The organism is Xanthomonas sp. 3307 (assembly GCF_014199735.1).
GTDB lineage: Bacteria > Pseudomonadota > Gammaproteobacteria > Xanthomonadales > Xanthomonadaceae > Xanthomonas_A > Xanthomonas_A rydalmerensis.
Genome location: NZ_JACHOG010000005.1, coordinates 125,188 through 240,066 on the forward strand (window position 1 = coordinate 125,188; position 114,879 = coordinate 240,066).

Genomic DNA, 114,879 nt, shown 5'->3' on the forward strand with positions numbered 1-114,879 from the left:
ACGGCGCACAACCCCGTGAACCAGACGCTGACGCTCAACGCGGCAGCGCCGGATCTGCACAGCAACGCGATCATGCTGTTGTGCGACCGCCAGCAACTGGCGGTGCTGCAGGTGAACAGCGTTTCCGGCACCACCGCCAATTACTCCAGTGGTGGGCTCAACGCCTGCACGCGGCTCGGGCGCCTGCCGGGCGTGTGTGTCGCTGGTTCGAACAATTACCAATACGAGATCAACTCCATCCTGACCGAAGTGCGGGCCGTACGCTGGTATGTGGCCGCCAGTAGCGGCGGGGCAGGGGGCACGTCCCTGTATCAGGAAGTGATCGCGCCAGGCGGCACGAGTCAGAAGAACGAAATCGCCGATGGCGTCACCGGCCTGCAGTTCAAATACCTGTCCACCGGCGGCACCGCCTATGCCGATGCCAGCGCCGTGGGCAATTGGGCCAACGTCATCGCGGTGCAGATCAGCATGACCGTCAGCGCCAACACGGCGGCCGGCGCAAACCAGCAGCCGGCGACACGGACTTTCAGCACGATCGTGAGCATCAGGAACCGGAACCCGTGAACATGTCTCCGTCGCCCCGCCGGCAGGCCGGCATTTCGCTCATCGTCGTCCTGCTGCTGTTGCTGGTGATGACCCTGTTGGGACTGGCCGTGCTGCGCGGCACGCTGCTGCAGGAGCGCATGTCTTCCAACATGTACGACCGCAGCCTGGGATTCCAGGCCGCCGAAAGCGCCTTGCGCGATGCGGAGAAGGTCATTCAGACCGCCGCTGCGGCCGGCAATACCGTCGGCTTCAACTGCTCGTCAGGCACCACCGTATGTCCGGCCGTGCCCAGTAACACGTATACCGGCAATGCCTCCAGCGGCTGTGCGCTGGGCACCCAGGAGTGCTGGGTGAACGGCACGGTGGCGCCGAAGGGCCAGGCAGTGCCGGCCCAGTACTACATCCAGTATCTGGGCCAGCGCACCAGCGAGGATCAGTTGGGCCTGGGGTCGAGCATCAACCAGAACCAGTATGGCGGTACCGGCGGCACGTCGCTTGAAAAATACTATCGGGTGATCGCGCGTAGCGGCGATCCGTCCGCGTCCAATGGCCGCGCCATTGTCGTGCTGCAGACCAACGTCACCGTCAAGTAATGGAGCCCTCTATGACCAGTCGAGCGAAGAAGACGACATACCGGGACTGGCTCCTTGCCGTGGTGGCCGGCCTGTTCATCGGTACCGTCGGTGGGGCCGGCGCGGATGTGGATGTCTCGCAGTCGCCGCTGTATGTCGGTAGCGATGTGCCGGGCAACCTGGCCTTCGTGCCGTCGGTGGAATTTCCGACGGTCATCAGCAAGGCGAATCTGTCCGATACCTATTCGGTGACGAGCAGGTTCGTCGGCTATTTCGACTCCGAGAAGTGCTACAGATACCACTACAGCGACACCGAGAGCGACCGCTACTTCTACCCGGTCAGCCTGCTCGGTAACAATCCGAGCAGCTATGCCTGTACCGGTGCGGGCGTCTGGGCGGGCAACTTCCTCAACTGGGCCGCGACCCAGACCATCGATCCGTTTCGCTCGGCGTTGACCGGCGGCTATCGTTCGCGCGACACGGCGAGCGAGACGCTGCTGGAAAAGGCGGTCGCCGATCGCACAGCGACCAGCAATTTTCCGCGTCGTTCGATCAGCAACAATGCCACGCTGATCGCGGGGGGGACGGGTGCGCAGTGGCAGAATTTCAATATGCGCATCGACGGGCTGGGCAACCAGATGTTCTTTGCCAACGGAAGCCTGGTCGATCCCTCCTCGAATCAGCAAATCGCCTACGATCCGAGCAAGCATGCCCTGAATGGCAGCTTTCTCAAGCCGGACGGCTCTCCGTGTAACACGCTTTTCAACATAGGCTGCGTGCGCGACACCACCTTGACCTTTCAGGTCTCGGTGCGGGTCAAAGTGTGCGATGCCAGCTTGGGCGCGGGGTACCTTGAAGACAACTGCGTTGCCTATCCGAGCGGCTATTACAAGCCTGAGGGCTTGATCCAGCAGTATGCCAAGCGGATCCGTTACAGCGTCTTCGGCTACAAGAACACGGATGATCCTTCCGTGGACAGCGGTGTCTTGCGTGCTAACCAGAAATTCGTAGGCCCCTATACCTACAATCCCGACCAGGGAACGCTCGCGAATACGGCGCGAGAGTGGGATCCGCAGACGGGTGTCATCTACCAGAATCCCGATGCCTCCGACGCCGCAGCGACAACGTCGGCAATCGGCGGAACAGACCCCCGGTATCAGGTCGTCAACAGCGGCGTCATCAATTATCTGAACAAGTTCGGTCAACTCAATACCGGCAAGAACGTCAAGTCGTACGACGATGTCAGTGAGCTCTATTACGCCGCAATCCGCTATTTCAAGCACCAGGGCAATATCGCGGCCTACTCTTCGTTGAGTGGGAACGCGCAGCAGCGATACCAGCAAACCGATGGTTTCCCGGTCATCACCCAGTGGAACGATCCGATTTCTTATCGCTGCCAGATCAATGTGATCTTGGGAATCGGCGACACCAATACGCATTTGGACAAGAATCTGCCAGGCAACACCACCAATTTGAGTGGCGAGCCGGCCACGCCGCCGGAAGTGACCCGCGATACCTCGGTCAGCGTCATCGACCGCATGACGCAGATCTGGCGCAAGGAAGGCAAGTCTGCCTCCGACGCCGCCTCCAGCGCGGTCACGCCGCAGTTCAATAGCGACAAGAACTCCGCCTACATCGCGGCGCTCGCCTACGACGCGCATACCAAGGATCTGCGCCCGGACAACGCCAGCGACGGTCTGGCCGGCAAACAGACCCTGTCCACACACTGGGTCGACGTGGTGGAGTATGGCGATTACAAGTCGCCGAACACCAACCAATATTGGCTGACCACGAAGTACGGCGGTTTCCGTGTGCCGGAAGGCTACGATCCGGAGACCAATATCAGCGCCTTGGCGGACTCCACCTGGTGGGACGGCAGCTCCTACGTCAATGGCAATACCAATTACAAGAAGCCGGACAATTACTACCTCGCCGCCGACGCGGAAAAGATGGTGGCCAGCCTGCGCCAGGCGTTCGAGCGCATCCTGGAGGAGATGAAGGGGTCCGCGGCGTCCCTCGCCAGTAACACGACCAAGCTGGAGGCTGGGGCGCGGACGTACCAGTCGGTGTTCTACAGCGGTACCTGGCGTGGCGATGTGGTGGCATACGACGTCAACCAGACCACCGGCGCGCTGACGCAGGCGTGGAGCGCGAGCGCGCAGTTCCCGGCATGGGATACCCGGACAATCAAGTTCGTCAACTCGAACGGGAATCTGGACAACTTCGCCTATGGCAAGCTCTCCGGAACGCCGTTGTCGTCCGCAACGCAGAACCAGATTAACTATCTGCGTGGCGATCGCTCGCAGGAGAAGGCCAACGGTGGCGTCTTGCGTACCCGTACGGGCATCCTGGGCGACATCGTCAATTCGCAGCCGGTCTATGTGGGAGCGCCCAATCCGCGTCTTTACACGACGGCGACGTTCAACGGCGCCAGCACGTATGCCTCCTTCGCCGCGGCCAAGTCCACACGCGCGCCGATGATCTATGTCGGTGCCAATGACGGCATGCTGCATGGGTTCGATGCCAGCACCGGCGCGGAGAAGTTCGCCTTCGTGCCGAAAGCGGCGATGACAGGACTGCTCGACTACACCGATCCGAACTACCAGCACCGGTATTACGTGGATGGCGAACTCACCGTGTCGGACGTCTACTCCGGGAGCGGCTGGCGCTCGGTGCTGATCGGCACTATGGGGCGTGGCGGCAAGGGTATGTTCGCGCTGGATGTCACTGACCCCAACAACATCACGCTGCTGTGGGACAAGACCTCCACCACCACCGACCTCGTCGGGCTGGGGAACAATCTCGGCAAGCCGATCATCGGGCAGCTCGCCAACGGGCAGTGGTACGCGATGCTCGGCAATGGCCCCAACAGCAGCGGCGATTCAGCGGATCTCATCTTGGTGAACGCCATCACTGGCGCGTCGAGCCGCATCCAGACGGGGGCGAGTGGCAACAATGGCCTGTCCGCTGTATTGGCTTGGTCGTCCAACAACGATTTCATCGTCGATCGCCTATATGCCGGGGATCTCAACGGGAATGTCTGGCGATTCAACATGACCGGCACGAGCGGTACCGCGAGCAGGCTGTTCTCCGCCAGCTATGGGGCGAAGGCGCAGCCGATCACCGCGGCGCCCACGGCGGCGAAGGACCCGGCGACGGGCTTGACCTGGGTGTTCTTCGGCACCGGCAAGTATCTTTCCAGTGGCGATATCGGCAACAAGGACGTCCAGTCCTGGTACGGCCTGATCGACCGCGGCAGCACCATTCCTTCCAATCGCACCACCCTGAACAAGGTCAACATCCTGGAGGAAGGCACCGTCAACGGCTTTGCCGTGCGCGTGATCGAGGACAAACCCAGCGCCGGACAGGACGGCTGGTACATGGACTTGCTGTCGCCTCCCGGCACGCCGCAGGGCGAGCGCATGGTGGTGTCCAACTTCTTCCAGGGCACTGCGCTGATCGGCACCACGCGTATTCCGGATTCGGGCGATGTGTGCAGCCCGAGCGGCAAGGGTTTCGTGATGGCGATCAACCCCTTCACCGGCGGCCGTCTGTCGCAATCCTTCTTCGACCTGGATGGCAGTGGCGGATCCAGCACCGGCGATACACTCAATGGCACTCCCGTCTCCGGCATTGGCCTGAACAGCAGTCCCAATAGTCCGATCTTCATCGGTAACCAGATGCAGATCGCATTGGACAACGCGAGTACGACCACGCTCGGTACCAACAGCAGCGCGCTCAGCATGAAGCGCGTGTCCTGGCGCGAACTCCTGAGGAACAATTGATGCGATCACTCACTTTCACGGCCCGTCGTCAGCGCGGCTTCACCCTGATCGAACTGATGATCGTGGTCGCGATCGTGGGTGTGCTGGCGGCGATCGCGTTCGCTAGCTATCAGTCGCACGTCGTCAAGGCGCGCCGTTCGGCTGCGTCCGTGTGCTTACAGCAAGGGGCACAGCTCATCGAGCGCTACTACACCACCAAACTGACGTATGAAGGCGTCCCCAAGCCGCAATGCGGAACTGATGCCGTGCAGTTCTACAACGTTGACTTCACTGGCACGCCGACCGCCAACACGTTCAAGCTGACCGCAACACCGACCGGCCCGCAGTTGGCCAAGGACACGCAGTGCGGTTCGCTGAGCATCGACCAGAAGGGTGCCCGCACCACGTCCACCGGCGCGGGCGAGGGCACCTGCTGGTAGGGAGGGCGGCTAGGGCAAGGGCATGGCGGCAGTCGCAGAAGTGGGCTCTCCCACCCCTTGCGGTCGGCATGAGGCCTCTATACAATGCGCCTCCCCGCCCGAATAGCTCAGCCGGTTAGAGCACTTGACTGTTAATCAGGGGGTCGTTGGTTCGAGTCCAACTTCGGGCGCCAAATCCGCAAAGGCCGCGAGCAATCGCGGCCTTTGCTTTTGCGTGTCAGTCCGGCGTCCGGCAGGGCATCGGTTCCGTCGTTTTCCGGGCGCGGATGCGCCCGGTGTTGTTCACCACTACCGCGGCGCGTAGCTGCCCCCGCTCGCAGATGTTGACGGTCAGGTTGCTGCCGGCGCTGCGGCCATCGGGCAGGAAGCGGATCGAGGGTCGGCCGCGGTTGGAGCGCAGGACCAGGGTGCCGGCGCCCGGTGCGTTGCCTTCGCTGAGGATGCTGTCCGGCGCGATGGGCTGGCCTTGCCGTTCCGGGTCGCGGAACACCAGCCAGCCCTGGCTCCAGTCGCTGTCGCTGCGGCAACTGCCGTCTCCGTTGGACGGGCAGGCGCTGACCGGGACGCCTGAACTGATGGCGCTGCTGCGCGCCAGGGCGAGGTGTGCGCTCAGCTGGTGCGTGGCGGCCGTCAAGCGCTGGTTTGCCAGCATTTCCCGGAATGCTGGCAGGCCGATGCCGGCGACCAGGCAGATTACCACCATCACGATCATCGCCTCGAGCAATGTGTAGCCTTTGACCGCAGCGTTGCGCATGTCCGTCGTCTCCCGTCCCGGTGCGAGGTCGCCAGTCTCGCGGCGGGGCGGCAGGGCTTGAATGAGGGGGTTGTGCGTTCCCATGTAGGAAATCCCCCCGGCGCGGGGTCGGCCGACGCTGTCGCCCGCGCTTTCCACCTTGAGGCTTGTGCATGTCCGACCGTTTCCAACTCGTATCGCCGTATTCGCCGGCCGGCGACCAGCCGCAGGCGATCGAGAAGCTGGTGGCCGGCTTCGAGGCCGGCCTGGCCAAGCAGACCCTGCTTGGCGTGACCGGGTCGGGCAAGACCTACACCATCGCCAACGTGGTCCAGGCGATCCAGAAGCCGACCCTGGTCATGGCGCCGAACAAGACCCTGGCGGCGCAGCTGTACGGCGAGTTCAAGGCGTTCTTCCCCAACAACGCGGTCGAGTACTTCGTCAGCTACTACGACTACTACCAGCCCGAGGCCTACGTGCCGTCTTCGGACACCTTCATCGAGAAGGACAGTTCGATCAACGAGCACATCGAGCAGATGCGCCTGGCCGCGACCAAGACCCTGCTGTCGCGGCGCGATGCGCTGGTGGTGGCCACGGTCTCGGCGATCTACGGCCTGGGCGCGCCGGAGGACTACCTGTCGCTGCGGCTGATCCTGTCGATCGGCGAGCATGTCGAGCAGCGCCAGTTGATCCGCCACCTGACCGATCTGCAGTACACCCGCAACGAGTACGAGCTGCACCGCGGCAGCTTCCGCGTGCGCGGCGAGGTCATCGACGTGTTCCCGGCCGAATCCGACAGTGAAGCCTTGCGCATCGAGCTGTTCGACGGCGACGTGGAGCAGCTGACCCTGTTCGATCCGCTGACCGGCGAGACCCTGCGCAAGCTGCAGCGCTACACGATCTACCCGAAGACCCACTACGCCACCACCCGCGAGCGCACCCTCAGTGCGGTGGATACGATCAAGCTGGAGCTGAAGGACCGGCTCGAGCAGCTGTACGCGCAGAACAAGCTGGTCGAGGCGCAGCGGCTGGCGCAGCGCACCCAGTTCGACCTGGAAATGATGGCCGAGGTCGGCTTCTGCAACGGCATCGAGAACTACTCGCGGCATCTCACCGGCAAGGCGCCGGGCGAGCCGCCGCCGACCCTGTTCGACTATCTCCCGGCCGACGCGTTGCTGGTGGTGGACGAGTCGCACGTCACCGTGCCGCAGATCGGCGCGATGTACAAAGGCGACCGCTCGCGCAAGGAAACCCTGGTGGAGTTCGGCTTCCGCCTGCCGTCCGCGCTGGACAACCGGCCGCTGCGCTTCGAGGAATGGGAGGCGCGCTCGCCGCGCAGCATCTACGTGTCGGCCACGCCCGGTCCGTACGAGTTGCGCGAGTCGGCCGGCGAGATCACCGAACTGGTGGTGCGCCCAACCGGCCTGATCGATCCTGAGGTGGAGATCCGGCCAGTCGGGACCCAGGTCGACGACCTGCTGTCGGAGATCAACCTGCGCGTGGCCGATGGCGACCGCGTGCTGGTCACCACGCTGACCAAGCGGATGGCCGAGAACCTCACCGAGTACCTGGGCGAGCACGGTGTGAAGGTGCGCTACCTGCACTCGGACATCGATACGGTCGAGCGCGTGGAAATCATCCGCGACCTGCGCCTGGGCAAGTTCGACGTGCTGGTCGGCATCAACCTGCTGCGCGAGGGGCTGGACATGCCCGAGGTCTCGCTGGTCGCGATCCTCGATGCCGACAAGGAAGGCTTCCTGCGCTCCACCGGCTCGCTGATCCAGACCATCGGCCGCGCCGCACGCAACCTGCGCGGCAAGGCCATCCTGTATGCGGACAAGATGACGCGCTCGATGCAGGCCGCGATCGACGAGACCGGGCGCCGCCGCGAGAAGCAGGTGGAGTACAACCTGGAACATGGGATCACCCCGAAGTCGGTGGCGCGTCCGATCGTGGACATCCTGGAGGGGGCACGCGAAGACGCGTCCGAGGCCAAGTCGGGCAAGGGCAAAGGCAAGGGCAAAGCGCGCCGGATCGCGGAAGAGCCGGCCGACTACCGGACGCTGGCGCCAGCGGAGATCGCCGCTCGGCTCAAGGCGCTGGAGCAGGAGATGTACCAGCACGCACGCGATCTGGAGTTCGAGGACGCGGCGCGGGTGCGCGACCAGATCAAGAAGCTGCGCGATGCCAGCCTGGTCGGCTAGGCGGGCCGCAGTGGCCGATATGGGGGCGGGTATTGTTCTTGTCCGCCAGGTGGGCTAAGATTCGCGCCCCTGCAGCGGTGCGCCGCGGCAGAGAAGGGCGGTTAGCTCAGCGGTAGAGCACTACCTTGACATGGTAGGGGTCACAGGTTCGAACCCTGTACCGCCCACCACGACGCCAAAAAGCGGACGTGGACACGATGAAGCCGGCGAAAGCCGGCTTTTTTGTGCCTGCGCTGCGGCCGCCGGGTAGCGCCCGCGGAGTAGCGCTGGTCGCACGGCCACGCTTGCTTTAGCATCCAAGCGGACGATCAGGCGAGGAGGCCAGGCGCATGGTGGAATACCATCATACGGTGCAAGTCAAAGGACGCTACCAGCTCGTGGCGTTGACCCGGGAGCCGGAGTACAGCCCGGCCAACGTGGTGGGCTATGCGGTTACCACCGACGGCGGCGCGCGCGTGGATCCGCACGACATGTCCTGGGACGAGGCGCGGGTCTTCCTGGATACCCTGGTCGAGCGCGATCGGGACGCGGTCAGCGCGGAAAAGAAGCCGTCACGGAACAAGCCGAGCACGCGGCAGCGTCGCTGAGGCGTGGCGTATGCGTCGAGGCAGGGCGCGCCGCGCTGGACGCTCGGGCAGGATGTGTCGACGCCATGGGCGTGGCCATGAGCCCCATCGGAGGCATGGCAGTTGCGGTGGACGCCTGTCCGGCTGTGCGCCGTTTCCCGCAGGCGCCGCACCCGCATCCATCTCGCCGCACAGACTGCCTACGCAGGTCGTCTCAAAGTGCGTAACTCGCTCTAGAATATTCGCCAGGATGGATCAGGGAGGATAGGGCTTGTCGAATCGTAAACTCGTTGCGGCGGCGCTCGTCGTCGTGCTCACGGCCGTCTGTGGCTATTTCCTGTCCGGCTACCTGGTCCTGCTGCTGCTGAAGCTGGACACGCGGATGTTCGGGCTCGGCACCTACTACCAGTACGTCCACGCCATCGGCTTGCCGGAGGTGGCTCCCTACGTCGGCAAGATCAAATGGGCGGGCTACCTCGGTTTCGGCTTGCCCGGCCTGCTGGCCCTGCTGATCCTGGTGCTGATGTTCAAGCCGCCCAAGCGCAGCCTGCATGGCGACGCGCGCTTCGCGGGCGCGGCCGACCTGTCCAAGCATGGGCTGTTCAAGACCAGCGGCGACGGCATCGTGGTCGGCAAGTTCCGCGGCAAGCTGGTGCGCCTCAGCGGTCAGCAGTTCGTGATCCTGGCCGCCCCGACCCGCTCGGGCAAGGGCGTCGGCGTGGTCATTCCGAACCTGCTCGAGTACCAGGAATCGGTGGTGGTGCTGGACATCAAACAGGAGAACTTCGATCTGACCAGCGGCTGGCGCGCCAGCCAGGGCCAGGAGGTGTTCCTGTTCAATCCCTTTGCCGAGGACCGCCGCACCCATCGCTGGAATCCGCTCAGCTATGTCTCCGACGATCCGGCGTTCCGCGTCTCGGACCTGATGAGCATTGCCGCCATGCTGTACCCGGACGGCTCCGACGATCAGAAGTTCTGGGTCAGCCAGGCGCGCAACGCGTTCATGGCGTTCTCGCTGTACCTGTTCGAGAACTGGGACGACGAGCGCAACATCGGCTTTCCCGGCGGTCTCGGCACGCCGACGCTGGGCGCGATCTACCGCCTGTCTTCCGGCGACGGCACCGACCTGAAGAAGTATCTGAAGTCGCTTTCGGAGCGGCGCTTCCTCAGCGGCAATGCCAAGTCGGCGTTCTCCAATATGCTGTCGCAGGCGGACGAGACCTTCGCCTCGATCATGGGCACGCTGAAGGAGCCGCTCAATGCCTGGATCAACCCGGTGCTGGATGCGGCCACCAGCGACAACGACTTCCTGCTGACCGACCTGCGCAAGAAGAAGATGACCATCTACATCGGCATCCAGCCCAACAAGCTGGCCGAAAGTCGCCTGATCATCAACCTGTTCTTCAGCCAGATCATCAACCTCAACACCAAGGAGCTGCCCAAGAGCAATCCTGAGTTGAAGTACCAGTGCCTGCTGTTGATGGACGAGTTCACCGCGATCGGCAAAGTCGACATCATCGCCTCGGCAGTGTCATATATGGCCGGTTACAATGTCCGCCTTCTGCCGATCATCCAGAGCATGGCGCAGCTCGATGCCACCTATGGCAAAGACGTCTCGCGGACCATCATCACGAATCATGCACTGCAGATTCTTTACGCTCCGCGCGAGCAGCAGGACGCCAACGACTACTCCGAGATGCTCGGCTACACCACCTTCCGCAAGAAGAACGTCACGCGCGGCAAGGACGTGACCCGGAGCGTGTCGGAGGAGAAGCGGGCGCTGATGCTGCCGCAGGAGTTGAAGGCGATGGGGAACGACCAGGAAGTGTTCTTGTACGAGGGCATTCCACATCCGGTGAAGTGCGACAAGATCAAGTACTACAAGGATCGCCACTTCACCGCGCGGCTGCTTCCGAAAGTCGATATCCCGACGCTCTCGATCTGAAAGTGTGACAAGAAACACTTATTTTTTGGGCGTATTTATCAATTGAACGTTTTTTTGCCAAATGCTTGACGTGAGCATGCCCCTGCGGCACATTCTCGCGAGTATGGCGGCGCGTTGGTAACAGAAACAGGAACAGGGGCGTGGGCCGAACAGGCGCACGTAAGGGGTGACATGGAAGGTTTGCTGTCAAATTCCGTTTTCTTCGGCGCTGGTCGCGCGGCCTCGGGAGTCCTCCGTTGCCCGCAGCAGGTCTGTGCCCGCGCCGTTCCCGGCGCCTTCCTTCTCGCGATGCGCGCGTGGCGTCGTCGCGTCGAACTTCGCCATCCAGTAGCGGGCCGCCTGTGCGCCGTCCGCTCTCAATACGTTTCCGCAATTCAGAGGCTCGCGTGAAAAGAACGCATATGTTTCGGCTCATCGCTACGTTGAGTGCCGTCGCGCTGTTGAGCGCCTGCGCAACCAGGCCGGCACCCGACTTCCGCGGCAAGTGGAAGCCGGTCAATCGTTTCTCCGAGTCGACCATGGAGATCCCGCTGTACTCGTCGTACGTGTACCAGGCGATCCCGATGGACGGCACGCTGAAGACGATGCTCGAGCGCTGGGCCAAGGACTCGAACATGCAGCTGTCCTACGGCATCCAGTCCGATTACACGTTGTACGCACCGGTCGCCAAGATCAACACCACCAGCATCCAGCAGGCGGTCGCCGAGCTGAGCGTGGTCTATGCGCAGGAAGGGCTGAGCGTGACCGCCGCGGGCAATCGCATCCTGGTGCAGCCGTCGTCGTCGCTGAGCGGTGCGCCGGCGGCCAGCGGCAGCGCGAAGTGACCTCACCGTGGGCATACGCGCTGTACGCCCGCAGCCACATTACGAAACCTGGTGAAGTCTGATGTTCGGTAAAAAGCCGGTCGAAAGCGAAAACGTCAACAAAGCGGTAGCGAAGGCGGTCAACTACGAAATCAGCATTGCTGATCTGGCGCGCCGCAGCGAGCGCCGTGCGTGGTGGGTCGCGTTCGGCGCCATCATCATGTGCCTGCTGCTCGGCGGCGGGTATTACTACATGCTGCCGTTGAAGGAGAAGGTGCCGTACCTGGTGATGGCGGATGCGTACACCGGCAATTCCACGATCTCGGTCCTGCGCAACAGCGGCGATGTGCAGAGCGTCACCAGCAGCGAAGCACTGGCCAGGAGCAATGTGGCGCGCTTCATCACTGCACGTGAGTCCTACGACTCGGAGATGATGGGGCTCAACGACTGGAATACGGTGTTCTCGATGGCGCCGCGGAATACCGCGGTGGGCGCCGAGTACTTCAATCTGCATGCGCCCAACAATCCGTCGGCGCCGTACTACACCTACGGCAAGGCACGCTCGATTCGGGTCAAGATTCTGAGCATCTCGCTGCTCGGTGGCAGCGGCAAGCCCTATACCGGTGCGAATGTGCGCTTCCAGCGCAGCATCTACGACAAGAAGACCGGGCAGTCCACGCTTCTGGACAACAAGTTCGCCATCATGGGCTTCCGTTACAACAGCAACCTGGCCATGGAAGACGAACTGCGGGTGCAGAATCCGCTGGGGTTCCAGGTGACCGATTACCGTGTCGACAACGACTACTCGGCCATGCCGGTGCCTCCGTCGTCCGCCGTGCAGACGCCTGCCGCCGGCGCGGTTCAGCAGCCGGCGGCTGCTCAGCAGATGCCGGGAGCGGCGGGACAAGTGCCTGTGCAGCAGATACCGGGCCAGCCGATGGCACCGGGCGCTGGCGGCACGATGCCGGTTCCGCAACAGGAGCCGATGGCCAATCCGACCAGCGCACCTGTCTACCCCGGGGCGCAGCCCGCTACTGCGCCTCCTGCACCCAACGTTGCACCTCAGCACAATGGTAATGGAGCGAACGTTCGATGAGTTTCCTGACGAAAACCGGTGCGGCGCATATTGCGTTGCTGGCTCTGGGCCTGTTCGCGCCGATCGCGTCGGCCCAGGTGGTCCAGCAGTACGAGTACGAGCCTGACAAGATCTATCAGGTACGTACCGGCTTGGGCATCACCACCCAGATCGAACTGAGCCCGAACGAGAAGATCCTCGATTACAGCACCGGTTTCACCAGTGGCTGGGAGCTCAGCCGTCGCGAGAACGTCTTCTATCTGAAGCCGAAGAACGTCGACGTCGACACCAACATGATGATCCGCACCGCCACCCATTCCTACATCCTGGAATTGAAGGTGGTGGCGACGGATTGGCAGCGGCTGGAGCAGGCCAAGCAGGCCGGCGTGCAGTACAAGGTGACCTTCACCTATCCGAAGGACACCAGCTTTGCCGCCGCGAGCGACGAAGTGAAGGATGAGTCGCAGCTCGACACCCGTTTGACCAAAGATCGTCATTACTACTTCGACTACGACTACTCCACGCGTTCCAAGCAAATGTGGATCGTGCCGAGCAGCGTCTACGACGATGGCAAGTTCACCTACATCAAAATGGATCTGACGCGTTTCCCCACTGGCAACTTCCCGGCCGTGTTCGGTCGCGAGAAGGAAAGCGATGAGGATTTCCTGGTCAACACCACAGTCGAGGGCAACACCCTGATTGTCCACGGGACCTATCCCTTCCTGGTCATCCGCCACGGCAAGAATGTTGTCGGCTTGCGTAGGAACAAGCAAAAGTGAACTCGAATCTACCCCCGTCTGACGAAAACTACGGCCGCGACAACGGTCAGCCTCGTTCCCCGCATGCGGACGATGCGCCGCGCGAGAATCCTTATTTCGCTCGCCAGCAGCAGACTGCCGATCCGGATCTGGACGCCAATGAGCCGGTGTTGCGGTCCAGCGACCTGAAGAAGCTCAATCGCAAGGCGCTGGTGTTCCTGGCCGGTATCGCTGCGCTGCTGATCCTGGCGATCTTCTGGCTAGTGAGCGGCAGCAGCACGCCCGAACCCGCGCCGAAGCCGCGCCAGGAGGCGGTGGTGGCGCCTGCGTTGCCGCAGACCGCCGCGCCGCCGCCGGTGCAGCCGGCCGAGCCGGTGCAACTGGCCGAGCAGCCGAACCTGCCGCCGTTGCCGCCGATGCCCACCGATCCCGACGCGCAGATGCAGTCGGCGCCGCGACAAGAGCGTGGGCCGTCCTTGCTGGAGCGGCGCATGGCCGGCCTGCAACAGGACGCCGGCGGCCAGGGCCTTGGTGGCATGCTGCCGGGCCAGGAGCAGGGCGGCGCGCCGATCCAGCAGGAGCAGGAAACCTCCGCCAAGCCGATCGCCAACCCGGACGGTCTGCTGGTGCGTGGCACCTATATCCGCTGTGTGCTGGAGACCCGGATCATCACCGACTTCCCGGGCTTCACTTCCTGCATCATCACCGAGCCGGTCTACTCCATCAACGGCCGCCGTCTGCTGCTGCCGAAGGGATCGAAGATCCTCGGCCAGTACGGTTCCGCGGAACCGACCGGCCCGCGCATGCAGGTGGTTTGGGATCGCATCACCACCCCGACCGGCATCGATGTGACGCTGGTCGGTCCTGGCGTCGACAATCTCGGCAGTTCCGGCCATCCGGGTCAGTACAGTGCACACTGGGCGAGCCGGATTTCGTCCGCGCTGATGATCAGCATGCTCAGCGACGCCTTCAAGTGGGCGGCGGCCGAGCACGGCCCGAAGACCACGACCACCGGCATCAACTCCGGCGTGGTCACCGAGCAGCCGTTCGAGAGCAACACGGCGCAGTCCATCCAGCGTCTGGCCGACCAGGCACTGGATCGCCGGCGCCCTGCCACCGTGACCATCAACCAGGGCACCATCGTGAACGTCTACGTGGCCAAGGACGTCGACTTCACGGCCGTGTTGCCGCGTTGACCGAGAACGAGACAGCGACGTGACCTTCGACGACTCTCCGACCGCGCAGATCTCCACGGATTTCCTGGATTACCAGTACTCGGTGCTGGGCATCCTGGATTACCTGAACTCGCCGGAAGTGACGGAAATCTGCATCAACCGTCCCGGCGAGCTGTACCTGGAGACGCTGCGCGGCTGGCAGCGGATGGACATTCCGTCGCTGACCTTCGACCGTGCGCGGCAGTTCTGCACGGCGGTGGTCAACGAGAGCAATACCGGTCAACGCATCACCGACGCCGATCCGGTGGTGTCGTTGACCTTTCCCACCGGGCAGCGCGCGCAGTTCGTGATTCCGCCGGCTTGCGACGCCGGCAAGGTGTCGATCACCATCCGGCTGCCGTCCAAGCACACCAAGACGCTGGAGCAGTACAAGGAAGACGGCTTCTTCCAGGAGATCCTGGAGGTGCAGTCGGGGCTCAGCGAGCAGGATCGCGAACTGCTCGAGCTGCGTCGGCAGCGCGATTACGCCGAATTCTTCAAGAAGGCGGTGCTGTTCAAGAAGAACGTCGTCGTCGCCGGCGCCACCGGCAGCGGCAAGACCACCTTCATGAAGTCGCTGGTCAATCACATCCCGCACGAAGAGCGGCTGGTGACGATCGAAGATGCGCGCGAGCTCTTCATCAGTCAGCCCAATTCCGTGCATTTGCTCTATTCGAAAGGTGGACAAAGCACGAGCAACGTCACCGCGAAGAGCTGCATGGAAGCATGCCTGCGCATGAAGCCCGACCGCATCATCCTGGCCGAGTTGCGCGGCGACGAGTCGTTCTATTTCATCCGCAACTGCGCCTCCGGTCATCCGGGTTCCATCACCAGTTGCCATGCTGGCAGCATCGGGCAGACCTGGGACCAGCTGGCGTTGATGGTCAAGGCGTCGGCCGAGGGCTCGGGCCTGGAGTTCGCCGTCATCAAGCGGTTGCTGATGATGACCATCGACATCGTTGTCCATATCAAATCGCATGCGGGCCGGCGCTATATCACCGGTATCGATTTCGATCCGGAGCGCATGCATTCGGGTGGAGGGTGAATATGTTCATTGAAGTGATAAGGCGAAACCACGCCGATTGACTTTGAATTTTTCTTCCAACACGATTGATTTGCGACATCTGCGGCGTTCCGGACGAGTTGCCGGGAAGTCGATGCATAAGGAGTAACCACGGCATGTTGCCAGGCATGGAACTACTGAGCTGTCCCGAAATGGCAGTTCCGGCTGAAGTCATGCAGCACGTTGTGCGCGTGGAGTCGTCGCACAATCCGTTCGCGATCGGTGTGGTCGGCGGACGCCTGGTGCGCCAGCCGCAGAACCTGCCCGAAGCCGTCGCCACTGCGCGGATGCTGGAAGAGAAGGGCTACAATTTTTCCCTCGGCCTGGGGCAGGTCAATCGCTACAACCTGATCAAGTACGGTCTGGATAGCTACGAAAAGGCGTTCAAGACCTGTCCGAATCTGCAGGCCGCGTCCAAGATCCTGGCCGAGTGCTACAGTCGCTCCGGTGGCAACTGGGGCAAGTCGTTCAGTTGCTACTACTCCGGCAACTTCGAGACCGGATATCGGCACGGCTACGTGCAGAAGGTCTATGCGTCGATCAACCAGGGCAGGGCGCTCGCCGTGTCCACCGCAGGCGCGATCCCGGTCATCCCGGCAGGGAACGTGCGCCGCGTGGTCACCGACTCGGCGAAGGCGGCCGCGGTGCGCGAAGTCGATTCAATCGTGTCGCGGCGTATCGACGCCGCGGCGGGTCAGCTCGCCAGCGGCCTCGCTGCGCAAAGCCAGTTGTCGGTGCGTCCCCAGGCTGCCGTTGCGGCGCCGGCGCAGCAGGCAGCCGGCGCAGTGGCGGCATCGCCTTCACAGCCGACCGCGGCAGACTCCGATCTCTATGTGATACGACCTACAGGCGCCGGCAAAGGAGTGGCGGTTCCTGCAGGTGGCGGAGCGCCCCCAGCTCCGCACGTTGCCGCACACGCGCCCCAGGCCGTGGCGGGAGCGGCCGTTCCTGGCACAAGTACGCCGCCGCCGACGTCTGGCGACGGGGCCTTCGTATTCTAGCCAGATGCAGTAGCGCGGCCATGCAAGTGGCTTTTTGATCACCCCCTGTTTTCCAGTCAAGGAGATACTCACGATGTTCAAGAACAATCAACTGAAGTCGAACGCCAAGGTCGTCGGTACGGCGGCGCTGCAGGCGGCGGTGTTCACCGTGGCGCTGCTCGCGTCCAGCTTCGCAATGGCGCAGGACTATGCCGGTGCGGACCAGAAGGTGTGCGGCTTCCTCGGCAAGACCAACAACATCCTGAACATGGCGTCGGTCGTCGTGGTGACCATCGCGGTTGTCTTCGCCGGCTACCAGATCGCGTTCGCGCACAAGCGCGTTGCGGAAGTGGCGCCCGTGCTGCTCGGCGGCGTGTTGATTGGCGCGGCCGGTCAGTTGGCCAAGATGCTGATCGGCGACACCGGTCAGAGCGAGTGCAAGGCCACTGCGGCCATTCAGATGATCCAGCACGTACTGCACTATGCATAAGAACGTACTTTTCCGGGGCTGCACCCGGCCTGCGATGTTTTTCGGGGTGCCGTACATCCCGTTCTTCATCGGCGCGGGCGGCGGCTTCCTGATGGGTATCTATTTCAACATGTGGCTGCTGGCGCTCATTCCGGTCATCGTCTTCGTCATGCAGCAGATGACCAAGCGGGACGAGATGATCTTCCGCATGCTCGGGTTGCGCTGGATGATGAGGATGCGCGTGCGCAACCTGCAGCGCTATTCCGGCATGTGGGTGTTCTCGCCGAATGAGTACAGGAAAGACGTGCCGGGCGCCAAGCGCTAGCTTGGAACCGGGCACCGGGTCTCGACCCCATGCACGACACCTCTGTCGTGCATGGGGTTGTTCGGTTTTTCGTGTCGGCGCGCGTTGCAGGTGCGAGCGCAGTCGGCGGTTCCCGGTGCATACGCGCCGGGCCTTGGCAAGACGAAACGGATTCTGAGTTATTCCCTTATGTTCATCCCGGATACTTCAATCAGCGAGTTCATCTCCATCTCCACGCATGTGGCGCCGTCCGTGCTGAAGACGACGGGAGGAGATTTCATGCTGATCTGGCACTTGGGCGGGCTTCCGTTCGTGGGCCGCGAAGAGTGGGAGATCGAACACCGGCACAACACCTTCAATCGCATGTTGCAGACGCTGCGCGCGCCGGATTTCGCCAACGTGGCGTTCTGGGTGCACGACGTGCGTCGCCGCCGCCGCATCAAGAACGCCGGCAAGTTCAAGCAGGCGTTCAACCAGGAGCTGTCGGACCAGTACTACGGCACCTTGTCCTCGCAGAAGATCATGCAGAACGAGCTGTACATGACCATGATCTATCGCCCTGTGGTCACGGGTAAGCGTCTCATGGACAAGTCGTCGAACATTGCGCAGTTGCAGTCCGAGCAGGACCAGGCGATCGCCAAGGTGCTCGAGCTTGCCGGCAACGTCGAAGCCGTGCTGAAGGACTACTCGCCCTACCGGCTGAGCATGTACGAAGCCAGCAATGGTGTGGTGTTTTCCGAGGCCCTGGAGTTCTTCGGCTATCTGATCAACCGCATCGACGAGCCGGTGCCGGTGCTGCAGGCGCCGGTACCCGCCTATTTGCCGGTCAGCAAGCACATGTTCGCCAACAAGACCGGCGACTTCGTGATCAAGACTCCGGAGGGCGTCAATCATTTCGGTGCCATTCTGAACATCAAGGAATACACCGACGCGACCTATCCCGGCATTCTCAATGGCTTGAAGTATCTCGACTTCGAGTACGTGGTGACCCACTCCTTCAGTCCGATGGGCCGGCACGACGCGCTGAAGGTGCTCGATCGCACCAAGGGCATGATGGTGTCCTCGGGCGACAAGGCTGTCAGCCAGATCCACGAACTCGACCTGGCGATGGATCAACTCTCGTCGGGCAATTTCGTCTTGGGCGAGTATCACTTCACCATCGCGGTCTACGCCGAGACGCAGGAAAAGCTCGCGCAGCAGGTGGCCACCACGCGCGCCGAGCTGTCCAACGCCGGTTTCGTCTCGACCAAGGAGGATCTTGCGGTCGCGTCCTCCTTCTATGCCCAGCTGCCAGGCAACTGGCGCTACCGCACGCGTATCGCCAGTGTCAGCTCGCTGAACTTCCTCGGCCTGTCGCCGCTGCACAACTTCGCCCAGGGCAAGCGCGAGAACAATCCGTGGGGCGAGTGCGTCACCACCTTGCAGACCACCAACGGCCAGCCGTACTACTTCAATTTCCACGCCACGCATCCGGCGGAGAACTCGCTGGGCGAGAAGGCGATCGCCAACACCATGGTGATCGGCAAGTCGGGTACCGGTAAGACCGCGTTGATCAACTTCCTGCTCAGCCAGGTGCAGAAGTTCGATCCGATCCCGACCATCTTCTTCTTCGACAAGGATCGCGGTGCCGAGATCTTCGTGCGCGCCTGCGGCGGCAATTATCTGGCGCTGGAGAACGGCAAGCCCACCGGCTTCAACCCGTTCCAGTGCGAGCGCACCGAGGCGAACGTGCAGTTCCTGGCCGACCTGATCAAGGTCCTGGCCGGCAAGATCGAGTACACCTCGCGCGAGGAGGAAGACATCTTCCGCGGCGTGGAAGGCATGCTGGATACGCCGATGCATCTGCGCAGCATGACCAACTTCCGCAAGAGCCTGCCCAACATGGGCGACGACGGCCTCTACGCGCGCATGCGCAAGTGGACCGCCGGCAACTCGCACGGCTGGGTGTTCGACAACCCGGTCGATACGATCGATCTGGAAAAGGCCAGCATCATCGGCTTCGACTACACCGACGTCATCGACAACCCGGAAGTGCGCGTTCCGGTCATCAACTACCTGCTGCATCGGCTGGAGGCCCTGATCGACGGCCGGCCGTTGATCTATGTGATGGACGAGTTCTGGAAGATTCTTGACGGCAAGGGCGGCCTGAAGGAATTCGCCAAGAACAAGCAGAAGACCATCCGTAAGCAGAATGGCCTGGGCATCTTCGCCACCCAGAGTCCGGAGGATGCGCTCGCCAGCGATATCTCCGCGGCGCTGGTCGAACAGACCGCAACCATGATCCTGCTGCCCAATCCCAACGCCAGCAAGGAAGACTACATGGACGGCCTCAAGCTCACCGACGCCGAGTACCAGGTCGTGGTCAGCCTGGACGAGCGCTCGCGCTGCTTCCTGGTCAAGCAGGGGCATGGGTCATCGGTGTGCCAGCTCAATCTGCGTGGCATGGACGATGCGCTGTCGGTCATTTCGGCGTCGACCGACAATATCGAAATCATGCACCAGGTGCTGGAGCGCAAGGCCAAGCAGCACGGTGTCGCGCCGGACGACCTGACGCCCGAACAGTGGTTGAGCGAGTTCTATGCACGGCGCAAGGGGTCCGGGAAATCGGGCCCAGCGAGGTCGGTGTCTTCGGATAATCGGGGGGCAACGGCGGTCACCTGACTGCTTCGCCCAGGTTACGCATGGGAATGTTTCTACAAGATTGTGTTGAGGTGTTTATGGACAAGATGACGAAAGTCTTTAGCCGTACTGGTGTCGTTGCTGCAATTGCGCTGCTCACGCTGTTGCCGGCCACTGCTTTTGCGCAGTGGAAAGTGATCGACAAGACGCAAATTGACGAGAACAAAAACAATACAAAGACGCTGGATGAGAAGCTGGACAAGATCCGCGGGGACAACGAGGTCGGCAAGGCCGAAAAGGAAAAGTCCAGCGGCGACGAGGTCGAGAAGCCGAAGGAGAAGCTGGTCAAGGTCGACGACAATTACGGCGTCTCCGACTGCGCGGCCAAGACCTCGGGAACGCCCGTGTCGCAGGAACAGCAGCAGACTTGCGAATTGATCCAGCGCACGCGCAATTCGCAGTTCAACTACATGGTGGCAATGTACGACATCACCGAGAAGCGATTGCAGCGCCTGCGCGACCTGGAACAGCAGCGTGCGAAGATCGACACGAACCAGATCGGCTTGCTGGAAGACAACACGAACAAGCTGATCGCGCTGCGGGCGCTGATGGACATCGATCGCCAGCAGACCGAAGCGGCGATGTTCGCCTACGAGAAGCGCTTGTCTTACCTGACCCAGGTGCAGTCCGCTGGCGCCTGGGCGGCGATGCGCGGCAAGAAGGCGCCATCGGCGACCGATACCGGCAGCAGTGGCAGCCTGTTCGACGGCTTCTCCGGATTGAGTGATTTTGCGAGCAAGATCGCTGCAGGCGCCGCCATGGGCGTCGCCCTTGAGGCGGTCAAGTCGTCCAGTCCCAAGAATCTCGAGCGTCTGAGCATCGCGAAGTAAGACCCACGTGTCGCTGCTTCCGCCTGATCGGAGCGGCGACACCTGCTAAAGCTCAGTGATGAGCGTGCGCGTTATGGAGCAGTCATGGATTTTTTGCAGAACTACGCCAACTACCAGTTCTTCATCCTCATCAACAATTTCTTGCGGGATGAGATCGACTATTTTCAGTGGGCCTTGTTGATCCGCATGTCGTGGTGGGTGACGGTGACGGCGATGAGCGCGCTGACGCTGTGGATCCTCCTCAAGGGTTACCGCGTGGCCACCGGACAATCGCGTGAATCGGCGATGGAGCTGGTGGTGAGTTCGCTGCGCTCGGCGCTCATCATCGGTGTGGCCATGAGCATGGTGTCCGCTGCCAGGCCTGGGGCCACCACGGGCGATCAGCAGATGAACGGTCTGTATTGGCGGCTCACGGACGGACTCAGCAGCGCCATCGTGGAGACCGTGACCGGCGACTCGGAGAGCGCCTATCAGGCGATCGATAAGAACCTGGCGTTGATGCAGATCGCGATGACGAGCATCGATCAGATCGATACAGCGAGCAATCCTCAGCTGGAAGACGAAAAAAGTCGCGCGCGTTGGTTCACCGGCTTGGGCATGGCAGGCCCTGGCGTGGTGGGTGGATCGCTGTTGCTGCTGAACAAGCTGGCGATGGCGCTGTTCGTCGGCTTTGGGCCGTTGTTCATTCTGTGTCTGCTATTTGATGCCACCAAGTCCTTGTTTCAGAAGTGGCTGATGTATGGAATCGGGACGGTCTTCTCGCTGGCCGTGTTGAGCTTCACGGTCGGCCTGGCGACGAAGGTGGTGGCGGCGGTTGCAGCTGGGTTCCTGGCCAAGTGGGCGCTTCCCGGCGGCTCGACCGAAGGTGTCAGCAGCATGGCATTGCAGCAAGGAGGAATCGGCTTGGTCTTGAGTACGCTGATCATTACGGCCCCCCCGATGGCAGCCTCGTTCTTCCAGGGCACATTGGGCCAGTTCTCGCCTTACTCTGGATTTGGTGCGGTTGGCAAGGATCCGGCGTCTGGTAGGCCGTATACCCCGCAGGCGCCTGGGACGACTAATAGCCATTCAACGAATTCGGGTGGCGAGGTCGGCAATAACTACGCTAACGTAAATAGGGGTGTTGACACCTCTGGTCAGGTCGCTCAAGCAGGAAGCCGGGGTGCTTACGGCAACAATGTTTAAGAGGATTATGATGAATAGCCTTGGTTCATTTTTGTTTCTGCTTGCCATTTCTTTTTTTTCGACGGATGTAATGGCGCAAACTCGATGCCCGACAGGCGTTCAGGCCGGCGGCGCCCAGTGTTTGCCTGATGATGAAGACTCTGGCCCGGCGCGTCCTACTGGGGAATGGATAAAGACCTGGGGAGCTCTAGTTAGCTCTAATCAGGGGCATGGAGCCTGGACTTCTACAGGTAAGACAACTGAAGATGCTGCAAGGCAGGATGCTTTGGGAAAATGCCGTTCAACTGGCGCCAGCGACTGCGTCGTTGATATGGCCTACTTTAATCAATGCGTGGCTGTCGCGGGATCAAATGGCAGCGGAGCTGGCAGCATCGATACTGGTAAGAATGAAAGTGTTGCAAGTCAAAGAGCTCTAGATTCTTGTCAGAAAAAATCAGGATTTAAGTGTTCTGTGATGTATACGGACTGCACGAAGCCTATTTTTGTTAAATATTGATTTAATTCCACCCGGGGTTGGCGTATGTTTTTCAGTGTAGCCTGTTTGTTTTTAGGCTGATTTAAAGCGGGTTTTGCACCGCTATAGATTTCACTGGAAGAGAAGTTAGTTCTCCAGTGGCTGATTGCATATGCATCAATGCCTGAACCCTCTCCATTGGTGCTATTCTTACGCCTCGTTTAGCGTGCCCGTTGCACGCTGATCATCACGGCCCCGCCGATGGCAGCCTCGTTCTTCCAGGGCACGCTGGGCCAGTTCTCGCCGTACTCGGGACTTGGTGCGGTCGGCAAAGATCCGGCGTCTGGCCAGCCTTATGCGCCGCAGTCGCCTGGTCGTGATTCTCCCTATCGAGGCGGTGACTTCAACGCGCCCAGTTCTGTTACGCAAAATCATGCGTTGAGGCAGCCTAGCTTCTCCTCTGATGCGAGTGGCCAGACGGGGACTGGCAGATATAGACCTCAGGACATCGGTTAATCAAGTTTGGAGGTTGCTGTGAAAGCCATCCTATTTCTATCTTGCTTGTTACTCAGCCCGATGGCATTTGCGCAAACGGCTTGTCCATCCGGCGTGGCGCCTGGTAGCGCTCAGTGTGGCCCAAGTTCTGGGGGGCTGACGCTCCTGCGCGTCCAACCGGAGAGTGGATTAAAACGTGGGGGGCGATCGCGACTGCGTCCAGCGGAGACATCGGAAGCAGTACCGGTAGACTTTCCGAAGAGGATGCTGAGGCTGGCGCGCTGAAAAGATGTGCTGATCTCGGCAATTCGGATTGCAAGGTTGCCTTCACTTATAAGAACCAATGCGTAGCCGTCGTCCAAGGCCCCGACGGCTCCGGGGTGGGGAAGATAGTAAGTGGTATCAGTGTTGAAGCAGCTACGAAAGAAGCATTACGTCGGTGTAAGGAGGCTTCCGGCTCTGAATGTGTCGTTAGAGGCACGGATTGCTCAGATGCGAAATTTAAAAAATATTGATATGCAGTAAGCTTCCATTGTTTTTGGTTTTCTTGAATTCTAAATTTTTGCTTGTGTGCGGAATTTAAGGCGCTAGCAGCTCACTAGGGACGCCGGCACATATGCATTCTCATGTGCGCTTGGCGTGAATACGTATGCATCCACGTCTGAACATGAAGCATCAACGCTACTCTAGCGCAGCGTTTCGCGTGCCCGTCGCACGCGCGATCTCTGCCCGAAGGGGGGCGTTGCATGTCTCAGGCTCCATGGTGGCGCGGTGCCGTCATCTATCAGATCTACCCGCGTAGCTTCCTCGACGCCAACGGCGACGGTATCGGCGACCTGCCGGGTATCGTGCGCAAGCTGGATTACATCGCGGCATTGGGCGTGGATGCGATCTGGATCTCGCCGTTCTTCAAATCGCCGATGGCCGATTTCGGCTACGACATCGCCGATTACCGCGAGGTCGATCCGCTGTTCGGCACGATGGCCGACTTCGATGCACTGCTGGCCAAGGCACATGCGCTGGGCCTGAAGGTGATGATCGACCAGGTGCTCAGCCATACCTCGGTGGAGCACGACTGGTTCAAGGAGAGCCGGCAGAGCCGCGACAACCCAAAGGCCGATTGGTACGTGTGGGCCGATGCGCGCGAGGATGGGACGCCGCCGAACAACTGGCTGTCGATCTTCGGTGGTGTGGCGTGGCAGTGGGAGCCGCGCCGCGGTCAGTACTATCTGCACAACTTCCTGGCTTCGCAGCCGGATCTGAACTTCCACAATCCGCAGGTGCAGCAGGCGACGCTGGACAACGTGGAGTTCTGGCTGGCGCGCGGCGTGGACGGCTTCCGGCTGGATGCGATCAATTTCTGCTTCCACGATCCGCAGCTGCGCGACAATCCGCCCAAGCCGCCGGAAAAGCGGGTCGGCCGCGGCTTCAGCCCGGACAATCCCTACGCCTTCCAATACCACTACTACAACAACACGCAGGCGGAGAATCTCCCGTTCCTGCAGAAGCTGCGCAGTCTGCTCGACCGCTATCCGGGGACAGTGAGTCTGGGCGAGATCTCGTCGGAAGATTCGCTGGCGACCACGGCCGAGTACACCCGGGCCGGTCACCTGCACATGGGCTACAGCTTCGAATTGCTGACCGACGATTTCAGCGCCGCTTACATCCGCGAGACGGTGTCGCGCCTGGAAGCGGCAATGACCGAAGGCTGGCCTTGCTGGGCGATTTCCAATCACGACGTGCAACGCGCGGTGACGCGTTGGGGGCAGGGCACCGAGACTCCGGCCTTCGCGCGCCTGCTGATCGCGATGCTGTGCTCGCTGCGTGGCTCGGTCTGCGTCTACCAGGGCGAAGAGTTGGGCCTGGGCGAGGCGGAGGTGCCGTTCGAGGCGTTGCAGGATCCCTATGGCATCGCGTTCTGGCCGAACTTCAAGGGCCGCGATGGATGCCGGACGCCGCTGCCATGGGACGCCGGCGAACAGGCCGGCTTCAGCACCGGGACGCCCTGGTTGCCGATCGCGCCAGCGCATCGCGCACAGTCGGTTGCGGCCCAGGAGGCCGATCCACAGTCGGTCCTGCGTGCGATCCGCGAGTTCCTGGCCTGGCGCAAGCACCATTCGGCGCTGCGCGAGGGCGACATCGTGTTTCACGAGACGACTGAGCCCGTGCTGATGTTCGAGCGTCGCCACGCCGCGCAAACCCTGCTGCTGGCGTTCAATCTGTCTGCAGAAGCCGTCGACGTGGCGGTGCCGCAGGGCGCCTGGGAGGTGCTGGAAGTACCGGGCGTGGCGCCTGGCGCGGTCGGCGAGCGTCTGCGTTTGCCCGGCTATGCGATGGTGTGTCTGCAGGGCGCGTGAGCGCGGGTCGGTAGTTGCTGGCTAGGGAGGTGCCGCATCGCCGGTGATCGGCTGCGGCACTGCAAACGATGTTTATCTGCGAAGAGACAGTCCGGTGTGTGCATCGCGTCGCGGATAGGGCCTTATGCGTGCCGAGGCAGCGTTGGCGCTCGATTGAACGACACTGGTCGATTCGGAATTCCAGTGTCTGTAGGCATGTTGCGGTGATCGCGCCGTTTTCGCAGCCGGTGCGTGCGGTCGTCAGCGCTCGCGTCGTCGCCGACAATGGCGCGGTCCTGGCACCAAGGTCAGCGCAGAGGCTTGCCTCGTTGCTCCACACGACAGACGGCCGCCTCCCCCCGCGCTGTCGATCCCGCCGGCTACTCGGCTACGAATCCGCCGTCATCGCTGCGATGGTGGAATCGCGGCAAGGTCAGCACGTCTGCGTGCCCACCTTTGTGACCTGAAACGCCGCTTTTGCCAGCGAGGCCCCGGTCTCGGTCTCGCAGCGTCTCTGCTGAGACCCGTCGTTGACGATGGATTGCTGACCTCGATCAGTTGCTGCAGCATCGAGTCGGCGAGGATGCATCGCCTGTGGTGCGGTCAGGCGGTCGCTCGGAATTCAGCATTGAATGTCCATGCATGACGCTTGCTCGCATGCTGGAGGATTGGCCTATGCTTTCCCGAGATACAGCTTTTCCACGCGACGCGAGCCATTTCGTGCTCTCGCGCCTTTCTGTTGGGAACCTCGTTGACGAGGCGAGATTTCTATCAGTTACCGCACGATTGCCTAGTATGGGTCTTCTCGCAGGCGCGAAGGTCGGTTTCCCTCCGCGAACCGCTCGGCTTGATCACGATCGACAAAAACGCCGCCGCCCCGCGCGATCCTGATCTCATCGTGTTGCCTCCCGGCACTCCGCAGCATTCGACACAAACACAAGCGGCAATCGCCCAACGAAAACGCCCGCCGGGTGCGCCGGCGGGCGTCGTCTGCAGCCTTTACGCGGGACTCAGAACTTGTAGTTCACGCCCAGCATGTAGGTGCGTCCCCATTCGACGTATTCCAGCGGGCGATCCTTGGTGCCGGCATACGTGCGGTAGGGCGAGTTGGTCAGGTTGCTGGCCTGCAACAGCAGGCTTAGCCCGGCCAGGGTGCTGCCGTCGGCGAAGGTATAGCTGACCTGCGCGTCGGTGACGTTTTCGCCGACCACGTAGCGCAGCGTGCGATTGCCGTTGAAGTTGCCGATCTCGCCGATGAAATCCGAGCGGCGCCGCTGGCTGACACGCGCCTCGAAGCCGTTGTGCTCGTAATACGCGGTGAGGTTGTACACGCGCTTGGACAGGCCCGGCAGGTCGATCGGCGCCGAGCCGACGCTGGAGGCGCTCTCGGGATCGACGATCTTGATATCGCTGTCGTTGAAGGTGGCGCTGGCTTGCACGCCGAAGCCGCGCAGGCTGTCGCTGAGCATGTCCAGCGGCAGCGAGGCGGTCAGCTCCAGGCCGCGCAGGGTGCCGCCCTTGCCGTTCTGCGGCGAGGAGAAGGTGCCGGTGGTCTGCACCGGTACGGTCATCCCCGGCGGGGGCACATAGCTGGCGAGCAGGGCGGAAAAGTCGTAATCGTCGCGCGACTGCGTGTAGATGTAGCTCTTCAGGTCCTTGTAGAACACCGCGGCGGCCACATAGGCCTTCTCGCCGAAGTACTTCTCGTACGACAGGTCCAGCGCGTTGGCACGCCACGGATCGAGTAGGGGATTGCCGCCGCTGCCGCCGGGCTTGCCGGTGGAGGTATCCACGCCGAAGTCCAGGCCGGCGCGCATCTGGTCCACGCGCGGCCGCGCCACCTGCTTGGCCGCGGCGAAGCGCAGGGTCTGCTGGTGCGGGAACAGGAAGGCCAGGTTGAGGCTCGGCAGCCAGTCGTTGTAGGTCTTGCCGGCATCGATCGGCAGCACGTTCTGGCCGGCGGGACGCGATTGGTCGAAGTAGCTGGACTGCGAGCTCTGGTCGGCGTGCTGCAACTGTACGCCGATGTTGCCGCGCACGCCGACCTCGCCGATGTCGGTGTTGATGTTGGCGCGCAGCCAGGCCGTGGTGATCTTCTCCTGCACGGTCCAGGACTTCGGGATCAGATAGTCCAGGTTGGTGACCGGGTTGAAGCTCATGTAGCGCGAGACCGCCGCCGGGACGTTCCAGGCCGGGATGGTGCCGATGCCGGCGAAGCCAAGGTTGACCGGGTCGTACTGCAGGTCGCTGGCGATGTTGGTGTCGCCCTGCGCGCCGAGCAGGATGTTGCCTTCGGCCTGGGTCTTCTGCTTGCGCCGGTCGGCGTAGTTGACGCCCACGTCGATGTCGGAGAACCAGGTCAGCGCCTGCGGTGCCGGTAGCGTCGCCGCCAGGCGGCCGCCCTTCAGGCGGTCTTCGACCTCCGGGACCTTGCCGTAGCCGGAGCCGTAGATGGTGTTGGTCAGGAACAGGTTGTTCGGGTCGGAGTAGTCGCGGCCGGGCGTGATCTGCGAGAAGCCATTGGGCTTGACCACGAGGCCGACGGTGTCCAACTGCGGCATCGGCACCAGCTGCAGGTTGTTTTCCAGATTCAGCTCTTTACGCGTCGCCTTGGAGTAGTTGAGGTCGGCCATCAGGCGCACGCTGCCGAGGTTGAACTCGTTGTTCCAGCCGAACGCGTCGATCTTGTCCTTGCGCTTGTTGTACATCCCGCGGACCAGCGGATACACGCCGCTGGCGGTGCCGCCGGTGAAGCTGCCGCTGGCGTCGACCTGCGGATTGCTGATCAGCAGGCCGGGCGTGTAGCCGCCATTGAAGTTGCTGAGATTGACCTCGAACTGATTGGCGGTGTCGATCTGCTCGGCTTCGGTATGGAACGCATCGAAGGTGCTGGTCCAACTGCTGGACGGACGGAACTGCACGGTCGCCATCACGCCATCGCGCTTGTTGTTGCCGGTGCGGCGCAGCGCCTTGATGCCGTCGGAGAAATAGGTGCCCGGGGCCACGCCGGGACGGCTGCCGCTGTCGGTGTTCTGCGTCGTCCACGGCTCATACAGGCCGACCTGGTTCTCCTGGATCGGCATGTCGCTGTGGGCATAGCCGATCGACACGCCCAGGGTGTTGTCCAGGAACTGGTCGATGTAGCTGGCGCTGAAGCGATTGCCGAAGGCGTCGACGTCGGCGGCCTTGCCGAGCGAGCTCTTCTGCAGGCGGCCGCTGATCGCGATCACCCGGTCCGGGAAGCTCAGCGGGCGCACGGTCTGCATGTCGATGGTGCCGGACAGGCCCTGGCCGACCAGGCCGGCATCGGGCGTCTTGTACACGGTCACGCCATTGACCAGTTCCGAGGGGTACTGGTCGAACTCGACGCTGCGGTTGTCGCCGGTGCTGACCACTTCGCGGCCGTTGAGCAGGGTGGTGGCGAAGTCGGGCGACAGGCCACGCACGCTGATCACCTGGGCACGGCCGGCGACGCGCTGTGCGGCCAGGCCGGGCAGGCGGCCGAGCGACTCGGCGATGCTCACGTCCGGCAGCTTGCCGATGTCCTCGGCCGAGATCGCCTCGACGATGGACGTCGAGTCCTGCTTGATCGCGATGGCGTTCTCGATGCCGCGGCGGATGCCGGTCACCTGGACCTTGTCCAGTTCGGTCACCGGATTGTTGGGCGTGGCGGCGGTGGTATCGGACTGTGCGGCGGCCAGCATCGGCGTCATCGCGACGGCCAGCGCCAGCGTCAGCGCGTTGCGCTTGTGGTTCAACATTTTCCCCTCCCAGGCAATGTTGTCTTGCGAATGTCTGAACCGGCGAGGCGGCCGGATATGCGTGTCGCGCAGCCGCAGGGCGGTGTCGCGATTGCGCTGTATGGTAGACACGCGGCTTCGTCGCGAACGTCCGCTGCATACGTATTCACTGGCCTGCATCGCATTGGAAGCGCTTTCAGGATCGCGATGTCGTGCGCTTGGCGCTAAGCCGGTGCCGTTGGGTACGTGCATTGCGCTCTGCAGCCGATGTCGACTGTCGTGGATGCTCGGGTGCCGTGAGCAGGGGATGTAGCGGTTGCGTGAACGCGTGGACCTATCCGGCCATGGCGCTGATAGCGCGGCAGATCCAGGCCAACGGCGCGTGCAACGGCGCTGTCCTTTCGTGCGCACTGGCGCGACGCCTGGCGCACGAGGAAGTGGCCAGGCAAGAGGGCCAAGCAAAGAGCGCAGTCGCCGCCGGTGTACCGCTGGCGGCACTGCATCCGCCAAGATGCCCGGTTAGCGCGGCGCACCCGAGCCGGCAGATGCAGGCGCCGGATCCAGCGGGACGAAACGGATCGCCTGGCCGCCGCCAGGCGCCAGCTTCAGCTGCAACTGGTCGCGGCTGGTGACCTGGCGCTGTTCGCGGGCGAAGTCGAACGGATTGTGCTGGTAGTCGGCGGCGTCGCCGTCGCGGTAGATCTCGGCGCGGTAGCGCACGCCAGGTTCGAGAAAGCCCAGCGCGATCGGCAGCACGCGGCCGTGCTCGTCGGTGATGCTGCCGAGGAACCAGTCGCGGCTGTGGCGGTCCTTGCGCACGATGGTCACGTAATCGCCGATCTCGCCGTCGAGCACGCGACTGTCGTCCCAGTCCACTGCCACGTCCTCGATGAAGCGGAAGGCGTCGCGGTGCTGCAGGTAGTGTTCGGGCAGGTCGGCCGCCATCTGGATCGGGCTGTACAGGGTCACATACAGTGCCAGCTGCCGTGCCAGCGTGCTCGGAATCGCGCGTCCGCCGCGGCCCTTCAGGCTGAGGATGCCGGGCGTGTAGTCCATCGGCCCGGCCAGCATCCGCGTGAACACCAGATTGACCTCGTGCTCCGGTGGATTCGGCGGCTCGCCCCAGGCGTTGTACTCCATGCCACGTGCGCCTTCGCGCGAGAGCCAGTTCGGGTAGGTGCGGCGCAGGCCGGTGTCCTTGATCGGCTCGTGGGCATTGACCGACAGATGGCGCTTGGCCGCCTCCTGCACCACCTTGAGATGGTGGCGGGCCATGAACTGGCCATCGTGCCATTCGCGCCACAGCGGGCCGCCGGCCGGATTGCGCCGGTCCACCTGGCCGTCGTCGCAGACGTAGCCGGTCTTGAAGGTGTCCACGCCCAGCCGCGCATACAGGTCCAGCGCCGCATCGAGCTGGTCCTCGTAGTGCTCCACCGCGCAACCGGTCTCGTGGTGGCCGATCAGGTGCACGCCCTTCTTCGCCGCGTAGGCGCTGAGCGCGGCGATGTCGAAGTCCGCGGTGGCGTGGGTGAAGTCGAAGTCGTACCCATTGCCGACCCAGTTGCCGTCCCAGCCGGGGTTCCAGCCTTCGACCAGCACGCCACGGAAGCCGTGCGCCGCGGCGAAGTCGATGTAGCGGCGGGTATTGGCGGTGGTGGCGGCATGCTTGGGGCCGCGCGCCCAGGTTTCCTGGTTCAAGTGCATCGACCACCACACGCCGATGTACTTGGCCGGGTGCACCCAGCTCACGTCGCCCAGTGCGTTGGGTTCGTTGAGGTTGAGGATCAGGTTGGAATCGACCAGGCCGCCGGCGGTGTCGCTGATCTGCAGCGTGCGCCACGGCGTGTCGAAGGGCAGGCGACGGCGGACCTTCCAGCCCTCCGCCGACGGCGAGAGTTGCGCATGCAGGCGCTGGCCTTCGCCGCGGCGCAGCCACATGCCGGCGTAGTCGACCAGGGCCGCCTCGTGGATGGCCAGGTGCAGGCCGTCCTGGCTGCGCAGAGTGAACGGCGTGTGCGCCAGCGGCACTTCGCGCAGCGGCGTGCGCCGGTACAGGTATTCGTAGTGAATGGGAGCGCCGGCGGGAATCCACCAGGCCGTCGCGTCGGGGACGATGTCGAACTCGGTGAGCTCCTCGTCGATCACCGCCTCCTGCATCCCCGCCTGCTGCGGAAAGCTGTAGCGGAAGCCGAGCCCGTCGTCGTAGACGCGGAACACCACCGCGAAGCGGCGCTGGCGGCCGCCGCGCTCGCCCAGGTCCACGCGCAGCTCGTTGTAGTGATTGCGTACGTAGCGGCGCTCGCCCCAGGGCTGTTCCCAGGTTTCGTCGACGCTGCGGCTGCGCTGGTCCAGCAACGCCAGGTCGCGATCCAGGCTGCCATCGCGCAACTGGAAGCCGAGCCGCGATTCGCCGATCACCGGCTCGCCCAGGCGCTGCACGCGATAGCTGGGGCGGCCGTCGTCCAGTTGCACGGACACGCGCAGGATCTTGTCCGGCGAATCGATGCTGGCCACGGTCTGCGGTGCGGCCTGCAGTCCAGGGGCGATGCACAGCAGCAGCGTTGCCAGCCACGATGGCAGGCGCTGCGTCGGGCGCAGGCGCAATGAGGCGTGAAGCGGCAGCGGCATATCCCCTCCCAAGGCGACCGTGGCACCGCAACGACTATAGCGAGGCGGTTCCTTGCAGCCGGAGGCCGTGGCGATGAATACGTATGCAACTACACGCGCCGCGGTGCTGCCCGTCTACCATGTCCGCAGCGCCCCGCGATGCGGAGGCGGCGACCGCAGCGCCGGCATGCCGGCCTGCGCTTCCACCATGCAGGCAAAGAGGGAGGGAGGTCGATCGGTGCGAGCCGGTCTGCCGCTTCGATGCTGAAGATGATCTGCTTGGCCGCCACCTTGGGTGCTGCGGCGTCGGCGTCTGCTGGACAGACGTCATTGCAATGGCGCGGTCAGACCGCGCAGGCCGAGGCCACCGCCGACGGCGGCTTCGTGCTGCACGCGGCGCAGGGCACGCGCACGCTGTCGTTGCAGCCGCTGCGCAGCGAGACCGACAGCCTGTTGTTCGATGCGCTGTTCGCGTTGGCGCAGCAGGAACTGCGCGACGACCAGGTCCAGGCGATCCGTGACCCGGCGTTCGATCACGGCAAACCGTTGCCGTGCGATTGCTACCAGACCGGCGAGCGCTGGCCCTACGTGTGGACCCGCGATGTCAGCTATGCCGCCGACCTGGCCCTGGCGCGGCTGGATCCCGAGCGCACGCGGCGCTCGCTGCACTTCAAGCTGTCGCCGATGCGCGGCGCCGATGCGCTGCCGGGGCTGTTCGTGGCGCAGGACACCGGCTCCGGCGGCAGCTGGCCGGTGAGCAGCGACCGCGTGGTGTGGTTTCTGGCCGCGCGTCACTTGCTGGACGAACCGGGCTTTGCCGCCGACACCCGTGCCGCGCTCGCCGCCACGCTGGCGCAGGACCGCGCGTTCGCGTTCGACCCGCACATCGGCCTGTACCGCGGCGAGACCTCGTTCCTGGACTGGCGCGAGCAGACCTATCCGGCCTGGACCCGCGACGACGTCGGCTTCATCGCCAGCTCCTTCGCGCTGTCGACCAACGTGCTGCACTATCAGGCGCTGCGTCTGGGCGAGCGTCTGGCCAGGGAGCAGGGCGACACGCAGGCGGCCGCGCGCTATGCCGGCTGGGCCGATGCGCTGCGCCAGGCGATCGCGCAGCGCTTCTGGCGCGAGGACCGCGGCACCTACGTCAGCTACATCGGCACGGCCGAGCATCCGGTGCGCTACGAAAGCTACGATCTGCTGGGCCTGTCGCTGGCGGTGCTGGCCGACGTGCTGCCGGCCGAGCGCGCGCGCCAGGCGCTGGCCCGCTATCCCGCGGTGGAGGCGGGCAGCCCGGTGGTGTGGCCGCAGCAGCGCGAGGTGCCGATCTACCACAATCGGGCGATCTGGCCGTTCGTCAGCGCCTATGCGCTGCGCGCGGCGCGGCATACCGACGACGGCGCGCGCATCGATCTGGAAGTGCGCTCGCTGCTGCGCGGCGCCGCGCTCGCCGGCTCGAACATGGAGAACTACGAATTCCTGAGCCAGGCCGCGCATCTCGACGACGGCCCGCTCAGCGGCCCGGTGGTCAATTCGCCGCGGCAGCTGTGGTCGGTGGCGGGCTACCTGGCAACGGTGATCGAGGGCGTGTTCGGCCTCGAGGACGATGGCCGCGTGCTGCCCAAGCTGCCGACCAGCCTGGTGCCGCTGCTGTTCGGCGAGCGCCAGGAGATCGCATTGCAGCTAAAGGACCGACGTATCGTGCTGCGGAGGCCGCGGCGGCTGCAAGGCGACCTGTTGGTCGCTGGCAAGACCCGCACCCAGGACGGTGTGACCACCGTCGACCTGGTCGCGCGCCGCAGCGGCGGCGCGCCATTGCAAATGCTCACGGCCGCGGACGCCTTCGCGCCGCTGGCGCCGCCGGCACCGCAGGTGCGGCGCGAGGCGCAGGGCTGGCGTGTGCAGGCGGCCACGGACACGGTGCTGTACGTCGATGGGCAGGCGCGACCCGGCAGCGCCGACGGCGCGCTGTTGCCGCTGGCCGAGCGCGTGCAATGCCTGAGCCTGACCCGGCAGAGCGCGCGTTGGGAGTCGTTGCATAGCCCTACCGTCTGCGTCGGCGACGTGGCGCGCGTGGAGGGCGCCGATGACTGGGCCTGGACGGTGCCGCACGATGGCGCGTACCGGCTGAGCTTGCGCTACGTCAATGCGCATGGCCCGATCAACACCGGTGTCACCGCGGCGGTCAAGCGCCTGCAGGTGCAGTGCGGAGCGGCGTCGCCGCAGTCGCAGCCGCTGGTGATGCCGCACAGCGTCGGCGAGCAGACCTCCACGGCGGCGGTGTTCGCGCTGCAGGCTGGGCAACGGTGCGTCGCGCGCTTGCTGCCGGCGCAGAACATGAGCGCGCTGCAGCACTTCGCGCGCTACACCGGCGGCCAGGGCGGCGCCGATGGCGTGGTCAATGCCGCCGATGTCGCCGCGCTGCTGATCGCGCCGGCCGGCCCGATCGAGGAGCGCCCATGAGCGCCGTGCCACGCGCCAAGCCGGCGCTGTCGTTCTGGCAGATCTGGAACATGTGCTTCGGCTTCCTGGGCATCCAGTTCGGCTTTGCGCTGCAGAACGCCAACGCCAGCCGCATTTTCCAGACCCTGGGCGCGGACATGGAGCAGGTGCCGGGGCTGTGGATCGCTGCGCCGCTGACCGGCCTGATCGTGCAGCCCATCGTCGGCTACCTGTCCGATCGCACCTGGAACCGTTTCGGGCGGCGCCGGCCGTATTTCATGGTCGGTGCGCTGCTCACCACGCTGGCGTTGCTGGTGATGCCGAACTCGCCGGCGCTGTGGGTGGCGGCCGGGACGCTGTGGGTGCTGGACGCCTCGATCAACATCTCGATGGAGCCGTTCCGCGCCTTCGTCGGCGACCAGTTGCCGGCGCGCCAGCGCGCCAGCGGCTACGCCATGCAGAGCTTCTTCATCGGCGTCGGTGCGGTGGTGGCGAGCATGCTGCCATGGTTGCTGGCGCACTGGGGGGTGAGCAACACCGCGGGCCCCGGCGAGGTGCCGGCGACGGTGCGCTACGCGTTCTATCTCGGCGGCGCGGTGCTGTTCCTGTCGATCGGCTGGACCGTACTGCGCACCCGCGAATATCCGCCCGAGGATCTGCACGGTTTCGACGACGCCACGCCGGCCGCCACGGCGACGCAGCCGCGCTACGCCGATGTCGCCGCGACGCTGTGGTGCGCCGCGGGCATCGCCGGGGCGGCGGCGATCGCCTTCAGTGGCGGCGACCGCATGCTGTACGTGCTGGCCGGGCTGTGCCTCGGCTACGGCGTGCTGCAGGGCGTGGCGCCGCGCCTGCGCCGCGGGCACATGCTGGCCGCGATCGTCTGCGACCTGCAGACCATGCCGCAGGCGATGCGGCGCCTGGCCTGGGTGCAGTTCTTCTCGTGGTTCGCGCTGTTCGCGATGTGGATCTACACCACCGCCGCGGTCACCCAGACCCACTACGGCACCCACGATGCGACCTCGGCCGCGTACAACGAGGGGGCAAACTGGGTCGGTGTGCTGTTCGCCGCCTACAACGGCTTCGCCGCCCTGGCGGCGATCGCGATCCCGCTGCTGGTGCGTGCCTGCGGGCTGCGCGTGAGCCACCTGCTCAACCTGTGCCTGGGCGCGGCCGGCCTGCTGTCGTTCCTGTGGATCCGCGACCCGCAGTGGCTGCTGCTGTCGATGGTCGGGGTCGGCTTCGCCTGGGCCTCGATCCTGTCGCTGCCGTATGCGCTGCTGTCGGACAGCGTGCCGGCGGCGAAGATGGGCGTGTACATGGGCATCTTCAATTTCTTCATCGTGATCCCGCAGTTGGTCGCGGTCAGCGTGCTGGGCTTCGTGCTCACGCACTGGCTCGATGGCCGGCCGCTGTACGCGTTGGCGATCGGCGGCGGCAGCCTGCTGGTGGCGGCGCTGTGCGTGCTGTGGGTGCCGTCGGATTCGGGAGCGAACGCATGATCGATCGGATGTCGTTGTTGGCGCTGGCCCTGCTGGGTGCCTGCGCTGGGTCGGCGCAGGCGCAGGCGCCGGCGCAGGAGGAGTTCTACGGCACGCTGGAGCCGTTCGCCAGCGAGGCGGTGTACTTCGTGGTCACCGACCGCTTCGTCAACGGCGACCCGGGCAACGATCATCGCGACCAGGGCGGCGCGCACCGCACCTTCGACATCCCGATCCCGGCGCCGCCGGGCGAGAGCGACAACATCGGCTACCTCGGCGGCGACTTCAAGGGCGTGGTCGACAACGCCGGCTACATCCGCGACCTGGGCTTCGGCGCGGTGTGGATCACCCCCATCGTCGACAACCCGGACGAGGCCTTCACCGGCGGCAAGCCGATCACCTGGGGCAGCTCGCTGAGCGACCGCGGCAAGACCGGCTACCACGGCTACTGGGGTGTGAACTTCTACAAGCTCGACGAGCATCTGCCGAGCCCGGGGCTGGATTTCGCCGGCTTTACCCAGGCCATGCACGCGCAGCAACTGAAGGTGGTGCTGGACATCGTCGGCAATCACGGCTCGCCGGCCTGGACCATGCCCAAGCGGCAGCCGATGTTCGGCCAGGTGTTCGACCGCGACGGCAAACTCATCGCCGACCACCAGAACCTGCCGCCGTCCAAGCTGGACCCGGCGCACAACCCGCTGCACGCGTTCTACAACACCGGCGGCAACCTGGCGCAGTTGTCCGATTTCAACGAGCGCAATCCGGCGGTGATGGAGTATCTGGTCGGCGCTTACTCGCAGTGGCTGGGGCAGGGCGCCGACGCGTTCCGCATCGACACGATCGGCTGGATGCCGGACAGCTTCTGGCACGAGTTCGTGCGCCGCATCCGCGCGCAGCGCCCGGGCATGTTCATGTTCGGCGAGGACTTCGACTACAACGCGCACAAGATCGCCGGCCACACCTGGGCCAGTAATGCGGGCGTCAGCGTGCTGGATTTCCCGCTCAAGCAGGCGCTGGCGGCGACGTTCGGCCACGCCCAGCGCGGCTACGAAACGCTGCAGCCGGCGCTGTATCTGGAGCGTGGCCCGTACGCCAATCCGTACGAGTTGATGACCTTTTACGACAACCACGATATGGCGCGGCTGGATGCCAGCGACGCCGGCTTCATCGACGCGCACAACTGGCTGTTCACCGCGCGCGGCATCCCGGTGATCTACTACGGCTCGGAGACCGGCTTCATGCGCGGCCGCGCCGAGCACGCCGGCAACCGCAACTACTTCGGTCAGGCGCGGGTGAACGCCGCGCCATCCAGCCCGATCTTCGCGCCGTTGCGACGCATCGCCACGCTGCGCCAGCGCAGCCCCGCGCTGCAGCGCGGCCTGCAGCTCAACCTGCAGTTATCCGGCGACGAGGCGGTGTTCTACCGGGTGTTCCAGCACGCGGGCAGCATCCAGACCGCACTGGTGCTGCTGAACAAGAGCGATGCGCCACGGACGATGGAGGTGCGCCGCTACCTGCAGCCCGGCACCTGGCACGACGGCTTCGATGGCAGCGCTATCGAGGTAACGGATGCGCTGCGCGCCGAGGTGCCGGCACACGGCGTGCGCGTGTTCCTGTCCGATGCGCCGATCGTGCGCCCGGACCTGCGCGCGCGGCTGCGCTGGCTGATGGCGGCCAAGGACGGGGTTGCGCCGACGCCCTGAGCGCGACGTGGCAGGCGTTGCGTCGTCGCGCCTGCCTGCAGGACCCGGCGTGGGCGCCTCGCGTCGGGTTCCGGCCCTTTCAGGCAGCTGACAGGCCGATGCGCTGCCGTGACGCAGGCCGGCAATGTCAACTGCGCAGCGAAGAACCGCGCAGCGCCAGCGTCACCGGCAGGGTGCGGCTGCTCACTGGCTGCCCGGCGATCTGCGCCAGCAAGGTGTCCACCAGCACCGCACCGGCCAGCTTGGTGTCCTGCTGCACCGTCGACAGCGCCGGATCGACGCTGGCGGCGACAGGAATGTCGTCGAAGCCGGCCAGGGCCACGTCCTCGGGCACGCGCAGGCCGTGCTCGCGCAAGGCTTTCAGCGCGCCGATCGCGATCAGGTCGCTGGCGGCGAACAGCGCATCGAAGCGCTCGCCGCGCCCCAGCAGGGCCAGGGCGGCCTCGTAGCCGGACTGCTCGGTAGTGATCGCATCGACCTGCAGTGCCGGCGTGGCCTCGGCGCCGGCCGCGTGCAGCGCCTGCAGATGGCCGCGGTAGCGCTCCAGGAACTCGGGGTAATGGTTGGAGGCGTCGCCGAGGAAGGCGACGCGGCGGCGGCCCTGCGCCAGCAGGTGTGCGGTGATGTCGTGCCCGCCCTGGAAGTTGTCGCTGCCGATCGACACCCCGGGCTGCCCGGGCAGCACTGCGCCCCAGCGTACGAAATGGGTGCCCTGGTCGACCAGGTGCTGCAGCCGTTGCTGCGCCTGCAGGTAGTCGCCGTAGCCGAGCAGGATCAGGCCATCGGCCTTCTGGCTGTCGCCGTAGTCGGCGCGCCAGTTGTCCGACAACTGCTGGAACGACACCAGCAGGTCGTAGCCATGGCGGGCGCAGGCGCGGGTGATCGAGCCCAGCATCGAGTGGAAGAACGGGTTGATCAGCGAGTCGTCGGTGGTCGGATCTTCGAAGAACAGCAGCGCCAGGGTGCCGGCATTGCGCAGGCGCAGGCTGGAGGCGTGCTTGTCGACCTTGTAGTTCAGCTCGCGCGCGATCGCCAGGATCTTGCGCCGGGTCTGCTCATTGACCGCCGGGCTGCCGCGCAACGCGCGCGAGACCGTGGGTTGCGATACGCCTGCCAGGTAGGCGATGTCCAGCGATGTGGCCTTGCCTTTGATGATGGCGCGTCCGTTGCGGAGAAAACGTGGTCGAAGCATGCCATGGCGCCTGCCGCAGCTCTTGCTGCGCTGCAGCGAGAAGGGTGGTGGCGTCCTCTCTTCGCGGGCCTCAGGCAGTTGCCAAAAGGTATCGTTTTGAAAAAGAGTGGTTTACCATCGTCCCAATCACCTGATCCGGACCTGGGTGGCCCGCGGCGACGCCGGCCGAGCGTGCGACATGAGCACTACCACCGCCCTCGCTTGAGTTCCCGCCCAAGGCTGTCCGAGCAGGCGCCCTTGTGGCGCCTTCTTTCTGTCCCGCGCCCTGCCTCGACTGCCACCACGATGGCGTGGACGCCGTCCCCCCGTTTCCCTTTTCGCCGACTCCCATGATCACGATTACGCTCCCCGACGGCAGCCGCCGCGAATTCGAACATCCCGTCAGCCCCATGGACGTGGCCCAGTCCATCGGCCCCGGCCTGGCCAAGGCCACCATCGCTGGCCAGGTCGACGGCCGCCTGGTCGACGCCTGCGACCTCATCGACCATGACGCCAGCCTGCGCCTGATCACCGCCAAGGACGCCGAGGGCGTGGAGATCATCCGCCACTCCTGCGCGCACCTGGTCGGCCACGCGGTCAAGCAGCTGTATCCCGAGGTCAAGATGGTGATCGGCCCGGTCATCGCCGAGGGCTTCTACTACGACATCTACAGCGAGCGCCCGTTCACCCCCGAGGACATGGCGGCGATCGAGAAGCGCATGCAGGAACTGATCGCGCAGGACTACGACGTGATCAAGAAGGTCACTCCGCGTGCCGAGGTGATCGAGCTGTTCAAGCAGCGCGGCGAGGACTACAAGTTGCGCCTGATCGAGGACATGCCCGACGACGTCACCGCGATGGGCCTGTACTACCACCAGGAATACGTGGACATGTGCCGCGGTCCGCACGTGCCGAACACGCGCTTCCTCAAAGCCTTCAAGCTGACCCGCATCTCCGGCGCCTACTGGCGCGGCGACGCCAAGAACGAGCAGCTGCAGCGCATCTACGGCACCGCCTGGGCCGACAAGAAGCAACTCGAGGCCTACATCCTGCGCATGGAGGAAGCCGACAAGCGCGACCACCGCAAGATCGGCAAGCAGCAGGACCTGTTCCACCTGCAGGAAGAGGGCCCGGGCCTGGTGTTCTGGCACCCGAAGGGCTGGTCGATCTGGCAGGTGGTCGAGCAGTACATGCGCAAGGTCTACCGCGACAGCGGCTACGGCGAGGTGCGTTGCCCGCAGATCCTGGACGTGTCGCTGTGGCAGAAGTCCGGCCACTGGGACAACTACCAGGACAACATGTTCTTCACCGAGTCGGAGAAGCGCACCTACGCGGTCAAGCCGATGAACTGCCCGGGCCACGTGCAGGTGTTCAACCAGGGCCTGCACAGCTACCGCGACCTGCCGATCCGCTACGGCGAGTTCGGCGCCTGCCATCGCAACGAGCCGTCCGGCGCGCTGCACGGCATCCTGCGCGTGCGCGGTTTCACCCAGGACGACGGCCACATCTTCTGTACCGAGCAGCAGATCGAGGCCGAGGTCACCGCCTTCCACCAGCAGGCGTTGAAGGTGTACGGCGACTTCGGCTTCGACGACATCCAGATCAAGATCGCCTTGCGCCCGGAAAAGCGCCTCGGCGACGACGCCACCTGGGACAAGGCCGAGGCCGCGCTGCGCGCCGCGCTCGGCGCCTGCGGGGTGGAGTGGCAGGAACTGCCGGGCGAGGGCGCCTTCTACGGCCCGAAGATCGAGTACCACCTGAAGGACGCGATCGGCCGCACCTGGCAACTCGGCACCATGCAGGTGGATTTCATGATGCCCGGCCGCCTCGGCGCCGAGTACGTGGACGAGCATAGCCAGAAGAAACATCCGGTCATGCTGCACCGGGCCATCGTCGGCTCGATGGAGCGGTTCATCGGCATCCTGATCGAGCACCATGCCGGCATGTTCCCGGCTTGGCTGGCGCCGGTGCAGGCCGTGGTCATGAACATCACCGACGCGCAGGCAGACTATGTAGACAACGTGCGGAAACTCCTTGCAAATCAAGGCTTCCGCATCGAGGCCGATTTGCGGAACGAAAAAATCGGTTATAAGATTCGCGAACACACGCTGCAGCGGGTGCCGTACCTGTTGGTCGCAGGTGACCGCGAGACGGAAAACGGCGCGATTGCGGTCCGTACGCGATCGGGGGAGGATCTGGGCACCATGTCGGTCGCCGCCTTCGCCGAACGGCTGCGCGCCGAGCAGTTGGCGTGACACCACCCTGGCGCGGACGGAGCCTCCGTCCGCACCAGTCCGATTCCCCTGGGAGATTGCAACATCAGTACCCCTGACAACAAACAGAACCGCAAGAACCAAGAGATCCGCGTGCCGCGCGTGCGCGTGATCGGCGCGGACGGCGAGATGGTCGGCGTGTTGACCCGCGACGAAGCGCTGGCGCTGGCCGAAGAGGACGGACTCGACCTGGTCGAGATCCAGCCGCAAGCCGATCCGCCGGTCTGCAAGATCATGGACTTCGGCAAGTTCAAGTTCGAGCAGCAGAAAAAGGCCAACGAAGCCAAGAAGAAGACCAAGCAGGTCGAGATCAAGGAAATCAAGTTCCGTCCGGTCACGGACGAAGGCGATTACCAGATCAAGCTGCGCAACATGCGCCGCTTCATCGAGGAAGGCGACAAGGTCAAGGTCAACATCCGCTTCCGCGGTCGCGAGATGAGCCATCAGGAGCTCGGCCGCGAAATGGCCGCGCGGATCGAGGCCGATCTGGGCGAAGACATCGTCATCGAATCGCGTCCGCGCCTGGAAGGCCGGCAGATGGTGATGATGATCGCGCCGAAGAAGCGCTGACGCAGGCCAGGATCGCGCCCCGCCCAACGCGGGCGCGCGACCAACCGGGCGCCCACGGCGCCCACTGGCATCGTAATCCCGGCGTTTTTGCCCCGACGCAGGCTGCGTGGTTGCGTGGTGCGCGCCGTTTCCGATGCTCCATTCCCGAATCGCGGCGCGCCAGTGCGCGCCACCCAAACTGCATGATTTGCAAGGCATTCCAAGCCCTGGCATAATGCGCGGCCCAGTTCATCGGGTTTGCCGCTCGCGCGGCAATAGGACCCGCCCGGATCCTCAGTGGATCAAGGGCTTACAAGCAGGTAAGGGCACGGACGGAAAGTGTGGCGCAGCCACCGCCCTGACCAGTGACAAAACACCATCAAGGACATTGCAATGCCCAAGATCAAGACCAACCGGGCGGCGGCCAAGCGTTTCCGCAAGACCGCCTCCGGCAAGTACAAGGCCGGCCACGCCAACCGTAGCCACATCCTCACCAAGAAAGCGACCAAGCGGAAGCGCAACCTGCGGCAGACGAACCACGTCCGTGCCGAGGACGCAGGCCGTCTTGACCGTATGCTTCCCTACCTCTGAGGACTGAACCATGGCTCGAGTCAAGCGTGGCGTCCAGGCGCGCCGCCGTCACAAGAAAGTTCTGAACCTCGCCAAGGGCTATTACAACGCCCGTCGCAAGGTCTTCCGCGTCGCCAAGCAGGCGGTGATCAAGGCGCAGCAGTACGCCTACATCGGCCGCAAGCAGAAGAAGCGCAATTTCCGTTCGCTGTGGATCACCCGCATCAATGCGGCGGCCCGCATCAACGGCATGAGCTACAGCCGTTTCATGAACGGCCTGCTCAAGGCTGGCATCACCCTCGACCGCAAGGTGCTGGCGGACATCGCCGTGCACGACGCGCAGGGCTTTGCCGCCCTGGCGGAGAAGGCGAAGGGCGCGCTGGCGGCATAAGTGCGAGTCCCCGCAGAAACCCGCACATTCATGTGCGGGTGTTCGGCGGGAGCAATCGCAGTCATGCAGGGGAAGGGCGCAAGTCCTTCCCCTTTTGCGTTTTTGGGCGTCCCGGCGACGGGGCGCCTGCCGGGTAGGGAGGTTCCGCATCGGCGGGACACGGTGGCCACGGGTTCGGCCGGAGCAGTGAGGCGCGAGTGCAATGAGTGAGATCGATTCCCTGAGCGGGCAGGCGCTGGCGGACATCGCCGCGGCGCAGAGTCCGGAGGCGCTGGAGCAACTGCGGGTCGCGCTGCTCGGCAAGAGCGGCAGCATCACCGCCCAGCTCAAGCAGCTCGGCGCGCTGGCGCCGGAGCAGCGCAAGCTGGCCGGCGAGGCGATCAATCGCGCGCGCGACACGGTATCCGCCGCGCTGGCCGAGCGCCGCGCGCTGCTGGAAACCGCGGCGCTGGACGCACGCCTGGCCGCCGAGCGCATCGACGTGACCCTGCCGGGCCGGCGCGGCGAACGCGGCGGGCTGCATCCGGTCACCCGCACCCTGGAGCGCATCACCGAGATCTTCGCGCGGCTGGGCTACGAACTGTCCGACGGCCCCGAGATCGAGGACGACTGGCACAACTTCGAGGCGCTGAACTTCCCGCCGCACCACCCGGCGCGGGCGATGCACGACACCTTCTATTTCGGCGATGGCCGCCTGCTGCGCACCCATACCTCGGGCGTGCAGGTGCGCTACATGGGTGAGCATGCGCCGCCGCTGCGCATGATCGCCGCCGGCAAGGTCTACCGCAGCGACAGCGACCAGACCCATTCGCCGATGTTCCACCAGGTCGAAGGCCTGCTGGTCGACGAGCACGCGACCTTCGCCGACCTCAAGGGCACCCTGGCCGAGTTCGTGCGCGCGTTCTTCGAGCGCGATTTCCAGATGCGCTTCCGTCCCAGCTACTTCCCCTTCGTCGAACCCGGCGCCGAGGTCGACATCGCCTGGCAGCAGCCCGACGGCAGCACCCGCTGGCTGGAGGTGCTCGGCTGCGGCATGGTGCACCCGAACGTGCTGCGCAACGTCGGCATCGACCCGGAGCGCTACACCGGCTTCGCCTTCGGCATGGGCGTGGAGCGCTTCGCGATGCTGCGCTACGGCGTCAACGACCTGCGCGCCTTCTTCGAGAACGACGTGCGGTTCCTGCGGCAGTTCGCTTGAGGGCGGGGATTCGGGATTCGGGAGTGGGGATTCGCGAAAGCGGGTCCACGCGGCTTCCGGATCTCGCTTGACCCGCTCTTACGAATCCCCACTCCCGAATCCCCAATCCCGGCTCCCCAATGAAATTCAGCGAAAACTGGCTGCGTAGCCACGTTCCGACCCAGGCCTCGCGCGAGCAGCTTGTGGCCACCCTGACCGCGATCGGCCTGGAGGTCGAGGAGGTCGTGTCGCTCGGCGACGGCCTGCAGCAGGTGGTGGTGGCGCGGATCGTCGAGGCCGCGCCGCATCCCGAGGCCGACCGGCTGCAGGTGTGCCGGGTCGATGCCGGACACGGCGAGCTGCTGCAGATCGTCTGCGGCGCGCCCAATGCGCGCGCCGGACTGGTTGCGCCGCTGGCGCTGGTCGGCGCCCAGGTCGGCGGCATCGCGATCAAGCCGGCCAAGCTGCGCGGGGTCGAATCCAACGGCATGCTGTGTTCGGCCAAGGAGCTGGGCCTGGACAGCGACGCGTCGGGCCTGTTCGAACTGCCCGACGATGCGCCGATCGGCCAGGCGCTGACCGAGTATCTGGGCCTGCCCGACGCCAGCATCGAGATCAAGCTCACCCCCAACCGTGCCGACTGCTTCGGCGTGCGCGGCATCGCCTACGACGTGGCCGCGGCCTGCGGCAGCGACGTGCTGCCGCTGGTGGTGGCGCCGGTCGCAGTGAGCAGCGAGCGCACGCTGCCGGTCGCGCTGGGGGCGGGCGCCGACGCGCCGCGTTACTGCGGCCGCGTGGTCGAGGACCTGGATGCGGCGGCGAAGACGCCGCTGTGGATGGCCGAGCGCCTGCGCCGCAGCGGTGTGCGCCCTGTGTCGCTGCTGGTGGACATCACCCAGTACGTGATGCTGGAACTGGGCCAGCCGATGCATGCGTTCGACTTGGACACGTTGCAGGGCCCGGTCGGTGTGCGTCACGCGCGCGCCGGCGAGACCCTGACCCTGCTCGATGGCCGCGAGGCCGCGCTGGATCCGGGGTTCCTGCTGGTCACCGATGCCGATCGGCCGGTGGCGCTGGCTGGGTTGATGGGCGGCCAGGCCACCCGTGTCACCGAGACCACTCGGCACGTGTTCCTGGAGGCCGCGCATTTCGCCCCGGCGGCGATCATGGGCCGCGGCCGCAAGCTCGGCCTGCACACCGATGCCGGTCACCGTTTCGAGCGCGGCGTGGACCCGGCATTGCCGCGGCAGGCGCTGGAGTTGGCCACGCGGTTGGTGCTGGAGCTGGCCGGCGGACGTGCCGGCCCGGTGGTCGAGGCCGAGTTGCCGGAGTTCCTGCCGACGCCGGCGCCGATCGCGCTGCGCCGCGCGCGCATCCTGCGCGTGCTCGGCATCGAGATCGCCGATGCCGACGTGGAGCGCATCCTGCGCGCGCTGGGCATGGACGTGGCCGCCTCGGCCGATGGATGGCAGGTCACCGCGCCGAGCCGTCGCTTCGACATCGCGCTGGAAGAGGACCTGATCGAGGAACTGGCGCGCATCCACGGTTATGACCGTTTGCCGACCACCTTGCCCGGCGGCGCCACCCGCATCGCCATGGATAGCGAGATCCAACTGGACGAGCGCAGCGTGCGCCGCCAGTTGCTGGCGCGCGATCTGCTCGAAACCATCAACTACGCCTTCGTCGATGCCGCGCTGCTGGACCAGTGGGGCCTGCACGACGGGCGCGTGGCGCTGGCCAATCCGCTCAGCGCCGAACTGGCGGTGATGCGCCCGTCGCTGTTGCCGGGGCTGGTCGCCGCGCTGGGCCGCAACGTCGCGCGCCAGGCCGGGCGCGTGCGTCTGTTCGAGCTGGGCAAGGTGTTCGCCGCGGCGGCGGAGGCCGGCGCGGCGCCGACCGAGACCCAGCGCGTGGCGGCGGCCGTGTGCGGCGATGCCGACGCCCTGCAGTGGGGCCTGCCGGCGCGCAAGGTCGATTTCCACGACCTCAAGGGCGACCTGGACGCATTGGCCGCGGCCTCCGGCGCGCGCCTGGACTACCGTGCGTCGACGCACCCGTTCGCGCATCCGGCCCGTTCGGCCGACGTCTATCGCGACGAAACCCGGATCGGCTGGATCGGCCAGCTGCATCCGCGGCTGCTGCAGGCGATGCAGATCGACGTGGACGTGCTGGCGTTCGAGCTGGACCTGGCGCCGCTGGCCGCGCGCGCCCTGCCGCGCGCCGCCGAGCTGTCGCGGTTCCCGTCGGTGCGTCGCGACCTGGCCTTCGTGGTGCCGGACGCGGTGAGTTGGGCGGCGCTGGCGCGCAGCGTGCGTGCGGCGGTGGGGCCCTTGCTGCGCGAGGTGGTGCTGTTCGACCGCTACGTCGGCGCGGGGGTCGAGGCTGGTTGCAAGAGTCTCGCTATGGGCTTGATTTTGCAGGACAACACGCGCACTCTGACAGACCGCGACGTGGAGGCGGTGGTCGCCGATGCCGTGGCCGCGCTGGCGCGCGAACACGACGCGCGGATGCGTGGTTGAGACGTACAGGGGATAGCAGGGCAATGGCGTTGACCAAAGCGGAAATGGCCGAGCGGTTGTTCGACGAAGTCGGGCTGAACAAGCGCGAGGCCAAGGAATTCGTCGATGCGTTCTTCGACGTGCTGCGCGATGCGCTCGAGCAGGGGCGGCAGGTGAAGTTGTCCGGTTTCGGCAACTTCGACCTGCGCCGCAAGAACCAACGGCCCGGCCGCAATCCCAAGACCGGCGAAGAGATCCCGATTTCGGCGCGGACGGTGGTGACCTTCCGTCCTGGACAGAAGCTCAAGGAGCGAGTGGAGGCTTATGCTGGACCCGGGCAGTAACCGCGAACTTCCGCCGATTCCGGCCAAGCGCTACTTCACCATCGGTGAGGTCAGCGAGCTGTGCGACGTCAAGCCGCACGTGCTGCGCTACTGGGAAACCGAATTCCCCAGCCTGGAACCGGTCAAGCGGCGCGGCAACCGACGCTACTACCAGCGCCACGACGTGCTGATGGTGCGGCAGATCCGCAGCCTGCTGTACGAACAGGGCTACACCATCGGCGGTGCGCGGCTGCGCCTGGAAGGCGAGGGTGCCCGCCAGGAATCGGCGCTGAGCAACCAGATCATCAAGCAGGTGCGGCAGGAGCTGGAAGAAGTCCTGCAGTTGCTGCGGCGGTGAGTCGGGCCAGCGCTAGGAATGGCCGCCGCAAACCCGCTATAATCGCCAGCTCGCCGCAAGGCGGGTCCGTCATGACGGCGGAGACGCAACACACCGGGGTATAGCGCAGCCTGGTAGCGCACTAGTCTGGGGGACTAGTGGTCGTCGGTTCGAATCCGGCTACCCCGACCATCTTTCGAAGGCCCATGTCCATGACATGGGCCTTTTTGTTTTGGTCGCGAGGAAGGCTGGGGCTGGCTGGAGAGCTGATCGGGATGCGGCGTTTGGACGCCCGGCGCGCATGCCGGTTGCGTGTCGGGGTCGCCACACGTGGCGATCTGTAACGCCGCGAGGGGCGGCGAGCACGTCGCCGTAGACAAAAAGCGCGGTAGTGCGCCGTTCCAGCGCCGCGCCGTCGCCCAGCCGGAACGGAAAGCCCCGTCAGAACTGGGAGCAGTGCAGCGTCAATGCATTGACATTGGTCACGTTAACACCGCGTCGATGGAACGTTCACGGGCCCTTGCCAGGCTGAATCGCCGGACATGTAGTTGAACCTTGCTGTTACTGCGTCAAAAAAATGTCGGGTAACGCCTTGGTGACGGCAGATGCCTGTGCCATAGTGCGTTGCAACACGAAGCTTCGCTGTTGGCCAGGGCCGTTCGTCCCAGGCAGGAATTGACACCGTGATCATTCTCCGGCCGGGAGGGAACCCTGGCCGGCTGGACGAGTGCGGCGCTTCGAAAACCATTCGACAGAGGGCATCAGCATCGCGCATGGGTAAACTCTCCGTGACCTTCCATTGGGCGCTGGCCCTTTTCTGCCTGGCGCTGCTGTCGGCATGCAACAGCGGGCCGGCGATGCGTTCGGACCTGCCGCCGGGCGATCCGCTTGCCGCGTCCATGGGCAAGCCGGAATACCTGCTCGGCCCGGGCGACCTGCTCACGGTCAAGGTGTTCCAGGTCGACGATCTGGAGCGCCAGGTGCGGGTCGACAACGAGGGCCGCATCTCGCTGCCGCTGATCGGCGACGTCAAGGCCGCCGGCTCCAGCGTCAATGCCTTGCAGAAGGAGATCGCCGACCGCTACCGCAACGGCTATCTGCAGAACCCGCAGGTATCGGTGCTGGTGGACGAGTTCACCGGCAACCGGGTCACGGTCACCGGCGCGGTCAGCGAGCCGGGCATCTATCCCATCCAGGGCTCCGCGCTGACCCTGCAGCAGGCGCTGTCGCTGGGCAAGGGCGTGAGCGACGTGGCCAGCCGCGGCAACGTGGTGGTGTTCCGTACCGTCGGCGGGCAGAAGATGCTGGCCCGTTTCGATCTGCGCGATATCCAGAAGGGCGCGGCGCCCGATCCGGCGATCTACGGCGGCGACATCGTGGTGGTGTACCGCTCCGATGCGCTGGTGTTGCTGCGTACCGTGGTGCAACTGACCCCGTTCGTGATGGTCTGGAGGGCCTACCGATGAGCGCCTCCACCTTGCCTCCCGCCTCCGCGCCGCGTCCGCGCCCGGTGGCCGCGCCGCTGAGCCCGGCCGACATCGGCCTGCTGGATTACTGGAATGCGCTGTACCGCCAGCGTTGGCTGATCGTCGGCATCACCGCCGCCGTGGTGCTGCTGGCGCTGCTGGTGATGCTGCTGATGACGCCCAAGTACCGCGCCACCAGCGTGCTGCAGATCGAGCGCGAATCGCTCAACGTCGCCAACGTCGCCAACCTGATGCCGGTGGAGTCGCCGCAGGACCGCGACTTCTACCAGACCCAGTACGAACTGCTCGGCAGCCGTTCGCTGGCGCGGCAGGTGATCCGCGAGGCCAAGCTGACCCAGGCGCCGGCGTTCAAGCCGCTGGTCGACGAAGCCCTGGAGAAGCTGCAGGACAACGGCGACGGGCTTGCGCCGACGCCGCAGGCGCGTGCCGCCGCGGCCGAGAATGCGCTGGTTGGACCGGTGCTGGACGCGTTGACCATCGAGCCGGTCCGCGACTCGCGCCTGGTGCGGATCAATTTCGATTCGCCCGATCGCGTGCTGGCCACGCGCGTGGCCAACACCTACGCCAAGATGTTCATCGCCTCGACCCAGGAACGCCGGCTGCAGGCGTCCTCGTTCGCGGCGCGCTACCTGTCCGAGCGCCTGGCGCAACTGCGCGACAAGGTCGAGGAGTCGGAGAAGAACGCGGTCGACTATTCCAGCCAGGAACAGATCGTGTCGATGGGCGAGGACAAGCCGTCGCTGCCGACACAGAACATGAGCGAGCTGAATGTGCGCCTGGCCGCGGCGCAGGACGCGCGGATCAAGGCCGAGGCGGCCTGGCGCCAGGCCGGCATCGGCGACGGCATGGGCCTGCCGCAGGTGGTCAGCAACCCGTTGATCCAGAGCCTGCGTACCGAACAGGCCAAGCTGACCGCCGACTACCAGCAGAAGCTGGCCACGTTCCAGCCCGGCTATCCGGAAATGCAGCGCCTGCAGAACCAGATCGCCGAGACCAAGCGGCAGATCGCCGACGAGATCGCCAACATCCGCGGTGCGCTGAAGAACGACTACGAAGCGGCGCGGCAGCAGGAGACGCTGCTCGCCGACCGCATCGCCGCACTGAAGAACGACGAACTTGACCTGCAGACCCGCAGCATCCGCTACACCATGCTGCGCCGCGAGGCCGACACCAACCGCCAGCTCTACGACGCGCTGCTGCAGCGCTACAAGGAGATCGGCGTGGTCGGCAACGTGGGCACCAACAACATTTCCATCGTCGACCGCGCCGATGTGCCGGGCAAGCCGAGTTCGCCGAAGAAGCTGCTCGGCCTGGCGCTGGCCTTCGTGTTCGGCTTGTTCCTGGCGGTGGCGGTGGCGCTGGTGCGCTACTTCATCCGCGAGGCCGAAGCCGCGGCGGCGGCTTCGGCGTGATGTCGCAGCGCGATGGCGCGCCGCACCGCGCATGGCGCGAGCGCGTGCCGCAACGCACACATCGGCATCGGTTCGACGCACAGTCTTCAGTGAGGTGATACGTGGTTCAGCTAGGCAATGAGGTGCTCCATTATTTTCCAGCGCGGTTGTACGAAGACGTTCTTCTGTTGAAGTAGTCACGGGCTGCCGTGGACCTGGGGTCGGCGAGGGAGGCGCCGCAGCGGTCCATAGGCAGGCGAAATCGAGGCCCGGCGGCGTCGCATGTTCCCCCGCATGCCGATCGACCGGGTTTGGATAGGAATCCCGATCATGCTTTTGGCAGACCTGAGTAGCGCCACCTATACGACCTCCTCGCCGCGCATGCTGTCCAAGTACGCGGCCGCGGCAGACATCCTGCTGCGCGTCTCCGACCTGACCGTCATGGTCGGCGGCGCCTTGCTGACCCATCGGTTGCTGTTCGGCACCTGGATGCCGGAACCGGCGTACCGGGTGGCGATCGGCACCACCCTGCTGTACGCAGTGATCTGCTTCGCGCTGTTCCCGCTGTACCGCAGTTGGCGCGGGCGCGGCCTGCTGCGCGAAATGATGGTGTTGAGCCTGGCCTGCGGTGGCGTGTTCGCGCTGTTCGCGGTGCACGCCTTCGTCGTGCAGTTCGGCCAGCAGGTCTCGCGGCTGTGGATCGGCACTTGGTTCGTCACCAGCCTGGCGACGCTGCTGTTCTCGCGCACGGTGGTGCGCGGCGTGCTCAACCGGCTGCGCTCCGAAGGTGTGGACGTGCAGCGGGTGGTGGTGGTCGGCCTGCGCCATCCGGTGGTGAAGATCCACAACTACCTGAGCCGCAATCCCTGGGTCGGCATGCAGGTGATGGGCTACTTCAGCAGCGACTACGACCTGTCGGTGGCCGACCATCCGCAGAAGCTGCAGTGCCTGGGCGAAGGCACCGCGGACGCGCTGATCGACTACCTCGACGACCACCAGGTCGAGCAGGTGTGGATCTCGCTGCCGCTGGGCGAACGCGACCACATCAAACAACTGCTGCAGCGCATGGACCGCTATCCGATCCAGGTCCGGCTGATCCCCGACCTGTTCGACTTCGGCATGCTCAACCAGTCCGGCGACCAGATCGGCAACGTGCCGGTGATCAACCTGCGCCAGGGCGGCGTGGACCGCAACACCTACTTCGTGGTCGCCAAGGCGCTGCAGGACAAGCTGGTGGCCCTGGCCGCGCTGGCCGTGTTGTGGCCACTGATGCTGGCGATCGCGGTGGGCGTGAAGCTGAGCTCGCCGGGCCCGGTGTTCTTCCGCCAGCGCCGCCACGGCCTGGGCGGGCGCGAGTTCTACATGTACAAGTTCCGCTCCATGCGCGTGCAGCAGGAGCCCAGCGAGGTGGTGGTGCAGGCCACGCGCGGCGACAGCCGGGTGACCCGCTTCGGTGCGTTCCTGCGCCGGACCAGCCTGGACGAGCTGCCGCAACTGTTCAACGTCCTGGGCGGCAGCATGTCGGTGGTGGGGCCGCGTCCGCATGCCGCGCAGCACAACACCCACTACGAAAAGCTGATCCACCACTACATGCAGCGGCACTACGTGAAGCCGGGCATCACCGGCTGGGCGCAGGTCAACGGCTTCCGCGGCGAGACGCCGGAGCTGCGCACGATGAAGAAGCGCATCCAGTACGACCTCGACTACATCCGCCGTTGGTCGTTGTGGCTGGACACGCGGATCATCGTGCTGACCGCGTTCAAGGTGCTCGGGCAGAAGACCGCCTACTGATGCGCCCGATGCGTCTTCTTCCCGCCGACCGTGAGCAGCGCCGGCGTCGCCGCCGCGTCGCTGTCGTTTCTGTCCCGCTTGCGCCGAATGACGTCGCGCGCGGCACCCGTGTGCCGCGCCTGGCGGCGGCGCGCTGCCGCGTTGGCGCGCGATGCATCGCCACCGCAGGGAGCTGCGCATGCTGAGCGCATCGGACATGCCGCTGCGCGAGCAGCGCCGCAACCTGCTGATCGAGCTGGTGTTGCTGTTCGCCATCGGCTACAACTTCGTGCTGGCGGTGATCAACGCCAAGGTGTTCCGGGTCAGCCCGGCGATGACCTATGCGGTGGAACTGGCGGTCTATGCCGCCTGCTTCCTGCTCGGCCTGCGCGCGCTGGATCGCAAGCGCCTGGCGATGGTGTTCACCGGCATCGCCCTGTTGGCGCTGCTGATGCTGGTGCGCCTGTTCCTGGCGTGGTCGCTGGATCCGAAATTCTTCCGCGATGCGCTGATCCCGTTCGCCTTCCTGCTGCTCGGCGCCGCCTATACCGGCTCGCTGCCGCGCATGTTCGTGCGCATGGCGCTGCTGGTGTCGCTGGTGGCGGTGTTCGAACTGGCGCTGCCCAAGGTCTACGGCGACGTGGTCAATCCCAAGAGCTATTTCGTCAATGCACGCGGCGCCAGCGCGTCGAGCTTCTGGAACCAGGACAGCAACCTGTTCGTCAGCGCGACGCGACCGGGTGCGCGCAACTTCCTGCCGTCGTCGAACCTGCCGCGCGCCTCCTCGGTGTTCATCGAGCCGGTGACGATGGGCAACTTCATCATCTTCTTCACCGCCATCCTGCTGACCTTCTGGCGCTGGATGCGGCCGTTCGCGGTCGTCGCCTCGGTGGCGATGATCGGCTTCCTGATCGTGGCCTCGGACGGACGCCTGGCCGCCGGCACCTGCGTGATGATGGCGCTGCTGAGTCCGTTGCTGCTGCGCATGGATCAGCGCCTGGGCTTCCTGATCTTCTTCGCGGTGATGGGCGGTGCATGGCTGCTGGTGTGGGCCTCGGGCATCCAGAGCTATGAGGACACCACGCTGGGGCGGGTGTTCTTCACCGTCGATTCGATCCGCAGGATGAGCGCCGATGCGTGGATGGGGCTGGACGTGGACCAGCCGTACCGCTACTTCGACAGCGGCATCGCCTACTTCATCTCCTCGCAGTCGGTGCTGCTGGTGCTGGCGTTCCTGCTGGCCTATTCGTTCGCGATGCTGATGCGCACCATCGAAGGGCAGTTGTTCAAGAACCTGCTGATCTTCGCGTTCTCGCTGAGTCTGCTGGTCTCCAACGGCTACTTCTCGATCAAGACCGCGGCGCTGTGGTGGTTCGTGTGCGGCTGCCTGTGGCAGATGGCGCCGCAGTTGCGCGATGCGTCCGCGGTGCCGCCGCGGCCGGCACCGGTCCCGCGGATTCCGGCGGTGCCGGCATGAGCGCGCCCGCCACGGCCGTCTCCGCGTCGGTGCCGGCGCAGGCGCGCAGCGCACGCGCGAGCGTGCCGCGCGACATGCGCATCGACGCGGCCAAGGCGATTGCGATCCTGCTGGTGGTGTTCGGCCATGCCAAGGGCATTCCGCATGCCTACGTGATCCTGGCCTACAGCTTCCACGTGCCGATGTTCTTCCTGTTGTCGGGCTGGGTCGGCGAGGCCTTTGGCAATCGCCCACTGACTCTGGCCACGGTTGGCAAGCTGGCGCGCAGCCTGTTGCTGCCGTATGTGGCGTTCTTCTTCGTCGCCTACGCGTACTGGACGCTGACCCGGCATATCGGCAGCAAGGCGCAGCTGTGGGGCGACCGGCCCTGGTGGGAGCCGCTGCTGGGCCTGGTCAGCGGCATCGGCCCCAAACTCTACGTGATGCCGGCGCTGTGGTTCCTGCCGGCGCTGTTCGTGACCACGCTGGCGTATCTGGCGCTGCGGCGGACGCTGTCGGTGCAGGCCCTGGCCGGGCTGTCGCTGCCGCTGGCCTGGGGCTGGGCCTGCTGGTTCCCGGGGCAGGACATGCGCCTGCCGTTCTCCCTGGACGTGCTGCCGGTGGCGCTGTGCTTCTTCGCGATCGGCGCGCTCGCCGCGACGCGCGCGCACTGGTGGCCGGCACGGCCGGCCGGCAATGCGCTGGCGGCGGTGCTGCTGGGCGCGGCCTGGTTCGCGATCGCCTGGCACAACGGCCGCGTGGACGTGAACCTGCTCAAGTTCGGCGATTCGCCGCTGGGCTTCCTCGCCGCCAGCCTGCTCGGCAGCGCCATGGCCTTGTGCATCGCCGGCCTGGTGCAGCGCTGGGCCTGGCTGCAGTGGATCGGACGCAATACCTTGCTGATCCTGTGCACGCACACCTTGTTGTTCTCGGTGATGGCCGGCGTCGCCGCCCGTACCGGCCTGGTCCGCGGCGATGCCTGGGGACCGGCCTGGGCGGTGTCGGTGAGCGTGCTGGCGGTGCTGGCCAGCGTGCCGATCCGCGCGGTGCTGGTGCGGGTCGCGCCGTGGATGATCGGCGTGCGGCGCAGCGCGGTCGCAGGAGCGACGGCATGACGGCGGCGCCGCGGACCGCGCACAGGCGCGACGGAGGCCGGGCATGAAGGTGGTGCATGTGGTGCGCCAGTTCCATCCCTCGGTGGGCGGCATGGAGGAAGTGGTGCTGAACATCGCCCGCCGCCATCTGCAGCAGGGACGCGACCAGGTCGAGGTGGTGAGCCTGGAGCGGGTGTTCACCGATCCGCAGCGGCGCCTGGCGCCGCGCGATAGTCATCAGGGCGTGCCGATCGTGCGCCTGCCGTACCGCGGCTCCTCGCGCTACCCGCTGGCGCCGTCGGTGCTGGCGGCGGTGCGCGGTGCGGATCTGCTGCACGTGCACGGCATCGATTTCTTCTACGACTTCCTGGCCCTGACCCGGCCGCTGCACCGTGTGCCGATGATCGTCTCCACCCATGGCGGTTTCTTCCATACCACCTACGCCTCGCGCCTGAAGATGCTCTGGTTCAAGACCCTCACCCGCGCCTCGGCGCTCGCCTATGCGCGGGTGGTGGCGACCAGCGAGAACGACGGCCAACTGTTCTCGCAGGTGGTCGCGCCGCGGCGGCTGCGGGTGATCGAGAACGGCGTGGACGTGGACAAGTTCGCCGGGCAGGGCAGCACCACCCCAGGACGCACGCTGATCTACTTCGGGCGCTGGTCGGTCAACAAGGGCCTGCTGGAGACGCTGGACCTGGTGCGCGCGCTGGCCGCGCAGGACCCGGCCTGGCAGTTGATCGTGGCCGGGCGCGAATACGACTTCAGCGTGGCCGACCTGCAGCAGGCCATCGCCGAGCGCGGCCTGCAGCAGCGGGTGCGCCTGCAGGTGGCGCCGACCCAGGCGCAGCTGGCGCAGTTGCTCGGCAGCGCGCAGTACTTCGTGTGCCTGTCGCGGCACGAGGGCTTTGGCCTGGCAGCGGTGGAGGCGATGAGTGCCGGGCTGTTGCCGATCCTCAGCGACATCCCGCCGTTCGCGCGTCTGCAACGCGAGTCGGGGCAGGGCGTGCTGGTCGACCCCGCCGATGTGCAGGCCGCCGCGGCCACGGTGCGTGCCTTTGCCAGCGGCACCGATGCGGCCTTCGCCGCGCAGCGCGAAGCGGCGATGGCCTATGCGCATCGCTACGACTGGGACCGCGTGGTCGGCGCCTATCTGGACGAGTATCACTTGGCGCTGGACGGCGCGGAGGGCGGCCGATGAGCGGCGAGAGTCAGCGTCACGGCGCGTCGCAGCAGGCTGCGCCGGCGGTGACGGTGCTGCTGTCCACCGAACGCCCGACCGCGACCACCAATCCCTACCTGACCCAGCTCTACGCGGCGCTGCCGCCGCAGGTGCAACTGCGTTTCTTCTCGATGCGTGCGGCACTGCTGTCGCGCTACGACGTGTTGCACCTGCACTGGCCGGAGTACCTGCTGCGGCATCGCACCGCGCTCGGCACGCTGGCCAAGCAGGTCTGCGTGGCCCTGTTGCTGTTGCGCCTGCGCATGGCCGGGGTGCCGATTGTGCGCACCCTGCACAACGTCGCGCCGCACGAGGACAAGGGCTGGCGCGAACGCCTGCTGCTGCGCTGGATCGACCGCCAGACCGCACGCTGGATCCGCATCAACGCGACCACGCCCACGCGCGCGCCGGCCACCGACACCATCCTGCACGGCCACTACCGCGACTGGTACGCGCCGCTGCCGCAACCGCCGCGGGTCCCCGGGCGTCTGCTGCATTTCGGGCTGTTGCGCCCGTACAAGGGCGTGGAAACGCTGATCGCCACGCTGCGTGCGCTGCCCGATCCACAACTCAGCCTGCGCATCGCCGGCAATCCGATCGACGCACAGATCCGCGACGTGGTCGAGCGCGCCTGCGCCGAGGATCCGCGGATCAGCGCTCGCCTGCAGTACGTGGAAGACGCGGTGCTGGCGCAGGAAATCGGCGAAGCCGAACTGGTGGTGCTGCCGTACCGGCAGATGCACAACTCCGGCACCCTGCTGCTGGCACTGTCGCTGGCGCGCCCGGTGCTGGCGCCGTGGAGCGAGGCCAATGCCGCCATCGCCGAGGAGGTCGGTGCGCAGTGGGTGCAGCTGTACCAGGGCGAGCTGGACGCGACGCAGCTGGCGCAGGCCCTGGCGCAGGCGCAGCAGCTGCCGGCCGAGGCCGTGCCGGACCTGTCGCGGCGCGACTGGAACGGGATCGGCTTGCAGCACTACCGCAGTTATCTGCAGGCGCTGACCGCGCGCCGCGGGGAGCACGCATGAGCGGCACCGAGACCCCACGGCCGGCGGCGCCGCAACCCGGGCTGGGCGCGCGCGCGGCCGGCGGTGCGGCGGTGACCATGGCCGGGCAGCTGGCCAAGATGGTGGTGCAGTTCGGCGGCATCATTCTGTTGGCGCGGCTGCTGACGCCCTATGACTACGGCCTGATGGCGATGGTGACGGCGATCGTCGGCATGGCCGAGATCCTGCGCGATTTCGGCCTGTCCTCGGCGGCGATCCAGGCCAAGCACGTCAGCCGCGAGCAGCGCGACAACCTGTTCTGGATCAACAGCGGCATCGGCCTGGTGCTGGCGATCGTGGTGTTCCTGTCCTCGGCGTGGATCGCGCACTTCTACCGCGAGCCGGCCTTGCTCGGCATTTCCCAGGCGTTGGCGGTGACCTTCCTGCTCAATGGCATGACCACGCAGTACCGCGCGCACCTGAGCCGTGCGCTGCGCTTCGGCCAGGTCTCGCTGAGCGATGTCGGCGCGCAGGTGCTGGGCCTGCTGGCCGGCGTCGGCGTGGCGCTGGCCGGCTACGGCTACTGGGCGCTGGTCTGGCAGCAGGTGGTGCAGGCGCTGGTCAACCTGCTGATCGCCGGTGCCTGCGCGCGCTGGCTGCCGCGCGGCTATCGGCGCGACGCGCCGATGCGCACCTTCCTGAGCTTCGGCTGGAACCTGATGGCGGCGCAGTTGCTCGGCTATGCCAGCCGCAACGTCGGCCAGGTGATCATCGGCCACCGCATCGGCGCCGAGGCGCTGGGCCTGTACAACCGCGCGTTCCAGCTGCTGATGATGCCGCTGAACCAGATCAACGCGCCGGCCACCTCGGTGGCGCTGCCGGTGCTGTCGCAGCTGCAGGACGATCCGCCGCGCTTCGGCAACTTCCTGCTGCGCGGGCAGACGGTGATGGTGCACCTGATCGTGGCGCTGTTTTCCTTCGCCTGTGCGCTGGCGATGCCGCTGATCGTGCTGGTGCTGGGCGAACAGTGGCGGCCGGCGGTGCCGCTGTTCCAGGTGCTGACCCTCGGCGGCATCTTCCAGACCGCCTCCTACGCCACTTACTGGGTGTTCCTGGCGCTGGGCCTGATGCGCCAACAGCTGGTGTACTCGGTGGTGGGGCGGGTGATGCTGATCGCCTGCATCTTCGCCGGCTCGCTGTGGGGCGTGATGGGTGTGACCGTGGGCTACACGCTGGGCTTGCTGGTGATGTGGCCGCTGTCGGTGATCTGGATCGCGCGGATCGCGCCGCAGATCCCGGCCTGGGAACTGTTCAACAACGCCTTGCGCGCGGTGCTTGGTTACGGCGTGTGCGGCGTCGCCGCCTACTTCGCCGCGCAGCAGTGGGGCGGCGCGTCGTTGTGGCTGCAACTCATCGTGGGCGCGGCGGCCATGGCGATCGCGTGCCTGCTGGTGTTCGCGCTGTGGCCGGCGTTCCGCCGCGACGTGCTGGCGATCCTGCAGATGCGCACGCTGCTGCGCCAGGCGCGGAGCACGCGATGAGCGCAGGCCTGCCGCCTCTTTCTTTTCCTTCCTCCCGCCTAGGAGCGAGCGCATGAGCGATTCTTCCGCAGCGGCGCTGCCCGCGTCGGCGCCGAGCGCAGCCGCCACCGGCCGCCCGCCGTGCTACCTGGTGCTGTCGGCGCACGACTACCGCACGCCGCGCCGCGCCAACATCCACTTCATCGCCGATGAGCTGGCCAAGCGCGGCACCACGCGCTTCTTCTCGCTGCGCTACAGCCTGCTGTCGCGGCTCAAGGGCGACCTGCGCCTGCCGCTGGACGCCAGCGCCAACCAGGTGGTTCGCCACAACGGCGTGGATTGCTACCTGTGGCGCGCGCCGCTGCATCCGTTCAACACCCGGCGGCGCTGGCTGCGGCCGCTGGAAGACCTGATGTTCAAGCTGTACGCGGCGCGCGCGCCGGCCACGCTGCTGCGCTGGATGCGCGAGGCCGACGTGATCGTGTTCGAGAGCGGCATCGCAGTGGCCTTCATCGCGCTGGCGGCGCGGATCAACCCGACCGCACGCAAGGTGTACCGCGCCTCCGACGGCTTGAGCACGATCAACGTCGCCGACTACATCGAACGCGAGTTCGACCGCGTGGCGCCGAGCCTGGACGTGATCGCCCTGGTGTCGCCGGCGATGGCCGAGGAGGTCGCCAGCCGCCACAACGTGTACCACGTCGGCCACGGCGTGGACCACGACCTGCACACGCTCGGCGACCCGTCGCCTTACGGCGAGGGCATCCATGCGGTGGCGGTGGGCTCGATGCTGTTCGACCCGGCGTTCTTCGTCGCCGCCAGCCGCGCCTTCCCGCAGGTCACCTTCCACGTCATCGGCTCGGGCATGGACCGCGCGCCCGGCTATGGCGACAACGTGGTGGTGTACGGCGAAATGAAGCACGCCGAGACCATTCGCTACATCAAGCATGCGCGCTTCGGCATCGCCCCGTATGCCTCCGAGCAGGTACCGGCCTACCTGGCCGACAGTTCGATGAAGCTGCTGCAGTACGACTTCTTCGGCCTGCCGGCGGTGTGCCCGCATGCCGTCGTCGGCCGCTATCCGTCGCGCTTCGGCTACACCCCCGGCGACGAGGCATCCATCGTCGCCGCGATCGGGCAGGCGCTGCAGGCGCCGCACGTGCGCCATCGCCAGTGCCTGAGCTGGTCCGACACCACCGATCGGGTGCTGGATCCGGCTGCCTATCCGGAGACACGTCTGTTCGCCGACGGCGCGGTCTGAGCACACGCCGTCGGCGTGTTCGCCGTCCACCCCGCGCAACCAAGGAGGACCGATGTCCGCATTGCAAAAGTGGATCGATTACGAAGAGCGCCGGGCGCTGTTCTGGTGGAAGCCGAAGAATGGCGAGATCAACGTCGGCGATCACCTGTCCAAGATCATCGTCTCCAACGTGCTCGGCCAGCGCGACCGCACCTTGCTGGACAAGCGCGACAAGCGCCAGCGGCTGATCGCGATCGGCTCGGTGCTGCATTTCGCCCGCGACGGCGACACCGTGTGGGGCAGCGGCGTCAACGGCAAGATCCCCGCCGACCGCCACAGCTTCCGCCAGCTCGACGTGCGCGCCGTGCGCGGACCCAAGACCCGCGCGTTCCTGCGCGAGCGCGGCCTGCAGGTGCCTGAGGTGTATGGCGACCCGGGCTTGCTGATGCCGCTGTTCTTCCCGCGCGAGGCCCTGGCACCGGCGCCGGCACGGCGGCCGTTCCTGGTGGTGCCGCACTTCAACGAACCGTTGGACAAGTACGCCGGCTACAAGGATCACCTGGTGTTGCCGAACCGGCAGCCGGCCGCGTTCGTGCGGCAACTGCTCGGCGCCGACCTGGTCGTGTCCAGTTCCTTGCACGGGCTGATCCTGGCCGAGGCCTATGGCGTGCCCTCGGTATACCTGGATTGGGGCAACGGCGAGGACCGTTTCAAGTACGACGACTACTACGCGGGCACCGGCCGCAGTCGCTGGCACGCCGGACACACGGTGGAGGAATGCGTGGCGCTGGGCGGCAATACCGTGTTCGACCTGGCGGCGGTGCAGCGCGGCCTGCTGGAGAGTTTTCCGCATGACCTCTGGTGAGCGCGCGACGGGCGAGGTGCTCGCGCTGGGCGGCTATCCGATCCTGCGCAGCACCGAAGCCGATTTCGTCGCCACCCTGCTGCAGGCGCTGGCACGCGGCGAGCGCCGCCAGGTGTTTTTCGCCAATACCAACTTCGTGGTGCAGTGCCAGGCCCTGCGCGCGCGCCTGGCCGCGCCGGGCGTGTGCATCGTCAACGACGGCATCGGCATGGACCTGGGCGCGCTGCTGGTGCACGGCCGCCGCTTCGCCGGCAACCTCAACGGCACCGATCTGATTCCGGCGCTGTGCCGGAAGAGCGCGCGTCCGCTGCGCTTCTTCCTGCTCGGCGGCCGTCCCGGCGTGGCCGAGACCGCGGCGCAGACCTTGCGGCAGACGCTGGGACAGCAGGTGGTCGGTACCTGCGACGGCTACGCCGAGTTCGCCGCGGCCGGCGAAGACCTCGCCGCGCGCATCAACGCCAGCGGCGCCGACGTGCTGCTGGTGGCCTTCGGCAATCCGCTGCAGGAGCGCTGGCTGCTGCAGCAGGCCGGCCGGCTGCAGGTGCCGTTGGCGTTCGGCGTGGGCGCGCTGCTGGACTTCCTGTCCGGTACCGCCCGGCGTGCGCCGGCCTGGGTGCGCCGGCTGCGCCTGGAATGGATCTACCGCCTGCTGCGCGAACCGCGGCGCCTGCTCAAGCGCTACAGCTGGGATCTGCTGGTGTTCTTCGCGCTGTGTCTGCGCCGTGGCCGGCGGCTGGCAGCAGCGCCCGCCCGCGACTCGCTGCCGCAGGCATGAACGGGGCGCGCATCGGCCGCGCAGATCGCAGCGCCTGACATGCGCGGGGCCGCGCGGCAGGATTAGACTGGAGGCATGTCCAGTGCCGCCGCCTTCCGAATCGCCGCCCTGGTGCGCGACTTGTCGCTGCTGCCGCACCCGGAAGGCGGGCGCTATGCGCGCGTGCATACCTCGGCGGTAATGGTGCAGCACGCGCAGACGCTGCGCCCGGCCTGTACCGCGATCCGCTTCCTGCTGGAGCAGGGCGAGGTCAGCCGCTGGCACCGCATCGATGCCGACGAGACCTGGCAGTGGGAAGAGGGCGGGGCGCTGGAGCTGTTCGGCTTCGACCCGCACCACGGCTTGCAGCGCTACCGCCTGGATGCCAGCGAGCACGGCGGCATGCCCTCGGTGGTGATTGCGGCCGGCACCTGGCAGGCGGCGCGTCCGCTGGCCGACTATTGCCTGGTGCGCTGCGTGGTGGCGCCGGGCTTTCTCTGGGAGCGCTTCGAATTGCTGGAAGACAGCGACCCGCTGGCCGCGCATCTGCCCAGACTGGACGGGTAGTCATGCCTCCGCGGCTGGGGTGGAGCAGGGCACGCGGACTGCACGCGACGACCAGACAAGAACGCGTTGCGCGCCGGTTGCGGGCGCTGCTGTGCCTGGTGGCCGCGCTGCTGGTGCCGGTCGGTGTGCCCGCGGCGCAGGCGCAGACTGCGGCATTGGCACCGTCGTCAGCGCCAACCAGTCCACCGGTGGTCGACCTGGACGCGGTGCTGGTGAGCGGGCGCCAGCCCGGACCCGGACTCTGGCAGGTCCGCCGCGGCGACCACGTGCTGTGGATCCTCGGCACGGTCTCGCCGCTGCCCAGGCGCATGCAGTGGGAATCGGGCGAGGTGGAGCGGGTGATCGCCCAATCGCAACAGGTGATCGGGGCACCGACCCTCACCCTGGACTCTGGCCTGGGCATGTTCCGCAGCCTGTTGCTGCTGCCGTCCTTGCTCAAGGCGCGGCGCAACCCCGACGACCGCACCCTGCAACAGGTGCTGCCGCCCGAGCTCTATGCACGCTGGCTGCCGTTGAAGGCGCGTTACCTGGGCCGCGACAACGGCGTGGAACGCTGGCGTCCAGTGTTCGCCGCGCAGGAACTGTACGAGGCGGCGATGCGCACATCCGGCCTGAGCCTGGGCAGCGTCGTGCAACCGGTGATCGAGCGTGCGGCCAAGCGCGCCAAGGTACCGATCGTGCCGGTGGTCGTGGAGGTCAAGGTGCCCGACGCCAAGCGCGCGCTGCAGGAATTCCGGGCAACGACCTTGAACGACAGCACCTGCTTCGCGCGCACCCTGCAGGTCATCGATCGCGACCTGGCGACGATGCGCCAGCGCGCCAACGCCTGGTCCGAAGGCGATCTGGAGACGCTGACCACGTTGCCCGCCAACGATCAGTACCGGGTCTGCCTCGATGCGGTCGGCGAAGCGGCGATCGCGCGCAAGCTGGGCCTGGGCGATGTGCGCAAGCGGGCCCAGGCGGCCTGGTTGCAGGCGGCCGAGCGGGCGCTGACGCAGAACCGCTCCAGTTTCGCGGCGTTGCCGATGCAGACCCTGCAGGACCCTGGCGGGCCGCTGGACCGGCTGCGTGCCCGCGGTGACGAGGTGATCGCGCCTTAGGGCGTGCGCTGGGGGCCGTGTCCCACGCGGAGCGGCCTCTGTGCGCGTCCGGAATGTAGATGCACGCGCGGTGGCGCAAGCCATCAGGCACGGCACGCGCTGAGGCCGTGCCGTACCCGCCGACCGCGGCGGTCAGCCCGCCGCAGTGCGCGGTGCGCTGGCGCTGGTGGCCAGTTGCGGCCAGCGCTTCAGCACTGCGGCGCGGATGCCGGCGGCGTCGATGCCGGCTTCGGCCAGCAATTGCTCGCGGCTGGCATGGTGCTGGAACGCGTCGGGCAGGCCCAGGTGCAGCACCGGGCGCAGCACGCCTTCGGCGTTGAACAGCTCGGCCACGCCGGAGCCGGCGCCGCCGGCCACCACGTTGTCCTCAATGGTCACGAAGCCCTCGTGGCTCTGCGCAAGTTCCAGCAGCAAGGCGCGGTCCAGCGGCTTGACGAAGCGCATGTTGACCACGCTCAGGCCGAGTTCGCGGCCGACCTGTTCGGCCGCGGCCAGGGTCGCGCCGAACGCCAGCAGCGCCACCGTGTGGCCCTGCGCGCGCAGCTGCGCCTTGCCGATCGGCAAGGGTTCCAGCGTGGTTCCGGGGGCGATCCCGGGACCGGTGCCGCGCGGGTAGCGCACCGCGGCGGGGCCGGCATGGCGCAGGCCGGTGCTGAGCAGTTGCCGGCACTCGGCTTCGTCGGCCGGTGCCATCACCACCAGGTGCGGCACGCAGCGCAGGAAACTCAGGTCCAGGTTGCCGGCATGGGTGGCGCCGTCCGGGCCGACCACGCCGCCGCGGTCGATCGCGAACAGCACGTCGAGCTGCTGCACCGCCACGTCGTGCACCAGCTGGTCGTAACCGCGCTGCAGGAAGGTGGAGTAGATCGCCACGACGGGCTTGGCGCCGTGCACGGCCATGCCCGCGGCCAGGGTCACCGCATGCTGCTCGGCGATGGCCACGTCGAAATAGCGCTGCGGGTACTCCTTGCTGAAGCGCACCAGGCCCGAACCCTCGCGCATCGCCGGGGTGATCGCCAGCAGCGCCGGCTCGGCCGCGGCCATGTCGCAGATCCAGTCGCCGAACACGTCGGTGTAGGTCGGGGCCTTGGCGCCCGGCTTGGCCACCAGGCCCTTGCTGGGATCGAACGGGCCGACCGCGTGATAGCCGATCTGGTCGCCCTCGGCCAGTTCGTAGCCCTTGCCCTTGGTGGTGATGACGTGCAGCAGCTGCGGACCCTTGAGGGTCTTGAGCGTCTTCAGCGCGCCCAGCAGCGCCGGCAGGTCGTGGCCGTCGATCGGGCCGGTGTAGTGGAAGCCCATTTCCTCGAACAGCGTGGACGGCACGAACATGCCCTTCCAGTGCTCTTCCCAGCGCCGCACGAAGCGCGCGGTAGGGTTGCTCTTCTTGTCGCCGAGGATCTTCTTGCCGCCCTCGCGGATGGCGTTGAGGGTCTTGCTGCCGCTCATCCGCCCCAGCATCTTGGTGACGCCGCCGACCGCCTCGGAAATCGACATGCGGTTGTCGTTGAGGATCACCAGCAGGTTCGGTTCCGGGTCCATGCCGCCGGCGTGGTTCAGCGCCTCGTAGGCCATGCCGGCGGTCATCGCGCCGTCGCCGATCACCGCCACCACCTTGCGCTCGTCGCCCATGCGCTGCAGCGCCACCGCCATGCCCAGCGCAGCCGAGATCGAGGTGGAGGAATGGCCGACGCCGAAGGTGTCGTACTCGCTTTCCTCGCGCTTGGGGAACGGCGCCACGCCGTCGGCCTGCTTGACCGTGTGGATGCGGTCGCGGCGCCCGGTGAGGATCTTGTGCGGATAGGTCTGGTGGCCGACATCCCACACCAGTTGGTCGACCGGCGTGTCGTACAGGTAATGCAGGGCGACGGTGAGTTCGATCACGCCCAGCCCGGCGCCGAAATGGCCGCCGCTCTTGCCGACGCACTCGATCAGAAAGGCACGCAGTTCCTCGGCGATGGCCGGCAGCTCCGATTCATCGAAGCGACGCAGTTCGGCGGGGACCTGGATGCGCGAGAGGCGCGGATAGCGGGTGGAGTCGATCATCGGGATGGAGGTTCAGCGGACCTGTCATTTTCCTCTCCATTCCGGGCACACGCAATCAACCCGTTCAGTCGCGGGCGCGCGCATGGCCTGTTTCGGCACGGGTGCGGCAATCCGTCGCAGCCCCATGAAGATGATGTGATGCGGCTAGCGCGACAGCTTCGAGCGCTTCGGCAACTGCGCCTTCAGGAACGACATCTGGTCGGCCAGGATGTTGCGGTTGGACAGGATCAGGTGCTCGATCCAGCTCGGCCGGTACGGCACCGCCAGCAGTGGCATCGAGGCCTGCTGCGGGGTGCGGTTGCCCTTGCGCGAATTGCAGTGGAAGCACGCGGTGACCACGTTCTCCCAGATGTCGCGGCCGCCCTTGGACACCGGCAGCACGTGATCGCGGGTCAGCTGCGGGCGGCTGAACTGCTGGCCGCAGTACAGGCACAGCTGCGCATCGCGGGCGAACAGCGCGGTATTGGTCAGGGTCGGGGTGGGGTCGAGCGCACGCGCATGCGCGTGGCCGCGCGCGGCGATGATCGGGTGCAACTCCAGCACGCTGCGCTCGCCACTGGCGCGGCTGATGCCGCCATGGATGTGCAGGCACGGCTCGCCGAGGGTCCAGGCGACCGCGCCGCGCGCGTACAGGCAGGCGGCGTCCTGCCAGTTGATCCAGTCCAGCACGCGGCCGTGCGCGTCCAGCGACAGCAGCCGGACCGAAGGCAGGTGGGAAGGGGACGCCGCAGGCGACGGGACCGCGACCGAAGTGCCGCAGGCCCCGGTATCGATCAGACCAAGCGTTGTTGTGTCTGTCTCCATCGGGAAAACAGCTTATACCCGATTGGTGACGGTTTGTGTATCGGCCGCGGCGGGCCATGCAGTCCCGGCACGGCGGGCGTGCCGGGGCTGCGTGCGCGGACTCAGAACTGCGCGTCGGCAAGCGCCATCAGCGGCTCGGCGCCGCTGTCGATGGCCGCGGCGTGGGTCAGCGTGCGCGGCAGCAGGCGGGCGTAGTAGAACCGGGCGGTCTCGCGCTTGGACTGCTTGAACGCCTCGCCGTGCGTCGAGGCCTCGGCCGCGGCAACGCTGCGCGCCCACCAGTAGGCCAGCACCACGTAGCCTGAATAGAACACGTAGTCGTAGCTGGCCGCGCCCAGTTCCTCGGGGTTGCCGGCGGCGCGCTGCAGGATGCGCTTGGTCAGCGCCGCCCACTCGGCGGCCTTCTCGCGCAGCGGCGCGACGAATTCGGCCACCGCCGGGTTGTCGGCGTGCTCGCTCAGGAAGGCCTCGACCTGCGCCAGGAACAGCTTCAGTCCCGCGCCCTGGCTGGACGCGGTCTTGCGGCCGATCAGGTCCAGCGCCTGGATGCCGGTGGTGCCTTCGTAGAGGGTGGTGATGCGTGCGTCGCGGGCCAACTGCTCCATGCCGTGTTCGTGGATGTAGCCGTGGCCGCCGAAGCACTGCAGCGCGTGGTAGGTGTTCTCCACTGCCCACTCGGTCTGGCAGGCCTTGGAGATCGGGGTGAGGAAGCTGACCAGCACGTCGGCCTGCTCGCGTTCGGCCGGATCCTGCGCGCTGTGCGCGATGTCGATCAGGGTCGCGGCGTGCAGCGCCAGCAGGCGGCTGCCTTCGGTCAGCGCCTTCACCGTCAGCAGCATGCGCCGCACGTCCGGGTGCACCAGGATCGGGTCGGCCGGCTTCTCCGGCAGCTTGGCGCCGCTCAACGAACGCGACTGCAGGCGCTCGCGGGCGTAGTGCAGCGCGTTCTGGTAGGCGCGCTCGGACAGGCCGATGCCCTGCAGGCCGACACCCAGGCGCGCGGTGTTCATCATGGTGAACATGGCCTGCAGGCCCTTGTGCGGCTGCCCGACCAGATAGCCCTGGGCGCCGTCGAAGTTCATCACGCAGGTGGCCGAGCCGTGGATGCCCATCTTGTGCTCCAGCGAGCCGCAGCGCAGCGCGTTGCGCTCGCCGACGCTGCCGTCGCGGGCGACCTTGAACTTCGGCACCACCAGCAGCGAGATGCCCTTGGCGCCGGCCGGCGCGTCCGGCAGCCGCGCCAGCACCAGGTGCACGATGTTGTCGGTGAAGTCGTGCTCGCCGGCGGTGATGAAGATCTTGGTGCCGCTGACCGACCAACTGCCGTCGGCGTTGGGTTCGGCGCGGGTCTTGAGCAGGCCCAGGTCGGTGCCGCAATGCGGCTCGGTCAGGCACATGGTGCCGGTCCAGCGGCCGTCCACCAGCGGCTTCAGGAATACCTCCTGCTGCCAGGCCTCGCCGTGCTGCTTGAGCGCCTCGACCGCGCCGTGCGACAGCAGCGGGAAGTTGCCCCAGGCCAGGTTGGCGGCGTTGACCATTTCGTTGAGCGGCACGCCCAGGGTGTGCGGCAGGCCCTGGCCGCCGAACTCGGCGGCGGCGGTCAGCCCGGTCCAGCCGCCCTCGGCGAACTGCCGGTAGGCCTCGCGGAAGCCGGGCGCGGTGGTCACCGCGCCGGTGGCCTTGTCCAGGGTGCAGCCGTGCTCGTCGCCGACCCGGTTCAGCGGCGCCAGCACGGTGCCGGTGAAGCGTGCCGCTTCCTCCAGCACCGCGTCGATCAGTTCGGCGTTGGCCTCGGCATGGCCGAGGCGGGCGAACAGCGCTTCCACCTGCAGCACGTCGTGCAGCGCGAAGCGGAGATCGGTCAACGGGGCTTGATAGGTGCTCATGCGATCGCTCGTGACGAGGGCCGCGGTGCGGCCGAGGTCCCCAGGATACTATGGCGTATGGAGTAAGCGTAGCCGGCTCCGAACGAACCGCCGCGCGGTGCCGTTCAGTCGAGCAGGCCGTGGCGGACCGCGTAGCGCACCAGTTCGGCGGTATTGCGCATGCCGAGCTTGTTGAGCACGCGGAAGCGGTGGTTCTCGGCGGTCTTGACGCTGATCTGCAGCACCCGCGCGATCTCCTTGGTGGTGCGGCCTTCCACGATCAGGTGGAACACCTCGCGTTCGCGTGCGGTCAGGCTGCGGTAGGGATCGGGCGGCAGCGCCTGCGGCTGCTGCATCTGCGTCACCAGCGCCTGCGCGGCCTGCGGCGAGAAGTGGCCGCGGCCGGCATGCAGGTTGCGCACCGCGGCGATCAGGTCGGCGCTGGCGCTGTCCTTGAGCAGGTAGCCGGAGGCGCCGGCGCGCACGGCGTGCAGCACATACTCGTGTTCCTCGTGCATGGTCAGCACCAGGATCCGCGCCAGCGGTACGGTCTCGCACAATCGTCGGACCACGTCGATGCCGTTGAGCCGCGGCATCGAGATGTCCACGATCGCCACGTCCGGGCTGGTCGCCTCGGCCTTGGCCAGCGCCTCGATGCCGTCGGCGGCCTGCGCCACCACCTGGATGCCGTCGATCGCGTCGAGCACGGCGACCAGGCTTTCGCGCACCAGGGTGTGGTCGTCGGCGATGAGGACCCGGATCGGCGCGCTCATGCCGGTGCGCTCCAATTGCGCTGACAGGCGGGATCTCGCGGCGTGTGCAGCGCCGCGCGGGTGTCGGGGCGGGGCAGGGCGATCACGTTCAATCGGTCTCCAGCGGCACCCGGATCTGCACGCAGCAGCCCTCGCCCGGGGACGACTGCAGGCGCAGGCTGCCGCCGCTCAGGCGCAGTCGTTCGCGCAGGCCGCTGAGGCCGCTGCCGCCGGCGGCCAGCGCCTGCTGCGGGTCGCAGCCGCGGCCGTCGTCCAGCACCTGTAGATGCGCCCAGCCCTCGCGCGCGACCAGCCGCAGCAGCACCGACTGCGCCGCGGCGTGCTTGAGCGCATTGGTCAGCGCCTCCTGTGCGCTGCGGAACAGCAGGGTCTGCAGCGCTTCGTCCAGCGCCGGCAGCGAGCCGATCTCGACCGTGACCGGGGTGGCACCGGCGGCGGACTGGCTGCGGCCCAGCCAGCCCAAGGCCGCCTCCAGCCCCAGGTCGTCGAGAATCGGTGGGCGCAGCAAGCGCGACATCTGCCGGGTGTCTTCCAGCGCCTGCGTGCATAGATGGATGGCCTCCTCCAGCGGCGCGCGCAGCGCAGCGTCGGCTGTGCCGAGCGCCGCACCCAACTGCGCCAGCCGGTGCTTGAGCACGGTGAGGTTCTGGCCGACGCCATCGTGCAGTTCGCGGGCCAGACGCCGGCGCTCGTCCTCCTGGACCTTGACCACGGCGCGGCCGAGCCGGCGGAACTCGCGCTCGTTCGATTCCAAGCGCTGCAGCAGCAGGCGGTAGCGTTCGGCGGCGGTCGTGGCGTCGTCGTTCATGGCGTGGTCTGTGCGCGCGCGATAGCGGAGCCGTCGGTGGCCTGCGCCGCGGCGCGGCGGGCGCGTTGCGCGGCGGCGTGGTCGCCGAGCGCGTCCAGGCGCTGCGCGGCCTGCGTGTGCAGGGCGGCGGCGAACAGCGGGCTGCCGCGCAGCAGCAGGGTCTGCAGCTGTGCGTAGCGCGCCGCCACCTGGTCGGCCGCCCCGTAGCGCAGCGCCTGCTGCAGGTAGCGCAGGCGCAGCCCGGCGTTGCCCAGGCGTGCGACATCGGCCGCCAGCGCGGCCAGGGCGGGTTCGTCGTGCGCCTGCTGTACCTGCACCTGCAGTTGCAGCAGGCGGGTTCCACTAGCGCGCGCCAGGGTCTCGGCCTGGCGCAGCGCGGCGGCGGCCGCGGCGTCGTCGCCGTCGCGTTCGGCCAGTTGCGCCTGCAGCAGCGCCGCACCGGCGCGCTGTTCGCTGGATACCGAGGCGGCGGCCTGGCGCTGCACCTGCTGCAGCGCCAGCCGCGCCTGCGCCGGGTCGTCCAGCGCCAGCCACAGTTGCGCGCGCAGCAGGGTGATGTCGGTCTGGCCGCGCTGGTCGCGGCTCTGCTGGAACAGCCGTTGCGCCTGGTCCAGTTCGGTCAGCGCCACGTCGCGCTGGCCCTGCCAGAACGCCAGTTCGGCCAGGTTGCGCCGGCTCACCGCCACCTCCTCGAGCATCTGGTGGCGCTCGGCCTCGCGCAGTGCCTGGGTCAGCAGGGTCTGCGCCTGCGCCCACTGGCCGCGCGCGGTGGCCAGCAGGCCGAGGTTCTGCGCGGTGCGCACGCGGCCGGTGGCGTCGTTGAGATCGGCATAGGCGCGCGCGGCCTGTTCCCAGAACGCCTGCGCGCTGTCCAGGTCGCCCAACTGGAAATGCGCGAAGCCGATGTTGTTGAGCGTCTCGGCGACTCCGTGCGCGTCGCCGAGCGCGCGCCAGGCGGTCAGCGCGCCGCGGAACGCCTGCAGCGCCTGCGGGTAGTCGCCGCGCTCTTCGGCCAGCAGGCCGAGTTCGTTGGCGGCGGCGGCCTGGCCGTCGCGGTCGCCCAGCTCGACGTACAGCGCCTGCGCCTGGCGCAGCTGCTGTTCGGCCTCGGCGAAGGCACCGCCGATGCTCAGCGTGCCGGCCAGGTTGCGTAGGCTGGTGGCGACGCCACGGCGATTGCCGACCTGGCGACGCAGCTCCACGGCCCGAAGGTACTGCGCCTGCGCCTGCTGGGCCAGGCCGAGCCGACCGTAGCCCACGCCCAGTGCGTTCACCGTTTCCGCCTCGCCATAGAGGTCGCGTCCGCGGCGGAACAACAACTGTGCGCGCAGCAGGTCGTCGTCCACCGCGGTGGCGGCGTTGCCGCTGAGGATCGCCAGCTTGCCCAGCGCCAGCCATAGTCGCGGATCGTCGGGATCGCGCTGCGACAACGCGCGCAGGCGATCGCGCGCCGCGTCCAGATGGCCGGCCTGCGCCTGGACCCGCGCGAACTGCAGTTGCACCACGCTGTCGTCGGGCCGGGCCGTGGCCAGCGCCTGCCAGGTGCGGTCGGCGGCGGCGAGATCGTCTTCCGCTTCCAGGCGCAGCGCCTCCAGCATCGCCAGGGTGTGCGGCCGCGCCGGCGCCGTGGGCGCGCGCGCGCTCAAGGCTTCACGCGCTCTCTGTTCTTCGCCGATGGCCTGCGCCGCGACCACCTCGGCCAGGCGCAACGGCGCGGACTGCGGCGCCTGCGCGCTGGCCTCGGCGAATTGCTGCAGCGCCTGCGCGCTGTCGTCGCGTTGCTGCGCCGCCAGGCCGCGCGCATACGCCTGCAGCGCGGCGGGCGCCGGCAGGTCGTCGGGCAGGGCGGCGCCCTCGCCGAGCAGGGCCCTGGACGCGACCGGCAACCAGGCCGCGTAGGCCGCGGCCGGATCGGCGGCGACCGGTCCGTCGAGGCGTTGCGCCGCGCCGCTGGCCGGATGCAGCAGCGCCTGCAGGCGCCAGCCGGCACCCTGGCGTTGCAGGCTCGGCTGCAGCACGCGTTGCGCGGAGGCGAGCCGGCGCAGCGCCGCCACGTCGAGCGGCGCCTGGCCGGTGGGGTCGTACTGGCGCAGCGCCTGCCGGGTGCGCGCGTCGTCGACCACGGTCAGCGTTTCGCCGAGGCTGCCGCGCAGCCACGCACCGAGCGCCAGGCGTTGTTCGGCGTTGCCCGGGTCGCCGGCCAGCGGCAGCACCAGCAGGCGCGGCAGCTGGTGCACGACCGCCGCTGCCGGCGACGCGATGCTGGTGCGTTGCGCATGCCATTGCCAGGCGCCGGCACCGAGCAGGGCGGCGCCGGCCAGGGTCGCTGCCAAGCCAATGGCGAGGCGGCGCCAGCGCCGACGATCGCGCGGCAGTTGTCGGCGCTCGATCGCCACGATGACTTCGCCAGCGTGCTGCAAGCGGTCGCGCGGCTGCGGGCGCAGCAGCCGCTGCAGCAGCCGCACCAGCCAGCCCGGCACGTCCGTGCGCAGCCGGTCCACCGGCGGCGGCTCGCGCAGCATGCGTTGGGCCAGGGTCTCGGACAGGGTGCCGCCGGCGAACGGCACCTGCCCGGCGAGCATTTCGTACAGGATCAGGCCCAAGGCGTAGAGGTCGCTGCGCGGGTCGAGCGCGTCGCCGCGCGCCTGTTCGGGCGACAGGTAGGCGGGCGTGCCGATGACGTTGCCCAGGGTCGCGCCCAGACCGCTGCTGGCCATCGAGCAGGCCACGCCGAAGTCGCTGATCAGCGCATCGCCGCCGCGTTGCAGCAGGATGTTGGCCGGCTTGAGGTCGCGGTGCACGACGCCGCGCGCATGCGCCGCCTGCAGGCCGCGGGCGATGTCGCCGGCGATGCGCAACGCGGTGTCGACGTCCAGCCGTTCCTCGCGCTGCAGCCGCGCTTCCAGCGACTCGCCCTCCACGTAGTCCATGCTGATCAGCCAGCGCCCGGCGTGTTCGGCCAGGTCGTGGATCCGCACCACGTGCGGACTGGATACCTGCCGCGCCAGCAGCAGTTCCTGGCGGAAGCGGGCGAAGGCCTGCGGCCGCTGCGCCAGTTCCGGGCGCAGCAGCTTGACCGCGACGTCGATGCCGAGCGCCTGGTCGTGGGCCAGGTACACCAGACCCATGCCGCCGATGCCGAGCAGGCGCTCGATGCGGAAGCGGCCGGCCAGCACGTCCCCCGGCGTCAGGCTTTCCTGCGCGTACAGGCCGGTGGCGGTGGCGGCGTCGCTCATGCCGGCCCAGGACCCTGTTCCGCACCGGTGTCGCGCAGCGCCTGGCGCGCGGCGATCCAGAGTGCGGCGCGCTCGCAGAAGGCTTCGAGCAATTGCATGTCCAGCGCACCGATGGCACTTCCGGCGCGGCGGCTGTCGGCGTAGATCGCGCCGAGCACGCGCGCGCCGTCGCGCAGCGGCAGGCACAGCACCGTGCGCAGGCCGGCGGCGCAGACCGAGGCGCGCTCGGCCAGCCACGGCACGCCGCCGACGTCGTGGGCCACGGTGGCCTGGCCGTGGCGCAGGGCGCGTTGCAGGGCACCCTCGCTGCCGGCGAGCCCGCGCTGCAGCGGCAGCGGCCCGGTGCCGTGGCTGGCCGCGATGCGCTGGCCGTGCGCCTCGGCCAGGACCAGCAGGCCGCGTTCGGCCTGGGACAGTTCGACTACCGCGTCCAGGCTGGCGCCGAGCAGATCGTCGAGTCCGCCGATCTGGGCGAGCCCCTGGGTGAGCGCGGTGGCGCGATCGCAGCGGGCGCGCTGGCGGCGTTCGGCCAGTTCCGCATCGGCCGGGCTGAGCGGGGCGAACTCGGCGTAGATGTCGCCAAAGCGCAGCCAGGTCGCGGTCTCCAGCGCGATCGGCGCGGCCACGCGCACGCCATCGCGGAAGCTGCCGTTCTTGCTGCCCAGGTCGTGCAACTGCCAGTGGCCGTCGGCCTGCGGCTGCAGCCGGGCGTGCCAGCGCGACACCGAGGGATGTTCCAGTGCCAGCGCGTTGTCCGCCGCGCGGCCGATCGCCAGCGTCTGCCCGGCGGCGAGCAGCAGCGTCGGCGCCGGCGCGTCGGGCAGGTAGGCGGTCAGGCGCGCGGGCATCGCGGGGTGTCCTCGATCGCGGTGCGGGTGACCGGTCCAGCAGTGCTCAAGGCGCGTAGAGACGTTGGTAGTCGATGGAGAAGCGCAGCGTCGCCGCGCCGGCCAGCAGTTCGCCGGCGGGGTTGCCTTCGCTCATGCCGGTATTCCAGGTCTGCGCGATGCCGTGGCCGGCGCGCGCCGACACCTGCTCGCGGAACCCGTCCAGCGCCACCGTGGCGGTGGTGTAGTCGGCATTGGCCAGAGCGCTCTGCACGCTGCTCAGCATGGCTGCCAGCGGCGCCGCCTCGCTGGCCGGCAGCTGCGCCACCAAGGCCTGCAGGCGGCCCAGCTTGGCGGACACCACGGTGGCGGTCGGGCGCAGGTCGTGGATCACGATGAACTGTGAGAAGCCGCCGGTGGTGCCGCGGGCACGGACGCTGCCGGGCGCGATGTCGTCGGTGATGTCGCGGAAATCGCCGCCTTCCGGGGCCTTGAACAGACGCAGGTTGCTGTCGGCGGTGTAGGCCAGCGCGTGCGTGTGCAGTTCCACATGCACGAGCCGCCGGAACGCCAGGCCGCCGCTCGGCGGCGGCGTCACCGTGACCAGCAGCGGCAACTGCGATGGCACCTGGCTGGCTTGCGTGCTGGGCAGTCGCGGCAGCAGCGCCGCGACCTGGGCCGGGGTCAGCAGTTGCGCGCTCAGGCCCAGGCTGCCTGGGTTGAGGTCGCTGGCGTCGTCGAATTCCAGCGTCAGCTCCGCCAGCGGATACGGCCCGGCGCCGATCGTCGCCGTCGCCACGTTGCCGCTCACGTCAACCTGCACCGGCAGCGGTTGTGCGGCGAGCCCGCTGGACGCCGCCATGGCGCAGAACAGCAGGCAAACCCTTGCGAACATCATGTGCATCTGAAACCCCCTGTTGCATGTGCCGGCACCGCGCACCGCACCCCGCGTTTCGCCCGACGACGCGGCGAGGCAGCGGCCTACGATCCGATCATACCCATCCGTACGGGCGATGCACGCGGCCCTGGGTGTTTTCACCCACGTCCGCTAGGGGCGATCCCGGATAGGCGTCGCTGCGCCGCCGCGTCAGGCTGCAGTCACCCGCCCGTCCCGGGCCACCAACCGGAGATCCCAGATGCCCATCCGTCGTCCCGCACTCGCCATCGGCATTTGCGCCGTTCTCGCCAGCGGTATCTTCGCTGGTGGCAAGGCCGAAGCCGCCGCGCATCTGGACAGCCTGCTGGAGTCCAAGCTGGCCAGCACGCCGCTGACCGACGAGCTGCAGATCGTCATCACCTACAAGCAGTCCAAGCCGGTCTCGGCGGCGCAGCTGACCGTGTTGCACGACCTGGGCATCACCCGCGGCGTCAGCATGCAGACCCTGCCGATCGCCGGTGCGCTGGCCACGCCCGAAGAGATCCTGGCGCTGGCCGAGCGCGACGACGTCGCCTCGATCTACTACAACGCGCCGCTGCGCTACTTCAACCAGGACGCGCGCCAGGCCACCGGGGTCGACCGCGCGCAGAGCAATCCGGGCGACTTCGGCCGCACCGTGCCGTACACCGGCCGCGGTGTCGGCGTGCTGATCAACGACTCGGGCATCGACGCCACCCACCGCGACCTGGCCTATGGCGACCGTGTGGTGCAGAACGTGCTGGCCAACACCAACCTGCACAATCTGAATTCGATGCTGCCGGTCACCTACCTGGAAGGCGTGCCGAACACCGACGCCGGCTCCGGCCACGGCACCCACTGCGCCGGCACGGTCGGCGGCAATGGCGCGCAGTCCGGCGGCAAGTACCGCGGCGTGGCGACCGGCGCCAGCCTGGTCGGCTACGGCTCCAGTGGCGTGCTGCTGATCCTGGACGCGGTCGGCGGCCTGGACTACGCGGCGGCGCACCAGAACAGCTTCAAGGATCCGATCCGCGTCGTCAGCAACTCCTGGGGCACGTCCGGCAAGTTCGATCCGGCCGATCCGGTCAACGTCGCCACCTACGAGCTGTACAAGCGCGGCATCGTCAGCGTGTTCGCCGCCGGCAACGACGGCCCGAAGGAGGACACCCACAATCCGTACGCGCAGGCGCCGTGGGTGATCTCGGTCGCCGCCGGCAACGTCGACGGTACGCTGGCCGACTTCTCCTCGCGCGGCAAGGCCGGCGAGCGCGATACCTTCACCACCGCCGATGGCAAGAGCTGGACCCACATCAACGAACCCAGCATCACCGCGCCGGGCGTGGACATCATCTCCACCCGCGCCTCCACCGGCTTGTTGCCGCCGCTGGCCGCGCAGACGGACGCCAAGCTGATCGCGCCGGCGCAGCTGCCGTTCTACACCACCATGAGCGGCACCTCGATGGCCACCCCGCATGTGGCCGGTGTGGTGGCGCTGGTGCTGGAGGCCAATCCGAACCTGACCCCGGACCAGGTCAAGGACCTGATCGAGCGCACCGCCACGCCGATGGCGGGACGTGCTTCCTGGGAAGTGGGCGCCGGCTATCTCAACGCCTACTCGGCGTTGCGCGAAGCCAGCAAGAAGTGACCGTCTCGGGCGGACGCCCAACGTCCGCCCGAGACACCGCAAGCGCAGTCGACCGCCGTGTCGACGCTTGCGATGCAGTCAGGACCTCCTCGCGGTTGCCTTCGATCACGCTGTCGCCGTTCGGCAGCGTGGTCGGCAGCCTCCGCGATCCCCCGTGCTGGGGCGTGCGGGGTTCCACCGCTCCCCGGAATGGCGTCCGGGAATCGGAAGGGCCCCGCACGTCCCGCATTCTTTTTTGCAGCATGGCGTGGACTGCGTCGGACCGGCGCGCCGCTGCCGGATGCTGTTGTTGCCGCATGTCGATCCCCGCTGCCTGGGACGCGTCCTGTTTCCGCTGCGGTCGTGGCGTTCATTGGATCGAGTGGCGTGTCCTACCGCGCGAGGGACGTTACCGGCAACGCCCGTTGCGGCTGAAGTCGCTGCCAGGCGTCACGTAAGCCTTGCCCGATTACCAGAAGCTCCGCGGGCGCCGCATCAGTCCTGCCGCGGATGCACGCTCACCGTCGCGGTCATGCCGGCCGCGAGCAGGGTGCCCTGCGGCACGCTGGCTGGATCGATGCGGATGCGCACCGGCACGCGCTGTGCCAGGCGGATCCAGTTGAAGGTGGGGCTGACGTCGGCCAGCAGCGAGGTACCGGTCGGGTTGTCGCTGTCGGCGATGCCGCGGGCGATGCCCTCGACCTGGCCGTGCAGCAACAGGCCGCCGCTCATCAGACGGATGTCGGCACGGTCGCCGACATGCACGCGCGGCAGCTTGGTTTCCTCGAAGTAGCCGTAGACCCACATCGCATCGTCGCGCACCAGCGCCAGACGGGCGCCACCGGCCTGGGCGTAATCGCCCACGCGCACCTCCAGATTGGTGATGTAGCCGTCGGCGGTGGCACGGACCTGGGTGCGCTGCAGATCCAGCTCGGCCAGATCGAGCGCGGCCTGCGCTTGTTCCACCGATGCCACCGCCTGCGCCTGCGCCGCGGTGGCCTGGCCGCGCAGCGCCGCGCTGCGATGCACGTCGGCCTGGGCCGAACGCGCGGTGGCTTCGGCGTCCGAGCGCGCCTCGGCGGAGATCACCGCGGCGGCGCGTGCGCGCCGTTCGGCCTGGGCGCGGCGCATCTGGAACTCCGCCTCGCTGGCCGCCTGAGTGGCGGCCGCCGCCGACAGGCTGGCGCCGGCCGCACGCGCCTGCGCCTGCGCGACCGCGAGGTTGGCGCGGGCCTTTTCCAGGGCCAGCTCATAGCGCTTGCGGTCCACGCTGAACAACAGGTCGCCACGCTTGACGTGCTGGTTGTCGCGCACCGCCACCGCATCCACCAGGCCGGAGACGTCGGGTGCGATGCGTACGACTTCTGCGCGCACGCGGCCGTCGCGGGTCCAGGGCGAGAGCATGTAGTGGCGCCACAGCGCATGCGCCAGCAGGGCGGCGACCAGCACCACGATGGCGGTCAGGGCGAAACGGATCAGGGCAGGGGTCTTCATGGCGGGACTCACGGCAAAAGGAGCAGGCCGAGCGCGGCGAACGCGCCGACGTAGATGGCCAGACGGAACAGGGAGGGATGCCAGGCGTAGCGGTACAGGCCGGCGCGACCGGCGACCGCGTCCAGCGCCCAGGCCACCAGCAGCAGGGCCAGGCCCAGCACCAGCAGACCGGGCACGTACACTCCGGCGATCGAGAGTTCAGCGGGCAGCAGCATCGTCGGCTCCTGGCGTGGCGGTGGTCGGCGCCGGCGTGTCGGCCAGCGCGGCGAGAACGGAATCGGCGTCGAGCAGCGCGCCGCGCAGCAGCAACAGATGTTCGCGGGTGGCCTTCCAGCGCAGCGGGACCGCGCCTTCCACCTGGCTGGCGGTCAGCGCGGCCTCCACCCGCTGCAGCGCCTGGCGGTGCCGCTGCGGGCCGGGGTCGAGATACAGATCCGCCAATGCCTGCACCGCGGCATCCACCTCGGCGGCCAGCGCCGGCGGCAGCGTGCCTTCGGCCGCGTCACGGCGCAGCTCGACCAGGGTGCGTCCGGTTTCGTGCACCGACAGCGCCCAGCCCAGCAGGTCGCGCAGTTCGTCGCTGCCGGGCGGGGTGTGCGCGACGATCTGCTGGAACAGGTCGCGGTTGACGCTCTCCAGGCGCAGCGCCAGCCCCGACAGCGGCGCACGCGCAGCCAGCGTGGTCTGCCGCCGCAACCGCTCGAGCAGGCGCCGGCGCTGCCAGCGCGTGCCGATCACCGGCGGCACGAACACGAAGGTCGCGCTCACCGCCAGCGTCCCCAGCAGCAAGGGCACCACACTGTTGAAGGTGGCCGCAGCGTTGAAGCTGGGCGTGGGCTGGACCGCCAGGATCGACACGAAGGCGAGGTTGGCGCCGGTGGCGAAGCCGTACAACGCCGGTTTCGAGGCCAGGTACAGGGTCACCAGCAGGAACGGCAAGGTGCCTGCGATGAACAGACCGTAGCCGTCCATCTGCGGCAGCACCAGAAGCTGGCAGATCACGCCCAGCGCGATGCCGAACACGAAGCCGTTGAACAGCGAGCGCGCGGCAGCCGGGGCATTGGCGCTGGACGACAGGATCGCGCTCAGCGCCACCGCCTGGAACACCGCGGTGGCACCGCTGATCCAGCCGGCCTGGATCCACAGCCAGCACATCGTCGCCACCAATAGCGCGCTGCGCAGCGCAGTCAGTGCGGCGGCGGCGTAGTCGTTGCCGCGCAGGAACACCGCGGTGTCGCCGCCGCCGTCCTGCGGCGTGCGCCACTGCTGCGGCGCGACCAGGGTCGCTTCGGTGGCGACGTAGTCGTGCAGGTCGGCGAAGAAGCGCCGCAGCAGAGACACGCCGGTGTCGAACGCCTCGTGCTGCGGGACGGCCAGCGGCGCACGCGCCTCGGCCGCACGCGTCGCCAGCGCATCGCGGCATGCGGCCAGCTTGCGCGCCGTGGCGGCCGCACCCTCGCGCCCGCCACGGTCGCTGAGCGCGGCCTTGAGCGGCCGGTACAGGCCGATCAGCGCCTCGGCCACGTCCGCGCCGCCGCTGCGCAGCAGCCGGTTGATGTAGTGGTGTAGCGCCTGGAAGCTGGTCGACACCGCCATGAAGCGCTGGTTGAGCAGGCGCAGGCGGCCGCTGCGGGCCCGCGCCTCCGGATCCTCGAACACCACCGAACTGCGCAGGTCCTCGATGGTCACCGCGTCGCGCACGAAGCGCAGGTGCGCCTGCTCCATCGCCTCGCGCGGCAGCTGCCCACCAGTGGCGTCGCGGACGAAGTCCAGGAAGCCGTCGGAGGCGCGGCGCACGGTGTCGCGCAGGGTCTGGCGCAACCGGCTGGGGAACACCGCGTCGCTGACGATGCCGGTCACCAGCAGGCCCAGCACCACTTCGGTGACCCGCGCCACCACCAGGTTGAACACGTTCTGCGGCTGGTTCACCGCCGGCAGCGCGATCAGCGCCACCGTGTAACCGGACAGCACGAAGGCATAGGCCTTGAAGTTGCGGTACAGCAGCGCGCCGCCGGTGCAGGCGCCGATCCACAGCGACAGCACCAGCACGAACAGCACCGGCTCCTGCGGGAACAGCGCCACCATCGTCAGCGCCGCGACGCTGCCGATCAGCGTGCCCAGTATCCGGTAGAAGCCCTTGGCGAAGACCATGCCGGTCTGCCGGTGCATCACCACCACCACGGTGATCATCGCGGTCATCGGCGAGGCCAGGTCCAGGCGCAGCGCGATCCAGCCGGCCAGATAGATCGACAGCAGCGTGCGCAGCACGAACAGCCAGGCATCGCCTTCGCCGCGCAGCGCGTCGGCCAGGACGGTGCGCAGGCCCGGCGCGGGCTCGGCTGCAGCGGCGACGTTGGGCTGCGGCGCGCTCATGCGGCGTCCTCGACCCCGCGCAGCAGGGTCTTCAGCAGCGCCTGCAACTGCGCCAGCGCCGCCGGATCCAGATGCCGCACATAGGTGTCGAGCTGGGCGCACAGGTCGGGGATCAGCGCTTCGATCAGGCGCTCGCCGGCCTCAGTCAGGCGCAGCAGCAGCATGCGCCGGTCCTGGGCGCTGGGCATGCGCTGGATCAGGCCCTTGTCGACCAGTTGGGTGGTCAGGCGGGTGATGTTGGCCGACTTCTCGCCGGCCGCGTCGCCGAGCTGGGACGGGTTCAAGGTCCCGTCCGGGCTGGCGTCGATCATCATCAGCACGTTGTATTCGGCATAGCTCAGCCCGTAGGGCCGCAACACCTCGTTGCTCTGGTCCAGGCTCAGCTTGTGCAGCAGCTTGATCAGCCGCAGCACCAGCGCGGCTTCTCGGGGGAAGTGCGGATGCTTGCGGGCGGTCACATCCAGGCGCTGCTCGGTGGCGGCGAAGCGGCTCATGCTTGGCTCGACATTTCGTACATGTGTAAATAATACATTTGTGTATTAATTTTACAGTAATGCTGGCTGAACGCGGCGGGTGGCAGCGGGTCGAACTTCTTGGTAGACGGTCATGTAGAGAGGCGAGCGCACGCGCGGCCATGCGCCAACGCGCCGCGGGGTTACCGTCAGCATCGCGAAGAGCGGGTCGAGGAAGCGCCTGAGTCCGGTGAAGCGCAGGTCGACGCAGACGCGTCCTGCGCCCGGAGTCCGGGACATTGCGTTCGAGAAAGCGGAGCGGGTGGCGCGTCAGCGCCGTCGCATGGTCAGCGCAGCACGCCGTCCAGGCCAGGCGCCGGCGAGAGCATGTTGCGGGTGTCGATGTCGAAGCTGCGCTGCTTCTTGTCTTCCGGCGTCGCGGCGATGCTGCCCTTCAGCGTGTACTCCAGGCTGCGGCGGCCGGCGAGGGCGTCGGCGACGGCGATGCGCGCGCTCGAGCTGGGCTTCAGCGCGACGCTCACCACGTCCGCCGTTTCCGGGCCGATCGAGATCCCAGGCGCAGCCTGCAGGCTGCCGGCGGCTTCGCCCCCCACGTCCAGATCCAGGCGCAAGGTGTCGTAGCGCATCGGGATGCTGCTGTAGTTCTGCAGGCGCAGTTCCACCTTCCAACTGCCGTCCATGTTGACCGTCAGCTGCTGCACGCTGGCGGCCGGGTCGGACACACGCCGCACGATGCCGTCGCTGCAGGCGCCGAGCAATGCGGTGCACAACACGAGCAAGCCGAGGCGGAGCGGGTGACGCATGGGCGGATTCCAGGGTAGGTAGACCGGCGAAGACTACACCACACCCCTGTCTAACGTTGCGGCGCGATGCTGGCGGATCCCGCTACGCGGCGCCGACGCCTGGCGTCGTGGGAGGGCGGTTGGCGCGCTATGACTGGCGATATCCAATGGGCGTTTTCGCGACCAAATGGATGAAGACACATCACCCATGGCCATCCTCATGTCGCGCTCTCGCCAAAGGCATCAGGCCGTGGCGATGTGCTGGCGCCGATTGGCTGTCTAGGGGCGTGCAAGTGCGCCGGTTCGTCACCTGTGGTTCCTTCTCTCAAGCACCGGTGCGGCGGGTGCAGCGCAGCAGCGGCTGGAGGCGGTGCGGCCGATCTGCAGCGCGCCGAGTCGCGTCTGCTGAGGCTGGATCCGGTGTGCCTGTTGCCGCGCCAACGCGGTCAGTGCGCTCGGCTCAGCGTGGCCGGCGCGGCTCGGCTTTTGTCAGACGTTTCATCAGGCGGCCAGCATCAGCCGTCGCTGTTCCAGTCATCCAATAGGTCCCGGTGAGCCAGTTGGCCTGTATGTGGCTGAATTTGTTCAGGGCGTGGTGCGGTCCCCATTGCTGTTCGATTTTCGGGCAGTGTCCACGGCAATCCGGCCGGCGGCCATCTCCAGGCGTCCCTGCCGTGCGCCGGCCGGATGCCGAGGACGCGTCCAGCATCGCGCCATCCCCGGGTCGGACGCCGTCGGCGCACCCCGCAGCGATCGGTAGGAAAATTCTGCAACATTGCGCTTGCCCAATTCCGATCGCCTCGCTATGATGCGCGTCCTCGCACCGGTCCTGCCGCGTTGCGCAGTGGCCGAGTAGCTCAGTTGGTAGAGCAGGGGATTGAAAATCCCCGTGTCGGCGGTTCGATTCCGTCCTCGGCCACCACTCTTTCAGGGCTTGCAGCAATGCAAGCCCTTTTCTTTTGCCGCAAGGTTTTGCGGCGTTTGTCCGGCTTTTGCGGCTTGTTGTTGTTCCGGTGGTCCCGGTAGCCGGAGTTGCCGCGGCGTCGCCATCCGGACTCTGTGCCGCATCCGTGCGCTATGCAGACTTCCGCATGCGCCCGCGGCTTTTGACGGCTGCCTACACCGAGCGCATGTGAAGAAGGCGTGTCCAATTCTGTAGACAAATACGCCCCTTTCACGGTTTTCCGGGATATTTCGCTCAATCAATGGCGCCGCCTGTCGTAATCATAGGCATGGGCAATCAGGGGACCTGCCAATGACCAGCGGATTCGGACGGATATGTGGCGGCGTCGTGCTGCTGTGGGCCATGGCCGGCGCCGCGATGGCGGCCCCCGCCGACCAGGCGGAGCACGCGGGCGAGCAGGGCGGTCCCGGTGCCGATGCGCCTTACATCGAGCAGGTCGGCTCCGAGTGCGTGATGGTCAACACCTATCTGCAGCGACGCGACGGGGTGGTCGAGCGCGTGGTGCTGCGCGAGCCGGTGCAATGCGCCAGCCAGCCGGACCAGCGCTCCATGGCCGACCTGAGCAACTGACCGGCCGTGCCATGATTGCCGGCGTTCCGCGCCGCGCTTTACATCGCTGCGCAGCTCCTGCATAAGCTGCTGCTTCCCGTCCATCGGAACCTGCGCATGCGCTTCTCGCCGATCGCGCTGCTGTTGCTGGCGTGCCTGTTGTGCCTCGCACCGCCGCTGCGCGCCGCGCAGCCGGTGACCTCGGTCGCCGAGTTCGATCTCGGTCGTTATGCCGGGCAGTGGCACGAGATCGCGCACCTGCCGGTCTCCTTCCAGAAGAAGTGCGTCGGCGACGTCACCGCAGCCTACGTGTTGCGCGACGATGGCCAGATCGGCGTGCGCAACGCCTGTCGCACTGCCAGCGGCGACAGGCTGGCGGCCGAAGGCGTGGCAAGGCGGGTGGAGGGGCATCCCGGGCGGTTGCAGGTGCGCTTTGCGCCGGACTGGCTGGGCTGGGTACCGTTCGTGTGGGCCGACTACTGGGTGATCGCGCTGGATCCGGATTATCAGTGGGCGTTGATCGGCGAACCTGGGCGCAAGTACCTGTGGGTGCTGTCGCGCTCGCCGCGCATGTCGCGCACGGTGTTCGAAGGGATCAAGGCCAAGGCGCTGGCGATGGGGTATGACCTCGATCCGCTGCTGGTGGTCGCGCCGCTGGATTGACGGTGCTGGCGCCGGTCGCCTCGCCACGCGGCCTCATGTGCCGAATGTCTCGTGTGTCGTCTCGGTAGGTGTTGTGGGCCGCGGGCTTGGCAAACGGGCCGGCATGCCTGCGCGCTTCGCCTTGCCGCGATGCGATGACATGCGCCAGCGACGAACTGCCGCTTGTGTCTCACGCGCAGCGCGTGTCGGACGGTTGCATTCGCGTGGCGAGGAGCCGCACTGCGCGCATCGCGTGATCCGCGCTAGCTGGGAAACGCCGTCAGCGCCGCGTCCAGCAGCGCCGCGCTGTCGCCGTCGCGCAGGGTCTGCAGTGCGCTGCGACCGTCGGCGAGGCGTACCTCCCGCAGCCATTGCGACAGCGTCGCCAGGTCGCTGCCGCAGCCGTTCCAGGCCACGCAGATGGTTTCGCCGACATTGTGCAGGTCGGCGTGGTTCAGGTGCTCCAGGGTTCCGTCGTGCGCAAGCCAGGCGAGCGCGCGTTGCGCATCCTCCGGCGCGCCATAGGCGGCGCCGTCGATCAGCGACAGCAGGTCATTGCTGTCGGCGCGGCGCGCGGCCCGGCGCCGTTCGGCGCGGCGCATGCCCTGCAGGATCGCCTTGATCCTTTCTTCGTGGAGGTTGCCGGTCATGGGCGGCAAGGGCGATGGGGCGAAGGGATCACTCCGTGCGCTCGGCACGCAGGTGCAATTCGCCGTCGGCCAGGCGTGCGCGCAGGCGATCGCCGGGCGCGACCTGGGCCGCCGAGCGCACCACGCTGCCGTCGTCGGCGCGGCTCAGGATGCTGTAGCCGCGCGCCACCGTGGCCAGCGGGCTGACCGTCTCCAGTGCACGGGCCAACGCCCGCAGGCGCTGCGCATCGGCCTGCAGCTGCCGCGCCATCGCCGCCTGCGGGCGCCGGCCCAGCGCAAGCAGGCGCACGCGCAGCATCGCCAGCCGCCGCTGCGGTTGGGAGGCGCGCAGCACTGCGGCGGCATGGCGCAACTGCGCATGGCGGCGTTCCTGCTGTTGCCGCCAGACTGTCTTCAGCCGTCGTCCGAGCTCGTGCTGGCGGCGCTGCAGCAATTGCAGGCGCGCTTGCGGACTCTGCGCCTGCAGGCGCAGCAGGGCGCGGTCGGCGCGTTGCTGCGCTTGCCGCAGCCGGTGCTGCTGCCAGCGCAGCAGCGCGGCATGCTGGGCACGCAGGCGCGCACTAAGATCGCGCTGGTCGGGGACCAGCAATTCGGCGGCGACCGACGGCGTCGGCGCACGCAGGTCGGCGGCGAAATCGGCCAGGGTCACGTCGGTTTCGTGGCCGACCGCCGACACCACCGGGGTGATGGCCGCGGCGATGGTGCGGGCCAGGTGTTCGTCGTTGAACGCCCACAGGTCCTCCAGCGAACCGCCGCCGCGGGTCAGCAGGATCGCGTCGTAGCGGCCGCTGGCGTCGGCCTGGCGCAGCAATGCGGCGATCTGCGCCGCGGCGCTGTCGCCCTGGACCAGGCTCGGCAGAATGTCCACCTGCAGCAGCGGCATGCGCCGGCCGAGCACGCTCAGCACGTCGCGCACTGCGGCGCCGCTGGGCGAGGTGATGACCGCCAGGCGGCGCATGAACCCGGGCAGGGAGCGCTTGCGCTCGCTGGCGAACAGGCCCTCGGCGGCGAGCCGGGCCTTGAGGTCCTCGAACGCGCGGCGCAATGCGCCTTCGCCGGCCTCCTCCAGGTGGTCCAGCACCAATTGGTAGTCGCCGCGCGCTTCGTACAGGGTCAGGCGCCCGCGCGCGAGCACGCGCAGGCCTTCGCGTGGCACGAACCGCAGCCACTGGCTCTTGGGCTTGAACATGGCGCAACGCACCTGTGCGCGCGCGTCCTTCAGGGTGAAGTACAGATGGCCGGACGAGGGACGGGTGACGTTGCCCAGTTCGCCTTCCACCCAGGCCACTGAGAACGTGCTCTCCAGCAGGTCGCGGGCCAGTGTGTTGAGCTGGCTGGGGCTGAAGATCTGGTCGGCGCGATCGGGCATGCGGGCAGTGCAGGGCGTACGGGCGCCTATCCTCGCACGTTCGCTTTCGGCATCGGCGCTGCCGGCGCTGCCGTCACACGTGTCGGCGCCTGCGCATGCTGCGCCAGCGCCCATTGCACGTGCTCGCGCACCAGCGGCGAGGGATGCTGCGCGCGCGCGCCCAGCGCGGCCAGCACCTGCGGCGTGGTCGGGGCGTTGCCCAGCGCCACCGCCAGATTGCGCAGCCAGCGTTCGTGGCCGCTGCGGCGGATCGCGCTGCCTTCGGTGCGGCGCAGGAATTCGTCTTCCTCCCAGGCGAACAACTGCGCCAGCGTGGCCTTGTCCAGATCGTTGCGGGCGCGGAAGTCCGGCTCGTCGCTGCGCTTGGCGAACTTGTTCCAGGGGCAGATCAGCTGGCAGTCGTCGCAGCCGAAGATACGGTTGCCGATCGCTGGACGCAGGTCTTCGGGGATTGCGCCGTCGTGCTCGATGGTCAGGTAGGCGATGCAGCGGCGCGCATCGAGCCGGTACGGCGCGACGATCGCCTGGGTCGGGCAGACGTCGATGCAGCGCGTGCAGGTGCCGCAGTGCGCGGTGGCCGGCGGATCGATCGGCAGCGGCAGATCGACGTAGATCTCGCCGAGAAAGAACCAGGAGCCGCCGTTGCGGTCGATCAGGCAGGTGTGCTTGCCGATCCAGCCGAGGCCGGCGTCGCGCGCCAGGGCGCGTTCGAGCACCGGTGCCGAATCGACGAACACGCGGTGGCCGAACGGGCCGATCTCCTCTTGAATGCGCTCGGCCAGCTTCTGCAGGCGGTTGCGCATCAGCTTGTGATAATCGCGGCCCAGCGCATAGCGCGCGACGTAGGCGCGCTCGCCGTCGCGCAGCGTGTCCCAGGCCGAATCGTCGTCGTTGCGGCCGTAGTCCAGGCCCACCGAGATCACCCGCAGCGTGCCGGGAATGAGTTCGGCCGGGCGCGCGCGCTTGTCGCCGTGCTGGGCCATCCAGTGCATCGTGCCGTACAGGCCCTGCGCCAGCCAGTCGCGCAGATGCGCCTCGTCCTGCTGCAGTTCGATCCCGGCGATGCCGCAGCGCTGGAAGCCGAACGTGCGCGCCAACGCGCGGATGCGCGCGGCCGCAGCGTGGGGGTCGGCGATGTCGAGGCGGGCGGACATCGCGCAAGTATAGAATCCCGTGCATGTACGACTGCTTCGATCTTTATGCCACCGCGGCCGCACGCCGCATCGATGCGCAGGCCACCGCGCTGCTCGGCGGCGACGGCTACACGCTGATGCAGCGCGCCGGCCAGGCCGCCTGGCAGACGCTGCTGCAGCGCTGGCCACAGGCGCAGCGCATCCTGGTGGCCTGCGGCAGCGGCAACAACGGCGGCGATGGTTACGTGCTGGCCCGGCTGGCGCATCGCGCCGGGCGCCAGGTGCGCGTGCTGCAGTTGCCCGGGCGCGGCCCGCAATCGCCGCTGGCGCAGCGCGCCTGCACCGACTACATCGGTGTCGGCGGTCGCATCGAGGAGTTCGACGCAGCGCTGGCGCCGGCCGATGTGGTGGTCGATGCGCTGCTCGGCATCGGCCTCAATCGCGCACCGGACGCCGAACTGGCCGCGCTGCTCGGCGCGCTGGGCGGACTCGGCGCGCCGGTGCTGGCGCTGGACGTGCCCAGCGGCGTGGACGCCGAGTCCGGCAGCGTGCCCGGTGCGGTGTTGCCGGCAACACTGACGCTGCAGTTCATCGTGGCCCACGCCGGCTTGCATACCGGCGCGGCCTTGAACCATGTCGGCGAGCGGGCGCTGGCGACGCTGGAGGTGCCAGCGGCCGCGTTCGCCGGCTGCGCGCCGCGCGCGCAGGCCTGGGCCGTTGGCGCCTTGCGCAGCCGTCTGGCGCCGCGTCGGCAGGACAGCCACAAGGGCGATTCCGGCCATGTTCTGTGCGTCGGCGGCAACCTCGGCAGCGGTGGGGCGGTGATGCTCAGCGCCGAATCGGCGCTGCGCAGCGGGGCCGGCCTGGTCAGCGTGGCGACCCGCGGCGTGCACGTGGCGCCGTTGCTGGCGCGCTGTCCGGAGGCGATGGTGCATGCGGTCGACGAGGCGGCGTCGTTGGCGCCGTTGCTGGGCAAGGCCAGCGTGGTCGCACTCGGCCCCGGGCTGGGCCAGGACGCCTGGGCGCAGGCGCTGTGGCAGGCGGTGCTGGCCGACGAGGACTGCGCACTGGTGGTGGATGCCGACGCATTGAATCTGCTGGCGCAGGCGCCACGTGCCGTGCCGCAGGCGGTGCTGACCCCGCATCCGGGCGAGGCCGGGCGCCTGCTCGGCATCGCCACCGCCGAGGTGCAACGCGATCGCTTCGCGGCTGCCGCGGCATTGGCCGACCGCTACCAGGCCGCGGTAGTGCTGAAAGGCGCCGGTAGCCTGGTTGCCGCGCCCGGGCAAACGCCACGGGTGATCGCCGCCGGCAATCCGGGCATGGCGGTCGGCGGCATGGGCGATCTGTTGACCGGGGTGATCGCGGCGCTGCGCGCGCAAGGCCTGCCGGCATTCGAAGCGGCCAGCGTCGGCGCCCTGCTGCATGCCGGCGCCGGCGACCATGCCGCTGCCGCGGGCCAGCGCGGGCTGCTGCCCACCGACCTGTTGCCGGCGCTGCGGCGCCTGTCCAATCCGGAATCCGAACCATGAGCATCACCTTGTTCCTGCCCGACAGCGAGGCCACCGAACGTCTCGGCCGCGCGCTGGCCGCGACCCGCCCGGCGCAGGCCTCGGTGCATCTGCACGGGGATTTGGGCGCCGGCAAATCGACCCTGGCGCGGGCGCTGCTGCGCGCGCTCGGCGTGCAGGGGGCGATCCGCAGCCCCACCTACACCCTGGTGGAGCGCTACCCGTTGGCCGACGGCGAGGCCTGGCACCTGGATCTGTACCGCATCGGCGCGGCCGGCGAACTGGATTTCCTGGGGCTGGACGAGGGCGGGGCCACGCTGTGGCTGGTGGAATGGCCCGAGCGCGGTGGGGACGTGCTGGCGCCGGCCGACCTGGACGTGCGCCTGGCGGTGCGCGATCGCGGGCGCAGCGTCGCCCTGCAGGCGCGTACCGATGCGGGCGCCGCGTGGCTGGCGCGGGTGGCCGAGGAGGCCGACTTGCAAGGACTTTTTGCCGGCTGACGCTAGAAAGTGAAGGCAGGTTATGGATTATTAAGGGAAAACCGCTTGCCTTTGGCTCCCAGCGATGTTTGAATCGCGTTATGCGCCCGGGGACCCGTTTTTTCACCAGTCTTGCCGCTGCCGCAGGCTGGTGCCTGGCGGTGCAGACGGCGTTTGCCGGGCAGGTACAGTCGGTCTCGCTCGACAACGGTGCCACCGGCACCCGCGCCGAGATCCGCCTGCAGGGCAGTGGCGGCTTCAGCACGCTGTCGCTGGCCAATCCGAATCGCCTCGTGGTCGATCTTCCCGATTCCTCCGCCGCCAAGGGCCTGAAGCTGCCGGCCGGCGGCGGCGTGGTCAGCGCGGTGCGCACCGGACACCCGGTGCCGGGCACCTTGCGCATCGTGTTCGACCTGAGCAGCTCGGTGGTGGCGTTCAAGCCGCAGATGCAGACCGTCGGCGGCAGTTCGGTGCTGGTGATCGAGTGGCCGGGCGAGGCGCCGTCGGGTCGTGCGGTGGCTGGCGACGCGCCGGCAGCCGCGACCCCGGTACCGCAGGCCGCGCCGCCCGTTCCGGCACCGAAGCCCGCAGTGGATGCGCGCGCCGAAGCGGCACGCGCGACTGCGGCGCTGACCTCGTCGGTGGTGCAGCGTGCCAATCAGCCGACCCCGGTCCCGCCGCCAGTGGCGCCCGCGCCCGCACCGACCGTCGTGGCCTCTGCGCCGAGCGTTGCTGCGGCGGTGCCCGGCCGTCCCGTGCCCGGCGTGGTGCCGACGCCCGCGACGGTCGCGCCGCCGGCGAACGATCCTTCCGAGCGTGACGACGCGGACGACGACGCAGCGGTTGCCGCTGCCGCCGAAGCACGGCCGGTGATGCCGAGCGCGGCATCGCGGGTGAAGATGGCGCCGGGCATGCGCCCGCTGATCGTGGCGATCGATCCGGGCCATGGCGGCCAGGATCCGGGCGCGAGCGGCCCGAGCGGCAAGCACGAGAAGGACGTGACCCTGGCGATCGGCCGCGAACTGGCGCGCCAGATCAACGCCACGCCGGGCATGAAGGCCTACATGACCCGCACCACGGACGTGTTCATTCCCTTGCCGATGCGCGCGCAGAAGGCGCGCGCGGCCAAGGCCGACATCTTCATCTCGATCCACGCCGACGCCGCGGAAAACCGCAGCGCGACCGGTTCCTCGGTGTACGTGCTTTCGACCAAGGGCGCGTCCTCGCAGCGCGCGCGCTGGCTGGCGGACAAGGAAAACGCCGCCGACCTGATCGGCGGCGTGCGCCTGCAGAAGACCGACAGCACCCTGGCCAACGTGTTGCTGGACCTGGCCCAGAGCGGGCACATGAAGGCTTCCGAAGACGCGGCCGGCCATGTGCTGGGCGGGCTGAAGCGGATCGGCAACAACCACAAGCCCGAGATCGAGCGCGCCAACTTCGCGGTGCTGCGCACCTCGGACATGCCGGCGATGCTGGTCGAGACCGCCTTCATCTCCAACCCGGACGAAGAGCGCCGGCTGACCGATCCGGCCTACCAGCGCCGCATCGCCGGCGCGGTGCTCGACGGCGTCAGCACCTTCTTCACCCGGCAGCCGCCGCCGGGCACGCTGTTCGCCGCGCGTGCGCAGGCCGAGGCGGAAGCGGCCAGCACCGTGGCCGGCGGCAGCCGCTGAGGCGCTATCATTAACGGCTGATCCTCGATGACGGCGTCCGCGCCGCGAGCCGTGCCGATGTCCTTTCCCTGCTGTCGTTTTCGTCCTGTCGCCAAGACCGGTGCGCGCCTGCGCGTGCATGGAGCGACGGCGGCATGAGCATTCGTCAGCTGCCCGAGATCCTGATCAACCAGATCGCCGCAGGCGAAGTGGTCGAGCGTCCGGCCTCGGTGGTCAAGGAATTGGTGGAGAACGCGCTGGACGCCGGCGCGCACCGCGTCGACATCGATCTGGAAGAAGGCGGCGTGCGCCTGATCCGCATCCGCGACGATGGTGGCGGCATCGCGCCCGAGGAACTGCCGCTGGCGATATCGCGACATGCCACCAGCAAGATCGCCTCGCTGGACGATCTGGAATCGGTGGGCACGCTCGGCTTCCGCGGCGAAGCGCTGCCGTCGATCGCTTCGGTCAGCCGCTTCACCCTGGCCTCGCGCCGTGCCGGCGACGAACACGGCGCGGCCCTGCAGGTCGAGGGCGGCAAGGTCGGCGAGGTGCAGCCGCGCGCGCTGCCGCCGGGTACCCTGGTCGAGGTCCGCGAGCTGTTCTACAACGTGCCGGCGCGGCGCAAGTTCCTGCGGGCCGAGCGCACCGAACTGGGCCACATCGAGGAGTGGTTGCGTTCGCTGGCGCTGGCGCGCCCGGACGTGGAGCTGCGCGTCTCGCACAACGGCAAGCCGTCGCGGCGCTACAAGCCCGGCGATCTGTATTCGGATGCGCGCCTGGGCGAGACCCTGGGCGAGGACTTCGCGCGGCAGGCGCTGCGCGTGGACCATAGCGGCGCCGGCCTGCGCCTGCACGGCTGGATCGCGCAGCCGCATTACTCGCGCGCCAGTGCCGATCAGCAATACCTCTACGTCAACGGCCGCTCGGTGCGCGATCGCAGCGTCGCCCATGCGGTGAAGATGGCCTACGGCGACGTGCTGTTCCATGGCCGCCAGCCGGCCTATGTGCTGTTCCTGGAACTGGAGCCGTCGCGGGTCGACGTCAACGTGCATCCGGCCAAGCACGAGGTGCGCTTCCGCGATGCGCGGCTGATCCATGATTTCGTCTATCGCACGTTGCAGGACGCGCTGGCGCAGACCCGTGCCGGCAGCCTGCCCGGCGCGCTTGGCGCCGAATCGGCAGCGGCGCCAACCGCGGGCGCTGCGGCCTGGGCACCCGCAGGTGCGCCGAACGGCGGCAGTGGGGCGGGCGGTGGCGGACAGGGCTACGGCTACGGTGCGCAGTGGCGGCCGGCACAATCGCCGCTGGGCTTGCGAGTGGAAGAGGCGCCAGCGGCGTATGCGGCGCTGTACGCGCCTGCCGCGGAGGCGGGAAGTGCCACCGGCCTGCCGCGGCAGACCCAGGACCCGGCCGGCGGCCTGCCACCGACGTCCGCCGACAGTGGCGTGCCACCGCTCGGCTACGCCATTGCGCAGTTGCACGGCATCTACATCCTGGCCGAGAACGCCGACGGCCTGATCGTGGTGGACATGCACGCGGCGCACGAACGCATCGGCTACGAGCGCCTGAAGACCGCGCACGACGGCATCGGCCTGCATGCGCAGCCGCTGCTGGTGCCGATCACCCTGGCGGTCGGCGAACGCGATGCCGACACCGCCGAGCGCGAGGCGGAGACGCTGGCCGCGCTCGGTTTCGAGATCACCCGCAGCGGACCGCAATCGCTGCACGTGCGCAGCATCCCGGCCTTGCTGGCGCAGGCCGAGCCGGAGGCCTTGCTGCGCGACGTGCTCACCGACCTGCGCGAACACGGCCACAGCGGCCGCGTCGCCGGCGCGCGCGACGCGCTGCTGTCGACCATGGCCTGCCACGGCGCGGTGCGCGCCAACCGGCGCCTCACCGTGCCGGAAATGAACGCTTTGCTGCGCGACATGGAAGCCACCGAGCGCTCCGGACAGTGCAATCATGGGCGTCCGACCTGGGCGCGGTTCACCCTGGGCGAGATCGATCGTTGGTTCTTGCGGGGGCGATGATGCGCAAGCGGGTGTGGACGACGGCGTTGCTGGCGGCGCTCGTCGCCTTGGGGGGCTGTGGCAAACAGGCGCCGGCACCGGCCGCGCCGAAGGCGATGGACGCGCGCTTCGTGGCCGACGAACAGGCCTGGCGCGCGCAGCGCCAGCGCGAGCTGCAGGCGCCGGATGGCTGGACCAGCCTGGTCGGCCTGCACTGGCTGGAATTGAAAGAGCACTACATCGGCAGCGGCGCGGACAGCGGCATCCGCCTGGCGGTGGGGCCGGCGCGGATGGCGCTGGTGTCGCAGGTGCAGCGCGAGGTCTACCTGACCCCCGAACGTGGCGCCGCGCTCAGCGTCGCCGGTACGCCGGTGCAGGGGCGCATCCGCCTGTACGGCGACCATGACCCGCAGCCGACGGTGATCGACTTCGACGACGGCAAGGGCAAGCTCAGCCTGATCGAACGCGGCGGCCGTTATGCGCTGCGGGTCAAGCACGCCGACGCGCCGACCCGGCGCAGTTTCACCGGCGTGCCGTCCTGGCCGCTGGCCGAATCCTGGCGCGTGCACGGGCGCTTCGTGCCCAATCCGCCGGGCACGACCCTGCCCATCGTCGACATCATCGGCGTCACCACGCCATCGCCCAATCCCGGCGCGCTGGAGTTCGAGCGCGGCGGCAAGCGCTTCCGCCTGCAGGCGATCGGCGAGCCGGACGGGAAGCTGTTCGTGGTGTTCGCCGACCGCACCAGCGGCCACGGCAGCTACCCGGCCGGACGCTTCCTGGACGTGGATGCACCGGCAGCCGACGGCAGCGTGGTGCTGGATTTCAACCGCGCCTACGATCCGCCATGCGCGTTCACCCCGTTCGCCACCTGTCCGCTGCCGCCGCCGGAGAACCGCCTCGACCTGGCGGTGGATGCCGGCGAGAAGACCTACGCCGCCACCCATTGAACCGAGGATGCCGATGACCCCGTTCCCGCGCCTGTTGCGCCGCCTGCTGCTGGGCCTGTCGCTGTGCCTGGCGCTGCCGGCCTTGGCCCGCACGCCGCCGCCGGTGGCGGCGACGCCCGTCGCACCGGCCGCCGCTGCGCCCGCCGTGGCGCCGCCCACGCCGCTGTTGTGGAAGGTCAGCGGCCCGCGCGGCACGCTGTACTTGCTGGGTTCGTTCCACATGCTCAAGGCCGACGACTACCCGCTGGCGCGCGAGGTCGATGCGGCCTACGCGGCGTCGCCGCGGCTGCTTTTCGAATTGTCGCCGAAGGACGTGGACGCGCCGCAACTGGGTGCGCAGATGCTGCAGGCGGCGCAGCGCCATGACGGCAAGCGCCTGCAGGACGACCTGGACCCGGTCACCTGGGAGCGGCTGCGCCGCTATGCCGCCGGCCACGGCCTGCCGCTGGCGCAGATGAGCGGCTTCGAGCCGTGGTTCGTCGGCCTCAGCATCAGCATCGCCGACATGAAGGCGCAGGGCCTGCAGGCCGATGCCGGGCTGGACCGCCACTTCATGACCCTGGCCCTGCAGGACGGCAAGACCGCCGAGGGCCTGGAGACAGCGCAGGCGCAGATCGACCTGCTCGACGGCATGGACCCGGTGGAGCAGAAGCAGATGCTGACCGAGGCGCTGGACGATGCCGAGCAGGGCGCGGCGCAGACCCTGCGCCTGCACGACGCCTGGCGCCGCGGCGACGAGCGCCAGCTGTGGCAGGAGATCGGCGCGCAGATGAAACGCGACTACCCGCGGCTGTACCAGCGCATCGACGTGGAGCGCAACCAGGCCTGGCTGCCGCGGCTGGAGCAACGCCTGAAGGATGGCGGCGGCGACACCATGGTGGTAGTCGGCGCGCTGCACCTGCTGGGGCCGGACGGCGTGGTCGATGGCCTGCGCGCGCGCGGCTACAAGGTCGAGCGGATCTGCGCGAGCTGCAAGCCGGCGCGGTCGCGCTGAAGCAAGTCTGCGCGGCTTCGCCCGACCCTCATCCGCCCCTTCGGGGCACCGTCTCCCGGTGGGAGAAGGGAGAGGCTAAAGCCCCTCTCCCGTCGGGAGAGGGGTTGGGGTGAGGGCGGGGCGCGAAGCGCTGCGCTGAAGCAAGTCTGCGAGGCTTCGCCCGACCCTCATCCGCCCCTTCGGGGCACCTTCTCCCGGTGGGAGAAGGGAGAGGCTAAAGCCCCTCTCCCGCCGGGAGAGGGGTTGGGGTGAGGGTAGGGCGCGCAGCGCCCCGCCGAACCTCGCCCCGCGCGCAGGGATCAGCGCGGACGCGACTTCGGCGCAGCGCCGGCCGGCGGCTCGCCGGGCTTGCCGGTGCCCGTGCCGGCGGCGGGGCGGCCGAAGCCGGCGCCGAGGTTGCGCTGGAACTCCTGCCACAGCTCCAGGTTGCGCTCGGTGAGCTGGTTCATCATGGTCCACGGGGTCTGCCCCAGCAGATTGCCCATCTGCTGGCGGAACTGCTGCTGCTGGTCGAGAAACACCTGCATGCTGCGCTCCAGGTAGTTGCCCATGAAGCCCTGCAGCGAGTCGCCATAGAAGCGGATGATCTGGCTGAGCAACTGCGTGGACAGCATCGGCTCGCCGTCCTGTTCCTGGTCGGCGATGATCTGCAGCAGGACCGCGCGGCTGAGGTCTTCGCCGGTCTTGGCGTCGCGGACTTCGAATTCCTCGCCGTCGATGATCAGCTGGCGAACGTCTTCGATGGTGATGTAACTGGAGATCTCGGTGTCGTAGAGGCGGCGATTGGGATACTTCTTGATGATGCGAATCTCAGCCATGAAGCGATCGCTCTGTGACGGTAGGCGCGCAGCATGGCGCAGCGCAGCAGGGCTTGCAACCGCCGTTACTCCCTGAACACGCGGGTGCAGCATAGAAATCATGCTGCGCAGCATTCGCGGAGCGGCCAAGGGCCGCCACGCTACGCTTCGCGCCGGTTGGGGTAGCGTTACCTCGCGCGAAAGCCGCCGACCGAGCGGTTCAGTCGATCACCAACCCATGTGGTGGCCGCCGTTGATGTCCAGGTTGGAACCGGTGATCCATGCGGCTTCCTCGGCGACCAGGAACGCCACGGCGTAGGCGATCTCCTCCGGCTTGCCGAGACGCCCGGTGGGGATCTCGGCGGCGATCTTGGCGCGCACTTCCTCCGGCACCGCCATCACCATGTCGGTGGCGACGTAGCCGGGCGAGACCGTGTTGACGGTGATGCCGTAGCTGGCGTTTTCGCGTGCCAGCGAAATGGTGAAGCCGTGCATGCCAGCCTTGGCCGCGGCGTAGTTGGCCTGGCCGTACTGGCCCTTGAGGCCGTTGATCGAGCTGATCTGGATGACCCGGCCCCAGCGCTGCTGGCGCATGCCCTCGATCACCGGTCGGGTGACGTTGAACACCGAGTTGAGGTTGGTGTTGATGACTTCGTGCCATTGCTCGGCGGTCATCTTGTGGAAGGTGGTGTCGCGGGTAATGCCTGCGTTGTTGACCAGGATCTCGACCGGGCCGAGCTGGCGTTCGACCTCATGCACCAGGGCCTGCGCGTGCTCGGGCGAGGCGACGTCGCCGGGGACGATAGCGACGTCATGGCCGCGCTCGCGCATGCGCTGCTGCCAGGCCAGGGCCTTGGCCTGGTCGCGGTAGTTGCTGGCCACGCGGTGGCCCTGCGCGGCCAACCGCTCGCAGATCGCGGTTCCGATGCCGCCGGTGCCGCCGGTGACCAGCGCAACGCGTGATGTCATGGATGTCGCTCCGGATAGAGAGGGAAAGGGAAGAGCGGCCGTGCTGCGGCCGAAGGTGCGATTCTAGTCAGCCTTGATGTCGCTGGGGATGTCGCTGCTGACCGGCGGCATCGTCCACGCTCCGGTCCTGCGCCGGCAGTCCGGCCGGATCGAAGGCCCGCAGCGCCGCGGCCAGCAGCCCCGGCACCGAACCGGCGCCTGCCAATGCTGCGGGCGGCTGGCCCAGCGTGGCCCAGGCCAGGCGCAGCGCCGGCAGCGGGTCGGCATCGTCGAGCGGCAGCGCCGCGTGCGACTTGGACAGCTTGCGGCCGTCGGCGTCGAGCAGCAGCGGCAGATGCAGGTAGCGCGGCGTCGGCAGACCCAGCGCACGCTGCAGCAGGATCTGCCGCGGCGTGGACTCCAGCAGGTCGGCGCCGCGCACCACGTCGGTGATGCCTTGTGCGGCATCGTCGACCACCACCGCCAACTGGTAGGCCCAGCAGCCGTCGGCACGCAGCAGCACCACATCGCCGACCTCGGCATGGACGTCCTGGCTCAGCCGGCCGCGCACGCCGTCGTCGAAGGCGACCACGCTGGCCACGCCGGGCGGCACGCGCAGGCGGATGGCCGGCTGCGCGCGCGGCGCGGCGGCGACGCAGGCATGGTGCACGCCGCCCTGCGCCGCCAGCGCGCTACGGCTGCAACTGCAGGGAAAGGCGAGGCCGGCCTGCAGCAGCCGCTGCAGCGCGTCGCGGTAGACCGGGTCGCGCTCGCTCTGCCGTAGCACCAGCCCGTCGGCCTCCAGGCCGCAGGCGCGCAGGCTGGCCAGTTGCCGCTCGGCGGCGCCGGGCACGCTGCGCGGGCGGTCCACGTCCTCGATGCGCAGCAGCCATTGGCCGCCGGCGTGGCGGGCAAGCAGCCAGCTGCCGAAGGCGGCAAGCAGCGAACCCAGGTGCAGCGGGCCGGTGGGCGAGGGCGCGAAGCGGCCGCGATAGGGAGGCGGGGACATGGGCAAGCTGAATCCTCGGTCAGGTACGCGCTTGAATTCAAGCGGCCGACACCGCAGATTCGAGCCAATCCTTCCATTTAATCTGTGCGGAGCCCACGCTCACATGTTCAATCGTATCGCCCTGTTCCTCATCACCAACCTGGCGGTGCTGGTGCTGGCCGGCATTGTCATGTCCGTGTTCGGGGTCAATCCCAACCAGATGGGCGGCCTGCTGGTGATGGCCGCGATCTTCGGCTTCGGCGGCTCGCTGGTGTCGCTGCTGCTGTCCAAGTTCATGGCCAAGCGCGCCACCGGCGCGCAGGTGATCACCGAGCCGCGCAACCACACCGAGCGCTGGTTGCTGCAGACCGTGCAGCGCCAGGCGCAGGCGGCCGGCATCGGCATGCCCGAAGTGGCCGTGTACGACGGCCCCGAGATCAACGCCTTCGCCACCGGCGCCAACCGCAACAACGCATTGGTCGCGGTCTCCACCGGCCTGCTGCAGAACATGACCGAGGACGAGGCCGAGGCGGTGCTGGGCCATGAGATCAGCCACATCGCCAACGGCGACATGGTGACCATGGCGCTGCTGCAGGGCGTGCTCAACACCTTCGTGATCGTGCTGGCGCGCGTGGTCGGCGGCGTGATCGACAGCTACCTGTCGGGCAACCGCGACGGCCGCCGCGGCCTGGCCTACTTCGCGATCGTGATGGTGCTGGAACTGGTGTTCGGCCTGTTCGCGACGATGATCGCGATGTGGTTCTCGCGCTACCGCGAGTTCCGTGCCGACGCCGGCGGCGCCAGCCTGGCCGGCCGCGCCAAGATGATCGCGGCGCTGCAGCGGCTGGAACTCAACCATGGGCAGAGCACCTTGCCGTCGCAGGTGCAGGCGTTCGGCATCGCCGGCGGCCTGGGCCAGGGCCTGCGCAAGTTGTTCATGAGCCACCCGCCGCTGTCCGAGCGCATCGCCACCCTGCGCGCCTCGCACGTCAACGCGACAGTGAGCTGAGCCACCGCGGGATCGACACGCCGACCGGCGAAGCGCAGGCTTCGCCGGTCGGCGCTTTTGCGAATCCCCAATCCCGAATCCCGAATCTCCGCCCCTCAGGCAAAATCGAACGTCATCCCCGGCGTGGCCAGGCCCACGAACTCGCCCTGCACGTAGTCGACGCCGGCGCTGAACAACAGGCTCATCGAGGTCGCGTCGGAGACGAACTCGGCGATGGTGCGGATGCTCGCCGACTGCGCGCGCGCGGTGATCTCGCGGATCTTGTCCTGGTGTTCGCGGGTCTGGGTCAGGTCCTGGGTGAAGCCGCGGTCCAGCTTCAGGAACGAGGGCTGGAAGTGTGCCAGCAGCTGGAACGAGTCCAGGCCGGAGCCGAACTGTTCCAGCCCGACCTTGCAGCCCAGGGTGGTGGCGTCGGCCAGGAACTGCTGCGCGTTGCGCAGGTGGGTGAACACCTTGGCCTCCGGCGTCTGCAGCCACAGGCGGTCGCCGGGCACGCCGTGCGCGGCCAGTTCGCGCCGGATCAGATCGACCATCTGCGTGTCGGCGAAGGCCTCCGGGCTGACCTTGACCAGCAGGCTGGTGGCGTGGCCGGCGCGCTGGCGTTCACCGATCACCGCGATCGCGCGGGCGACCACCCAGCGGTCGATCTCGGCGGTCAGGCCGTGTTCGGCGGCGATGCCGAGGAAGGTCGACGGGCCGATCAGCTCGTCGTTGCGCTCCAGGCGCAGGTAAGCCTCGTACAGTTCGTGCGGCTCGCCCTGCAGGTTCAGCACCGGCTGGTAGTGCAGCAGGAAGCCGTCGCCCGCCAGGGCCTCGCGCAGGTGCTGGACCCAGCGCTGCACGCGCTCCTCCTCGAGGCGGTCGGCCGCGCCGGGGTCGAAGATCTTGCAGGCATTGCCGCCGAGTTCGACGGTCGCCTGCACGTTCTCGCTGGCGCGCGCCAGGACCTGGCCGACGCTGGCGATCTTCTCGCCGATCTGCACGCCGCCGATGCTGACGGTGACCGTGGCCGAGCGCTCGCCGACGCTGAACACGTGGCTGGCGTAGGCCTGCAGCAGGCGTTCGGCCAGCGCCGCGGTGCGCGCGTAGTCGCCTTCCAGCAGCAGCGCGAAGTTGTGCTCGCCGAAGCGCGCGGCCTGTACGTCGCCGTCGATGGCGGCGGCCAGGTGCTGGGCCAGCGCCGCGACCAGCGCGTCGGCCGAATCCAGGCCGATGTCGGCCAGTAGCCGCGCGTAGTGGTCCGGCTCGACCAGCAGGAAGCCGTACTGGCCCTCGCCGCGGCCGACCTGGGCCACCGCGGTTTCCAGCGCCAGCATGAAGGTCGGGCGGTTGAGCAGGCCGGTGACCTGGTCGCGCTGGCGCAGGTCCTCGACCTCGCGCGCCAGTTCCGGGTCGAACTCTTCGCGGCGGCGGAACACCACCTGCACGCAGGCTTCGCCCTCGTAGCTGGCGGTGGCGAACTCCATCGTCGCCGGAAAGCTGTCGCCTTCCAGGGTGCGTGCGTCCACCTGATACTGCGCCGGCGGCGGCTCGCCCTTGCTTAGCGACTTCAGCAGTTGCTTGAAGCCTTCCACGTGTTGCGGGGCGACCATGTCCAGCAGCGACACGCCTTCGACGTCGTCGAACGACGCGAACCCGAACATCTCCAGGTAGGCGTCGTTGGCCCGGATGTGCATGCCTTCGTGGATGTAGGCGATCGGGTCGCGCGAGGAGGCGATCAGCGCGTCGCAGCGGCGTTCGGTCTCGCGCATCTGCGCCTCGATCCGGCGCAGCCCGCGTCGTGCCTGCAGGTCGGCCCAGGTGGTGCGGACCACCGCCAGCAGATGTTCGGGGCGCTGCCGCAGCGCGATCGCGCGCGCGCCGCCGGCCACGGCCTCCAGCCATTCCTGTTCGTCGATGCGTTCGGCCAGTACGATGACCGGGATGTCCTTGCCGCTGGCCGCGACCCGCTGCAGCACCTGCGGCAGCGGGATCGACTGGGCCTGCGCGCTGAGCACCAGGTCGATCGGCTGCGCGGCCAGCGTCGCCGACAACTCCTCGGCGTGCTGCGGCCGCGACGGGCGCACGGCGATGCCGCTGTTGCGCAGGCTGCTGACGATCGCCTCGGCGTCTTCGCCGCTGTCGTCGACGATCATCAGGCGGAGGGTGATGTCTTTGCCTGTGTGCATGAAGCCTCCCGGAGACGGGGTTTAATACACGATGGCCGCTGCGGCGTCCATGAATGAGGGGCGGGGATTGGGGATTCGGGAGTGGGGATTCGAGGTGAAGCGGAGATTTGGGATTCGGGAGTGGGGATTCGCCAAGGCGGGCTCATCACGGCTGTAGATACGCGAGCCAGCCCAGGCCGACCAACCCAACCCGTGCGGAGTTTGTCTTGACGAATCCCCAATCCCGAATCCCCAATCCCGGCGGCGGGGTCACGCCGCCAAACCAGCCGCATGGCCCGAGGCCCAGGCCCACTGGAAGTTGTAGCCGCCCAGCCAGCCGGTGACGTCGAGCACTTCGCCGACGAAGTACAGGCCGGGCACGCGCCGCGATTCCATGGTCGAGGACGACACCTGGTCGGTATCCACGCCGCCCAGGGTGACTTCGGCAGTGCGGTAACCTTCGGTGCCGCTGGCCACCAGCGGCCAGGCGCCGAGTAGCTCGGCGGCCGCGCGCAACTGCGGTTCGTCCAGTTGGCGCACCGGTTTGTCCGGCAGCCACACCTCGCACAGGCGTTGCGCGAAGCGGCGCGGCAGCGCCTCGCCCAGCACCGTGCGCAGCTCGGCGGCACCGCGCAGGCGTTTCTGGTCGCGCAGCCAGCTCGCCGCGTCCTGCCCCGGCAGCAGGTCCAGGCGCAGGTCGTCGCCCGGCTGCCAGTACGAGGAGATCTGCAGGATCGCCGGGCCGCTGACCCCGCGGTGGGTGATCAGCATGAAGTTGCGGAAGCGCGCGCCGTTGCAACTGGCCTCCACCGGCAAGGCGAGGCCGGACAGGTCGTGCAGGCGTTCCTGGTGCTTGCCGCTCAGGGTCAGCGGGACCAGCCCGGCACGGGTCGGCAGCACCGCGTGGCCGAACTGCCGCGCCAGTTCGTAGCCGAAGCCGCTGGCGCCGAGGCTGGGAATCGATAGGCCGCCGGTGGCCACCACCAGCGACGTCGCATGCACCGGGCCATCGTCGGTGTCCAGGCGGAAGCCCTCGCTGCCGCGTTCCACCGCGCGCACGCTGCAACTGGTGCGCACCGTTACCTCGGCCGCGGCGCACTCGTCCACCAGCATGCGCACGATCTGCTTGGAGGAGACGTCGCAGAACAGCTGCCCCAGTTCCTTCTCGTGGTAGGCGATGGCGTGGCGTTCGACCAGGTCGATGAAGTCGGCGGGGCGGTAGCGGGCCAGCGCCGACTTGCAGAAGTGCGGATTGGCGGACAGGAAGTTGCCCGGCCCGGTGCCGGTATTGGTGAAGTTGCAGCGGCCGCCGCCGGACATCAAGATTTTCTTGCCGACCTTGTTGGCATGGTCGATCACCCGCACCCGGCGTCCGCGCTGGCCGGCGGCGATCGCACACATCAGCCCGGCGGCGCCGGCACCGATCACCACGACGTCGGTCTGGATGGGGGCGTTCCCGGCGCTCATGCCGCGGCTTTGCGCACCGAGGGGGTGAAGGCGAAGCTGCCGCTGTCGCCCAGCCACTGCACTTCGCCGTCCTGGATCATCACGTCGAACCGCATGCTGCGCTGGATCAGCTCGGCCGCCGCGGCGACGGCGTCGGCCGGCAGGTCGATCACCTGCACCTGCTTGAGCTTGGCCAGGGCGGAGGCATTCTTGTCCCACCAGATGTCCGCGGCGCGGCCGCCGTAGTTGGCCACCACCACCGAGCGCGCCCGGCCGCAGGCCTTGCGCACCCGCGACTCGTCGGGCTGGCCGACCTCGATCCATTGCTCGATCGCGCCGGTGTAGTCCATCCGCCACAGGTCGGGCTCGTCGTCGCTGCTCAGGCCCTTGCCGAACAGCAGGCGCTCCTCGGCGAACAGGGCGAAGGTCAGCAGGCGCGCCATCAGCCGCTGGTCGGTCTCGGACGGGTGTTGCGCCAGGGTCAGGGAATGGGCGGCGTAGTAGCCGCGGTCCATGTCGGAAATCTGCAGCTCCGCCTTGCGGAGGGTGGCGGTGAGGGCCATGCGGCTACCGGGATCGAGGGCGCAATAGGATACGGTGTGCGGCGGCGCCGGGCCCGGAACGTGCGTGGGACATGGGGATCGGTGCCGGCCGCCTTGGCTGGGGCGGGCGAGGGGCCGCAGGCTGATGTGGACGCATGCGCCATGGCCTCGGGCTCGGTCGCCGTTGCCAGGTACGCGGGCGGATTTGCGCAATTTCCACGGGCCGGCAGGGGGTTCGGCCGCGCTGGCGCTAACTTTAGGGTTGGGTTCAGCTTCCTTGTGGTGGATCCCGGTTTGTCTACACAAACATGTCGCTTTTTGAGCGCTACCCGCGTATGGTGACCCCACTGTGTTTGCTAGAGTCACCGTGAATCGTGGCTTGGTGCAGTAGATCTCGCGATCCACTTCATCGTTCCGCTCGCTTTACTAACGCCTGCAACTCAGTCTCGGCCTCGATTTCCGATGGCTGCGATTTCTTCAATTCAATGTTTCAGGAGTTAGCAAAATGACTGACCGTCAGAACGGCACCGTGAAGTGGTTCAACGATGCCAAGGGCTTCGGCTTCATCACCCCGGAAAGCGGCCCGGACCTGTTCGTGCATTTCCGCGCGATCCAGGGCACCGGCTTCAAGTCGCTGCAGGAAGGCCAGAAGGTGACCTTCGTCGCCGTGCAGGGCCAGAAGGGTATGCAGGCTGACCAGGTGCAGGCCGTCTAAGGACGCCCGCCACCGCAAGGTTGCCAGACGCCGGAAGCGCAAGCTTCCGGCGTTTTTGTTTGGGCGATCGTTTTTCGGGCATCGCGCGCGCTGCGGCGGCGGCGCTGCGGCCGGGTCGCCAGGCGCAGCGACGGGCCCTGCATGCGCGGCTTCACACCCGCATCCGGCTACCATGGCGGCCCCCGAGCTCCGGAGCCGTCGCCATGATCACCGTGCATCACCTCAACCAGTCCAGGTCGCAGCGCGTGTTGTGGTTGCTGGAGGAACTGGCGCTGCCGTACCAGGTGATCAAGTACCAGCGCGATCCCAAGACCATGCTGGCGCCGCCGGAACTGCGCGCGATCCATCCGCTGGGCAAGTCGCCGGTGCTGGTGGACGACGGCCACGTCCTGGCCGAGTCCGGGGCGATCCTCGACTATCTGGTGGACCGCTACGACACCGGCAGCACGCTGTCGCCGGCGCCGCAGCCGCTGGATTCGCCCGAGCGCCTGCGCTACCGCTACTGGATGCACTACGCCGAGGGCTCGGCGATGCCGCCGCTGCTGATGAGCCTGGTGTTCGGGCGGATCCGCTCGGCGAAGATGCCGTTCTTCGCGCGGCCGATCGCCAAGGCCATCGTCGACAAGGCGATGCAGGGCTTCGTCGGGCCGCAGGTGCGCCTTCACCTGGACTGGATGGAGCGCGAGCTGGCCGAGACTGGCTGGTTCGCCGGCGACCGCTTTACCGCGGCGGACGTGCAGATGAGCTTCCCGGTGCAGGCCGCGGCCGCGCGCATCGGCCTGCAGACGCATCCGAACCTGGCCGGGTTCGTGCAGCGGATCGAGCAGCGCCCGGCCTATCTGCGCGCGCTGCAGCAGGGCGGCCCGTTCGAGCTGCTCGGTAGCGCGGACGGCTGAACCCGGTTCGCGCCGCTCGCGGTGCCGGCCGGATCAGGGGCCGGCGGGACGCGCCGGGCAGGCGCGCACGAAGGCGATGCTGTCGGCCATGACCGGCAGCGCCGGGTCGTCCTTGCGCAGCGCCAGCACCAGACGCATGTGGCCGACGCCGGGATAGGTCTTCAATTCGGCCGGCACCCCGACGCGCTGCAGCGCGGCCTGCAGCGACTGGCTGTTGTGCGGTTCCACCACCGTGTCGGCGTCGCCGTGCAGCAGCAGCGCCGGCGGCTCGTCGCCGTCGACGAAGTTCACCGGCTGCGAGCGCCGCTGCTGTGCCGGGTCCTGGCCGAACATGCCGATCAGGTCCGGGTCGGTCAGCGGCAGGAAGTCGTAGGGGCCGGCCAGCCCGACCAGGCCGCACAACTGCCGCGGCGACAGGCCCTGCGCCTGCAGCCAGTGGCCATCGGTGGCCAGCAGCGCGGCGATGTGCGCGCCGGCGGAGTGGCCCATCAGCACCAGCCGTTGCGGGTCGCCGCCATACTCGGCGGCATGGCGCTGGCTCCAGGCCACGGCGCTGGCGGCGTCGCGCATGAACCCATCCAGGGTCACCTGCGGATACTTGCGGTAGTCCGGCACGATCGCGACCACGCCGTGCCGGGCCAGCGCTTCGCCGGCCCAGCGGTAGTTCTGGCGGTTGCCGGTCTTCCAGGTGCCGCCGTGGAAGAACACCACCACCGGCGCGTGCTGCACCCCGGCCGGGCGGTACACGTCCAGCGCCAGGCCGTGCGCCGCGTCGTAGACGATCCCGCGCTGCTCGCTGAGGCCATGGCGCGAGGAACCGGCGTTGAGGCCGCCGAAGAACAGGCTGCTGCAGGCAGAGACCAGCAGCGAGGACAGGGCAATCAGGGCGTTGCGGGGCCAGCGGGGCGGAGACGGACGGTCGGACATGGGCGATCCCGGAGAGGAGCGCGGAGCATGCCGGATGCCCATGTCGGTGGCGAGTGGAGGTGGGGCGGGGATTGGGGATTCGGGAGTGGGGATTGGCAAGAGCGTGGGCTTGCGGTGCCCGCGTCGGCGCCGTGGAGCTTTTGCGGCGCCGTACCCTCACCCCAACCCCTCTCCCGGGGGGGGAGAGGGGCTTGTACTCCCTTCTCCCTGCGGGAGAAGGTGCCCCGGAGGGGCGGATGAGAGTACGGCGAAGCCCGGTGCACTTGAAACACAGCATGCGCTTCGCGCCCCGACCCTCACCCCAACCCCTCTCCCGGGGGGAGAGGGGCTTTGCAGGCCCGCGCGGCGACAGGCCTGCACCGTGTGCTCACCTCGCGGCCTTTTCAATCCAGGTTGTGCCTTCTACGCTGTGCTCATGACTGCCTTGCGTTTCGACAATCGCTTCGTCGCCGAGCTGCCTGGCGATCCGGAAACCGGTCCGCGCCGCCGCGAGGTGCTGGGGGCGCTGTGGTCGCCGGTCGAGCCGACCCCGGTGGTGGCGCCTCAGCTGCTGGCGTATTCGCCGGAGGTGGCGACCTTGCTCGGGCTGTCCGAGCAGGAGGTGCGGTCGCCGGAGTTCGCCGCGGTGTTCGCCGGCAATGCGCGCTATCCGGGCATGCAGCCCTATGCGGCGAACTACGGCGGCCACCAGTTCGGGCATTGGGCCGGGCAACTCGGCGACGGCCGCGCGATCTCCCTGGGCGAGGCCCTGGGCGCGGACGGGCGGCGCTGGGAACTGCAGCTCAAGGGTGCCGGGCCCACGCCGTATTCGCGTGGCGCCGATGGCCGCGCGGTGCTGCGCTCCTCGGTCCGCGAGTTCCTGTGCAGCGAGGCCATGCATCACCTGGGCGTGCCGACCACCCGCGCGCTGAGCCTGGTCGGCACCGGCGAGACGGTGGTGCGCGACATGTTCTACGACGGCCATCCGCGCGCCGAACCGGGCGCGGTGGTGTGCCGGGTGGCGCCGTCGTTCGTGCGCTTCGGCAGTTTCGAATTGCCGGCCGCACGCGGCGACACCGCCTTGCTGCGGCGCCTGGCCGACCTGGTGATCGCGCGCGACTTCCCGCACCTGCAGGGTGCCGCTGGCGCGCGCGACGCGGCCTGGTTCGCCGAGATCTGCGCGCGTACCGCGCGCATGGTCGCGCACTGGATGCGGGTCGGCTTCGTGCACGGGGTGATGAACACCGACAACATGTCGATCCTGGGGCTGACCATCGACTATGGCCCCTATGGCTGGGTCGACGACTACGACCCGGACTGGACACCCAACACCACCGATGCGCAGGGCCGTCGCTACCGCTTCGGCACCCAGCCGCAGGTCGCGTACTGGAATCTGGGGCGGCTGGCGCAGGCGCTGGCACCGCTGTTCGACGACGTCGCGCCGCTGCACGACGGCCTGGAGCGGTTCCGCGCCGAGTATGCGCAGGCCGAGCGCGACAACATCGCCGCCAAGCTCGGCCTGGCGACCTGCGCCGACGACGATGTGGCGCTGATGCGCGATGGGCTGGACCTGCTGCAGCAGGGCGAGGTCGACATGACCCTGTGGTTCCGCGGGTTGAGCGCGTTGCCGCTGCAGCCTTGGGCGCCGGCGCAGGCCCTGGCGGCGCTGGCCGAGGCGTTCTACGACCCGGCCCGGCTGGCGACGCAGGCCCCGGCCTTCGAGGCCTGGCTAGCGCGCTACGCGCAGCGCCTGCAGCAGGATCCGTTGCCCGCCGCCGCCCGCGTCGCACGGATGCGTGCGGCCAATCCGCGCTACGTGCTGCGCAACTACCTGGCGCAGCAGGCGATCGACCGCGCCGAGCAGGGCGACACCGGCGGCATCGACGAACTGCTGGAGGTGATGCGCCATCCCTACGACGAACAGCCCGGGCGCGAGGCCTTCGCGGCGAAGCGGCCGGACTGGGCGCGGAGCCGGGCCGGCTGCTCGATGCTGTCCTGCAGTTCCTGAGCAGGGCCGGCGCGTGCGCTCAGGCTGTCGGTCCGGGCGCTGATGGCGCGGTCCGGCGCGCGATTCGGGCGAGGCGTGAGGTTTTCCAGCGTGCGGGGCTCGCAACCGCCCCCCGTCGCCCGCCGGCGTACGCCCGGCCCGCGCCTGATGCCCGTCCTGCGCCGTGACGGCGAAGGGGTGAGGGCACCTTCATCAGCGCCTTCTTGTCTTTGATAAATTAGACGCTCCCCTTTCGTCGTCCCCAGGATCAAGCGCATGCCCGCGCCTCTCGTCCAGCGCCGCCGCGCGCTGCCGTTGCTGCTGTCCGTCGTCGTGCTCGCGTTCGCCGGCTGCAAGGGCGGAGGCAGCGCCCAGACACCGGCGCCGAAAACGGTGGAGGTGCTGACCCTGCAGCCGCAAAGCGTGCCGCTGAGCGTTGAACTGGCCGGGCGCACGGTGGCCTCGGAAGAATCGGAGGTGCGGCCGCAGGTCAGCGGCATCCTGCGCCAGCGCCTGTTCGAAGAGGGCGCCACGGTGCGGGCCGGGCAGCCGCTGTTCCAGATCGAGCCGACCCTGTACCAGGCCGCGGCCAACCAGGCACAGGCCAATCTGGCCACCGCCGAGGCCACGCTCGCCGCCGCCACGCTGCGTGCCGAGCGCTACCGCACGCTGGGCAAGACCCGGCTGGCCGCGCAGCAGGACGTGGACGATGCGCAGGCCGCCTACAAGCAGGCGCTGGCCAGCCGCGACGCGCAACGCGCGGCGCTGGACACCGCACGCACGCAACTGCGCTTCGCCACGGTCGTGGCGCCGATCGGCGGGCGCATCGGCCGCGCGCGGGTGACCCCGGGCGCGCTGGTCACCGCCAACCAGACCGATGCCATCGCCAAGATCCAGCAGCTGGATCCGATGAACGTGGACATCACCCAGTCCGGCAACCAGTTCCTGGCGCTGCGCCGGGCGATCGCCGCCGGCGGCGTGCAGCCGGCCAGCACGCAGGTGCGGCTGACCCTGTCCGACGGCACCGCGTACCCGCTGCCGGGCACGCTGGAGTTCGCCGACCTCGACGTGGAGGAAACCACCGGCGCGGTGACCCTGCGCGCGCGTTTCCCCAATCCGGATGCGCAACTGCTGCCGGGCATGTACGTGCGTGCGCTGGTGGGGCAGGGCGTGCGCCAGCAGGCGCTGCTGGTGCCGCAGGCGGCGGTGGACCGCACCCCGCGTGGCGAAGCCGTCGCCTGGGTGGTGGGTGCCGACAACGTGGTGCGCCAACGCGAGTTCACCACGCTGCGCGCGGTGGGCGATCGCTGGCTGGTCGGCGATGGCCTGAAGCCCGGCGAACGGGTGGTGGTGGCGGGTCGGCAAGGCCTCAGCGACGGTGCCAAGGTGACGGTGAAGGCCGCCGCCGCCGCGCCTGCCGCCGGCCAGGGCTGAGCCGCATGCTGCCGCGTTTCTTCATCCACCGCCCGATCTTCGCCTGGGTCCTGGCCATCTGCATCATGGCCGCCGGCGCCATCGCCGTGTTCACCCTGCCGATCGAGCAGTACCCGGACATCGCGCCGCCCTCGGTCAATGTCACCGCCACCTACAACGGTGCCTCGGCGCAGACCGTGGAGGACAGCGTCACCCAGGTGATCGAACAGCAGATCAAGGGCATCGACCACCTGCTGTACTTCTCCTCGACCAGTTCTTCGTCCGGACAGGCGCGGATCAGCATCACCTTCGACCAGGCGGCCAATCCCGACATCGCCCAGGTGCAGGTGCAGAACGCGGTCAACCAGGCGCTCAACCGTCTGCCGCAGGAAGTGCAGCAGCAGGGCGTGACCGTGGCCAAGTCGCAGGGCGACAGCCTAATGGCGGTGGCGATCTACGACCGCACCGACCGCATGGACAACGTCGACATCTCCGACTACCTGGTCAGCACCCTGCAGGACCCGATCAGCCGCATCAACGGCGTCGGCGAGATCAACGTGTTCGGCGCGCAGTACGCGATGCGGGTGTGGCTGGACCCGCACAAGCTCAACGCCTACCAACTCATGCCCGGCGACGTGCGCAGCGCGATCCTGGCGCAGAACACCCAGGTCACCGCCGGCGAGCTCGGCGCGCTGCCCACCGGCGCCGAGCAGGAACTCAACGCCACGGTCACCGCGCAGTCGCGGCTGCAGACGCCCGAGCAGTTCCGGCAGATCATCCTGGCCACGCGCGCGGACGGCTCCAGCGTGCGCCTGGGCGATGTGGCGCGGGTGGAGATCGGCGCGGAGAACTACCAGAACAACGCCACGCTCAATGGCCACCCGGCGTCCGGCTTCTCGGTGACGCTGTCCGCCGGCGCCAATGCGATCGCCACCTCCGACGCGATCCACGCCACCATCGAACGGCTCAAGCCGACCTTCCCGCCGGGCCTGGACGTGGCCTATCCGCGCGACAGCACGCCGTTCGTGCGCATCTCCATCGAGAACGTGGTGCACACCCTGGCCGAGGCCATCGTGTTGGTGGTGGTGGTGATGTTCCTGTTCCTGCAGAACGCCCGCGCCACGTTGATCCCGGCGATCACCGTGCCGGTGGTGCTGCTGGGCACCTTCGGCATCCTTGCCGCGGCCGGCTTCACCATCAACACGCTGACCCTGTTCGCGATGGTGCTGGCGATCGGCCTGCTGGTGGACGACGCCATCGTGGTGGTGGAGAACGTCGAGCGGATCATGCACGAGGAGCACCTGCCGCCGCGCGAGGCCACCGAGCGCTCGATGGGCGAGATCACCGGCGCGCTGATCGGCATCACCGTGGTGCTGGGCGCGGTGTTCCTGCCGATGGCGTTCTTCGGCGGCTCCACCGGCATCATCTACCGGCAGTTCTCGATCACCATCGCCTCGGCGATGGCGCTGTCGGCGCTGGTCGCGCTGACCCTGACCCCGGCGCTGTGCGCGACCCTGCTCAAGCCGGTGGAGCAGGAGCGCAAGCTCGGCCGTTTCTTCCAATGGTTCAACCGCAGCGTCGAGCGCGGCCAGCAGGCCTACCAGCGCCGTCTCGGCACGGTGCTGCAGCGGCCGCGGCGCTGGATGGCGCTGTATGCGCTGGTGGTGCTGGCGATGGTCGTGCTGTACATGCGCATGCCCACCGGCTTCCTGCCGGTGGAGGACCAGGGCCAGGTGCAGATCCAGTTCACCACCCCGGAAGGCACGCCGCTGGCCAAGACCCAGGCCCTGGGCAAGCGCATCAGCGACTACTTCATGACCCACGAGAAGGCCAATCTCACCGCGATCTTCATGGTGGTGGGGCGCAACAACGCCGGCACCGGGCAGAACGCCGGCCAGGCCTTCGTGGCGCTCAGACCCTGGGGCGAGCGCAACCGCGACAACACCGCGCAGGCCATCATCGACCGCGCCAACGCGCATTTCCGCGGCGTCGGCGATGCCAAGATCAGCGTGCTGTCGCCGCCGGCGGTGCGTGGCCTGGGCCAGTCCAGCGGCTTCGAGCTGTGGATCCGCGACAGCGACGGCGCCGGCCGCGCAGCGCTGCTGAAGGCGCAGCAGCAGGTGCTCAAGGCCGCCGGCGACGATCCGCAGCTGACCGCGGTGCGGCTCAACGGCCTGGGCGACAAGGCGCAGCTGCAGGTGGACATCGACCATGCCCAGGCCAGCGCGCTGGGCCTGGCGCAGAGCGACATCAATACGACCCTGGCCACTGCGTGGGGCGGCAGCTACGTCAACGACTTCATCGACCGCGGCCGGGTCAAGCGCGTGTACGTGCAGGGCGACGCGCCGTACCGCGCGCTGCCGGAGGACATCGCGCAGTGGTACGTGCGCGGCAGCGGCGGGCAGATGGCGCCGTTCGCCAGTTTCGCCAGCACCCACTGGACCCGTGGCCCGCAGCTGCAGCAGCGCTTCAATGGCCTGCCGGCGTCGCAGATCCAGGGCGGGGCGGCGGCCGGCAGCAGTTCCGGCGAGGCGATGCAGCGCATGCAGGCGCTGGTGGCCAAGCAGGAGGGCTTCGATCTGCAGTGGAGCGGGCTGTCCTACCAGGAGCAGTTGTCCAGCAACCAGACGCTGTGGCTGTACACCGCCTCGATCCTGTTCATTTTCCTGTGCCTGGCGGCGCTGTACGAGAGCTGGTCGATCCCGGTGGCGGTGCTGCTGGTGATTCCGCTGGGCGTGGTCGGCACGGTGCTGGCGACCACGCTGGCCGGCTTCGTCAACGACATCTATTTCCAGGTCGGCCTGCTGACCACGATCGGCCTGTCGGCGAAGAACGCGATCCTGATCGTCGAATTCGCCGAGGCGCGACAGCGTGCCGGGCGGCCGTTGCTGGAAGCGACGCTGGAAGGCGCGCGACTGCGCCTGCGGCCGATCGTGATGACCTCGCTGGCGTTCGTGGCCGGCGTGCTGCCGCTGGCGCTGTCCACCGGCGCCGGCGCCTCCAGCCGCCGCGAGATCGGCGTGTGCGTGATCGGCGGCATGGTCACCGGCACCGTGCTGGCGGTGTTGCTGGTGCCGTTGTTCTTCGTGCTGGTGCGGCGCGCGCTGCGGCGCAGCCCGGCGGATGCGGCAACGGCAGCGCACAGCGGGTAGGATGTCGCGCCCCCCATCGATCGTCCCGGCCTGCCGGGACGCGTGACCATGACCGACGCCGTTGCCGATTCCCCGACCTGGGCCACTTTGATTCGCGATGTGCCGGACTTTCCCAAGCCCGGCATCCTGTTCAAGGACATCACCCCGCTGCTGGCCGACGGGCCTGATTTCGCCTCCGCCCTGGATGCGTTGGCCCAGCCCTGGCGCGGCACTCCGCTGGACGCGGTGCTGGGCATCGAGGCCCGCGGCTTCATCCTCGGCGCGCCGCTGGCGCACGAACTGCGCACCGGTTTCGTGCCGGTGCGCAAGCCCGGCAAGCTGCCGGCACAGACCCTGGCCCAGGACTACGGCCTGGAGTACGGCCGCGACCGCATCGAGATCCATGCCGATGCGCTACGGCCGGGCATGCGCGTGCTGCTGGTCGACGACGTGCTGGCCACCGGCGGTACGCTGCTGGCGGCCCTGGCCCTGGCGCAGCGGATGGGTGCCGAGGTGGTGGCGGCGACGGTGCTGGTGGAACTCGGCGAACTCGGTGCGCGGGCGCGCTGGCCCGCGGACATTCCGCTCACCGCGCCGTTGCGCTACTGAGGCCGATACCGCGCACGGGCGCGGCCTGGATCGGGCGCGTCTGCGGCGGCAACCGGCTCAATGGGGGTAGATCACGTCCTCCAGCGCCGGGTCGGCATACGCGTCGGCGTGGCTCAGGTGGCCATCGAACGGACCGATCTTGCAGATCCGGCCGGCGTCGGTGAATACCAGTTGCAGCCCGTGTTCGGCTTCCCAGTCGCAGTTGCATTCCAGGCTGATGCGCAGGCGGCCGTCGCGATAGCGGCTGACGTAGGCCTCGCCGCCGAACTGCACGTGTCGCCATACTTGCGACGGGTCGTCGATGCGCGGGCAGGGTGTGTCGTATTGCTGGTGCAGGGCATGCATGCGCCGGTAATAGGCGAACACATGCGGCGTCGCCGCGTCGAGCACGGCCTGGTCGATGCGCAGGAATGCGGCGACGGCGGCGGCGAAGTCGGCCGGCGCCGGATCCTCCGCGTAGTCCTCGAACACGAAGCTGCACGCGTCCTGCATCCACGGTACCGATACCGCTGCGCTCCAGGCGGCGCCGTCTTCGTCCTGCTCCAGCGACGCGAGGACGGTCTGCAATTCCGTCGATGCGTTCACAGCTTGACGACCCGGAACCGGCGGCCCTTGATCTTGCCGGCCTGCAGCTGCGCCAGCGCCTTGCCGGCATGGGCACGGGCGATGGCGACGTAGGAGCGGGTGGCGTAGATCGCGATCTTGCCGATCGCCGCGCCGGACAGCCCGGCATCGCCGGTCAGCGCGCCGAGGATGTCGCCGGGACGCAGCTTGTCGGTCTTGCCGCCGTCGATGCGCAGGGTGACCATCGCCGCTTGCGGCAACTGCGCCGGCCGCGCGGTGGCCAGCGGTGCGCGCGACCAGCGCAGCGGCTGGCCCTGTTCGGTTTCCAGCGCTTGTGCGCGCGCGGTCTCGCGCGGCGCCATCAGGCTCAGGGCCAGGCCATGCTTGCCGGCGCGCGCGGTGCGGCCGATGCGGTGGCGGTAGGTCTCGCTGTCGGTCGGCAGTTCGTAGTTGATCACCGCCGCCAGGTCTTCCACGTCCAGCCCGCGCGCGGCCACGTCGCTGGCCACCAGCACGTTGCAGCTGCGGTTGACGAAGCGCACCAGCACCTCGTCGCGGTCGCGCTGCTCCATGTCGCCATGCAGCGCGAGTGCGGAGAAGCCGAACTGCTGCAGCGACCCGGCGACTTCATCGACCTCCTTGCGGGTGTTGCAGAACACCACGCTGGACTCGGGGGTGAAGCGCAGCAGCAGGCCGGCCACCGCCTTCTGCCGGTAGGTGGGGTCGACCTCGAAGAACTGCTGGTCGATTTCCGGCGCGCTGTCGGCGCCTTCGATGGTGATTTCCGCCGGTTCCTTCAGCAGGTCGCGCGCCAATGCGCGGATTTCCTCCGGGAAGGTGGCCGAGAACAGCAGGCTCTGCCGGTGCTTGTCGCATCGGCTGGCGATTTCGCGGATCGGCTCCTCGAAACCCATGTCGAGCATGCGGTCGGCCTCGTCCAGCACCAGCGTGCGCACCCCGCCCAGGTGTAGCGCCCGCTTGCGCGCCAGCTCCTGGATGCGGCCGGGCGTGCCGACCACCACCTGCGGGTCGTGCGCCTCCAGCGAGGCCAACTGCGGGCCCAGCGGCATGCCGCCGGTCAGCACCACCAGCTTCATGTTGGGGATGCCGGTGGCCAGCTTGCGCAGCTGCTTGCCGACCTGGTCGGCCAGTTCGCGGGTCGGGCACAGCACCAGCGCCTGCGCGCGGCTCAGCGCCGGATCCAGCTTGTGCAGCAGGCCCAGGCCGAACGCCGCGGTCTTGCCGCTGCCGGTGGGCGCCTGCACGATGACGTCCTGGCCGGCCAGGATCGGCGGCAGGCTCTGCGCCTGCACCGGGGTCATGCTCGTGTAGCCGAGCGCATCGATGCCGGGCGCGAGCGCGGGGGAAAGGGAGAGAGAGGCGAAATCGTTCATGCGGCATTTTAGCCGGTTGACGGCGGGGATTCGGGAGTGGGGATTGGGGATTCGCAAAGGCAGGCGGTGGGCCCAGGGGCGTCGCTGCCGAACGGTGGGGATCAGGGGGCATGCGCGAGCATCGAAGCTCGCAGGAAACTGCCAATCCCCAATCCCCAATCCCCAATCCCCAATCCCGAACCGGAACAGTGCGCTCCCGTACAATGGCGCAATGCCTCTTATCACTCTGCAGAACCTCGACTACAGCGTCGGCGGCCCCTTGTTGCTGGAAAAGACCGACCTGTCGATCGAGCCGGGCGAGCGGATCGCCCTGATCGGCCGCAACGGCGCCGGCAAATCCACCTTGATGAAACTGATCGCCGGCGAGCTCAAGCCCGACGACGGCGAAGTTCGCGTGCAGCAGGGCGTGCGCATCGCCCGGCTCGAGCAGGAGGTGCCGCATGGCGCCGCCGGCAGCGTGTTCGACGTGGTCGCCGACGGCCTGGGCGAGCTCGGCCATTGGCTGGCCGAGTTCCATCGGCTCAGCCATGCCGCCGAGTTCGACGGCGATGCGCTGGGCGCGGTGCAGTCCAAGATCGATGGCGCCAATGGCTGGGCGCTGGACCAACGGGTCAACGAGACCCTGACCCGCCTGGAGCTGGACGGCGATGCCGAGTTCGCGCGGCTGTCCGGCGGCATGAAGCGCCGGGTGCTGCTGGCGCGGGCGCTGGTGTCGGCGCCGGACCTGCTGTTGCTGGACGAACCGACCAACCACCTCGACATCGAGGCCATCGACTGGCTGGAAGGCTTCCTCAAGGGCTGGAACGGCAGCGTGGTGTTCGTGACCCACGATCGGCGTTTCCTGCGTGCCCTGGCCACCCGCATCGTCGAGATCGACCGCGGCCAGGTCAGCAGCTGGCCGGGCGACTGGGCCAACTACGAGCGCCGCCGCGAGGAGCGGCTCAACGCGCAGGCGCAGGAAAACGCGCGCTTCGACAAGCTGCTGGCGCAGGAAGAAGTGTGGATCCGCCAGGGCATCAAGGCGCGACGTACCCGCGACGAGGGGCGGGTACGGCGGCTTGAGGCCATGCGTCGCGAGCGCACCCAGCGCCGCGAACTCGGCGGCAACGTGCGCATGGAAGCGGCGCAGGGCGAGTCCTCCGGCAAGAAGGTGATCGAGGCCAAGGACCTGAGCTTCGCCTTCGGCGCGCGCAGCATGGTGCGCGATTTTTCCACCACCATCCTGCGCGGCGACCGCATCGGCCTGATCGGCCCCAACGGCAGCGGCAAGACCACGCTGCTGAAGCTGTTGCTGGGCGAACTGACCCCGGACCAGGGCGAAGTGCGCGCCGGCACCAATCTGCAGGTGGCGTATTTCGACCAGTACCGGGCCACGCTGCGCGAGGACTGGAGCGCGATCGAGAACGTGGCCGAGGGCCGCGACTTCATCGAGGTCAACGGCAAGCGCAAGCACGTGCATGCCTACCTGCAGGATTTCCTGTTCACCCCCGAGCGCGCGCGTGCGCCGATCACCCGCCTGTCCGGCGGCGAGCGCAACCGCCTGCTGCTGGCGCGGCTGTTCGCGCAGCCGTCCAACCTGCTGGTGATGGACGAACCGACCAACGACCTGGACGTGGAAACACTGGAGCTGCTGGAAGAACTGCTCGGCGACTACAGCGGCACCTTGTTGCTGGTCAGCCACGACCGCGATTTCATCGACAACGTGGTGACCTCGACCATGGTCATGGAAGGCGATGGCCGCATCGGCGAGTACGTCGGTGGCTACAGCGACTGGGTGCGCCAGCGCCCGGCGGCCCCGGCCAGTGCCATGGCAGTCGCCAAGGCCTCGGCCACCGCGGCGGCGACCACGCCGGTGGCGGCCGCCGCGGCCCCAGCGCCGGCCAAGCGCAAGCTCAGCTACAAGGACGCGCGCGAACTGGAGCAGTTGCCGGCGCGGATCGAAGCGCTGGAACAGCAGGTCGCGGCACTGACCGAGGCGATGACGGACGCGGCGTTCTATCAGCGCGACGCGGCGGCGGTGAATGCGCACACGCAGGCCTTGAGCCAGGCGCAGGCGGACCTGGATGCGGCGTATGCGCGCTGGAGCGAGTTGGACGCCTGAAAAGCCGGGGCCCGGGACCGGGGACCCGGGGCCGGAAAAACAAGGGCAGATCAAGGAGGGCAATTATTCCCGTCGCACGCGCAGGGAACATTGCTACGCCGGATCGCGCTCTTCCGGGTCCCCGGTCCCGGGTCCCGAGTCCCCGCTTCCGCCCACGAACGCGACGAAGCTGACGCCGTCCTGCGCCCACTCGCGGGCGACGTCGTCGAGGATCTCCAGCAGCACGTCGAAGGCCGGCTGCGCCACCGTCTGCAACTG

General features: G+C 67.8%; 93 protein-coding genes, 4 tRNA genes and 1 pseudogene (2 of these 98 cut by a window edge). 67 read left to right on the forward strand and 31 right to left on the reverse strand.

All coding sequences use genetic code 11. The annotated features are described in order from the left end of the window. The 5 genes from GGR64_RS13540 to GGR64_RS13560 form a co-directional block, all read left to right on the forward strand. Positions 1-564, forward strand: partial view of a PilW family protein gene (locus GGR64_RS13540; protein WP_184646488.1) — the 3' portion only. 405 nt of this gene lie to the left of the window's left edge; only the last 564 of its 969 coding nucleotides appear in the window; its start codon lies beyond the left edge, outside the window; the stop codon is at positions 562-564. Between the two features lie 2 nt (positions 565-566). Beyond that, a complete protein-coding gene (locus tag GGR64_RS13545) occupies positions 567-1,139 on the forward strand; it encodes a PilX N-terminal domain-containing pilus assembly protein (protein WP_160967304.1) in 573 nt (190 codons plus the stop codon). 11 nt (positions 1,140-1,150) lie between these two features. Further along, positions 1,151-4,903 (forward strand): pilus assembly protein, encoded by a 3,753-nt coding sequence (locus GGR64_RS13550; protein ID WP_184646489.1) that lies wholly within the window; start codon positions 1,151-1,153, stop codon positions 4,901-4,903. Continuing rightward, complete coding sequence (locus tag GGR64_RS13555; RefSeq protein WP_184646490.1) at positions 4,903-5,322, forward strand: type IV pilin protein; 420 nt, start codon at positions 4,903-4,905, stop codon at positions 5,320-5,322. The genes GGR64_RS13550 and GGR64_RS13555 overlap by 1 nt, the downstream gene beginning before the upstream one ends. A gap of 96 nt (positions 5,323-5,418) precedes the next feature. After that, positions 5,419-5,495: transfer RNA gene (locus GGR64_RS13560), tRNA-Asn, on the forward strand. 44 nt (positions 5,496-5,539) lie between these two features. On the opposite strand, the gene GGR64_RS13565 is transcribed toward GGR64_RS13560, so the two are convergent. Beyond that, a complete protein-coding gene (locus GGR64_RS13565; protein WP_184646491.1) occupies positions 5,540-6,076 on the reverse strand; it encodes a Tfp pilus assembly protein FimT/FimU in 537 nt (178 codons plus the stop codon). 152 nt (positions 6,077-6,228) lie between these two features. Between GGR64_RS13565 and uvrB the strand changes: the two genes are divergently transcribed. The 4 genes from uvrB (at position 6,229) to GGR64_RS13585 (ending at position 10,770) form a co-directional block, all read left to right on the forward strand. Next, positions 6,229-8,259, forward strand: coding sequence for an excinuclease ABC subunit UvrB (uvrB, locus tag GGR64_RS13570; RefSeq protein ID WP_160967307.1), 2,031 nt, complete (start codon positions 6,229-6,231; stop codon positions 8,257-8,259). Positions 8,260-8,354: 95 nt separating this feature from the next. Further along, positions 8,355-8,429 (forward strand) — tRNA-Val (locus GGR64_RS13575). A 159-nt stretch (positions 8,430-8,588) separates the two neighbouring features. Continuing rightward, complete coding sequence (locus GGR64_RS13580) at positions 8,589-8,846, forward strand: hypothetical protein (protein WP_048489910.1); 258 nt, start codon at positions 8,589-8,591, stop codon at positions 8,844-8,846. 250 nt (positions 8,847-9,096) lie between these two features. After that, positions 9,097-10,770 (forward strand): type IV secretory system conjugative DNA transfer family protein, encoded by a 1,674-nt coding sequence (locus GGR64_RS13585; protein ID WP_160967309.1) that lies wholly within the window; start codon positions 9,097-9,099, stop codon positions 10,768-10,770. Positions 10,771-10,956: 186 nt separating this feature from the next. Here the strand turns inward: GGR64_RS13585 and GGR64_RS13590 are convergent, their stop codons facing one another. Further along, positions 10,957-11,094 carry a hypothetical protein gene (locus GGR64_RS13590; protein ID WP_160967310.1) on the reverse strand — a complete coding sequence of 46 codons (138 nt, stop codon included), beginning with the start codon at positions 11,092-11,094 and terminating at the stop codon, positions 10,957-10,959. Between the two features lie 77 nt (positions 11,095-11,171). Here GGR64_RS13590 and GGR64_RS13595 point away from each other — a divergent pair, with 77 nt between their 5' ends. The 15 genes and pseudogenes from GGR64_RS13595 (at position 11,172) to GGR64_RS13660 (ending at position 25,436) form a co-directional block, all read left to right on the forward strand. Beyond that, positions 11,172-11,594, forward strand: coding sequence for a hypothetical protein (locus tag GGR64_RS13595; protein WP_017916128.1), 423 nt, complete (start codon positions 11,172-11,174; stop codon positions 11,592-11,594). A gap of 61 nt (positions 11,595-11,655) precedes the next feature. Further along, positions 11,656-12,669: a type IV secretion system protein gene (locus GGR64_RS13600; RefSeq protein WP_184646492.1), complete on the forward strand. Its 1,014-nt coding sequence runs from the start codon at positions 11,656-11,658 to the stop codon at positions 12,667-12,669. After that, positions 12,666-13,427 carry a TrbG/VirB9 family P-type conjugative transfer protein gene (locus GGR64_RS13605; protein ID WP_043084564.1) on the forward strand — a complete coding sequence of 254 codons (762 nt, stop codon included), beginning with the start codon at positions 12,666-12,668 and terminating at the stop codon, positions 13,425-13,427. Before GGR64_RS13600 ends, GGR64_RS13605 begins: the two co-directional genes overlap by 4 nt. Then, entirely contained in the window at positions 13,424-14,602 is a 1,179-nt protein-coding gene (locus tag GGR64_RS13610; protein WP_184447561.1) for a TrbI/VirB10 family protein, read from the forward strand. Before GGR64_RS13605 ends, GGR64_RS13610 begins: the two co-directional genes overlap by 4 nt. A 19-nt stretch (positions 14,603-14,621) precedes the next feature. Beyond that, positions 14,622-15,665, forward strand: a complete 1,044-nt coding sequence (virB11, locus tag GGR64_RS13615; RefSeq protein ID WP_184646493.1) for a P-type DNA transfer ATPase VirB11 — start codon at positions 14,622-14,624, stop codon at positions 15,663-15,665. Positions 15,666-15,811: 146 nt separating this feature from the next. Continuing rightward, complete coding sequence (locus GGR64_RS13620) at positions 15,812-16,684, forward strand: lytic transglycosylase domain-containing protein (protein WP_184646494.1); 873 nt, start codon at positions 15,812-15,814, stop codon at positions 16,682-16,684. Positions 16,685-16,757: 73 nt separating this feature from the next. After that, positions 16,758-17,153 carry a TrbC/VirB2 family protein gene (locus GGR64_RS13625; protein WP_184447564.1) on the forward strand — a complete coding sequence of 132 codons (396 nt, stop codon included), beginning with the start codon at positions 16,758-16,760 and terminating at the stop codon, positions 17,151-17,153. Then, positions 17,146-17,457 (forward strand): VirB3 family type IV secretion system protein, encoded by a 312-nt coding sequence (locus GGR64_RS13630; RefSeq protein WP_184447565.1) that lies wholly within the window; start codon positions 17,146-17,148, stop codon positions 17,455-17,457. Before GGR64_RS13625 ends, GGR64_RS13630 begins: the two co-directional genes overlap by 8 nt. A 168-nt stretch (positions 17,458-17,625) precedes the next feature. Then, complete coding sequence (locus GGR64_RS13635; protein ID WP_184646495.1) at positions 17,626-20,097, forward strand: VirB4 family type IV secretion/conjugal transfer ATPase; 2,472 nt, start codon at positions 17,626-17,628, stop codon at positions 20,095-20,097. 56 nt (positions 20,098-20,153) lie between these two features. Further along, positions 20,154-20,945: a hypothetical protein gene (locus GGR64_RS13640; RefSeq protein ID WP_184646497.1), complete on the forward strand. Its 792-nt coding sequence runs from the start codon at positions 20,154-20,156 to the stop codon at positions 20,943-20,945. A gap of 84 nt (positions 20,946-21,029) precedes the next feature. After that, positions 21,030-22,130 (forward strand): type IV secretion system protein, encoded by a 1,101-nt coding sequence (locus tag GGR64_RS13645; RefSeq protein WP_260303021.1) that lies wholly within the window; start codon positions 21,030-21,032, stop codon positions 22,128-22,130. A gap of 7 nt (positions 22,131-22,137) precedes the next feature. Continuing rightward, positions 22,138-22,626, forward strand: coding sequence for a DUF4189 domain-containing protein (locus tag GGR64_RS13650; RefSeq protein ID WP_260303022.1), 489 nt, complete (start codon positions 22,138-22,140; stop codon positions 22,624-22,626). A 195-nt stretch (positions 22,627-22,821) separates the two neighbouring features. Further along, positions 22,822-23,100 (forward strand): annotated as a pseudogene (locus GGR64_RS20905) (hypothetical protein); the annotation flags it as partial. A 113-nt stretch (positions 23,101-23,213) separates the two neighbouring features. Further along, entirely contained in the window at positions 23,214-23,594 is a 381-nt protein-coding gene (locus tag GGR64_RS20910) for a DUF4189 domain-containing protein (RefSeq protein WP_326520336.1), read from the forward strand. 231 nt (positions 23,595-23,825) lie between these two features. Continuing rightward, the gene (locus tag GGR64_RS13660; RefSeq protein ID WP_184646502.1) at positions 23,826-25,436 is read left to right on the forward strand and encodes an alpha-glucosidase; all 1,611 of its coding nucleotides are present in this window, start codon (positions 23,826-23,828) and stop codon (positions 25,434-25,436) included. A 989-nt stretch (positions 25,437-26,425) separates the two neighbouring features. Here the strand turns inward: GGR64_RS13660 and GGR64_RS13665 are convergent. Beyond that, on the reverse strand, positions 26,426-29,176 hold the full coding sequence (locus tag GGR64_RS13665) for a TonB-dependent receptor (protein WP_184447570.1): 2,751 nt from the start codon (positions 29,174-29,176) through the stop codon (positions 26,426-26,428). Between the two features lie 498 nt (positions 29,177-29,674). Next, on the reverse strand, positions 29,675-31,783 hold the full coding sequence (locus GGR64_RS13670) for a glycoside hydrolase family 97 protein (RefSeq protein WP_184646504.1): 2,109 nt from the start codon (positions 31,781-31,783) through the stop codon (positions 29,675-29,677). 240 nt (positions 31,784-32,023) lie between these two features. Between GGR64_RS13670 and GGR64_RS13675 the strand changes: the two genes are divergently transcribed. The 3 genes from GGR64_RS13675 to GGR64_RS13685 are packed head-to-tail and all read left to right on the forward strand — an operon-like array spanning position 32,024 to position 37,388. Next, the gene (locus tag GGR64_RS13675) at positions 32,024-34,225 is read left to right on the forward strand and encodes a Six-hairpin glycosidase-like protein (RefSeq protein WP_184646506.1); all 2,202 of its coding nucleotides are present in this window, start codon (positions 32,024-32,026) and stop codon (positions 34,223-34,225) included. Then, positions 34,222-35,706, forward strand: coding sequence for an MFS transporter (locus GGR64_RS13680; RefSeq protein WP_184646508.1), 1,485 nt, complete (start codon positions 34,222-34,224; stop codon positions 35,704-35,706). Before GGR64_RS13675 ends, GGR64_RS13680 begins: the two co-directional genes overlap by 4 nt. Before the next feature lie 8 nt (positions 35,707-35,714). After that, on the forward strand, positions 35,715-37,388 hold the full coding sequence (locus tag GGR64_RS13685; protein ID WP_184646728.1) for an alpha-amylase family glycosyl hydrolase: 1,674 nt from the start codon (positions 35,715-35,717) through the stop codon (positions 37,386-37,388). A gap of 127 nt (positions 37,389-37,515) precedes the next feature. Here GGR64_RS13685 and GGR64_RS13690 read toward each other — a convergent pair whose 3' ends face one another. After that, positions 37,516-38,580 carry a LacI family DNA-binding transcriptional regulator gene (locus tag GGR64_RS13690; protein WP_160967332.1) on the reverse strand — a complete coding sequence of 355 codons (1,065 nt, stop codon included), beginning with the start codon at positions 38,578-38,580 and terminating at the stop codon, positions 37,516-37,518. A gap of 329 nt (positions 38,581-38,909) precedes the next feature. Between GGR64_RS13690 and thrS the strand changes: the two genes are divergently transcribed. From thrS to GGR64_RS13800, 22 genes are all read left to right on the forward strand, one after another. After that, entirely contained in the window at positions 38,910-40,814 is a 1,905-nt protein-coding gene (gene thrS / locus GGR64_RS13695) for a threonine--tRNA ligase (protein WP_017911219.1), read from the forward strand. A gap of 63 nt (positions 40,815-40,877) precedes the next feature. Further along, on the forward strand, positions 40,878-41,402 hold the full coding sequence (gene infC, locus GGR64_RS13700; protein ID WP_304412340.1) for a translation initiation factor IF-3: 525 nt from the start codon (positions 40,878-40,880) through the stop codon (positions 41,400-41,402). Positions 41,403-41,774: 372 nt separating this feature from the next. Then, positions 41,775-41,972: a 50S ribosomal protein L35 gene (rpmI, locus tag GGR64_RS13705; protein ID WP_010342861.1), complete on the forward strand. Its 198-nt coding sequence runs from the start codon at positions 41,775-41,777 to the stop codon at positions 41,970-41,972. A 10-nt stretch (positions 41,973-41,982) separates the two neighbouring features. Further along, complete coding sequence (rplT, locus tag GGR64_RS13710; protein WP_010342859.1) at positions 41,983-42,342, forward strand: 50S ribosomal protein L20; 360 nt, start codon at positions 41,983-41,985, stop codon at positions 42,340-42,342. 202 nt (positions 42,343-42,544) lie between these two features. Further along, positions 42,545-43,540: a phenylalanine--tRNA ligase subunit alpha gene (gene pheS, locus GGR64_RS13715; RefSeq protein WP_160967335.1), complete on the forward strand. Its 996-nt coding sequence runs from the start codon at positions 42,545-42,547 to the stop codon at positions 43,538-43,540. Between the two features lie 119 nt (positions 43,541-43,659). Beyond that, the gene (gene pheT, locus GGR64_RS13720) at positions 43,660-46,038 is read left to right on the forward strand and encodes a phenylalanine--tRNA ligase subunit beta (protein WP_184646510.1); all 2,379 of its coding nucleotides are present in this window, start codon (positions 43,660-43,662) and stop codon (positions 46,036-46,038) included. Between the two features lie 23 nt (positions 46,039-46,061). Continuing rightward, positions 46,062-46,361 (forward strand): integration host factor subunit alpha, encoded by a 300-nt coding sequence (locus tag GGR64_RS13725; protein WP_003466661.1) that lies wholly within the window; start codon positions 46,062-46,064, stop codon positions 46,359-46,361. Continuing rightward, positions 46,342-46,698 carry a MerR family transcriptional regulator gene (locus GGR64_RS13730; protein ID WP_009597860.1) on the forward strand — a complete coding sequence of 119 codons (357 nt, stop codon included), beginning with the start codon at positions 46,342-46,344 and terminating at the stop codon, positions 46,696-46,698. Before GGR64_RS13725 ends, GGR64_RS13730 begins: the two co-directional genes overlap by 20 nt. 94 nt (positions 46,699-46,792) lie before the next feature. Then, a tRNA-Pro gene (locus GGR64_RS13735) sits at positions 46,793-46,869 on the forward strand. 581 nt (positions 46,870-47,450) lie between these two features. Beyond that, positions 47,451-48,143: a polysaccharide biosynthesis/export family protein gene (locus GGR64_RS13740; RefSeq protein WP_048489932.1), complete on the forward strand. Its 693-nt coding sequence runs from the start codon at positions 47,451-47,453 to the stop codon at positions 48,141-48,143. Next, positions 48,140-49,576 (forward strand): GumC family protein, encoded by a 1,437-nt coding sequence (locus tag GGR64_RS13745; RefSeq protein ID WP_184646512.1) that lies wholly within the window; start codon positions 48,140-48,142, stop codon positions 49,574-49,576. The genes GGR64_RS13740 and GGR64_RS13745 overlap by 4 nt, the downstream gene beginning before the upstream one ends. Positions 49,577-49,885: 309 nt before the next feature. Beyond that, complete coding sequence (locus tag GGR64_RS13750; protein ID WP_184646514.1) at positions 49,886-51,346, forward strand: undecaprenyl-phosphate glucose phosphotransferase; 1,461 nt, start codon at positions 49,886-49,888, stop codon at positions 51,344-51,346. 178 nt (positions 51,347-51,524) lie between these two features. After that, a complete protein-coding gene (locus tag GGR64_RS13755) occupies positions 51,525-52,802 on the forward strand; it encodes a polysaccharide biosynthesis protein GumE (protein ID WP_184646516.1) in 1,278 nt (425 codons plus the stop codon). Beyond that, complete coding sequence (locus GGR64_RS13760) at positions 52,799-53,896, forward strand: acyltransferase family protein (RefSeq protein ID WP_184646518.1); 1,098 nt, start codon at positions 52,799-52,801, stop codon at positions 53,894-53,896. Before GGR64_RS13755 ends, GGR64_RS13760 begins: the two co-directional genes overlap by 4 nt. 43 nt (positions 53,897-53,939) lie before the next feature. Continuing rightward, positions 53,940-55,073 (forward strand): glycosyltransferase family 4 protein, encoded by a 1,134-nt coding sequence (locus tag GGR64_RS13765; protein ID WP_184646519.1) that lies wholly within the window; start codon positions 53,940-53,942, stop codon positions 55,071-55,073. After that, a complete protein-coding gene (locus GGR64_RS13770) occupies positions 55,070-56,119 on the forward strand; it encodes a glycosyltransferase (protein ID WP_184646521.1) in 1,050 nt (349 codons plus the stop codon). The genes GGR64_RS13765 and GGR64_RS13770 overlap by 4 nt, the downstream gene beginning before the upstream one ends. Continuing rightward, the gene (locus GGR64_RS13775; RefSeq protein WP_184646522.1) at positions 56,116-57,618 is read left to right on the forward strand and encodes a lipopolysaccharide biosynthesis protein; all 1,503 of its coding nucleotides are present in this window, start codon (positions 56,116-56,118) and stop codon (positions 57,616-57,618) included. Before GGR64_RS13770 ends, GGR64_RS13775 begins: the two co-directional genes overlap by 4 nt. A 52-nt stretch (positions 57,619-57,670) precedes the next feature. Beyond that, positions 57,671-58,858 (forward strand): glycosyltransferase, encoded by a 1,188-nt coding sequence (locus tag GGR64_RS13780; protein ID WP_184646524.1) that lies wholly within the window; start codon positions 57,671-57,673, stop codon positions 58,856-58,858. A 52-nt stretch (positions 58,859-58,910) separates the two neighbouring features. After that, entirely contained in the window at positions 58,911-59,702 is a 792-nt protein-coding gene (locus tag GGR64_RS13785; protein WP_184646526.1) for a polysaccharide pyruvyl transferase family protein, read from the forward strand. Continuing rightward, complete coding sequence (locus GGR64_RS13790; protein ID WP_184646528.1) at positions 59,689-60,477, forward strand: WecB/TagA/CpsF family glycosyltransferase; 789 nt, start codon at positions 59,689-59,691, stop codon at positions 60,475-60,477. Before GGR64_RS13785 ends, GGR64_RS13790 begins: the two co-directional genes overlap by 14 nt. A gap of 75 nt (positions 60,478-60,552) precedes the next feature. Further along, entirely contained in the window at positions 60,553-61,023 is a 471-nt protein-coding gene (locus tag GGR64_RS13795; protein WP_184646530.1) for a cupin domain-containing protein, read from the forward strand. 77 nt (positions 61,024-61,100) lie between these two features. Next, positions 61,101-62,123, forward strand: coding sequence for a TraB/GumN family protein (locus GGR64_RS13800; protein WP_260303023.1), 1,023 nt, complete (start codon positions 61,101-61,103; stop codon positions 62,121-62,123). Between the two features lie 132 nt (positions 62,124-62,255). Here GGR64_RS13800 and dxs read toward each other — a convergent pair whose 3' ends face one another. The 8 genes from dxs to GGR64_RS13840 form a co-directional block, all read right to left on the reverse strand. After that, positions 62,256-64,169, reverse strand: coding sequence for a 1-deoxy-D-xylulose-5-phosphate synthase (dxs, locus tag GGR64_RS13805; protein WP_184646534.1), 1,914 nt, complete (start codon positions 64,167-64,169; stop codon positions 62,256-62,258). Between the two features lie 144 nt (positions 64,170-64,313). After that, entirely contained in the window at positions 64,314-64,973 is a 660-nt protein-coding gene (locus tag GGR64_RS13810; protein WP_202394680.1) for an HNH endonuclease, read from the reverse strand. Between the two features lie 101 nt (positions 64,974-65,074). Continuing rightward, positions 65,075-66,859 carry an acyl-CoA dehydrogenase C-terminal domain-containing protein gene (locus GGR64_RS13815; protein WP_184646536.1) on the reverse strand — a complete coding sequence of 595 codons (1,785 nt, stop codon included), beginning with the start codon at positions 66,857-66,859 and terminating at the stop codon, positions 65,075-65,077. A gap of 104 nt (positions 66,860-66,963) precedes the next feature. After that, positions 66,964-67,611: a response regulator transcription factor gene (locus tag GGR64_RS13820; RefSeq protein WP_167087785.1), complete on the reverse strand. Its 648-nt coding sequence runs from the start codon at positions 67,609-67,611 to the stop codon at positions 66,964-66,966. 88 nt (positions 67,612-67,699) lie between these two features. Beyond that, positions 67,700-68,419, reverse strand: coding sequence for a sensor histidine kinase (locus GGR64_RS13825; RefSeq protein ID WP_184646538.1), 720 nt, complete (start codon positions 68,417-68,419; stop codon positions 67,700-67,702). Then, positions 68,416-71,655: a serine/threonine-protein kinase gene (locus tag GGR64_RS13830; protein ID WP_184646540.1), complete on the reverse strand. Its 3,240-nt coding sequence runs from the start codon at positions 71,653-71,655 to the stop codon at positions 68,416-68,418. The genes GGR64_RS13825 and GGR64_RS13830 overlap by 4 nt, the downstream gene beginning before the upstream one ends. After that, positions 71,652-72,503 carry an FHA domain-containing protein gene (locus GGR64_RS13835; RefSeq protein ID WP_184646542.1) on the reverse strand — a complete coding sequence of 284 codons (852 nt, stop codon included), beginning with the start codon at positions 72,501-72,503 and terminating at the stop codon, positions 71,652-71,654. Before GGR64_RS13835 ends, GGR64_RS13830 begins: the two co-directional genes overlap by 4 nt. Before the next feature lie 46 nt (positions 72,504-72,549). Then, on the reverse strand, positions 72,550-73,386 hold the full coding sequence (locus GGR64_RS13840) for a DUF6689 family protein (RefSeq protein WP_184646544.1): 837 nt from the start codon (positions 73,384-73,386) through the stop codon (positions 72,550-72,552). Between the two features lie 232 nt (positions 73,387-73,618). Here GGR64_RS13840 and GGR64_RS13845 point away from each other — a divergent pair, with 232 nt between their 5' ends. Then, entirely contained in the window at positions 73,619-75,022 is a 1,404-nt protein-coding gene (locus GGR64_RS13845; protein ID WP_184447594.1) for a S8 family serine peptidase, read from the forward strand. A 474-nt stretch (positions 75,023-75,496) separates the two neighbouring features. Here the strand turns inward: GGR64_RS13845 and GGR64_RS13850 are convergent, their stop codons facing one another. The 5 genes from GGR64_RS13850 to GGR64_RS13870 all read right to left on the reverse strand — a co-directional run bounded on the left by GGR64_RS13850 (position 75,497) and on the right by GGR64_RS13870 (position 80,144). Then, positions 75,497-76,495, reverse strand: coding sequence for an HlyD family secretion protein (locus GGR64_RS13850; RefSeq protein ID WP_184646546.1), 999 nt, complete (start codon positions 76,493-76,495; stop codon positions 75,497-75,499). An 8-nt stretch (positions 76,496-76,503) separates the two neighbouring features. Next, positions 76,504-76,710 (reverse strand): DUF1656 domain-containing protein, encoded by a 207-nt coding sequence (locus GGR64_RS13855; protein WP_017916033.1) that lies wholly within the window; start codon positions 76,708-76,710, stop codon positions 76,504-76,506. Beyond that, positions 76,694-78,868, reverse strand: a complete 2,175-nt coding sequence (locus tag GGR64_RS13860; RefSeq protein ID WP_184646548.1) for an FUSC family protein — start codon at positions 78,866-78,868, stop codon at positions 76,694-76,696. Before GGR64_RS13860 ends, GGR64_RS13855 begins: the two co-directional genes overlap by 17 nt. After that, complete coding sequence (locus GGR64_RS13865; RefSeq protein ID WP_160967384.1) at positions 78,865-79,362, reverse strand: MarR family transcriptional regulator; 498 nt, start codon at positions 79,360-79,362, stop codon at positions 78,865-78,867. The genes GGR64_RS13860 and GGR64_RS13865 overlap by 4 nt, the downstream gene beginning before the upstream one ends. 305 nt (positions 79,363-79,667) lie before the next feature. Beyond that, positions 79,668-80,144, reverse strand: a complete 477-nt coding sequence (locus tag GGR64_RS13870; protein WP_184646550.1) for an LEA type 2 family protein — start codon at positions 80,142-80,144, stop codon at positions 79,668-79,670. An 825-nt stretch (positions 80,145-80,969) separates the two neighbouring features. On the opposite strand from GGR64_RS13870, the gene GGR64_RS13875 reads away from it, so the two are divergent. From GGR64_RS13875 to GGR64_RS13885, 3 genes are all read left to right on the forward strand, one after another. Continuing rightward, positions 80,970-81,045 (forward strand) — tRNA-Phe (locus tag GGR64_RS13875). Between the two features lie 333 nt (positions 81,046-81,378). Further along, complete coding sequence (locus GGR64_RS13880; RefSeq protein ID WP_184646552.1) at positions 81,379-81,657, forward strand: hypothetical protein; 279 nt, start codon at positions 81,379-81,381, stop codon at positions 81,655-81,657. A 96-nt stretch (positions 81,658-81,753) separates the two neighbouring features. Further along, positions 81,754-82,299, forward strand: a complete 546-nt coding sequence (locus tag GGR64_RS13885; RefSeq protein WP_184447658.1) for a lipocalin family protein — start codon at positions 81,754-81,756, stop codon at positions 82,297-82,299. A gap of 242 nt (positions 82,300-82,541) precedes the next feature. Here the strand turns inward: GGR64_RS13885 and GGR64_RS13890 are convergent, their stop codons facing one another. The 3 genes from GGR64_RS13890 to queG are packed head-to-tail and all read right to left on the reverse strand — an operon-like array spanning position 82,542 to position 85,451. Beyond that, on the reverse strand, positions 82,542-82,928 hold the full coding sequence (locus GGR64_RS13890) for a hypothetical protein (protein ID WP_184646554.1): 387 nt from the start codon (positions 82,926-82,928) through the stop codon (positions 82,542-82,544). A 28-nt stretch (positions 82,929-82,956) separates the two neighbouring features. Beyond that, positions 82,957-84,297 (reverse strand): exodeoxyribonuclease VII large subunit, encoded by a 1,341-nt coding sequence (xseA, locus tag GGR64_RS13895; RefSeq protein ID WP_184646556.1) that lies wholly within the window; start codon positions 84,295-84,297, stop codon positions 82,957-82,959. 26 nt (positions 84,298-84,323) lie between these two features. Beyond that, positions 84,324-85,451, reverse strand: a complete 1,128-nt coding sequence (gene queG / locus GGR64_RS13900; protein WP_184646558.1) for a tRNA epoxyqueuosine(34) reductase QueG — start codon at positions 85,449-85,451, stop codon at positions 84,324-84,326. A gap of 23 nt (positions 85,452-85,474) precedes the next feature. Here queG and GGR64_RS13905 point away from each other — a divergent pair, with 23 nt between their 5' ends. The 6 genes from GGR64_RS13905 to GGR64_RS13930 all read left to right on the forward strand — a co-directional run bounded on the left by GGR64_RS13905 (position 85,475) and on the right by GGR64_RS13930 (position 93,028). Then, positions 85,475-86,962: an NAD(P)H-hydrate dehydratase gene (locus tag GGR64_RS13905; RefSeq protein WP_184646560.1), complete on the forward strand. Its 1,488-nt coding sequence runs from the start codon at positions 85,475-85,477 to the stop codon at positions 86,960-86,962. Further along, positions 86,959-87,441 carry a tRNA (adenosine(37)-N6)-threonylcarbamoyltransferase complex ATPase subunit type 1 TsaE gene (gene tsaE / locus GGR64_RS13910; protein WP_160967399.1) on the forward strand — a complete coding sequence of 161 codons (483 nt, stop codon included), beginning with the start codon at positions 86,959-86,961 and terminating at the stop codon, positions 87,439-87,441. The genes GGR64_RS13905 and tsaE overlap by 4 nt, the downstream gene beginning before the upstream one ends. A gap of 80 nt (positions 87,442-87,521) precedes the next feature. Beyond that, positions 87,522-89,093 (forward strand): N-acetylmuramoyl-L-alanine amidase, encoded by a 1,572-nt coding sequence (locus GGR64_RS13915; RefSeq protein WP_184646562.1) that lies wholly within the window; start codon positions 87,522-87,524, stop codon positions 89,091-89,093. 134 nt (positions 89,094-89,227) lie between these two features. Next, entirely contained in the window at positions 89,228-91,105 is a 1,878-nt protein-coding gene (gene mutL / locus GGR64_RS13920; protein ID WP_184646564.1) for a DNA mismatch repair endonuclease MutL, read from the forward strand. Continuing rightward, positions 91,105-92,034: a DUF1684 domain-containing protein gene (locus tag GGR64_RS13925; protein ID WP_184646566.1), complete on the forward strand. Its 930-nt coding sequence runs from the start codon at positions 91,105-91,107 to the stop codon at positions 92,032-92,034. Before mutL ends, GGR64_RS13925 begins: the two co-directional genes overlap by 1 nt. A 13-nt stretch (positions 92,035-92,047) precedes the next feature. Beyond that, positions 92,048-93,028 (forward strand): TraB/GumN family protein, encoded by a 981-nt coding sequence (locus tag GGR64_RS13930; RefSeq protein WP_184447666.1) that lies wholly within the window; start codon positions 92,048-92,050, stop codon positions 93,026-93,028. Between the two features lie 299 nt (positions 93,029-93,327). On the opposite strand, the gene phaR is transcribed toward GGR64_RS13930, so the two are convergent. The 3 genes from phaR to gluQRS form a co-directional block, all read right to left on the reverse strand. Continuing rightward, entirely contained in the window at positions 93,328-93,846 is a 519-nt protein-coding gene (gene phaR, locus GGR64_RS13935) for a polyhydroxyalkanoate synthesis repressor PhaR (RefSeq protein WP_184447667.1), read from the reverse strand. A gap of 207 nt (positions 93,847-94,053) precedes the next feature. Beyond that, positions 94,054-94,794 (reverse strand): beta-ketoacyl-ACP reductase, encoded by a 741-nt coding sequence (locus GGR64_RS13940; RefSeq protein WP_160967408.1) that lies wholly within the window; start codon positions 94,792-94,794, stop codon positions 94,054-94,056. Between the two features lie 67 nt (positions 94,795-94,861). Then, entirely contained in the window at positions 94,862-95,782 is a 921-nt protein-coding gene (gluQRS, locus tag GGR64_RS13945) for a tRNA glutamyl-Q(34) synthetase GluQRS (RefSeq protein ID WP_184447668.1), read from the reverse strand. 103 nt (positions 95,783-95,885) lie between these two features. Between gluQRS and htpX the strand changes: the two genes are divergently transcribed. After that, positions 95,886-96,770: a protease HtpX gene (gene htpX, locus GGR64_RS13950; protein WP_160967411.1), complete on the forward strand. Its 885-nt coding sequence runs from the start codon at positions 95,886-95,888 to the stop codon at positions 96,768-96,770. A gap of 95 nt (positions 96,771-96,865) precedes the next feature. On the opposite strand, the gene GGR64_RS13955 is transcribed toward htpX, so the two are convergent. From GGR64_RS13955 to GGR64_RS13965, 3 genes are all read right to left on the reverse strand, one after another. Next, the gene (locus tag GGR64_RS13955; protein WP_160967413.1) at positions 96,866-98,938 is read right to left on the reverse strand and encodes an EAL domain-containing protein; all 2,073 of its coding nucleotides are present in this window, start codon (positions 98,936-98,938) and stop codon (positions 96,866-96,868) included. A gap of 249 nt (positions 98,939-99,187) precedes the next feature. Beyond that, positions 99,188-100,384: an NAD(P)/FAD-dependent oxidoreductase gene (locus tag GGR64_RS13960; RefSeq protein ID WP_184646568.1), complete on the reverse strand. Its 1,197-nt coding sequence runs from the start codon at positions 100,382-100,384 to the stop codon at positions 99,188-99,190. Continuing rightward, positions 100,381-100,926 (reverse strand): YaeQ family protein, encoded by a 546-nt coding sequence (locus GGR64_RS13965; protein WP_160971085.1) that lies wholly within the window; start codon positions 100,924-100,926, stop codon positions 100,381-100,383. The genes GGR64_RS13960 and GGR64_RS13965 overlap by 4 nt, the downstream gene beginning before the upstream one ends. 484 nt (positions 100,927-101,410) lie before the next feature. Here GGR64_RS13965 and GGR64_RS13970 point away from each other — a divergent pair, with 484 nt between their 5' ends. Together GGR64_RS13970 and GGR64_RS13975 are read left to right on the forward strand one after the other, a co-directional pair. Beyond that, the gene (locus tag GGR64_RS13970) at positions 101,411-101,620 is read left to right on the forward strand and encodes a cold-shock protein (RefSeq protein WP_184646570.1); all 210 of its coding nucleotides are present in this window, start codon (positions 101,411-101,413) and stop codon (positions 101,618-101,620) included. A 203-nt stretch (positions 101,621-101,823) separates the two neighbouring features. Then, positions 101,824-102,516, forward strand: coding sequence for a glutathione S-transferase (locus tag GGR64_RS13975; RefSeq protein ID WP_184646572.1), 693 nt, complete (start codon positions 101,824-101,826; stop codon positions 102,514-102,516). Positions 102,517-102,549: 33 nt separating this feature from the next. Here the strand turns inward: GGR64_RS13975 and GGR64_RS13980 are convergent, their stop codons facing one another. Beyond that, positions 102,550-103,443 carry an alpha/beta hydrolase gene (locus GGR64_RS13980; protein ID WP_160971079.1) on the reverse strand — a complete coding sequence of 298 codons (894 nt, stop codon included), beginning with the start codon at positions 103,441-103,443 and terminating at the stop codon, positions 102,550-102,552. 415 nt (positions 103,444-103,858) lie between these two features. On the opposite strand from GGR64_RS13980, the gene GGR64_RS13985 reads away from it, so the two are divergent. From GGR64_RS13985 to GGR64_RS14000, 4 genes are all read left to right on the forward strand, one after another. Then, entirely contained in the window at positions 103,859-105,430 is a 1,572-nt protein-coding gene (locus GGR64_RS13985) for a YdiU family protein (protein ID WP_184646574.1), read from the forward strand. A 255-nt stretch (positions 105,431-105,685) separates the two neighbouring features. Next, positions 105,686-106,843: an efflux RND transporter periplasmic adaptor subunit gene (locus tag GGR64_RS13990; RefSeq protein ID WP_184646576.1), complete on the forward strand. Its 1,158-nt coding sequence runs from the start codon at positions 105,686-105,688 to the stop codon at positions 106,841-106,843. A gap of 5 nt (positions 106,844-106,848) precedes the next feature. Further along, entirely contained in the window at positions 106,849-109,974 is a 3,126-nt protein-coding gene (locus GGR64_RS13995; RefSeq protein ID WP_184646578.1) for an efflux RND transporter permease subunit, read from the forward strand. Between the two features lie 48 nt (positions 109,975-110,022). Further along, on the forward strand, positions 110,023-110,562 hold the full coding sequence (locus tag GGR64_RS14000; RefSeq protein WP_160970731.1) for an adenine phosphoribosyltransferase: 540 nt from the start codon (positions 110,023-110,025) through the stop codon (positions 110,560-110,562). 57 nt (positions 110,563-110,619) lie between these two features. On the opposite strand, the gene GGR64_RS14005 is transcribed toward GGR64_RS14000, so the two are convergent. Both GGR64_RS14005 and dbpA read right to left on the reverse strand, forming a co-directional pair. Then, positions 110,620-111,129, reverse strand: coding sequence for a hypothetical protein (locus GGR64_RS14005; protein ID WP_160970729.1), 510 nt, complete (start codon positions 111,127-111,129; stop codon positions 110,620-110,622). Positions 111,130-111,143: 14 nt separating this feature from the next. After that, a complete protein-coding gene (gene dbpA, locus GGR64_RS14010) occupies positions 111,144-112,520 on the reverse strand; it encodes an ATP-dependent RNA helicase DbpA (RefSeq protein WP_184646580.1) in 1,377 nt (458 codons plus the stop codon). A 211-nt stretch (positions 112,521-112,731) separates the two neighbouring features. Between dbpA and GGR64_RS14015 the strand changes: the two genes are divergently transcribed. Then, positions 112,732-114,621 carry an ATP-binding cassette domain-containing protein gene (locus GGR64_RS14015; protein WP_160970725.1) on the forward strand — a complete coding sequence of 630 codons (1,890 nt, stop codon included), beginning with the start codon at positions 112,732-112,734 and terminating at the stop codon, positions 114,619-114,621. A gap of 93 nt (positions 114,622-114,714) precedes the next feature. Here the strand turns inward: GGR64_RS14015 and GGR64_RS14020 are convergent, their stop codons facing one another. Beyond that, positions 114,715-114,879, reverse strand: the final stretch of a protein-coding gene (locus GGR64_RS14020; RefSeq protein WP_184646582.1) for a barstar family protein. It continues 297 nt past the right edge of the window; the window shows 165 of its 462 coding nt (coding positions 298-462); its start codon lies beyond the right edge, outside the window — the gene reads right to left on this strand; it ends in the stop codon at positions 114,715-114,717.

Bases quoted from the DNA above. Each gene is read 5' to 3' on its own strand.
- GGR64_RS13545 (WP_160967304.1), top strand. From the start codon at position 567: ATGTCTCCGTCGCCCCGCCGGCAGGCCGGCATTTCGCTCATCGTCGTC.
- GGR64_RS13550 (WP_184646489.1), top strand. From the start codon at position 1,151: ATGACCAGTCGAGCGAAGAAGACGACATACCGGGACTGGCTCCTTGCC.
- GGR64_RS13555 (WP_184646490.1), top strand. From the start codon at position 4,903: ATGCGATCACTCACTTTCACGGCCCGTCGTCAGCGCGGCTTCACCCTG.
- GGR64_RS13565 (WP_184646491.1), bottom strand. From the start codon at position 6,076: ATGCGCAACGCTGCGGTCAAAGGCTACACATTGCTCGAGGCGATGATC.
- uvrB (WP_160967307.1), top strand. From the start codon at position 6,229: ATGTCCGACCGTTTCCAACTCGTATCGCCGTATTCGCCGGCCGGCGAC.
- GGR64_RS13580 (WP_048489910.1), top strand. From the start codon at position 8,589: ATGGTGGAATACCATCATACGGTGCAAGTCAAAGGACGCTACCAGCTC.
- GGR64_RS13590 (WP_160967310.1), bottom strand. From the start codon at position 11,094: ATGGCGAAGTTCGACGCGACGACGCCACGCGCGCATCGCGAGAAGGAA.
- GGR64_RS13595 (WP_017916128.1), top strand. From the start codon at position 11,172: ATGTTTCGGCTCATCGCTACGTTGAGTGCCGTCGCGCTGTTGAGCGCC.
- GGR64_RS13600 (WP_184646492.1), top strand. From the start codon at position 11,656: ATGTTCGGTAAAAAGCCGGTCGAAAGCGAAAACGTCAACAAAGCGGTA.
- GGR64_RS13605 (WP_043084564.1), top strand. From the start codon at position 12,666: ATGAGTTTCCTGACGAAAACCGGTGCGGCGCATATTGCGTTGCTGGCT.
- GGR64_RS13620 (WP_184646494.1), top strand. From the start codon at position 15,812: ATGGAACTACTGAGCTGTCCCGAAATGGCAGTTCCGGCTGAAGTCATG.
- GGR64_RS13625 (WP_184447564.1), top strand. From the start codon at position 16,758: ATGTTCAAGAACAATCAACTGAAGTCGAACGCCAAGGTCGTCGGTACG.
- GGR64_RS13630 (WP_184447565.1), top strand. From the start codon at position 17,146: ATGCATAAGAACGTACTTTTCCGGGGCTGCACCCGGCCTGCGATGTTT.
- GGR64_RS13635 (WP_184646495.1), top strand. From the start codon at position 17,626: ATGTTCATCCCGGATACTTCAATCAGCGAGTTCATCTCCATCTCCACG.
- GGR64_RS13640 (WP_184646497.1), top strand. From the start codon at position 20,154: ATGGACAAGATGACGAAAGTCTTTAGCCGTACTGGTGTCGTTGCTGCA.
- GGR64_RS13645 (WP_260303021.1), top strand. From the start codon at position 21,030: ATGGATTTTTTGCAGAACTACGCCAACTACCAGTTCTTCATCCTCATC.
- GGR64_RS13650 (WP_260303022.1), top strand. From the start codon at position 22,138: ATGATGAATAGCCTTGGTTCATTTTTGTTTCTGCTTGCCATTTCTTTT.
- GGR64_RS13660 (WP_184646502.1), top strand. From the start codon at position 23,826: ATGTCTCAGGCTCCATGGTGGCGCGGTGCCGTCATCTATCAGATCTAC.
- GGR64_RS13665 (WP_184447570.1), bottom strand. From the start codon at position 29,176: ATGTTGAACCACAAGCGCAACGCGCTGACGCTGGCGCTGGCCGTCGCG.
- GGR64_RS13670 (WP_184646504.1), bottom strand. From the start codon at position 31,783: ATGCCGCTGCCGCTTCACGCCTCATTGCGCCTGCGCCCGACGCAGCGC.
- GGR64_RS13675 (WP_184646506.1), top strand. From the start codon at position 32,024: ATGCTGAAGATGATCTGCTTGGCCGCCACCTTGGGTGCTGCGGCGTCG.
- GGR64_RS13680 (WP_184646508.1), top strand. From the start codon at position 34,222: ATGAGCGCCGTGCCACGCGCCAAGCCGGCGCTGTCGTTCTGGCAGATC.
- GGR64_RS13685 (WP_184646728.1), top strand. From the start codon at position 35,715: ATGTCGTTGTTGGCGCTGGCCCTGCTGGGTGCCTGCGCTGGGTCGGCG.
- GGR64_RS13690 (WP_160967332.1), bottom strand. From the start codon at position 38,580: ATGCTTCGACCACGTTTTCTCCGCAACGGACGCGCCATCATCAAAGGC.
- thrS (WP_017911219.1), top strand. From the start codon at position 38,910: ATGATCACGATTACGCTCCCCGACGGCAGCCGCCGCGAATTCGAACAT.
- rpmI (WP_010342861.1), top strand. From the start codon at position 41,775: ATGCCCAAGATCAAGACCAACCGGGCGGCGGCCAAGCGTTTCCGCAAG.
- rplT (WP_010342859.1), top strand. From the start codon at position 41,983: ATGGCTCGAGTCAAGCGTGGCGTCCAGGCGCGCCGCCGTCACAAGAAA.
- pheS (WP_160967335.1), top strand. From the start codon at position 42,545: ATGAGTGAGATCGATTCCCTGAGCGGGCAGGCGCTGGCGGACATCGCC.
- pheT (WP_184646510.1), top strand. From the start codon at position 43,660: ATGAAATTCAGCGAAAACTGGCTGCGTAGCCACGTTCCGACCCAGGCC.
- GGR64_RS13725 (WP_003466661.1), top strand. From the start codon at position 46,062: ATGGCGTTGACCAAAGCGGAAATGGCCGAGCGGTTGTTCGACGAAGTC.
- GGR64_RS13730 (WP_009597860.1), top strand. From the start codon at position 46,342: ATGCTGGACCCGGGCAGTAACCGCGAACTTCCGCCGATTCCGGCCAAG.
- GGR64_RS13740 (WP_048489932.1), top strand. From the start codon at position 47,451: ATGGGTAAACTCTCCGTGACCTTCCATTGGGCGCTGGCCCTTTTCTGC.
- GGR64_RS13745 (WP_184646512.1), top strand. From the start codon at position 48,140: ATGAGCGCCTCCACCTTGCCTCCCGCCTCCGCGCCGCGTCCGCGCCCG.
- GGR64_RS13750 (WP_184646514.1), top strand. From the start codon at position 49,886: ATGCTTTTGGCAGACCTGAGTAGCGCCACCTATACGACCTCCTCGCCG.
- GGR64_RS13755 (WP_184646516.1), top strand. From the start codon at position 51,525: ATGCTGAGCGCATCGGACATGCCGCTGCGCGAGCAGCGCCGCAACCTG.
- GGR64_RS13760 (WP_184646518.1), top strand. From the start codon at position 52,799: ATGAGCGCGCCCGCCACGGCCGTCTCCGCGTCGGTGCCGGCGCAGGCG.
- GGR64_RS13765 (WP_184646519.1), top strand. From the start codon at position 53,940: ATGAAGGTGGTGCATGTGGTGCGCCAGTTCCATCCCTCGGTGGGCGGC.
- GGR64_RS13770 (WP_184646521.1), top strand. From the start codon at position 55,070: ATGAGCGGCGAGAGTCAGCGTCACGGCGCGTCGCAGCAGGCTGCGCCG.
- GGR64_RS13775 (WP_184646522.1), top strand. From the start codon at position 56,116: ATGAGCGGCACCGAGACCCCACGGCCGGCGGCGCCGCAACCCGGGCTG.
- GGR64_RS13780 (WP_184646524.1), top strand. From the start codon at position 57,671: ATGAGCGATTCTTCCGCAGCGGCGCTGCCCGCGTCGGCGCCGAGCGCA.
- GGR64_RS13785 (WP_184646526.1), top strand. From the start codon at position 58,911: ATGTCCGCATTGCAAAAGTGGATCGATTACGAAGAGCGCCGGGCGCTG.
- GGR64_RS13790 (WP_184646528.1), top strand. From the start codon at position 59,689: ATGACCTCTGGTGAGCGCGCGACGGGCGAGGTGCTCGCGCTGGGCGGC.
- GGR64_RS13795 (WP_184646530.1), top strand. From the start codon at position 60,553: ATGTCCAGTGCCGCCGCCTTCCGAATCGCCGCCCTGGTGCGCGACTTG.
- dxs (WP_184646534.1), bottom strand. From the start codon at position 64,169: ATGATCGACTCCACCCGCTATCCGCGCCTCTCGCGCATCCAGGTCCCC.
- GGR64_RS13810 (WP_202394680.1), bottom strand. From the start codon at position 64,973: ATGGAGACAGACACAACAACGCTTGGTCTGATCGATACCGGGGCCTGC.
- GGR64_RS13815 (WP_184646536.1), bottom strand. From the start codon at position 66,859: ATGAGCACCTATCAAGCCCCGTTGACCGATCTCCGCTTCGCGCTGCAC.
- GGR64_RS13820 (WP_167087785.1), bottom strand. From the start codon at position 67,611: ATGAGCGCGCCGATCCGGGTCCTCATCGCCGACGACCACACCCTGGTG.
- GGR64_RS13825 (WP_184646538.1), bottom strand. From the start codon at position 68,419: ATGAACGACGACGCCACGACCGCCGCCGAACGCTACCGCCTGCTGCTG.
- GGR64_RS13830 (WP_184646540.1), bottom strand. From the start codon at position 71,655: ATGAGCGACGCCGCCACCGCCACCGGCCTGTACGCGCAGGAAAGCCTG.
- GGR64_RS13835 (WP_184646542.1), bottom strand. From the start codon at position 72,503: ATGCCCGCGCGCCTGACCGCCTACCTGCCCGACGCGCCGGCGCCGACG.
- GGR64_RS13840 (WP_184646544.1), bottom strand. From the start codon at position 73,386: ATGCACATGATGTTCGCAAGGGTTTGCCTGCTGTTCTGCGCCATGGCG.
- GGR64_RS13845 (WP_184447594.1), top strand. From the start codon at position 73,619: ATGCCCATCCGTCGTCCCGCACTCGCCATCGGCATTTGCGCCGTTCTC.
- GGR64_RS13850 (WP_184646546.1), bottom strand. From the start codon at position 76,495: ATGAAGACCCCTGCCCTGATCCGTTTCGCCCTGACCGCCATCGTGGTG.
- GGR64_RS13855 (WP_017916033.1), bottom strand. From the start codon at position 76,710: ATGCTGCTGCCCGCTGAACTCTCGATCGCCGGAGTGTACGTGCCCGGT.
- GGR64_RS13860 (WP_184646548.1), bottom strand. From the start codon at position 78,868: ATGAGCGCGCCGCAGCCCAACGTCGCCGCTGCAGCCGAGCCCGCGCCG.
- GGR64_RS13865 (WP_160967384.1), bottom strand. From the start codon at position 79,362: ATGAGCCGCTTCGCCGCCACCGAGCAGCGCCTGGATGTGACCGCCCGC.
- GGR64_RS13870 (WP_184646550.1), bottom strand. From the start codon at position 80,144: ATGCGTCACCCGCTCCGCCTCGGCTTGCTCGTGTTGTGCACCGCATTG.
- GGR64_RS13880 (WP_184646552.1), top strand. From the start codon at position 81,379: ATGACCAGCGGATTCGGACGGATATGTGGCGGCGTCGTGCTGCTGTGG.
- GGR64_RS13885 (WP_184447658.1), top strand. From the start codon at position 81,754: ATGCGCTTCTCGCCGATCGCGCTGCTGTTGCTGGCGTGCCTGTTGTGC.
- GGR64_RS13890 (WP_184646554.1), bottom strand. From the start codon at position 82,928: ATGACCGGCAACCTCCACGAAGAAAGGATCAAGGCGATCCTGCAGGGC.
- xseA (WP_184646556.1), bottom strand. From the start codon at position 84,297: ATGCCCGATCGCGCCGACCAGATCTTCAGCCCCAGCCAGCTCAACACA.
- queG (WP_184646558.1), bottom strand. From the start codon at position 85,451: ATGTCCGCCCGCCTCGACATCGCCGACCCCCACGCTGCGGCCGCGCGC.
- GGR64_RS13905 (WP_184646560.1), top strand. From the start codon at position 85,475: ATGTACGACTGCTTCGATCTTTATGCCACCGCGGCCGCACGCCGCATC.
- tsaE (WP_160967399.1), top strand. From the start codon at position 86,959: ATGAGCATCACCTTGTTCCTGCCCGACAGCGAGGCCACCGAACGTCTC.
- GGR64_RS13915 (WP_184646562.1), top strand. From the start codon at position 87,522: ATGCGCCCGGGGACCCGTTTTTTCACCAGTCTTGCCGCTGCCGCAGGC.
- mutL (WP_184646564.1), top strand. From the start codon at position 89,228: ATGAGCATTCGTCAGCTGCCCGAGATCCTGATCAACCAGATCGCCGCA.
- GGR64_RS13925 (WP_184646566.1), top strand. From the start codon at position 91,105: ATGCGCAAGCGGGTGTGGACGACGGCGTTGCTGGCGGCGCTCGTCGCC.
- GGR64_RS13930 (WP_184447666.1), top strand. From the start codon at position 92,048: ATGACCCCGTTCCCGCGCCTGTTGCGCCGCCTGCTGCTGGGCCTGTCG.
- phaR (WP_184447667.1), bottom strand. From the start codon at position 93,846: ATGGCTGAGATTCGCATCATCAAGAAGTATCCCAATCGCCGCCTCTAC.
- GGR64_RS13940 (WP_160967408.1), bottom strand. From the start codon at position 94,794: ATGACATCACGCGTTGCGCTGGTCACCGGCGGCACCGGCGGCATCGGA.
- gluQRS (WP_184447668.1), bottom strand. From the start codon at position 95,782: ATGTCCCCGCCTCCCTATCGCGGCCGCTTCGCGCCCTCGCCCACCGGC.
- htpX (WP_160967411.1), top strand. From the start codon at position 95,886: ATGTTCAATCGTATCGCCCTGTTCCTCATCACCAACCTGGCGGTGCTG.
- GGR64_RS13955 (WP_160967413.1), bottom strand. From the start codon at position 98,938: ATGCACACAGGCAAAGACATCACCCTCCGCCTGATGATCGTCGACGAC.
- GGR64_RS13960 (WP_184646568.1), bottom strand. From the start codon at position 100,384: ATGAGCGCCGGGAACGCCCCCATCCAGACCGACGTCGTGGTGATCGGT.
- GGR64_RS13965 (WP_160971085.1), bottom strand. From the start codon at position 100,926: ATGGCCCTCACCGCCACCCTCCGCAAGGCGGAGCTGCAGATTTCCGAC.
- GGR64_RS13970 (WP_184646570.1), top strand. From the start codon at position 101,411: ATGACTGACCGTCAGAACGGCACCGTGAAGTGGTTCAACGATGCCAAG.
- GGR64_RS13975 (WP_184646572.1), top strand. From the start codon at position 101,824: ATGATCACCGTGCATCACCTCAACCAGTCCAGGTCGCAGCGCGTGTTG.
- GGR64_RS13980 (WP_160971079.1), bottom strand. From the start codon at position 103,443: ATGTCCGACCGTCCGTCTCCGCCCCGCTGGCCCCGCAACGCCCTGATT.
- GGR64_RS13985 (WP_184646574.1), top strand. From the start codon at position 103,859: ATGACTGCCTTGCGTTTCGACAATCGCTTCGTCGCCGAGCTGCCTGGC.
- GGR64_RS13990 (WP_184646576.1), top strand. From the start codon at position 105,686: ATGCCCGCGCCTCTCGTCCAGCGCCGCCGCGCGCTGCCGTTGCTGCTG.
- GGR64_RS13995 (WP_184646578.1), top strand. From the start codon at position 106,849: ATGCTGCCGCGTTTCTTCATCCACCGCCCGATCTTCGCCTGGGTCCTG.
- GGR64_RS14000 (WP_160970731.1), top strand. From the start codon at position 110,023: ATGACCGACGCCGTTGCCGATTCCCCGACCTGGGCCACTTTGATTCGC.
- dbpA (WP_184646580.1), bottom strand. From the start codon at position 112,520: ATGAACGATTTCGCCTCTCTCTCCCTTTCCCCCGCGCTCGCGCCCGGC.
- GGR64_RS14015 (WP_160970725.1), top strand. From the start codon at position 112,732: ATGCCTCTTATCACTCTGCAGAACCTCGACTACAGCGTCGGCGGCCCC.